General features: G+C 61.5%; 110 protein-coding genes and 7 pseudogenes (2 of these 117 only partly in view). 51 read left to right on the top strand and 66 right to left on the bottom strand.

Annotation, left to right across the window (positions count from 1 at the left end):
- Both NXC14_RS06205 and speB read right to left on the bottom strand, forming a co-directional pair.
- Positions 1 to 28, bottom strand: the start of a protein-coding gene (locus NXC14_RS06205; RefSeq protein ID WP_085777417.1) for an extracellular solute-binding protein. The gene continues 1,055 nt to the left of window position 1, outside the view; 28 of the gene's 1,083 nt are visible here — the first part of the coding sequence; the start codon lies at positions 26 to 28; its stop codon lies off the left edge, out of view.
- A 104-nt stretch (positions 29 to 132) separates the two neighbouring features.
- Positions 133 to 1,191, bottom strand: coding sequence for an agmatinase (gene speB, locus NXC14_RS06200; RefSeq protein WP_085777416.1), 1,059 nt, complete (start codon positions 1,189 to 1,191; stop codon positions 133 to 135).
- A 174-nt stretch (positions 1,192 to 1,365) separates the two neighbouring features.
- On the opposite strand from speB, the gene NXC14_RS06195 reads away from it, so the two are divergent.
- Positions 1,366 to 2,244: a LysR substrate-binding domain-containing protein gene (locus tag NXC14_RS06195; protein WP_085777415.1), complete on the top strand. Its 879-nt coding sequence runs from the start codon at positions 1,366 to 1,368 to the stop codon at positions 2,242 to 2,244.
- 178 nt (positions 2,245 to 2,422) lie between these two features.
- Positions 2,423 to 3,940, top strand: a complete 1,518-nt coding sequence (gene zwf / locus NXC14_RS06190; protein WP_085777414.1) for a glucose-6-phosphate dehydrogenase — start codon at positions 2,423 to 2,425, stop codon at positions 3,938 to 3,940.
- 11 nt (positions 3,941 to 3,951) lie between these two features.
- Here zwf and NXC14_RS06185 read toward each other — a convergent pair whose 3' ends face one another.
- Both NXC14_RS06185 and NXC14_RS06180 read right to left on the bottom strand, forming a co-directional pair.
- The gene (locus NXC14_RS06185) at positions 3,952 to 4,269 is read right to left on the bottom strand and encodes a hypothetical protein (protein ID WP_085777413.1); all 318 of its coding nucleotides are present in this window, start codon (positions 4,267 to 4,269) and stop codon (positions 3,952 to 3,954) included.
- Positions 4,270 to 4,388: 119 nt separating this feature from the next.
- Positions 4,389 to 4,844 carry an NUDIX domain-containing protein gene (locus NXC14_RS06180; protein ID WP_085777412.1) on the bottom strand — a complete coding sequence of 152 codons (456 nt, stop codon included), beginning with the start codon at positions 4,842 to 4,844 and terminating at the stop codon, positions 4,389 to 4,391.
- Between the two features lie 154 nt (positions 4,845 to 4,998).
- On the opposite strand from NXC14_RS06180, the gene NXC14_RS06175 reads away from it, so the two are divergent.
- Positions 4,999 to 5,265, top strand: a complete 267-nt coding sequence (locus tag NXC14_RS06175) for a type II toxin-antitoxin system ParD family antitoxin (protein WP_085777411.1) — start codon at positions 4,999 to 5,001, stop codon at positions 5,263 to 5,265.
- A 2-nt stretch (positions 5,266 to 5,267) separates the two neighbouring features.
- A pseudogene (locus NXC14_RS06170) lies at positions 5,268 to 5,573 on the top strand (type II toxin-antitoxin system RelE/ParE family toxin); the annotation flags it as partial.
- A gap of 51 nt (positions 5,574 to 5,624) precedes the next feature.
- On the opposite strand, the gene NXC14_RS06165 reads toward NXC14_RS06170, so the two are convergent.
- The gene (locus NXC14_RS06165) at positions 5,625 to 6,017 is read right to left on the bottom strand and encodes a hypothetical protein (protein ID WP_085780007.1); all 393 of its coding nucleotides are present in this window, start codon (positions 6,015 to 6,017) and stop codon (positions 5,625 to 5,627) included.
- Positions 6,018 to 6,216: 199 nt separating this feature from the next.
- On the opposite strand from NXC14_RS06165, the gene NXC14_RS06160 reads away from it, so the two are divergent.
- From NXC14_RS06160 to NXC14_RS06140, 4 genes are all read left to right on the top strand, one after another.
- Positions 6,217 to 7,773 carry a helicase HerA-like C-terminal domain-containing protein gene (locus NXC14_RS06160; RefSeq protein ID WP_085777410.1) on the top strand — a complete coding sequence of 519 codons (1,557 nt, stop codon included), beginning with the start codon at positions 6,217 to 6,219 and terminating at the stop codon, positions 7,771 to 7,773.
- 239 nt (positions 7,774 to 8,012) lie between these two features.
- Positions 8,013 to 8,963, top strand: a complete 951-nt coding sequence (locus NXC14_RS06155) for an IS110 family transposase (RefSeq protein WP_085777409.1) — start codon at positions 8,013 to 8,015, stop codon at positions 8,961 to 8,963.
- Positions 8,964 to 9,241: 278 nt separating this feature from the next.
- Positions 9,242 to 10,828: an ABC-F family ATP-binding cassette domain-containing protein gene (locus tag NXC14_RS06145; RefSeq protein WP_085777407.1), complete on the top strand. Its 1,587-nt coding sequence runs from the start codon at positions 9,242 to 9,244 to the stop codon at positions 10,826 to 10,828.
- Between the two features lie 412 nt (positions 10,829 to 11,240).
- Positions 11,241 to 12,761 carry an ABC-F family ATP-binding cassette domain-containing protein gene (locus NXC14_RS06140; protein ID WP_085777406.1) on the top strand — a complete coding sequence of 507 codons (1,521 nt, stop codon included), beginning with the start codon at positions 11,241 to 11,243 and terminating at the stop codon, positions 12,759 to 12,761.
- 241 nt (positions 12,762 to 13,002) lie between these two features.
- Here the strand turns inward: NXC14_RS06140 and NXC14_RS06135 are convergent, their stop codons facing one another.
- From NXC14_RS06135 to NXC14_RS06125, 3 genes are read right to left on the bottom strand one after another with little or no spacing between them, the layout of a single operon-like run.
- The gene (locus NXC14_RS06135; RefSeq protein WP_085777405.1) at positions 13,003 to 13,782 is read right to left on the bottom strand and encodes a VOC family protein; all 780 of its coding nucleotides are present in this window, start codon (positions 13,780 to 13,782) and stop codon (positions 13,003 to 13,005) included.
- 49 nt (positions 13,783 to 13,831) lie between these two features.
- Positions 13,832 to 14,299, bottom strand: coding sequence for a DUF1579 domain-containing protein (locus NXC14_RS06130; protein ID WP_085777404.1), 468 nt, complete (start codon positions 14,297 to 14,299; stop codon positions 13,832 to 13,834).
- Between the two features lie 43 nt (positions 14,300 to 14,342).
- The gene (locus NXC14_RS06125; RefSeq protein ID WP_085777403.1) at positions 14,343 to 15,071 is read right to left on the bottom strand and encodes a thioredoxin family protein; all 729 of its coding nucleotides are present in this window, start codon (positions 15,069 to 15,071) and stop codon (positions 14,343 to 14,345) included.
- A gap of 86 nt (positions 15,072 to 15,157) precedes the next feature.
- On the opposite strand from NXC14_RS06125, the gene NXC14_RS06120 reads away from it, so the two are divergent.
- The gene (locus NXC14_RS06120) at positions 15,158 to 15,676 is read left to right on the top strand and encodes a MarR family transcriptional regulator (protein WP_085780006.1); all 519 of its coding nucleotides are present in this window, start codon (positions 15,158 to 15,160) and stop codon (positions 15,674 to 15,676) included.
- Between the two features lie 175 nt (positions 15,677 to 15,851).
- Here NXC14_RS06120 and NXC14_RS06115 read toward each other — a convergent pair whose 3' ends face one another.
- Positions 15,852 to 16,274: an organic hydroperoxide resistance protein gene (locus NXC14_RS06115; protein WP_064837534.1), complete on the bottom strand. Its 423-nt coding sequence runs from the start codon at positions 16,272 to 16,274 to the stop codon at positions 15,852 to 15,854.
- A gap of 125 nt (positions 16,275 to 16,399) precedes the next feature.
- On the opposite strand from NXC14_RS06115, the gene NXC14_RS06110 reads away from it, so the two are divergent.
- Entirely contained in the window at positions 16,400 to 16,882 is a 483-nt protein-coding gene (locus tag NXC14_RS06110; protein ID WP_085777402.1) for a MarR family transcriptional regulator, read from the top strand.
- A 39-nt stretch (positions 16,883 to 16,921) separates the two neighbouring features.
- On the opposite strand, the gene NXC14_RS06105 is transcribed toward NXC14_RS06110, so the two are convergent.
- The 7 genes from NXC14_RS06105 to NXC14_RS06070 all read right to left on the bottom strand — a co-directional run bounded on the left by NXC14_RS06105 (position 16,922) and on the right by NXC14_RS06070 (position 21,496).
- Positions 16,922 to 17,158: a hypothetical protein gene (locus NXC14_RS06105; protein WP_085777401.1), complete on the bottom strand. Its 237-nt coding sequence runs from the start codon at positions 17,156 to 17,158 to the stop codon at positions 16,922 to 16,924.
- A 139-nt stretch (positions 17,159 to 17,297) separates the two neighbouring features.
- Positions 17,298 to 17,534 (bottom strand): 30S ribosomal protein S21, encoded by a 237-nt coding sequence (gene rpsU / locus NXC14_RS06100; protein ID WP_011424510.1) that lies wholly within the window; start codon positions 17,532 to 17,534, stop codon positions 17,298 to 17,300.
- Between the two features lie 56 nt (positions 17,535 to 17,590).
- Positions 17,591 to 17,875 (bottom strand): cold-shock protein, encoded by a 285-nt coding sequence (locus NXC14_RS06095; RefSeq protein WP_085777400.1) that lies wholly within the window; start codon positions 17,873 to 17,875, stop codon positions 17,591 to 17,593.
- Between the two features lie 167 nt (positions 17,876 to 18,042).
- Complete coding sequence (locus NXC14_RS06090) at positions 18,043 to 18,252, bottom strand: cold-shock protein (RefSeq protein WP_085777399.1); 210 nt, start codon at positions 18,250 to 18,252, stop codon at positions 18,043 to 18,045.
- A 227-nt stretch (positions 18,253 to 18,479) separates the two neighbouring features.
- Positions 18,480 to 19,214, bottom strand: a complete 735-nt coding sequence (locus NXC14_RS06085) for a L,D-transpeptidase (RefSeq protein WP_085777398.1) — start codon at positions 19,212 to 19,214, stop codon at positions 18,480 to 18,482.
- 141 nt (positions 19,215 to 19,355) lie between these two features.
- The gene (locus NXC14_RS06080; RefSeq protein ID WP_085777397.1) at positions 19,356 to 20,162 is read right to left on the bottom strand and encodes a L,D-transpeptidase; all 807 of its coding nucleotides are present in this window, start codon (positions 20,160 to 20,162) and stop codon (positions 19,356 to 19,358) included.
- Positions 20,163 to 20,572: 410 nt separating this feature from the next.
- Positions 20,573 to 21,496 (bottom strand): alpha/beta fold hydrolase, encoded by a 924-nt coding sequence (locus NXC14_RS06070; RefSeq protein WP_085777395.1) that lies wholly within the window; start codon positions 21,494 to 21,496, stop codon positions 20,573 to 20,575.
- A gap of 174 nt (positions 21,497 to 21,670) precedes the next feature.
- On the opposite strand from NXC14_RS06070, the gene NXC14_RS06065 reads away from it, so the two are divergent.
- Positions 21,671 to 22,246, top strand: coding sequence for a nucleotidyltransferase family protein (locus NXC14_RS06065; RefSeq protein ID WP_085777394.1), 576 nt, complete (start codon positions 21,671 to 21,673; stop codon positions 22,244 to 22,246).
- 56 nt (positions 22,247 to 22,302) lie between these two features.
- On the opposite strand, the gene NXC14_RS06060 is transcribed toward NXC14_RS06065, so the two are convergent.
- The 3 genes from NXC14_RS06060 to NXC14_RS06050 form a co-directional block, all read right to left on the bottom strand.
- A complete protein-coding gene (locus tag NXC14_RS06060; RefSeq protein ID WP_085777393.1) occupies positions 22,303 to 23,928 on the bottom strand; it encodes a cisplatin damage response ATP-dependent DNA ligase in 1,626 nt (541 codons plus the stop codon).
- Positions 23,929 to 24,159: 231 nt separating this feature from the next.
- Entirely contained in the window at positions 24,160 to 25,170 is a 1,011-nt protein-coding gene (locus NXC14_RS06055; RefSeq protein WP_085777392.1) for a ligase-associated DNA damage response exonuclease, read from the bottom strand.
- Positions 25,171 to 25,221: 51 nt separating this feature from the next.
- Positions 25,222 to 26,025, bottom strand: a complete 804-nt coding sequence (locus tag NXC14_RS06050; RefSeq protein ID WP_085777391.1) for an alpha/beta hydrolase — start codon at positions 26,023 to 26,025, stop codon at positions 25,222 to 25,224.
- A gap of 122 nt (positions 26,026 to 26,147) precedes the next feature.
- On the opposite strand from NXC14_RS06050, the pseudogene NXC14_RS06045 reads away from it, so the two are divergent.
- Positions 26,148 to 27,113: pseudogene (locus NXC14_RS06045) on the top strand (glycerophosphodiester phosphodiesterase family protein).
- Between the two features lie 19 nt (positions 27,114 to 27,132).
- Here the strand turns inward: NXC14_RS06045 and NXC14_RS06040 are convergent.
- On the bottom strand, positions 27,133 to 28,923 hold the full coding sequence (locus tag NXC14_RS06040) for a PAS domain-containing methyl-accepting chemotaxis protein (protein WP_085777390.1): 1,791 nt from the start codon (positions 28,921 to 28,923) through the stop codon (positions 27,133 to 27,135).
- A gap of 460 nt (positions 28,924 to 29,383) precedes the next feature.
- Between NXC14_RS06040 and NXC14_RS06035 the strand changes: the two genes are divergently transcribed.
- Both NXC14_RS06035 and NXC14_RS06030 read left to right on the top strand, forming a co-directional pair.
- Positions 29,384 to 30,106 carry a LuxR family transcriptional regulator gene (locus NXC14_RS06035; protein WP_085777389.1) on the top strand — a complete coding sequence of 241 codons (723 nt, stop codon included), beginning with the start codon at positions 29,384 to 29,386 and terminating at the stop codon, positions 30,104 to 30,106.
- A gap of 309 nt (positions 30,107 to 30,415) precedes the next feature.
- Positions 30,416 to 33,724: an adenylate/guanylate cyclase domain-containing protein gene (locus NXC14_RS06030; protein WP_085777388.1), complete on the top strand. Its 3,309-nt coding sequence runs from the start codon at positions 30,416 to 30,418 to the stop codon at positions 33,722 to 33,724.
- 154 nt (positions 33,725 to 33,878) lie between these two features.
- On the opposite strand, the gene NXC14_RS06025 is transcribed toward NXC14_RS06030, so the two are convergent.
- Positions 33,879 to 36,188, bottom strand: a complete 2,310-nt coding sequence (locus NXC14_RS06025; protein ID WP_085780005.1) for an EAL domain-containing protein — start codon at positions 36,186 to 36,188, stop codon at positions 33,879 to 33,881.
- Positions 36,189 to 36,435: 247 nt separating this feature from the next.
- Here NXC14_RS06025 and NXC14_RS06020 point away from each other — a divergent pair, with 247 nt between their 5' ends.
- Positions 36,436 to 37,803: a TIGR03808 family TAT-translocated repetitive protein gene (locus NXC14_RS06020; RefSeq protein WP_085777387.1), complete on the top strand. Its 1,368-nt coding sequence runs from the start codon at positions 36,436 to 36,438 to the stop codon at positions 37,801 to 37,803.
- Between the two features lie 19 nt (positions 37,804 to 37,822).
- Here NXC14_RS06020 and NXC14_RS06015 read toward each other — a convergent pair whose 3' ends face one another.
- On the bottom strand, positions 37,823 to 38,287 hold the full coding sequence (locus tag NXC14_RS06015) for a YbhB/YbcL family Raf kinase inhibitor-like protein (RefSeq protein WP_085777386.1): 465 nt from the start codon (positions 38,285 to 38,287) through the stop codon (positions 37,823 to 37,825).
- Positions 38,288 to 38,355: 68 nt separating this feature from the next.
- Positions 38,356 to 38,577, bottom strand: a pseudogene (locus NXC14_RS06010) (hypothetical protein); the annotation flags it as partial.
- A gap of 246 nt (positions 38,578 to 38,823) precedes the next feature.
- Between NXC14_RS06010 and NXC14_RS06005 the strand changes: the two are divergent.
- Complete coding sequence (locus tag NXC14_RS06005; protein WP_085777384.1) at positions 38,824 to 39,489, top strand: glutathione S-transferase family protein; 666 nt, start codon at positions 38,824 to 38,826, stop codon at positions 39,487 to 39,489.
- Positions 39,490 to 39,492: 3 nt separating this feature from the next.
- Here the strand turns inward: NXC14_RS06005 and NXC14_RS06000 are convergent, their stop codons facing one another.
- Positions 39,493 to 40,389: a LysR substrate-binding domain-containing protein gene (locus tag NXC14_RS06000; protein WP_085777383.1), complete on the bottom strand. Its 897-nt coding sequence runs from the start codon at positions 40,387 to 40,389 to the stop codon at positions 39,493 to 39,495.
- Between the two features lie 179 nt (positions 40,390 to 40,568).
- Here NXC14_RS06000 and NXC14_RS05995 point away from each other — a divergent pair, with 179 nt between their 5' ends.
- A complete protein-coding gene (locus NXC14_RS05995) occupies positions 40,569 to 40,754 on the top strand; it encodes a hypothetical protein (protein ID WP_085777382.1) in 186 nt (61 codons plus the stop codon).
- A 258-nt stretch (positions 40,755 to 41,012) separates the two neighbouring features.
- On the opposite strand, the gene NXC14_RS05990 is transcribed toward NXC14_RS05995, so the two are convergent.
- Positions 41,013 to 41,474: a DUF2231 domain-containing protein gene (locus NXC14_RS05990; RefSeq protein WP_085777381.1), complete on the bottom strand. Its 462-nt coding sequence runs from the start codon at positions 41,472 to 41,474 to the stop codon at positions 41,013 to 41,015.
- Between the two features lie 314 nt (positions 41,475 to 41,788).
- On the opposite strand from NXC14_RS05990, the gene NXC14_RS05985 reads away from it, so the two are divergent.
- The 7 genes from NXC14_RS05985 to NXC14_RS05950 all read left to right on the top strand — a co-directional run bounded on the left by NXC14_RS05985 (position 41,789) and on the right by NXC14_RS05950 (position 47,176).
- Positions 41,789 to 42,667 carry an SDR family NAD(P)-dependent oxidoreductase gene (locus NXC14_RS05985; RefSeq protein WP_085777380.1) on the top strand — a complete coding sequence of 293 codons (879 nt, stop codon included), beginning with the start codon at positions 41,789 to 41,791 and terminating at the stop codon, positions 42,665 to 42,667.
- 175 nt (positions 42,668 to 42,842) lie between these two features.
- A complete protein-coding gene (locus NXC14_RS05980; RefSeq protein WP_085777379.1) occupies positions 42,843 to 43,400 on the top strand; it encodes a DUF2087 domain-containing protein in 558 nt (185 codons plus the stop codon).
- 379 nt (positions 43,401 to 43,779) lie between these two features.
- Positions 43,780 to 44,781, top strand: coding sequence for an ATP-binding cassette domain-containing protein (locus NXC14_RS05970; RefSeq protein ID WP_085777377.1), 1,002 nt, complete (start codon positions 43,780 to 43,782; stop codon positions 44,779 to 44,781).
- Between the two features lie 43 nt (positions 44,782 to 44,824).
- A complete protein-coding gene (locus NXC14_RS05965) occupies positions 44,825 to 45,625 on the top strand; it encodes an ABC-2 family transporter protein (protein ID WP_085777376.1) in 801 nt (266 codons plus the stop codon).
- Between the two features lie 2 nt (positions 45,626 to 45,627).
- Positions 45,628 to 46,431, top strand: coding sequence for an ABC-2 family transporter protein (locus tag NXC14_RS05960; RefSeq protein ID WP_157131378.1), 804 nt, complete (start codon positions 45,628 to 45,630; stop codon positions 46,429 to 46,431).
- Between the two features lie 83 nt (positions 46,432 to 46,514).
- Complete coding sequence (locus tag NXC14_RS05955) at positions 46,515 to 46,769, top strand: type II toxin-antitoxin system Phd/YefM family antitoxin (RefSeq protein WP_085777374.1); 255 nt, start codon at positions 46,515 to 46,517, stop codon at positions 46,767 to 46,769.
- Positions 46,769 to 47,176: a type II toxin-antitoxin system VapC family toxin gene (locus tag NXC14_RS05950; RefSeq protein ID WP_085777373.1), complete on the top strand. Its 408-nt coding sequence runs from the start codon at positions 46,769 to 46,771 to the stop codon at positions 47,174 to 47,176. Before NXC14_RS05955 ends, NXC14_RS05950 begins: the two co-directional genes overlap by 1 nt.
- A 60-nt stretch (positions 47,177 to 47,236) precedes the next feature.
- Here NXC14_RS05950 and NXC14_RS05945 read toward each other — a convergent pair whose 3' ends face one another.
- The gene (locus NXC14_RS05945) at positions 47,237 to 47,857 is read right to left on the bottom strand and encodes a glutathione S-transferase family protein (RefSeq protein ID WP_085777372.1); all 621 of its coding nucleotides are present in this window, start codon (positions 47,855 to 47,857) and stop codon (positions 47,237 to 47,239) included.
- A 229-nt stretch (positions 47,858 to 48,086) separates the two neighbouring features.
- A complete protein-coding gene (locus tag NXC14_RS05940) occupies positions 48,087 to 48,443 on the bottom strand; it encodes a DUF4406 domain-containing protein (RefSeq protein WP_085780004.1) in 357 nt (118 codons plus the stop codon).
- Positions 48,444 to 48,583: 140 nt separating this feature from the next.
- Here NXC14_RS05940 and NXC14_RS05935 point away from each other — a divergent pair, with 140 nt between their 5' ends.
- Positions 48,584 to 49,339, top strand: a complete 756-nt coding sequence (locus NXC14_RS05935) for a DeoR/GlpR family DNA-binding transcription regulator (protein ID WP_085777371.1) — start codon at positions 48,584 to 48,586, stop codon at positions 49,337 to 49,339.
- 58 nt (positions 49,340 to 49,397) lie between these two features.
- Here the strand turns inward: NXC14_RS05935 and NXC14_RS05930 are convergent, their stop codons facing one another.
- Positions 49,398 to 50,405 (bottom strand): asparaginase, encoded by a 1,008-nt coding sequence (locus NXC14_RS05930; protein ID WP_085777370.1) that lies wholly within the window; start codon positions 50,403 to 50,405, stop codon positions 49,398 to 49,400.
- Between the two features lie 752 nt (positions 50,406 to 51,157).
- Here NXC14_RS05930 and NXC14_RS05925 point away from each other — a divergent pair.
- Positions 51,158 to 52,369, top strand: coding sequence for an MFS transporter (locus NXC14_RS05925; RefSeq protein ID WP_085777369.1), 1,212 nt, complete (start codon positions 51,158 to 51,160; stop codon positions 52,367 to 52,369).
- A gap of 39 nt (positions 52,370 to 52,408) precedes the next feature.
- Here the strand turns inward: NXC14_RS05925 and NXC14_RS33300 are convergent.
- The 6 genes and pseudogenes from NXC14_RS33300 to NXC14_RS05895 all read right to left on the bottom strand — a co-directional run.
- Positions 52,409 to 52,763 (bottom strand): annotated as a pseudogene (locus NXC14_RS33300) (MarR family transcriptional regulator); the annotation flags it as partial.
- A 67-nt stretch (positions 52,764 to 52,830) separates the two neighbouring features.
- Entirely contained in the window at positions 52,831 to 53,610 is a 780-nt protein-coding gene (locus tag NXC14_RS05915) for a class I SAM-dependent methyltransferase (RefSeq protein ID WP_085777368.1), read from the bottom strand.
- Positions 53,611 to 53,771: 161 nt separating this feature from the next.
- Positions 53,772 to 54,767 carry an NAD(P)H-quinone oxidoreductase gene (locus NXC14_RS05910; RefSeq protein ID WP_085777367.1) on the bottom strand — a complete coding sequence of 332 codons (996 nt, stop codon included), beginning with the start codon at positions 54,765 to 54,767 and terminating at the stop codon, positions 53,772 to 53,774.
- A gap of 77 nt (positions 54,768 to 54,844) precedes the next feature.
- Positions 54,845 to 56,702 (bottom strand): annotated as a pseudogene (locus NXC14_RS05905) (EAL domain-containing protein).
- Between the two features lie 118 nt (positions 56,703 to 56,820).
- Positions 56,821 to 57,063, bottom strand: coding sequence for a type II toxin-antitoxin system ParD family antitoxin (locus NXC14_RS05900; RefSeq protein ID WP_064801122.1), 243 nt, complete (start codon positions 57,061 to 57,063; stop codon positions 56,821 to 56,823).
- Positions 57,064 to 57,257: 194 nt separating this feature from the next.
- Complete coding sequence (locus NXC14_RS05895; protein ID WP_085777365.1) at positions 57,258 to 57,806, bottom strand: HdeD family acid-resistance protein; 549 nt, start codon at positions 57,804 to 57,806, stop codon at positions 57,258 to 57,260.
- A 138-nt stretch (positions 57,807 to 57,944) separates the two neighbouring features.
- On the opposite strand from NXC14_RS05895, the gene betI reads away from it, so the two are divergent.
- The 3 genes from betI (at position 57,945) to betA (ending at position 61,874) form a co-directional block, all read left to right on the top strand.
- Entirely contained in the window at positions 57,945 to 58,541 is a 597-nt protein-coding gene (gene betI, locus NXC14_RS05890; protein WP_085777364.1) for a transcriptional regulator BetI, read from the top strand.
- A gap of 1 nt (position 58,542) precedes the next feature.
- Positions 58,543 to 60,006 carry a betaine-aldehyde dehydrogenase gene (gene betB / locus NXC14_RS05885; protein ID WP_085777363.1) on the top strand — a complete coding sequence of 488 codons (1,464 nt, stop codon included), beginning with the start codon at positions 58,543 to 58,545 and terminating at the stop codon, positions 60,004 to 60,006.
- Between the two features lie 218 nt (positions 60,007 to 60,224).
- Positions 60,225 to 61,874, top strand: a complete 1,650-nt coding sequence (betA, locus tag NXC14_RS05880; RefSeq protein ID WP_085777362.1) for a choline dehydrogenase — start codon at positions 60,225 to 60,227, stop codon at positions 61,872 to 61,874.
- Positions 61,875 to 61,905: 31 nt separating this feature from the next.
- Here the strand turns inward: betA and NXC14_RS05875 are convergent, their stop codons facing one another.
- From NXC14_RS05875 to NXC14_RS05865, 3 genes are all read right to left on the bottom strand, one after another.
- Complete coding sequence (locus NXC14_RS05875) at positions 61,906 to 62,376, bottom strand: DUF6644 family protein (protein ID WP_085777361.1); 471 nt, start codon at positions 62,374 to 62,376, stop codon at positions 61,906 to 61,908.
- Between the two features lie 9 nt (positions 62,377 to 62,385).
- Positions 62,386 to 62,772 carry a DUF6152 family protein gene (locus tag NXC14_RS05870; RefSeq protein ID WP_085777360.1) on the bottom strand — a complete coding sequence of 129 codons (387 nt, stop codon included), beginning with the start codon at positions 62,770 to 62,772 and terminating at the stop codon, positions 62,386 to 62,388.
- Between the two features lie 115 nt (positions 62,773 to 62,887).
- On the bottom strand, positions 62,888 to 63,334 hold the full coding sequence (locus tag NXC14_RS05865; protein WP_085777359.1) for an Rrf2 family transcriptional regulator: 447 nt from the start codon (positions 63,332 to 63,334) through the stop codon (positions 62,888 to 62,890).
- Between the two features lie 421 nt (positions 63,335 to 63,755).
- Here NXC14_RS05865 and NXC14_RS05860 point away from each other — a divergent pair, with 421 nt between their 5' ends.
- The 3 genes from NXC14_RS05860 (at position 63,756) to cysN (ending at position 67,058) form a co-directional block, all read left to right on the top strand.
- Entirely contained in the window at positions 63,756 to 64,496 is a 741-nt protein-coding gene (locus tag NXC14_RS05860; protein ID WP_085777358.1) for a phosphoadenylyl-sulfate reductase, read from the top strand.
- A 110-nt stretch (positions 64,497 to 64,606) separates the two neighbouring features.
- Entirely contained in the window at positions 64,607 to 65,560 is a 954-nt protein-coding gene (cysD, locus tag NXC14_RS05855; RefSeq protein ID WP_085777357.1) for a sulfate adenylyltransferase subunit CysD, read from the top strand.
- 1 nt (position 65,561) lies between these two features.
- Positions 65,562 to 67,058, top strand: a complete 1,497-nt coding sequence (gene cysN, locus NXC14_RS05850; RefSeq protein ID WP_085777356.1) for a sulfate adenylyltransferase subunit CysN — start codon at positions 65,562 to 65,564, stop codon at positions 67,056 to 67,058.
- Positions 67,059 to 67,161: 103 nt separating this feature from the next.
- On the opposite strand, the gene NXC14_RS05845 is transcribed toward cysN, so the two are convergent.
- A complete protein-coding gene (locus NXC14_RS05845) occupies positions 67,162 to 67,542 on the bottom strand; it encodes a response regulator (RefSeq protein ID WP_085777355.1) in 381 nt (126 codons plus the stop codon).
- 6 nt (positions 67,543 to 67,548) lie between these two features.
- Positions 67,549 to 68,535: a PAS domain-containing protein gene (locus NXC14_RS05840; protein WP_348630256.1), complete on the bottom strand. Its 987-nt coding sequence runs from the start codon at positions 68,533 to 68,535 to the stop codon at positions 67,549 to 67,551.
- A 307-nt stretch (positions 68,536 to 68,842) separates the two neighbouring features.
- Here NXC14_RS05840 and NXC14_RS05835 point away from each other — a divergent pair, with 307 nt between their 5' ends.
- The 3 genes from NXC14_RS05835 (at position 68,843) to NXC14_RS05825 (ending at position 72,634) form a co-directional block, all read left to right on the top strand.
- The gene (locus NXC14_RS05835; protein WP_085777354.1) at positions 68,843 to 69,283 is read left to right on the top strand and encodes a hypothetical protein; all 441 of its coding nucleotides are present in this window, start codon (positions 68,843 to 68,845) and stop codon (positions 69,281 to 69,283) included.
- A gap of 289 nt (positions 69,284 to 69,572) precedes the next feature.
- Positions 69,573 to 70,214: a peroxiredoxin-like family protein gene (locus NXC14_RS05830; RefSeq protein WP_085777353.1), complete on the top strand. Its 642-nt coding sequence runs from the start codon at positions 69,573 to 69,575 to the stop codon at positions 70,212 to 70,214.
- 539 nt (positions 70,215 to 70,753) lie between these two features.
- Positions 70,754 to 72,634, top strand: a complete 1,881-nt coding sequence (locus NXC14_RS05825) for a PBP1A family penicillin-binding protein (RefSeq protein WP_245362147.1) — start codon at positions 70,754 to 70,756, stop codon at positions 72,632 to 72,634.
- A gap of 30 nt (positions 72,635 to 72,664) precedes the next feature.
- On the opposite strand, the gene NXC14_RS05820 is transcribed toward NXC14_RS05825, so the two are convergent.
- Entirely contained in the window at positions 72,665 to 73,531 is an 867-nt protein-coding gene (locus tag NXC14_RS05820; protein WP_198175526.1) for a LysR family transcriptional regulator, read from the bottom strand.
- Between the two features lie 71 nt (positions 73,532 to 73,602).
- On the opposite strand from NXC14_RS05820, the gene NXC14_RS05815 reads away from it, so the two are divergent.
- Positions 73,603 to 74,574, top strand: coding sequence for a quinone oxidoreductase (locus NXC14_RS05815; protein ID WP_085777350.1), 972 nt, complete (start codon positions 73,603 to 73,605; stop codon positions 74,572 to 74,574).
- A gap of 290 nt (positions 74,575 to 74,864) precedes the next feature.
- The gene (locus NXC14_RS05810) at positions 74,865 to 75,818 is read left to right on the top strand and encodes an NmrA/HSCARG family protein (protein WP_085780002.1); all 954 of its coding nucleotides are present in this window, start codon (positions 74,865 to 74,867) and stop codon (positions 75,816 to 75,818) included.
- 9 nt (positions 75,819 to 75,827) lie between these two features.
- Here the strand turns inward: NXC14_RS05810 and NXC14_RS05805 are convergent, their stop codons facing one another.
- Both NXC14_RS05805 and NXC14_RS05800 read right to left on the bottom strand, forming a co-directional pair.
- Entirely contained in the window at positions 75,828 to 76,748 is a 921-nt protein-coding gene (locus NXC14_RS05805; RefSeq protein ID WP_085777349.1) for a LysR family transcriptional regulator, read from the bottom strand.
- A gap of 101 nt (positions 76,749 to 76,849) precedes the next feature.
- Positions 76,850 to 77,887: a LacI family DNA-binding transcriptional regulator gene (locus NXC14_RS05800; protein WP_085777348.1), complete on the bottom strand. Its 1,038-nt coding sequence runs from the start codon at positions 77,885 to 77,887 to the stop codon at positions 76,850 to 76,852.
- Between the two features lie 454 nt (positions 77,888 to 78,341).
- On the opposite strand from NXC14_RS05800, the gene NXC14_RS05795 reads away from it, so the two are divergent.
- Together NXC14_RS05795 and NXC14_RS05790 are read left to right on the top strand one after the other, a co-directional pair.
- Positions 78,342 to 79,844 carry a DegQ family serine endoprotease gene (locus NXC14_RS05795; RefSeq protein WP_085777347.1) on the top strand — a complete coding sequence of 501 codons (1,503 nt, stop codon included), beginning with the start codon at positions 78,342 to 78,344 and terminating at the stop codon, positions 79,842 to 79,844.
- 548 nt (positions 79,845 to 80,392) lie between these two features.
- Complete coding sequence (locus NXC14_RS05790; protein WP_085777346.1) at positions 80,393 to 80,593, top strand: hypothetical protein; 201 nt, start codon at positions 80,393 to 80,395, stop codon at positions 80,591 to 80,593.
- 160 nt (positions 80,594 to 80,753) lie between these two features.
- Here the strand turns inward: NXC14_RS05790 and NXC14_RS05785 are convergent, their stop codons facing one another.
- From NXC14_RS05785 to NXC14_RS05755, 7 genes and pseudogenes are all read right to left on the bottom strand, one after another.
- Positions 80,754 to 80,939 (bottom strand): hypothetical protein, encoded by a 186-nt coding sequence (locus NXC14_RS05785; protein WP_082240273.1) that lies wholly within the window; start codon positions 80,937 to 80,939, stop codon positions 80,754 to 80,756.
- Between the two features lie 173 nt (positions 80,940 to 81,112).
- Positions 81,113 to 81,541: a DUF1515 domain-containing protein gene (locus NXC14_RS05780; protein WP_085777345.1), complete on the bottom strand. Its 429-nt coding sequence runs from the start codon at positions 81,539 to 81,541 to the stop codon at positions 81,113 to 81,115.
- 12 nt (positions 81,542 to 81,553) lie between these two features.
- The gene (locus tag NXC14_RS05775) at positions 81,554 to 83,410 is read right to left on the bottom strand and encodes a hypothetical protein (protein WP_085777344.1); all 1,857 of its coding nucleotides are present in this window, start codon (positions 83,408 to 83,410) and stop codon (positions 81,554 to 81,556) included.
- On the bottom strand, positions 83,407 to 83,634 hold the full coding sequence (locus tag NXC14_RS05770) for a hypothetical protein (protein ID WP_085780001.1): 228 nt from the start codon (positions 83,632 to 83,634) through the stop codon (positions 83,407 to 83,409). The genes NXC14_RS05775 and NXC14_RS05770 overlap by 4 nt, the downstream gene beginning before the upstream one ends.
- Positions 83,635 to 83,638: 4 nt before the next feature.
- Positions 83,639 to 83,835: pseudogene (locus NXC14_RS33295) on the bottom strand (hypothetical protein); the annotation flags it as partial.
- Positions 83,832 to 84,098 (bottom strand): annotated as a pseudogene (locus NXC14_RS05760) (terminase small subunit protein); the annotation flags it as partial. The pseudogenes NXC14_RS33295 and NXC14_RS05760, both read right to left, overlap by 4 nt.
- 17 nt (positions 84,099 to 84,115) lie before the next feature.
- On the bottom strand, positions 84,116 to 84,352 hold the full coding sequence (locus NXC14_RS05755; protein ID WP_064692138.1) for a hypothetical protein: 237 nt from the start codon (positions 84,350 to 84,352) through the stop codon (positions 84,116 to 84,118).
- Between the two features lie 1,021 nt (positions 84,353 to 85,373).
- On the opposite strand from NXC14_RS05755, the gene NXC14_RS05750 reads away from it, so the two are divergent.
- The gene (locus NXC14_RS05750; protein ID WP_245362135.1) at positions 85,374 to 86,552 is read left to right on the top strand and encodes an integrase core domain-containing protein; all 1,179 of its coding nucleotides are present in this window, start codon (positions 85,374 to 85,376) and stop codon (positions 86,550 to 86,552) included.
- A 212-nt stretch (positions 86,553 to 86,764) separates the two neighbouring features.
- Here NXC14_RS05750 and NXC14_RS05745 read toward each other — a convergent pair whose 3' ends face one another.
- Positions 86,765 to 87,736: an IS110 family transposase gene (locus NXC14_RS05745; RefSeq protein ID WP_085777273.1), complete on the bottom strand. Its 972-nt coding sequence runs from the start codon at positions 87,734 to 87,736 to the stop codon at positions 86,765 to 86,767.
- A 517-nt stretch (positions 87,737 to 88,253) separates the two neighbouring features.
- Between NXC14_RS05745 and NXC14_RS05740 the strand changes: the two genes are divergently transcribed.
- Positions 88,254 to 89,117 (top strand): dienelactone hydrolase family protein, encoded by an 864-nt coding sequence (locus NXC14_RS05740; protein ID WP_085777342.1) that lies wholly within the window; start codon positions 88,254 to 88,256, stop codon positions 89,115 to 89,117.
- 258 nt (positions 89,118 to 89,375) lie between these two features.
- On the opposite strand, the gene NXC14_RS05735 is transcribed toward NXC14_RS05740, so the two are convergent.
- The 8 genes from NXC14_RS05735 to NXC14_RS05700 all read right to left on the bottom strand — a co-directional run bounded on the left by NXC14_RS05735 (position 89,376) and on the right by NXC14_RS05700 (position 95,068).
- Positions 89,376 to 89,909: a YidB family protein gene (locus NXC14_RS05735; protein ID WP_085777341.1), complete on the bottom strand. Its 534-nt coding sequence runs from the start codon at positions 89,907 to 89,909 to the stop codon at positions 89,376 to 89,378.
- 142 nt (positions 89,910 to 90,051) lie between these two features.
- A complete protein-coding gene (locus NXC14_RS05730) occupies positions 90,052 to 90,390 on the bottom strand; it encodes a hypothetical protein (protein ID WP_085777340.1) in 339 nt (112 codons plus the stop codon).
- Positions 90,391 to 90,512: 122 nt separating this feature from the next.
- A complete protein-coding gene (aac(3), locus tag NXC14_RS05725) occupies positions 90,513 to 91,325 on the bottom strand; it encodes an aminoglycoside 3-N-acetyltransferase (RefSeq protein WP_085777339.1) in 813 nt (270 codons plus the stop codon).
- A 202-nt stretch (positions 91,326 to 91,527) separates the two neighbouring features.
- Positions 91,528 to 92,538, bottom strand: coding sequence for a YtxH domain-containing protein (locus tag NXC14_RS05720; RefSeq protein ID WP_085777338.1), 1,011 nt, complete (start codon positions 92,536 to 92,538; stop codon positions 91,528 to 91,530).
- Positions 92,538 to 92,954 carry a phage holin family protein gene (locus NXC14_RS05715; RefSeq protein ID WP_085777337.1) on the bottom strand — a complete coding sequence of 139 codons (417 nt, stop codon included), beginning with the start codon at positions 92,952 to 92,954 and terminating at the stop codon, positions 92,538 to 92,540. Before NXC14_RS05715 ends, NXC14_RS05720 begins: the two co-directional genes overlap by 1 nt.
- The gene (locus NXC14_RS05710; protein ID WP_085777336.1) at positions 92,947 to 93,513 is read right to left on the bottom strand and encodes a nutrient deprivation-induced protein; all 567 of its coding nucleotides are present in this window, start codon (positions 93,511 to 93,513) and stop codon (positions 92,947 to 92,949) included. Before NXC14_RS05710 ends, NXC14_RS05715 begins: the two co-directional genes overlap by 8 nt.
- A 2-nt stretch (positions 93,514 to 93,515) precedes the next feature.
- On the bottom strand, positions 93,516 to 94,751 hold the full coding sequence (locus tag NXC14_RS05705) for a sialidase family protein (protein ID WP_245362134.1): 1,236 nt from the start codon (positions 94,749 to 94,751) through the stop codon (positions 93,516 to 93,518).
- 14 nt (positions 94,752 to 94,765) lie between these two features.
- Positions 94,766 to 95,068, bottom strand: coding sequence for a hypothetical protein (locus tag NXC14_RS05700; protein WP_085777335.1), 303 nt, complete (start codon positions 95,066 to 95,068; stop codon positions 94,766 to 94,768).
- A 294-nt stretch (positions 95,069 to 95,362) separates the two neighbouring features.
- Between NXC14_RS05700 and NXC14_RS05695 the strand changes: the two genes are divergently transcribed.
- The 8 genes from NXC14_RS05695 (at position 95,363) to NXC14_RS05660 (ending at position 99,878) form a co-directional block, all read left to right on the top strand.
- The gene (locus tag NXC14_RS05695; RefSeq protein WP_085777334.1) at positions 95,363 to 95,692 is read left to right on the top strand and encodes a metalloregulator ArsR/SmtB family transcription factor; all 330 of its coding nucleotides are present in this window, start codon (positions 95,363 to 95,365) and stop codon (positions 95,690 to 95,692) included.
- Positions 95,689 to 96,153: an SRPBCC domain-containing protein gene (locus NXC14_RS05690; RefSeq protein WP_085777333.1), complete on the top strand. Its 465-nt coding sequence runs from the start codon at positions 95,689 to 95,691 to the stop codon at positions 96,151 to 96,153. Before NXC14_RS05695 ends, NXC14_RS05690 begins: the two co-directional genes overlap by 4 nt.
- Positions 96,154 to 96,193: 40 nt before the next feature.
- Positions 96,194 to 96,610: a GFA family protein gene (locus NXC14_RS05685; RefSeq protein ID WP_085777332.1), complete on the top strand. Its 417-nt coding sequence runs from the start codon at positions 96,194 to 96,196 to the stop codon at positions 96,608 to 96,610.
- Positions 96,611 to 96,796: 186 nt separating this feature from the next.
- The gene (locus NXC14_RS05680) at positions 96,797 to 97,153 is read left to right on the top strand and encodes a metalloregulator ArsR/SmtB family transcription factor (protein WP_085777331.1); all 357 of its coding nucleotides are present in this window, start codon (positions 96,797 to 96,799) and stop codon (positions 97,151 to 97,153) included.
- Positions 97,122 to 97,604: an SRPBCC domain-containing protein gene (locus NXC14_RS05675; RefSeq protein ID WP_085777330.1), complete on the top strand. Its 483-nt coding sequence runs from the start codon at positions 97,122 to 97,124 to the stop codon at positions 97,602 to 97,604. The genes NXC14_RS05680 and NXC14_RS05675 overlap by 32 nt, the downstream gene beginning before the upstream one ends.
- Positions 97,597 to 98,217, top strand: coding sequence for a glutathione S-transferase family protein (locus NXC14_RS05670; protein ID WP_198175506.1), 621 nt, complete (start codon positions 97,597 to 97,599; stop codon positions 98,215 to 98,217). The genes NXC14_RS05675 and NXC14_RS05670 overlap by 8 nt, the downstream gene beginning before the upstream one ends.
- 198 nt (positions 98,218 to 98,415) lie before the next feature.
- Positions 98,416 to 99,273 (top strand): alpha/beta hydrolase, encoded by an 858-nt coding sequence (locus NXC14_RS05665; protein WP_085777329.1) that lies wholly within the window; start codon positions 98,416 to 98,418, stop codon positions 99,271 to 99,273.
- 95 nt (positions 99,274 to 99,368) lie between these two features.
- A complete protein-coding gene (locus NXC14_RS05660; protein WP_085777328.1) occupies positions 99,369 to 99,878 on the top strand; it encodes a hypothetical protein in 510 nt (169 codons plus the stop codon).
- Positions 99,879 to 100,107: 229 nt separating this feature from the next.
- On the opposite strand, the gene NXC14_RS05655 is transcribed toward NXC14_RS05660, so the two are convergent.
- Positions 100,108 to 100,458 (bottom strand): AraC family ligand binding domain-containing protein, encoded by a 351-nt coding sequence (locus NXC14_RS05655; protein WP_085777327.1) that lies wholly within the window; start codon positions 100,456 to 100,458, stop codon positions 100,108 to 100,110.
- A gap of 344 nt (positions 100,459 to 100,802) precedes the next feature.
- Here NXC14_RS05655 and NXC14_RS05650 point away from each other — a divergent pair, with 344 nt between their 5' ends.
- Positions 100,803 to 105,083: a DUF4082 domain-containing protein gene (locus NXC14_RS05650; protein ID WP_085777326.1), complete on the top strand. Its 4,281-nt coding sequence runs from the start codon at positions 100,803 to 100,805 to the stop codon at positions 105,081 to 105,083.
- A gap of 181 nt (positions 105,084 to 105,264) precedes the next feature.
- Positions 105,265 to 106,119, top strand: coding sequence for a heparin lyase I family protein (locus NXC14_RS05645; RefSeq protein WP_085777325.1), 855 nt, complete (start codon positions 105,265 to 105,267; stop codon positions 106,117 to 106,119).
- A 1,235-nt stretch (positions 106,120 to 107,354) separates the two neighbouring features.
- Here the strand turns inward: NXC14_RS05645 and NXC14_RS05640 are convergent.
- The 7 genes from NXC14_RS05640 to NXC14_RS05610 all read right to left on the bottom strand — a co-directional run.
- A complete protein-coding gene (locus tag NXC14_RS05640; protein ID WP_085777324.1) occupies positions 107,355 to 108,038 on the bottom strand; it encodes a phosphatase PAP2 family protein in 684 nt (227 codons plus the stop codon).
- 166 nt (positions 108,039 to 108,204) lie between these two features.
- Complete coding sequence (locus NXC14_RS05635) at positions 108,205 to 108,975, bottom strand: SOS response-associated peptidase (RefSeq protein WP_085779999.1); 771 nt, start codon at positions 108,973 to 108,975, stop codon at positions 108,205 to 108,207.
- Positions 108,976 to 109,297: 322 nt separating this feature from the next.
- Positions 109,298 to 109,618: a hypothetical protein gene (locus NXC14_RS05630; protein WP_085777323.1), complete on the bottom strand. Its 321-nt coding sequence runs from the start codon at positions 109,616 to 109,618 to the stop codon at positions 109,298 to 109,300.
- A 2-nt stretch (positions 109,619 to 109,620) separates the two neighbouring features.
- Positions 109,621 to 109,821, bottom strand: a complete 201-nt coding sequence (locus NXC14_RS05625) for a hypothetical protein (protein ID WP_085779998.1) — start codon at positions 109,819 to 109,821, stop codon at positions 109,621 to 109,623.
- A gap of 145 nt (positions 109,822 to 109,966) precedes the next feature.
- Entirely contained in the window at positions 109,967 to 110,701 is a 735-nt protein-coding gene (locus NXC14_RS05620; RefSeq protein ID WP_085777322.1) for an SOS response-associated peptidase, read from the bottom strand.
- Between the two features lie 219 nt (positions 110,702 to 110,920).
- Positions 110,921 to 111,262 carry an NIPSNAP family protein gene (locus NXC14_RS05615; protein ID WP_085777321.1) on the bottom strand — a complete coding sequence of 114 codons (342 nt, stop codon included), beginning with the start codon at positions 111,260 to 111,262 and terminating at the stop codon, positions 110,921 to 110,923.
- Positions 111,263 to 111,478: 216 nt separating this feature from the next.
- Positions 111,479 to 111,787 carry the end of an elongation factor G gene (locus NXC14_RS05610; RefSeq protein WP_085779997.1) on the bottom strand. The gene runs 1,653 nt beyond the window's last position, so the window shows 309 of its 1,962 coding nt (coding positions 1,654-1,962); its start codon lies off the right edge, out of view; its stop codon occupies positions 111,479 to 111,481.

The following is a 111,787-nucleotide window of genomic DNA, read 5'->3' as shown; positions in this document are numbered from 1 at the left end:
TGCGGCGGTTCATTGTCAATTTCGTCATCGTCTTTCTCCTAACCGATGCGGCACGCCGCTTCCCTCTTTCAATGTATTCGAGGCCTTTGCGGCCTTCTTGTCGTTCCTGGCCTTGAGCTGCGGCCAGGCCCGTCAGGCGGTACGGCGGATTGCCGGGCTGAACGCCATCAGGCTCAATATTTCGAACAGCATCTGCGCGCCGGCATGGGCTGTGTTGGTGGTAGCGTCATACTGGGGCGCGACCTCGACGACATCGCCGCCGACCAGGTTCACGCCCTTGAAGCCGCGGATGAGCTCCAGCGCCTCGCGGGTGGTGAAGCCGCCAATCTCCGGCGTGCCGGTGCCCGGCGCGAAGGAAGGATCGAGGCTGTCGATGTCGAAGGAAAGATAGGTCGGTCCATCGCCGATGACGGCCTTCGCCTTTTCGATGATTGCAGGGATGCCCATTGCCGAGATCTCCTCGGCATGGATCACCGTCATGCCCGAGGCGTAAGAAAACTCCCAGAGATATTCAGCCGAGCCGCGAATGCCGATCTGAATCACGCGCGTCGGGTCGAGCACGCCGTCGAGCACGGCGTTGCGGAACGGTCCGCCGTGGTGGAACTTGGTCAGGTCGTAAGCACCGCCGGTGTCGCAATGGGCGTCGATATGGATCATGCCGACCGGCCGCTCCTTGCCGACGGCCCGCAGAATCGGATGGGTGATCGAGTGGTCTCCGCCTACCGAGAGCGGCAGCACACCTGCGGCAACGATCTGCGCGACGCGTTTTTCGATATCCTCATGTGACAATTCCAGCCGGTAGCGGCTCTGAAACGCTACGTCGCCAATGTCTGCCACGCGCAGTTCCTGAACCGGCGCGCAGCCGAGCACATGGTTGTAAGGACCGATGCGCTCAATGGCGCGCAACGCGCGCGGTCCAAAGCGCGAGCCCGGGCGGTTCGTCACGCCAAGATCCATGGGCACGCCGAGGATCGCCACCTGCAGATCACCGAAATCCGGATTCTCGTTGTCGACCTGCATCAGCGGGGCGGAGAGGAATGTCGGGATTCCCGAATAGGGCGCGAGCCGGGTGCCGCTCTTGTTAAAAATCTTCTCCGCTACCTTGCGGAACTCCGGATGGTGCAATTCACCGCCGTGGTTGTCGCCATATCTGGTTCGGAGTTCGGAAAGCTTGGTTTCATTCCAGGACATGACGGCCTTCTTGAGGATGACGATGCTGCGATCAGGATGGCAAATCGGTCCTCGGCTGCAGCTCTGCCGCAGAGGCCGATGGCTTCTTCAGTGATTGAACGGCAAGCTCGCTGGAAAATCAATTGATATTAATCTACAGTTTCATGCAAGTTTTTCTCACAGGTCGTTTGCCTCATGTCCAGCCGTCTGCCACCCCTCAACCCGCTGCGTGCGTTTGAGGCAACTGCCCGCCATGGATCGGTTTCCGCCGCGGGACGCGAGTTGAATGTCACCCACGGCGCGATCAGCCATCAGATACGCACCTTGGAAGAATCGCTCGGCGTGCGCCTGTTTGAGCGCGGCGGCAAATGGTTGAAGCTGACCAGCCAGGGCGCGTTGCTGATGCCGGTCGTCTCCAACGCATTTTCGGAGATCGCAGCAGCGAAAGCCGCGATGACCCGGCCGGCGACTGGCGGCACGCTGCGGGTAACCTGTGTTGCGGCGGTGCTGTCGCTCTGGCTGATGCCACGGCTGCAGGAGTTCACCGATCAATACCCCGATATTCAACTCGACCTGCGCGCCTCGAATGACCCGAAAAATCTGAGTTCCCCGAATGTCGACCTGTGCATTCTCTACGGCGGCGGCAACTGGCCCAATTATTGGTCGCGCCTCTGGAGCCGGATGGAGCTCTTCCCCGTCGCCAGCCCGGCCCTCATGAACAGGCGGCCGTTGCGCTCCCTGCGCGATCTGCGCGACCACATGCTCCTGCATGCCGATCGCGGCAATGAGTGGAACACCTGGCTCACCGCAGCCGGCGTTGCGATGCCGGCGCGCCAGCACATGATGAGCGACGCGCGCCTGTCGATCGAGGCCGCCATGTACGGCCATGGCATTGCGCTCGGCGACAACATCACCACCGCGCACATGATTGCACGGGGCGAGCTGGTCGCGCCATTCGATCTTACGGTTCCGGCCAATGACGCGGTCTATGTGGCCTGCCGATCCGAGGCTCAAGCGACGCCAATCGTCCGCGTCTTCATCGAGTGGTTCTATGCTTCTCTCGTCCGAAACTGAGTATGGGTTGAGGCTGCTTGGCTGAGCGCCAACCTTGACATCGCCACGCCCGCTGCAACTCACCGGCTCTCGGCACTCCCGCCGCCCCAGTGTGTCAAATGGGCGTTACATCTCGCCAGTTATGTTGCCGCGAAACCGGCAGGCATTATAGTCGGCGGCAAAATCGGAGACGACACACATGCACGCTGCCCCTACCCCGCCGGTCACCCTTGTCATCTTCGGCGCCACGGGCGACCTGACGCGCCGCCTCCTGGTGCCGGCGATCATCAACCTGACGCGCCAGGGCCTCGTTGGTGAGGACCTCAGCATTCTCGGCATCGGCATCGAAGCGGGCGACGACGAATTCCTGCGCGGGCGGCTCGATGCCTTCCTCAATCGTCTGAACGGCGACGAGCAGACGGTCAAGGACCAAGCCTGGGAGAGCCTGCGCCGGCGCATTTCCTATATGTCGGGCGATTTTACCAAGGATGACATCTTTGTCGAAATCGGCAAGCGGCTGGGGCCGAACGCCAATGCCGCCTTCTATCTCGCGGTGCCGCCATCCTTCTTCGGCACCATCGTCGAGAAGCTTGCCGCCCATGGGCTCACCGATGAAAGCGAGGGCGTCTTCCGCCGCGTCGCGATCGAGAAGCCGTTCGGCACCGATCTCGCCTCTGCGCGGGCGCTCAATGCGCAAATCCTCACCCGGATCGGCGAAAGCCAAGTCTACCGGCTCGATCATTTCCTAGGCAAGGAGACGGTGCAGAACCTGATGACGGCGCGTTTCGCCAACATGATCATCGAGTCGCTGTGGAACAGCCGCTATATCGACCACGTGCAGATCACTGCCGCCGAGGTCGTTGATGTCGGCGGCCGCGGCAAATTCTACGATGCCACGGGGGCGCTGCGCGACATGGTGCCGAACCATCTCTTCCAGCTCTTGGCGATGATTGCCATGGAACCGCCGAACAGCTTCGATGCCGAAGCGATCCGCAACGAGAAGAGCAAGGTGCTGAAGGCACTGCGCATCTATACGCCCGAGGAGGCAAAGACGCATGGCGTGCGCGGCGCCTATGCGGCCGGCTCGTTGAACGGCGTCGATCTTCCCGCCTATCGCGACAGCAAGGATGTTTCGCCCGACAGCCGGACCGAGACCTATGTGGCGCTGAAGCTCTATGCCGATACCTGGCGCTGGGCCGGCGTGCCCTTCTATTTGAGAACCGGCAAGGCACTGACGGCACGCGACACCGAGATCGTCATCACCTTCCAGCCGGTGCCCTTCGCGCAGTTTCGCGAGACCGAGGTCAATCGCCGCCTGCCGCCGAACCGGCTGGTAATCCAGGTACAGCCGGACGAGGGTTTGAGCATGGAAATCTCAATCAAGTCGCCGGGGCTCTCGGTCGATACGACGCCCGTGTCCCTCGATTTCCGCTATGCCGACAAGTTCGATATCGGCAAGACGACCGGATACGAATCGCTGCTCTACGACCTCTTCATCGGCGACCAGACGCTGTTTCAGCGCGCCGACGGCATCGAGGCCGGCTGGGCGGCGGTGCAGCCCTTCCTTGACATCTGGAGCAAGGATCCGAGCACGCCCGAAGCTTACTCGCCAGGCAGCATGGGTCCCACCTGCGCCGACGAGCTCATCGAGCGCGACGGACGCAAATGGCACGAACTCGGGGTCATCCTGCACCGCGACAGCCAGAACGGCAAATAGGGCGTGCCTGATCATTGACCTTCGCGGCACGCCGGGCTGACGGAGGCGCCGCTGTTGCCGCCCTGCGTGGCAAGCGCGCCACGGGCCTTGCGCGGCGGGCAGCGCGCCCAGTCGACGCGGCCGCTCGGAACACCGTTGTCGACGCTGCCTGTTTCGATCGAGTCGAGCGGGATGACCAGCCCGGCTTGCGGCTCCGCGCCCGGCGCTGTGCCGAGCGGCGGCGTGCCATCAAAGCGGCCGCTGGCATCCATGCCCATGTTCGATTGGGCAAGAACCGGACCGGAAAGGCTGAGGAGAGCGATCGACGTTGCTGCAATGAACCTGCGCATGATGCTGTTCCTTCTGATGTCAACGATGCGGCAGAAACAGCAATTCTACTCCCTTGTTCCCTCTGGAGCGAGTACGGGCGATCAAAGTTTGGCGAGCAGATTCGCAACGTCACTAAGGCTCAATCACGCCATCGCGAGAGAACCGTCTCGAGGCCCGTCGGATAGAGATCGAGCCCGGCGTCACGCACCATGTCGCGGCCGAACCAGCGCGCCGTCGCCGCCGTTTCGTCCAGTTCGCAATAGCGGATCTCATCGCGCTCGTAGAGGCCTTGATCGGCCAGTTCGACATCGGCGGCGAAGATGAATTCGTGGCCGATCGAACCATGGTGTTCGAAGATATTTTCGAGAATATGCCAGGGGCCGACGATGCGGATTTCAGTCCCGAGCTCCTCCCGAATTTCGCGGTGCAGGGCCTGTTCGCGCGTCTCGCCGAATTCGATCGAGCCGCCGAGCGGCCGGACACCCTTGATGCGGCCACTGTCATCTTCCACTTCCGCGGCGAGCAAGCGGTTCTCTCGCCAGGCAAGGCCGATCACCTTCACCCTGATCTGCTGCGGCGGGCGCCAGACGGTCATGCAGTTTTCTTTCATCCGATGGGCGAAGGGCATATAGCGGGCAGAGGCTGCGAGGCAAGTCGATCCGGAGCAATCGCTTCATATCGGTCACTTTTTGACATCTATTGCCATAAACGAGGGATTGTCGCATATTGATGCAGCGAAAGGAAAAGCTATGCCCAACGTTGCGCTTGGAAAGCACTACGAGGAATTTGTTCGGAAGCAGTTGGAGTCCGGCCGATACAACAATGCCAGCGAGATCGTCCGTGCCGGCCTACGGCTTTTGGAGGATCATGAGGCGGCCCGCGATCGCTGGCTTAACGAAGAAATTCCGGCGCGCTATGACGAGCTGGTGAAGACGCCGAGCCTTGGAATTTCCGCCGAAAAGGTGCGGGCGCGCTTCGAAACAAAGCGCCGGCACGATGCGGCGAAAGCCAAGTAGGCATGGCCTACCGCATTATCTATCACCCCAAGGCAGAAGCCGAACTCGACAAGCTCTATACCGATATCGCCGTTGAGGCTGGACCGGGGATCGCCGGCGGCTTCGTCGACGGAATCATCACCTTCATCGAGGCCCTTGAGACTTTTCCGGAACGCGGCACGGTGCGCGATAGCCGGATTCCCGGCTTGCGGATTGTCGGCTACCGGCGCAGCGTCAGCGTGGCTTTTTCGGTCAGCGGCAATGACGTTATCATACTGGGGGTGTTTGCGCGCGGACGCGACATTAGTGACGAGCTTCTAGAGGAGCGAAAAAGTAAGCCCCGCAGCGGCGGCGCGGGGCTCTTGCCGTTCTGTCGTCGTTCAGACGAACTGGCTGAGGCCGGGGACGGAGGCGACGACTTCGTCGACGACCTCTTCGCCGGCATATTGCTTGGCGATCGCAATGGTCTCCTTGGCGAGCGAGGTGATCTCGCCCATGCCGAGGCCCTCGCCCATAAGCTGCTGGCCGAGCCCCATGATGCCGCCGCCGCCGAGCGAGCTCATCAGCCCGCCGAGCAGACCGCCGCCGCCGGCACCCGCGCCATTGAACTGGGCGACGAGATCCGCGCCGCCGGGGATGGCCTCGATCATCCGGGCAACGGGGCCGTCGGCGGCCTCGCGCTGCAGGAAGCCGAGCATCATGCCGAGCGCCTTCTCCGCCTGCTCCGGGGAAATGCCCACCCGATCGGCGATTTCAGTCACAATTCCATTCATCGTCAGCCTCCTCATATTTTTGACGTTAACGTCAACGTTAATCGAGATTCGAATGCAACTCAAGCCAGCGGTTTCGCTTTCGATGCAAACAGTTGTCCGCATTCGCCTGCCTGCTTATAACAGGGAAACAATGGTTCGATGAAGGCGGCGGAAGCCAGACCTTCTCAACAAACGGCGGCAGGGCCGAAGGGAGATTGCGATGATCGAGGACGGCAAGATTTTCATCGGCGCGAGCCGCAATCCCGACGACAGCATCAACAAGCCGGAATATCTCGACCTGAAGTTCGGAAACCGCCACGGTCTCGTCACCGGCGCCACCGGCACCGGCAAGACAGTGACGCTGCAGGTGCTGGCCGAAGGTTTTTCGCGGGCCGGCGTTCCGGTCTTTGCGGCCGATATCAAGGGCGATCTTTCCGGCATCGCCGCCAAAGGCGAGCCCAAGGATTTTCTCACCAAGCGCGCCGAGCAGATCGGTTTCACCGATTACGAATTCGACCAGTTTCCGGTGATCTTCTGGGATCTGTTCGGGCAGAAGGGCCATCGGGTGCGCACCACCGTCGCCGAGATGGGGCCGCTGCTGCTCGCCCGGCTGATGGACGCTTCCGAGCCGCAGGAAGGCGTTATCAACATCGCCTTCAAGATCGCCGATGAGGCCGGCCTGCCGCTGCTCGATCTCAAGGATTTCACCTCGCTTTTGAACTATATGGGCGAGAATGCCACCGAGCTTTCCAGCCAGTTCGGCCTGATCTCCAAGGCCTCGGTCGGCTCCATCCAGCGGGCGCTGCTGGTGCTCGAACAGCAAGGCGCCGAGCATTTCTTCGGCGAGCCGGCGCTGAAGATCTCCGACATCATGCGCACCCACACCAATGGTTACGGTCAGATCTCGGTGCTTGCCGCCGACAAGCTGATGATGAACCCGCGGCTCTATGCCACCTTCCTGCTGTGGCTGCTGTCCGAGCTGTTCGAGGAACTGCCGGAAGTCGGCGACCCCGACAAGCCGAAGCTGGTCTTCTTCTTCGACGAGGCTCATCTGCTCTTCAACGACGCGCCGAAGGTTCTGATCGAACGCGTCGAGCAGGTGGTGCGGCTGATCCGCTCCAAGGGCGTCGGCGTCTATTTCGTCACGCAGAACCCGCTCGACGTGCCGGAAACGGTGCTCGCCCAGCTCGGCAACCGCGCCCAGCATGCGCTGCGCGCCTATTCGCCGCGCGAACAGAAGGCGGTGAAGACGGCGGCCGATACCTTCCGCCCGAACCCGGCCTTCGACTGCGCCACCGTCATCACCAATCTCGGTACCGGCGAGGCCCTGGTCTCGACGCTGGAGGCCAAGGGCGCGCCGTCGATCGTCGAGCGCACGCTGATCCGCCCGCCGTCGGGCCGCGTCGGCCCTCTGAGCGATGGCGAGCGCCAGCAGGTGATGGACAGGAGCCCCGTCCTCGGCGTCTATGACGAAGACGTCGATCGCGAATCCGCCTTCGAGATGCTGGCGGCGCGGGCAAAAAAGGCGGCGGAAGCAGAGGCCGCCAAGCGGGCGCAGGAAGAAGCGGCCGAACAGCCGGGCACGACCTCCGGCTGGAACCTGCCGGGCTTCGGCGGCGATGACGACAACCGCCAGGGCCGCGGCCAATCGCGCGGTCGATCCGGCTACCAGCGAGAAACGGTGGTGGAAGCGGCGATGAAGAGCGTCGCCAGAACGGTCGCCACCCAGGTGGGCCGGGCGCTGGTGCGCGGGATCCTGGGGAGCTTGAAGCGGTAGGCATTTGCCGCGGCAGCGCGCTTGAGCCCCTCATCCGCCTGCCGGCACCTTCTTGGATGAAAAAAATGTAGGATATTGATGCTTGCCGGGCGGGTGGCCGCCCGCCCGGCAGCTGGTTGTCGGATCGTCACCTTCTTAGCCGTTTTGGGCTGTGGGGAGCAGGATCGCAACCGGCTCTTCATCTGGCCCGTGTGGTTGCAGGAACCTTGGGGTTCGTATCCAAGACAGGGACGACGAAGATGACCGATAATAGCATGATTTGTGCCGGAATCGATGTCGGCAAAAGCCATCTCGACATTGCCCTCCATCCCGGTAAGGCAAGGCTGAGGGTCACGTACGACACCGCTGGCCTGAAGGCGCTTGACGCCTTTCTTCGAGAGCATGACGTCAGCCGCATCGGCCTCGAAGCCTCCGGCGGCTATGAATGGCGGCTGCTGGCGCATCTGCGGGCCGGCAAGCGGCCGGCGGCGCGTCTGCAGCCGGCGCAGTTGCGCTTCTTTGCCAAGAGCCGGCTCAAGCGGGCCAAGAACGATCGGCTCGATGCCGTGCTGATTGCGTTGTTCACGGCAAGTCTCGAGCAGTTGCCGGCGCTGCCGGACGCACGCTTCGACAAGTTGGCCGCCGAACTGACCTATCTGGAACAGATCGAGCAGCAGATCGCGCTGGTCAAGACCTTTGCCGAGACCGCCTTGTCGGAGGCGATCAAACGCCGCCACCTGCGCGAGGTCGCCCGCCTCGAAACCTGCCGCAAGGCCCATCTGCTGCGGCTCGAAAAGACGGTTCGCGACGATTGCGACCTGGCGCAACGGCTCGATCTGCTGATCTCCATCAAGGGGATCGGGCTGCGCAGCGCCCTGTGCCTGATCATTCGGCTGCCCGAACTCGGCCATGCCAGCCGCGCCGAGATCGCCGCCCTTGCCGGCGTCGCACCCTATGACGACGATAGCGGAAAGTATCATGGCAGACGCCGCATCCAGGGTGGTCGCGAACGCCTGCGAAAGAGCCTATTCATGTGCGCATTCACGGCAACCCGGCACAATCCGGATCTCGCCGCTTTCTACACGCGCTTGCGTCAGAACGGAAAGGAACACCTGTGCGCCGTCATAGCCGTCGCCCGAAAACTCATCGTTCTCGCCAACACAATCCTCTTTCGAAAGACCGAATGGACGCCCCAATACCGGAAAAATTGAACATGGTTGCTCCCCGCTCGCGGGGCGAAGGGACCAGGCCGCGACCTCTCCGACCCTCACGAAGCTCTCGCGTGGCACGTCCCCCTCGCCCCGTTTACAGGGAGAGGGGCAGCCATCAGGTCTGCTTGAAAGAATGCAGAATCGCCACTTTGCCTTGAACCCAACGCCTTCCTCCCCTAAATTCCCCGCCATCGACCATTTCAACAGGATGTGTGCAGCAATGGATTTCAACCCGATCGCAATGCCAGTTCGCTTTGCCAACGGGGAAATCCCTATCGATGTCTGCATCCATCACTCTCTCGCAAATTTCCTGGGCCACGCCTGACGGGCGGCCGCTTTTTTCCGATCTCGATCTCAGTTTCGGCAGGGACCGCAGCGGTCTTGTCGGACGCAACGGCGTCGGCAAGACGACGCTGCTGAAGCTTATCTCCGGCGATATTCGGCCGCAGTCGGGATCGATATCGATCAGCGGCAGCCTCGGCATGCTGCGCCAGAGCGTTCAGGTTGCGGCCGACGAAACCATCGCCGATCTCTTCGGCGTGGCCGCGGCGCTCGCACTTGTGCGTCGTGCCGAAGCCGGCGCGGCAACGGCCGACGAGGTTGCCTCGGCGGACTGGTCGCTGGAGGCACGCATCGCAACTGCGCTCAACCGAACGGGACTCGACGCGGAGCCGGAGACGCCGCTTGCCGCACTCTCCGGCGGGCAGCGTACACGTGCGGCGCTTGCTGCGCTCATCTTCAGCGAGCCGGATTTCCTCCTGCTCGACGAACCCACCAACAATCTCGATCGCTACGGCCGCGCGGCGGTGATCGCATTGATTTCAGGCTGGCGGGCCGGCGCCGTCGTCGTCAGCCATGACCGGGAACTGCTCGAAAGCGTCGACCAGATCGTCGAACTGACGTCGCTTGGCGCGACGCGCTACGGCGGCAACTGGAGCCATTACCGCGAGCGCAAGGCCCTCGAGCTTGCCGCCGCAGCGCATGATCTTGCCGATGCCGAAAGGCGCATGGCGGAGGTCGCCAGGAAGGCGCAGGCGAACGTGGAGCGTCAGGCACACAGGGACAGCGCCGGGCGGAAGATGGCCGCCAAGGGTGGCATTCCGCGCATCATGCTCGGCGGCATGAAGGAGCGAAGCGAAACCACCGGCGGCGACAATGCGCGTCTTGCCGAAAGACGGCGCACCCAGGCGCTCGAAGAGGCAAAGGCGGCGCGCGAGAAGATCGAGATCCTGCAGCCATTGTCGGTGAGCCTGCCGGCGACGGGGCTGCCGGCCAGCAAGATCGTGCTGAAGATCGACGGCGTGACGGCAGGCTATCTGCCAGATGAACCCGTCATCCACAATCTCTCATTCGACGTGACGGGACCGGAACGTATTGCCATCACCGGACCGAACGGTTCGGGCAAGACGACGCTGCTCGCGCTCATCACCGGCGAGCTCAAGCCCCGGGCCGGCACCGTCTCGGTAATGACCGGTTTCGCCATGCTCGATCAGAAGGTGAGCCTTCTCGAGCCGTCAGCCTCGATCCGCGACAATTTCCGCCGGATCAACCCGCAAGCCGATGAAAACACCTGTCGGGCCGCGCTTGCCCGCTTCATGTTCAGGGCTGATGCGGCGCTGCAGACGGTCTCGACGCTCAGCGGTGGCCAATTGCTGCGCGCAGGCCTTGCCTGCACGCTCGGCGCCGCACCGCCGCCGCTGCTAATCCTCGATGAGCCAACCAATCATCTCGACATCGACTCGATATCGGCGGTCGAGGCAGGTCTCAGCGCCTATGACGGGGCGCTGATCGTCGTCAGCCACGACGAGGCGTTTCTCGAAAACATCGGCATAACACGGCGGCTGGCATTGTCCCCCCGCTTATGAGCGCGCGGCATCCTCCAATCTCTCTCATGCTGAGGTGCGAAGCCCGAGGGGGCTCTCTTGAGTACCGGACACCGAGCCACCCCTCCACTCAGCGGCGGCTGATTATGCCGCCCTTGCCTCTTTTTTCGGGCAATGGTATTTCCATCCTGCAACCCTTTCGAGAAAGGAGGATCACGCTATGCAGTATTATTTCCGGCATCATCGCCAGCGTGGTCCCGTCAACGCCCTGCAAATGCGTTTGCAGGGCTGACCAGAGACGCACGCACTCTCTTCCTGGTCTGCCCTTCGTGGCCGATGCGCCGCCGTCAGATGACTGCGCGCATTCCTCTTATTCCCGGGCCCGAAAGACGCAATCCGTGATGGCCTGATGCCACCGATTGCATCTGCTCCCGGTCAGGACCAGAGAACGAACATGACCCTCATCAATATCCGCAATCTCGGCGTGGCGCTGAGCAAGCCGCTGTTTTCCAACCTCAATCTCGTCGTCAATTCAGGCGACCGCATTGGCCTCGTAGCCGCCAACGGGCGCGGGAAATCCACCCTGCTTGCCTGCATCACCGGCGCGCTGGAGCCGAGCGAGGGCGAGATCACCAAGGCGCGGGGGCTGACGATCGGCCATGTCGCGCAGAATGTGCCGGCCGCCCTTTTCGACACGCCGTTCTATGATGCAGTGCTGCAGGCGCTGCCGGCCGATCAGGCCGAAAGCGAGAGTTGGCGCGTTGACCTCGTGCTGGAATCGCTCGAGGTGCCGGAGGCCATGCGCAGCCGGCCGCTGAAGCATTTGAGCGGCGGCTGGCAGCGGCTCGCGATGATTGCCCGCAACTGGGTCACCGAGCCCGACGTGCTTCTGCTCGACGAGCCGACCAACCATCTCGATCTCGAGAGGATCGCGCAGCTGGAAAGCTGGTTGAATGCGCTGCCGCGCGAGGTGCCGGTCATCCTCTCCAGCCATGACCGCGCCTTTCTCGATGCGACGACCAACCGGACATTGTTCCTGCGGCCGGAGCAATCGCCGGTCTTTGCGCTCCCCTATAGCAGGGCACGCGCGGCCCTCGACGAGATCGATGCCTCGGAGGCACGGCGGTACGAGCGCGACATGAAGGCGGCGGAGCAACTGCGCAAGCAGGCCGCCAAGCTCACCAATATCGGCATCAATTCCGGCAGCGACCTGCTCGTCGTCAAGTCGAAGCAGCTGAAGCAGCGGGCGGAGAAGCTGGAGGATGCGGCAAGACCGGCGCATCTCGAACGTTCGGCCGGCGCCATTCGGCTTGCCAACCGCGGCACTCATGCCAAGGTGCTGGTGACACTGGAAGACGCGGCGGTGACGACGCCGGACGGGACGCTGCTGTTCAAGACCGGTCGTCAGTTCATCTGCCAGGGCGACCGCATCGTGTTGCTCGGGCTCAACGGCGCCGGCAAGTCACGGCTGGTGTCGATGCTGAAACAGGCGGTCGAGAGACCGGAGGCCGGGCAGGATGGGATCAAGGCGACGCCGTCGCTGGTTCTCGGCTATGGCGACCAGGCGCTTGCCGATCTTGCCGACAAGGATACGCCGATCGGCATGATCATCCGCCGCTTCGATGTCGGCGACCAGCGGGCGCGGGCGTTGCTCGCCGGGGCCGGCATGACGATCGATATGCAGGCAAAACCGATCGGCCAGCTTTCCGGCGGCCAGAAGGCACGGCTCGGCATGCTGGTGCTAAGGCTGACGGAGCCGAACTTCTATCTGCTCGACGAGCCTACCAACCATCTGGACATTGAAGGCCAGGAGGCGCTGGAAAGCGAGTTGATGGCGCATGAAGCAAGCTGCCTGCTGGTATCGCACGACCGCAGCTTCGTGCGGGCGGTGGGAAACCGCTTCTGGCTGATCGAGAAGAAGCGGCTGGTGGAGGTGGAGAGCCCGGAGGGTTTTTTTGATTCGGTTGCCGGATGATTAGCGTTGGCGGCGTGCCGTGTGGCCCCCTCATCTGCCTGCCGGCATGCACCGGGGCGAGCCGCGGGTCTCGCCCGTCCTTCGGACCCCCGAGGGGAGAAGGGATATGCCGTACTGTTTCCTCCATCGCAAACGGCAGCGGCAAGAAGAGGCCGCTGCCGCAACTCCCCTTCTACCCATCGGGGAGAAGGTAGCCCGAAGGGTCGGATGAGGGGGCCTCACGGTACTACCGCCAATATCGCTACCGCTTCGGCGCCACCAGGCAGAAGAAGGCGCCCTGGGGATCGGTGGCCTGGATGATCCAGCTACCGCCCGGGACTTCCATCGGGCCGTTGACGACCTTGCCGCCGCCCGATGTGACGCGTTCGATCGCCGCATCGATGGCGGGGACGATGAAATAGTAGCTCCAGCAGGGCATGGGCACGCTGTCGGGCTTGGTCATCATGCCGCCGATCTGCCGGCCGTCATGGGAGAAGAGGTAATAGACGCCCATCGGCCCCATATCCATCTCGCTATCCTTCGTCCAGCCGAACAGCTTGGAATAGAAGGAAACAGCTTCCCTGCCGTTGCCGGCATAGAGTTCGTGCCAGCCGATGTTGCCGGGCGCGTCGGGGGCGAGTTCCGGCCAGGTCTGTTCCATCGGCGCTGGCGTCATGATGCAGATGACGGCGCCATGCGGATCGGCGACGACAGCGAAGCGGCCGACGGTCGGGATGTCCTGGGGCGGCCGGCGGACTGCGCCGCCATTGGCGGCGAAATCTCTCGCCGTCTGATCGACATCGTCGACACCGACATAGCCCGTCCAGTTCGGCGGAATGCCTTGGCCTTCAAGCTCGGCCGGAAACTCCATCAGGCCGGCGACCCCGATGCCGTTCGCCTCGAAGATCGTATAGGTCGGCACGCCCTCCACCTGCATGTCCGAGGTGGTCCAGCCGACGACGGAGCTGTAGAATTTTGCGGCGGCTGAGGTGTCTGATGTCATCAGCTCACACCAAATGAACTTTCCATGCGTCTTGGACATCATGCTCTCCCTCTTCTGACGCCGCCTTTTCGCTTGGGCGTCGTGATTGTCAGATTTTGCGGATGTAACGCGCTTCCATGAACTGCTTCCACGAGCCGTCCTCCTGCTTGGCGCTGGAGGTGAAAGTGCGGCGATTGTCGTCGATGAAGGTGATCTGCTCGCGGTAATCGGCAAGGCCATCGCCGCTGAAGTCGGGTCCAGTGGTATAGAGGTCGAGAACATTGCCGGAGGCGTCGACCTCGCCCTCATAGACCCACATATAGTCCATCATGCTGCCGATCCAGCTGCCGACATATTTGCCCTTCTCGGCGTTGTAGCCGAGCGTCAGGATCGTGGTGGCCGGCTTGCCGTCGGGCATATGGCCGGTCCCTTCGGCGACGAACCAGATGCCGTGAAGGGAGCGGACGGTCTCCGTCCAGTCGTGGCCGTCGGACATCTCGGGTGCGGTGACGCTCCAGTCGCCGACAAGTCTTTCCAAAAAGGAATGCTCTTTCAGTACTTCGGCGGCCTTCATCATGCTCTCCTCCCTTCGAATGACGATATCCCAGATGTTTGATGGCTCAGTGACAGCAGGACGATGTCGTCGCAGCATCCTCATATTCATCATGGCGGCGTACGAAATTCATCGTGCTCTCCTCGTTGCGGCCCTTCGGCGCGCGGTCGAGGATCATCAGGGTGCCGATCAGTTCCTCCGGGCCACGGGCGTAGCTCGAATAGGTATGAAAGACCTCGCCCCTGTCGTTGCGGTAGAAGGCGCTAAGGCCCGGCAGTTCGTCATGCGCCTCAGCCGGCTCGATAGAGGTGAAATTGTAGAAGACCTTGTCTTTGGCAAGATCCTCCGGACTGAAAGAGACGTGATAATCGAAATTGAAATCGCTGCCGAAGGACGAGACCCAGGGAAATTTCCAGCCCATGCGCCTTTTGTAGGCGGCGATCTTGTCGAGCGGAGCACGCGAAACGGCCACCCAGGTGACGTCGTGATGGTTGAGATGCGGCAGCGCGCCATCAACGTGATCCGACAGGAAGGAGCAGCCGGGGCAGCCTGCCTGCCAATCCGGGCCGAGCATGAAATGATAGATCAGAAGCTGGCTGCGGCCATCGAAGAGATCGGCGAGCGATTTCTTTCCCTCGGGCGTTTCGAAGACATAGTCCTTGTCGACCTTCACCCAAGGCAGCGCCATGCGCTCGGCGTTAATGCTGTCGCGCAGCTTCGTCGCCTCTTTTTCCTTCAAGAGCAGGGCACGCCGGGCATCCAGCCATTCCTCACGGGAAACAACTTCGTTCTGCATGAAATGCGCCCTCCTCCGGCGCTGCCGGCGAGCCGGCTCATCCCCTTCTCCTTGACTAATTACATTGATATCAATATAAAATGAGCATGTCAAATTCGATCGAGCTTCCCTTTTCGACGACGCTGATGGTGCGCGACACCTGCCTCTGCCTCCATGTGCAGCGCGCGGCACGCGCGCTTGCCCGGCTGTTCGACGATGCGCTGCGGCCGACCGGCCTCACCAACGGGCAGTTTTCCCTGATGATGTCGCTGAACCGGCCGGAACCGCCGCCGATGGGGCCGGTCGCCGCCCTGCTCGCCATGGACCAGACGACGCTGACGGCGGCGCTGAAGCCCTTACAGCGCAGGGGCTGGGTGGCAGTGGTGGAGAACCCCAGGGATAGGCGCGGCCGGCTGCTCAGCCTTACCGCAGAAGGCAAGGCGGTATTGGCAAGAGCACTGCCGATCTGGGAAAGCACGCATGCGGCCCTCGACGATGAATTGCCGGGCGGCGTTCTACGGCTGCGGCAGGATCTGCAGGCGCTGTCGGGGGTGACGGTGGAAGCGCCGAAGCCGGCTGAGGCGTCGGGCCGGCCGCGTCAAAGTGGACGGGCGACGGGCGATTAGGGCGACCTGCCCCTCATCCGCCTGCCGGCACCTTCTCCCCATTTTGACGCGGAGAAGGGATATGCCGTAACCTCTCCGTCCCAAGCCGACCTTTCGCAGGGCACGTCCCCTCCCCCCGTCAGAACGGGGAGAGGGTTAGGGTGAGGGGCAATTCCAAGGCGCTGAATCGCCGTGATCAGGCGACGGTGACCGGAACTTCGGTCGAGGTGCGCATTGCGTGGCTGTAGGGGCAGACGATGTGGGCCGCGGCAGCAAGCTTTTCGGCGGTTTCGCGGTCGAGGCCGGGGATATCGACCGTCAGCGCTACTTCGATGCCGAAGCCGGTGCCGTCTTCGCGCGGGCCGATGCCGACCTTGGCGGAGACGGTCGTCTCTTCCGGAATCTTGACCTTCTGCTGGCCTGCAACAAATTTCAAGGCACCGAGGAAGCAGGCGGAGTAGCCGGCAGCGAAGAGCTGTTCGGGATTGGTGCCGGTCGCGCCGTCACCGCCGAGTTCCTTGGGAACGGTCAGTGTCACGTCCAGAACGCCGTTTTCGGAAACGGCGCGGCCGGCGCGGCCGCCGGTGGCAGAGGCTTTGGTCGTATAGAGAATAGGCATGACGATCTCCTTTGGTCGGCCCTTCGATCGGGTTGGAATTTTACTATCGCACAATCAAATTGTACGCAAGTTAATTTTGCAAATTGCATTTCACGAATGGAAAGAGGACAATCGCGGCCTCGGGGATGACGGATATGAAAGCGCAAACGGTAAAGACGATGGAAATACCTGAGGAAGAGAAGCGGCTGGAAAAGCAGCTGTGCTTCGCCGTCTACGCGACGGCGCATGCTTTTACCCGCGCCTATAAACCGATCCTCGACAGGGTCGGCCTCACTTATCCGCAATATCTGGTAATGCTGGTGCTGTGGGAACGCAGCGCACTACCGGTGAAGACGATCGGCGAGCAGTTGGACCTCGATTCCGGCACGCTGTCGCCGCTGTTGAAACGGCTGGAGCAGAGCGGGCTGATCAAGCGCATCCGCGATCTGCGCGACGAGCGACAGGTGATCGTGTCGCTGACGCCGAAAGGCGAAGCGATGAAGTCAGAGGTCGATACGATCATGACGGCGATCGGAAAAGCCGCCGGCTGCACGATCGAGGAAATGGCCGAGATGCGCGACATGCTGCATCGGCTGCGGGCCAATCTCGGCCGGGCCGGCGACGGCTGAAAGCCCCTGCCCCAAGCCGGTATGACGTCTGCGGCGGGATCAGGACCGCCGAGTGGCGGCCTTCGCCGTCGTGCGGCGCTTTTTTGCAGGCGCAGGTGCGGCATCCGCGTCTTCGGCGGCCTGCTGCAGACGAAGCGCCCTCAGCTTCTCCGTCTTCTTGTCACGCGCCGATGCCTCGGCGGCAATGATGGCGCGGGCCGTGTGATCGGTCGCTTCGGCCTTGTCGCGAGACGAAAGCTTGGCGGGGTTGAAGAATTCTCCCTTGGTGGCGGTCATGTGCCCCCTTTCTCGGGTAGTGTCGGCGTTTGATCCTTGCATTTCGGATGCCAACATCATTTTACGGCCGGGACGTACTTCCACAAGGCCGAGATGTGGCGACCGGCCCGTGACATAGGGCCGGCATGCCACGGCCGGATCAGCGAGCGCGGACAGCCTTCTTCGGCGCCGGCAGCAGGCCCTCGCGCTGCAGCTTCTTGCGGGCAAGTTTGCGCTGGCGGCGGACGGCCTCCCCCTTTTCGCGGGCACGCTTCTCCGACGGCTTCTCATAAGCGCTGCGCGCTTTCATTTCCCGAAAAAGCCCTTCACGCTGCATCTTTTTCTTAAGCACGCGCAACGCCTGATCGACATTGTTATCCCTAACGAGTACCTGCAAGCGAATATCCTTCCTGTCGGCGGCGAGGCCGCTGTCATATGATAAAAAACGGCGGGCTACTTGCCCATGCGGATTCCCGAAAATTTCAGCCACGGCTCGGCATCATCGGCTTTGGCGGCCGCCTCAAGTGACGCCGCCCGTGGCGATTCCCCGATGTCGATATCGTCATCGGTGATGCGGCGCTCGAAATTCTCGCCGGTGAACTGAACGCGATATTGCACGTGCCCGTGATCGTTGGGCAGGATGCTGGCGATCCGGCATCGCTTGTCTGCCTTTGCCGTGCGGGTCAGGCCGGACTTCAGCACGATCATGTCGCCGACCTTGTAGCTTGGTCTGCTCATTCTGCGTCCCTCAACTCTTCGGCTGCTCAACTTCAAAACAAAAGGCCGGGCTTGAACCCGACCTCTTCCAGTCATTCAGCCACCAAGCTGCCTTTGACGGTCAGCGCGCTGCCAGTACATCCGTGGTCAGCGCGCCGCAATCTGTGGTCAACCAAGGCGAATGACAATCATGCGGCCTGAAGGTTGTCGGCCGCGCTCTTGCCGGAACGCTTGTCGCGGACCAGGTCGTAGCGGACCTTCTGGCCTTCGGTGAGTTCGCGCATGCCAGCGCGCTCGACTGCCGAAATATGGACGAAAACGTCCGTGGAGCCGTCATCAGGCTGAATGAAACCGAAACCTTTGGTGCCATTGAACCATTTGACTACGCCTGAATTCATAACGATTTCCTTTTCAACCGTTTGAGTGCACCCGTGGCAGAATATCCGCGGGAAATATCGATGCTGAGAGGAGATCTGACGAAGCGCGTTGGCGCATGGACAAAGGTCACGAGCATATTCGATAGGCACCATGTAGGCCTTTTACCGAATTAAGCAATGCTAAATCGAAAATAAAACTTTTCCGAGCGGTGAGCAGAGGCGGCCGACTGACGACCGCCCCGGCGGCGTCACTGCCAGACGACGATCGGCGCCTTTGTCGGAACGCGGTCGTAGAGATCGATGATATCCTGGTTCAAGAGCCTGACACAGCCCGAGGAGACGGCCTTGCCGATCGAGCGCCAGTCGGGATTGCCGTGCAGGCGATAGAGCGTGTCCTCGCCGTTCGAGAAGATATAGAGGGCGCGGGCGCCGAGCGGGTTCTTCAGGCCCGGCTCCATGCCGCCGTTCTCGATCGAGTATTTGACCAGTTCCGGCTGGCGGGCAACCATCTCGTTCGGCGGCTTCCAACGCGGCCATTTCTGACGCCACTGGATGACGCCCGATCCCTGCCAGGCGAAACCCTCGCGGCCGATGCCGACGCCGTAGCGCATCGCCATTCCATCGGCCTGGACGAGATAGAGGAAACGCGACGGCGTATCGACGACGATGGTGCCGGGCGGCTGGCCGGTGGGGTCGAGGACACGCTGTCGATAATAGCGCGGATCGATCTCTTCATAGGGAACGGCGGGAATGAGGAAGCCGCCGTCCTCGATCGGGCCGTACATGACGGCAAGCTCAGGCCCGCTCGGCACGCTGGAGGCACCAGGCGACTGGAACAGGCGCATGGGCGAGCGGTAAATGATCGAAGTATCGCCCGATGTCACTGTGTTGACGGAGGAGGCGCAGCCGGTGAGCGCAGAGGCTGCCGTCAGAGCCGAAAGGGAAAGAAAGCTGCGGCGGGAAAGATGTCTATCGGAACTCATGACGCGGGACTGATTTCCTTTTGATGCGGGAATCCTGGAATAACGACACCAGGAAATCTATCGGCTTGCGCCAAATAAACCATAGCTTCACGCAGACGTGTTCCGGCCGGAGCCGACGATATGAAGAGCGCTGTTGCAGCGCTACATCACAACGATCTCGGCCTTGGCAGGAAGCCGGTCGTAGAGATCGACGACATCCTGGTTCAGCATGCGCACGCAGCCCGACGATGTCGCCTTGCCGATCGACTGCCAGTCGGGCGTGCCGTGAATGCGATAGAGCGTATCCTGGCCGTCCTTGAAGATATACATGGCGCGCGCGCCGAGCGGGTTCTGAAGCCCGGGATTCATGCCGCCGTTTTCCGCCGAAAAGGCGCGGACTTCCGGCTGGCGCGAGACCATTTCGACCGGCGGCGTCCAGCGCGGCCATTTCTGCTTCCACTGAATGACGCCGCGGCCCGACCAGGCGTAACCGTCGCGGCCGAGGCCGACGCCGTAGCGCATCGCCTTGCCGTTAGCCTCGACCAAATAGAGGAAACGCGCCTTGGTATCGACGACGACGGTGCCAGGGCGCTCGGTCGTCTGGTAATCGACCTCCTGGCGCAGGAACTGCGGCTGGATGCGGCTGACCGGGATCGCCGGCAGAGTGAAATCCTCGACGCGCTGCTCGCCATACATCGCCATATGCACGGGATTGGTGAGCGGCAGGCCGTAGGTCTGGTGGAACTGGGTCTTGTAAAGCTCGCGCGTCTGCGGCACCGGCTGATCGGGGATCGGCCGCACCCGGCGCGGATCGACGCCCGGCGGCTGATAGAAGACCGGCGAGGTTTCCTGGACGAAGCGGGCGGGCGAATCGGCAGCGACATCGGGGATCAGGATGTTGCAGCCGCTGAGCGGCGCGACAGCAATCATAAGCCCGGCAATCGGCAGAACGCGACGCAGAAATTTCATGGAACCACCCTTATCAACGATCGGCGAGACAGCGATATCTGCCGGGAGGATGGCATTCGCGGCTGGCGCGAGGCTGGCGTTGGGAAAAGCCGGAAGTTAAGCAAGTCCCCGAAACGCCGCCAAAGCAACCACACCTCAGGGCCACCCCCACTGCCGAGCCAAGCTCCCTACGGTCGAAAACGCGGCAAATAGGAGCATCAGCGGAAAAATCCGCTTTGCATACCAGCCATGCTCGGCCGGGCTCATTTTCAGCAAGTCACGACGGCTCGTGATGAGCGGAAGCATCAGCCAGAGCACAACGAGCAAGGTCACGGCTGCTGCGCCGAAGAATATGTTGCCAGCCATGATCAGAGACTACAACTTCCGCCAAATTCAGCAATGCGCCAATGACTTCAAGGGGGGCGCGAAGCTTACGCCGCCACACCGTGGAAGAAGCGGATGCTCTGTTCGATCTCGGCCGGCAACGCCGAGGTGTGGTTGCCGGCGACGGTGTCGGTCTCGATATGGACGCCGGCGGCGCGGGCGCGGCGGGCGAGCAGATCGGCGCGGTCGTTGAAATGTGACTCTTCCGTACCGTGGACGACCCGGATAGGGCATTTGAAGCTGTGGGCGTAACAGAGCGCCGAGCGCACCTCGAATTCATGCGCATCGCTGTCGTCGAAGCGGATGTCCTGCGGATAGCGGCTGAAGAAACGGAAGGCGTTCGGATTGCCCGAAATCGGCGCGGCGGCGCGGAATTTTTGGCTGCTCATCGCCGTCAGCATGGTCAGCGTGCCGCCGATGCTATGGCCGGCGATAAACAGGCGGCCGGAATCGACGCCCGGCAGATGCGCCAGGCGCTCGGTTGCGGCAAGCACATCGTCGACCTCATCGTAGAAGCCGGAGAAATTGCCCCTCTGGCCGTTTTCGCCGCGCAGCGACGGCATCATCACGACATAGCCGGCATCCATGTAGGGCTTCATCAGCTGCCAATGGCCGATGCCCATGGCATTGCCGCCATGCAGGAAGAGCACGGCCGGCTTGGCAGTGCGCTCGCGTTTGTACCGGGAAACCCATGCCACCAGTTCTAGCTCGCCGCCATAGCCGGAGCGGTAGAATATCTTCTCGGCGTCGGCAGGCGCGGTCAGCGGTTCGTATTTATCCGGCGCCGGCCCCTTTTGCAGGAGTTTCGTGCGGAAGCGGCGGCGGACCGCGGCATAGTCGTGCTTGGCAAGGCGCGGCTCGTCGGGGACATCGAAGGCGGTCGCCATGCGCGGCAGGACGAGCGCGCCGGCAAGTCCCGCCAGCACGGCGCGGCGTTGGCGGAAAAAGGAATTTTGTTCATGCGAGCTCATGACGCGGCACCCAAATCATTTCCCCGGCACGCCAGATTTGCATCGGAAAAACGATGCCGCCAATACACATGATGTTGAAAATATTGCCCTGCGTCATTGTTGCACAGGTTGCAACGCAAAGCCTATCGCAACAATCTGCACCGGAAGTCAGATCGTAAGCGAAATAGGGAATCAATGCCGAAGCCGCAGATGGAACTCCAGGCCATCATTTCGAAGAGTCCGCTGCTCTCGACAGTGCTCGAACGCTGGGACGAAATCGACTTGCCCGATGGGCGCCTTGTCGCCGGCGCGATTGCCCAGACGGTCTGGAACCACGCCTTCGACTTCGTCCACGATCACGGCATCGATGACATCGATCTTATTTATTTCGATGACAATGACCTGTCCGAAAGCGCGGAAGCAGACCACTCGGTCCGTATCCGGAGCTTGTTCTCCGATCTGCCTGTCTGGATCGATGTGAAGAACCAGGCGAGAGTTCATCTTTGGTATGGGCAAAAATTCGGGCATGTGATTATGCCCTACACCTCCACGGATAATGCGATCACCACCTTTCCGACAACGGCTGCCGCCGTCGGCATTCGGCCGGTGGACAACAGGGTGGATCTATACGCGCCCTACGGCTTGTCCGATCTATTAGCGCCGCTCGTCCGCGCCAACAAGAAACAGATTGGCCGGGAGATTTATGAAAGGAAGATCGCGCGCTGGCGTAAACTGTGGCCGGATCTTCAAATCATCCCCTGGGACGAGTAGGTGGGCCGGCCGATGACTTTCCCAAGCCGCCGCAAGCGTTGGGGACATGCCTCGGGTCACTCCGGCTTCGCATCGATCATGGCGACCAGTGTGCGGAGGCGGTCGGCCTCGTAAGGTGGCTTGTCCGGGCGAAGGCGGGCGATGCGGGGGAAGCGCATGGCGACCCCCGATTTGTGCCGTGTCGAGCGGTTGATGCCCTCGAAGGCCACCTCGACGACGAAGCCGAAATCCCGGTCGGCGCGGACGGCCCGTACCGGGCCGAAACGTTCGGTCGTGTTGTTGCGCACGAACTTGTCGAGCAATTCGAGTTCGGCATCGGTGAAACCGAAATAGGCCTTTCCGACCGGCACCAGCTGTTCGCCGTCCTCGTCATCGGCCCAGACGCCGAAGGTGAAATCGGAATAATAGCTGGAGCGCTTGCCGTGGCCGCGCTGGGCATACATTAGCACCGCATCGACATTGTAGGGGTTGCGCTTCCACTTGAACCAGGGGCCTTTCATCCGGCCGGCCTGGTAGATGCTGTCACGCCGCTTGATCATCACGCCCTCGATCACCGGATCGGGCGGGGCGGCGCGCAGAGCATCGAGCTCCTCCCATGAGGAGAAAGGCACGAGCGGCGAGAGGTCGAACCGATCATGGGGCGCGCGCTCGATGATATCGGAGAGACGCTCGCGGCGCTCGACATAGGTGCGCCCGCGAATATCCTCGTCATCGTCGAAGAGCAGGTCATAGGCGCGGATGAAGGCGGGATAATCGTCGAGCATCTTCGCCGTCACGGTCTTGCGGTTCAGGCGCTGCTGCAGGTCGGAGAAGGTGCGCGTCGGGCTGTTGGAGCGGGCGGTGCCGCCGACAAGCAGCTCACCGTCGACGACGCCGGAAAAATTGATCGCGTCGAGAATATCGGGAAAGGCGCCCGAAATGTCGTCGCCGGAGCGGGAATAGATCTTGCGCCTGTCGCCGGAGCGCGACAGCTGGACGCGGATGCCGTCCCATTTCCACTCGGCGGCATAGTCGGTCGGCTCGAGACCTGCCAGGTCTCCCTCCTCCACGGCATTGGCGAGCATGACGGAATGGAAGATCGCCGGTGTCGCCAGAGCCGGTTTGTCGCCGCCGCCCGCCAGCCATTGGAACAGCGTCTCGTAAGGCGGCTGCAGGCCGTGCCAGAGAGTCTCGATCTCGGTGACGTCCTTGCCGCCGAGATCGGCCAGCGCCTGTTTGGCAAGACGGGCGGAAACGCCGATGCGCAACGCGCCGGTCGTCAGCTTGATGAAGGCGAAACGGCCGGAGGAATCCAGCCGGTCGAGCAGATCGCGGACATAGGCGCGCACTTCGGTGCGGCCGAGACCGTTCATGCGGGTGACTACCTCGCCCAGGCGCGGCTGAGCCAGGGCCGAGCGGTCTATGTCCCGCTCATTGTCCCAGACGAGCGAAATGGTTTCGGCGAGATCGCCGACATAGTCGTAGGAATAATGAAACAGCACCTCGTCCATGCGCTCCAGCACGAGGTCGCGCAGCATGGCAGGCTTGACGTCTCGCACTTCGAGCGTGCCGGCGATGGCGGCAAGGCCGTAACCGCGGTCCGGGTCGGGCGTATCGCGGAAATAATCGGTGAGCAGCTTGAGCTTGCCGTTGCGGCTGGGGGTCAGGACCAGGCGGTCGAGGAGGTCGGCGAAGGCTTTCATGCGGGCCTCCCTGCTCTGGATAAAGACCCCTCCCCGACTTCGCGGGGAGAAGACCCCTCCCCAGCCCCTCCCCACAAGGGGGAGGGACTAACCCGTAGCGGTGGCTTGCCCCAAAGAGCTGTCTCTTCATGCGGGGACGTCAGACGTAAAATGCGACGGGCGCGGCGCGGTAGCCCCTCCCCCTTGTGGGGAGGGGTTGGGGAGGGGTTTTCACGCAGTGCGCAACTCATCTCAATCCGCCTCATCCTCATAGCCCACCAGATGCAACGGTTTCGCCCTTATGCCTTGCAGGTGGCACCAGCGCACCAGCGCCTCCTCGCGGCCATGGGTTACCCAGACTTCAGCCGGATTCAGTTCGCGGATCGTTTCGGTCAGTTCCGGCCAGTCGCAATGATCGGAGATGACGAGCGGCAGTTCGACGCCGAGCTGTTTGGCGCGCTGGCGCACCATCATCCAGCCGGAGGCGAAGGCCGGCAGCGGTTCGTTGAAGCGCCGGGCCCAGCGGTCGGCAAAAGCCGATGACGGGCCGATGACGACGGCGCCCCGGAAGGTGGATTTGTCGCGGCTTTCTATCGTGGCGGGCTGCAGCTCGCCGAGATCTATTCCTTGGCCGACATAGTAGTCGCAGAGCTTTTCCATGGCGCCGTGGATATAGATCGGCTCGGCATAACCGGCATCGCGCAGCAGCCGGATGACGCGCTGGGCCTTACCCAGCGCATAAGCGCCGACGAGATGGGTGCGCTCGGGAAATTGCCGGAGCGAGGCCAGCAGCTTGCCGGTCTCGTCGATCGGATCTGGATGATGGAAGACCGGCAGGCCGAAGGTCGCCTCGGTGATGAAGACATCGCAGGCGACCGGCACATAAGGCGCGCAGGTCGGGTCTGGGCGGCGCTTGTAATCGCCGGAGACGACGATGCGGGTGCCGTTCTTCTCGATGGCGATCTGAGCCGAGCCGAGCACATGGCCGGCGGGGTGAAAACTCACCTTGACGCCGTTGATGAGCAGCTCCTCGCCGAAACCGGCTATCTGCTCGCTGGCGCAGAAGCCCTCGCCATAACGCAGGCGCATGATGTCGAGCGTCTGACGGGTGGCGAGCACGTTCACATGCCCCGGCCGGGCGTGGTCGGAATGGCCATGGGTGACGAGCGCCCGTTCGACAGGCCGCACCGGATCGACGTAAAAGCCGCCCTCCGGGCAATAGAGCCCTTCCGGGGCGGGATAAAGCAGCGCATCAGCTCTCATGATGCAAGAGATAGCGGGAAACGGGCGCGGGGCCAGAGGAAGCGATCGTCATCACCTGATCCCGTCGAGAAAGGATATGATTGCTGCGTTGAACTCCGCCGGCCGCTGCAAAGGGGCGAAGTGGCTGACGCCAGGCAGGTAGATCATCTGAGCGTCCGGGATGCTGCCGGCAAGATATTCGGCATGCTCGGCTTTGATGAATTCGTCGTGTTCGCCGAGCACGATCGCGACCGGAACGCCGATGCGGCCGAGGTCCTCCGCCCCATAATTCGGCTCGGTCCGCATCATCAGGCTGACCGCCTCGACGAAGGAATTGAAATCGTCCGGCGTGGCGGACAATGCCGCATAATCCTTGGCGTGTCGGGCGAAACATCGGTCGATGACCGGGGTCGGAACAAATTCCAACGTACCGCTCGGATCCATGTTGCAGGCGAAGAAGAAGACGCCCTCGACACGCGACGGCGCCGTCATGGCGAGGATAAGCGCGATGCAGGCGCCGTCGCTCCAGCCGACGAACGCCGCCCTTTCCAGCCGCAGTTCGTCCATCACCGCCAGCACGTCGGCAGCCATCAGCTCATAGCTGTAGGGACTGACATCGCGGGTGCTTCGTCCATGGCCGCGGCTATCGATCAGCACGACACGGCGGCCACTGGCAAGGAGCGCCGGGACCTGGTAGCCCCAGTTGCCGCTATGGCCGAGGCCGCCATGCAGCAGAATGACGGCAGGGCCTGTGCCGTAGCTCGCGTACCAGATGCGAGCCCGGGCGCGCCCGACATGGCCTTCGACAGCAGCCAATGGCAGCGGGGCCGCCCCCTGCGCTTCGAAATGAATGAGCTCGTCGTCCTGTCGTTCCATAGCGGTCCCAATCCTTTCCGGCGAATAATCCCGCGCATAGAAAAGCCGGAAAACAGCCCAAGAACAACCAGAATCGCTTTCTAGCTGTTGCCTTCATCGATGCAATCAGGAGGAGCAGAGAGATGGGCAGGAAGCTTTTCTATTGCGCGGCGGCGATCGCGCTCGCAGCCGCCGGCATCTATCTCAACAATACCAGCCGCATTGCCGAGCATCGGCCGGAAAGCCGGTGCTGCTCGCCCATCGCGGCATTGCCCAGCGGTTCGACGAGACCGATCTGAAAAACGACACCTGCACGGCGAGCCGCATGCTGCCGCCCAGGCACGGCTATCTGGAAAACACTGTACCGTCGATGCAGGCAGGCTTCGCCGCCGAGGCCGACATCGTCGAAATCGACGTGCATCCGACGACCGACGGCGAATTCGCCGTCTTTCACGACTGGACGCTCGACTGCCGCACCGACGGACACGGCGTGACCCGCAAGCATTCGATGGCTGAAATGAGAAGGCTCGACATCGGATACGGCTATACCGCCGACGGCGGCAAGACCTTTCTCTTTCGCGGCCAGGGCATCGGCATGATGCCGACGCTGGCGCAAGTACTTTCGACCTCTCCAGATCGGCGCTTTCTCATCAACATCAAGAGCCGCGATCCGTCCGAGGGGGAAAAGCTCGCCGCCGTGCTGAACGCGCTTCCGGCGGCACAGCGGGCCGGCATCATCGTCTATGGCGGCGACGAGCCGATCGACGTTCTCGGCCGGCTCGCACCGGATATCAAAACCGCCTCGCGCAAAAGCCTGAAGGGCTGCCTGTTCGGCTATGTCGGCTATGGCTGGACCGGCCTCCTGCCCGAGGCCTGCAGGCATCGGATGATGCTGGTGCCGGTTAGAGCCTTGGCTGTGGGGCTGGCCGGACCGCTTTCTCAACCGGATGCAGGATGCCGGAACGGAGGTTTTGGTGCTCGGCCCCTATCGCGGCGGCGATTTTTCCACCGGCATCGACGATGCCGCGCAGCTGGCGCGGCTGCCGCGGGATTATGCGGCAGGCCTATGGACGAATGAGATCGAGACGATCGGCAAGCTCATGAAATGAGGCGGAGTCTCCGCGCGCCTCAGAACTCCTGCGAATCGCCGCCGGCGACTGCCGTATTGCCGTGGAAGGCCGCGCTCACCTTCGCGGCCATTGCACGCGGTGCCGATGGAATAGGTCTGGAAGCCGCGGTTGCCACGGCGGGGCGTGATTGGCGCAAGCCCCCGCTTCCGATGTTAAACTGCCCCAGCAGCTGGAAGAGCGCGTCGGCCTCCTTGGCGAGGCTGTGGGCGGCGGCCGTCGATTCCTCGACCATGGCCGCATTTTGCTGCGTACCCTGGTCCATGGTGTTAACCGCGGTGTTGATTTCCTTCAATCCTGTCGCCTGCTCCTTGGAGCTTTCGACGATTGCCAGAACATTGCCGTTGACCTGCTGAACCTGAGCGACGATTTCTTCCAGAGCCTTGCCGGTCTCCCCGACCAGGCTCACTCCGCTCTTCACGTGCTCGTTGGAGGCGCTGATCAGCTCCTTAATCTCCTTCGCCGCTTTGGCCGATCTCTGAGCCAGCTCGCGAACTTCCTGTGCGACCACGGCAAAACCCTTGCCGGCATCGCCCGCGCGTGCCGCCTCGACGCCGGCGTTCAGCGCCAACAGATTGGTCTGAAACGCGATTTCGTCGATCACGCCGATGATATTGCCGATCTCGGCCGACGATGTTTCGATCTTGCCCATGGCTTCGACGGCGTTGCGGACAACGGCGCCGGAGCGCTCGGCATTCTCGCGGGTCCTCCGCACCAGCTGGCCGGCCTCCTGGGCGCGGTTGCTGGAATCGGAGACGGTTGTGGTGATCTCTTCGAGCGCGGCGGCGGTTTCCTCGACGGAGGCCGCTTGCTGTTCCGTGCGCTTCGACAGATCGTCCGAGGCGGAACGAACCTGCTGGGCTCCGGCAGCGATGCCTGTTGCGTTTTCGGCCACGGCCTGCATCGCTGCGCGCAGCTTGCCGACGGCGGCGTTGAAGTCGGTCCGGATTTTTTCCAGCGTCGGAATGAATGGAGTTGCGACTTCCTGGGTCAGGTCACCGCCGGACAGCGCCATCAGGGATGCCGCCAGCTGATCGACGTTGTTGACGCGGGCGGTCACGTCCGTCGCGAACTTGACGACTTTGAAGACCTTGCCGTTCATGTCGAAGATCGGATTGTACGATGCCTGGATATAGACCTTTTTGCCGCCCTTGCCGATGCGCAGGAACTCGTCGGCTACGAATTCGCCGGCTGACAGACGCACCCAGAAACGCCGATAATCGTCACTGTTGGCGTAAGCGCTGTCGCAAAACATCGAATGATGGCGGCCCTGGATCTCGGCCAGCTGATAGCCGAGCGCCGACAGGAAATTCTCGTTGGCCGTCAGTATCTCGCCCTTCGGCGTGAATTCGATAACCGCCTGGGCGCGCGACAGCGCGCTTATCTTGCCGGCATCCTCGGCGCTCTGCAGCTTCTGCTTGGTGATATCGGTCGCGAACTTCACGACCTTGTAGGGTTTCCCGCCGCTGAAGACCGGATTATAGGAGGCTTCAATCCAGATTTCCTTGCCGCCCTTGCCGATGCGCTTGTACTGGCGCTGATCGAACTCGCCGCGGCCGAGCTTTGCCCAGAACTCGCGATATTCGGGCGACGCGGCTTCCGCCTCTTCGACGAACATCCGGTGATGCTGGCCGACGATCTCGGACAAGTCATAACCGAGCGCGGCGCAAAAATTGGCGTTGGCGGTGAGAATCCTGCCGGCGAGGTTGAATTCGATGATGGCCTGCGATCTGCTCATCGCGGCTAGCACGGCCTTGGCATCCGAACCGAAGCCAAATCCTAATTTCTTCATGCTCTTCCCCCTAGCTCAAATCGAGCGAACGACTGCCGCCACCCATCACGGATTTGCGCTGGACGGGCACCCCGAAAATAGAATGCGATTAAATCTTTAAGCTTCCTTTAACCGAGCCGTCGCGAAACCGGATGCGTGACATCCGACCGATGCTGAAAGAAAACCCAATTCGATCAGTTATTTGCATTAAGATTTCGCGTCGGAAGCTGACCTTCCGGGGCGTTGTCGAACGCGCCGCCACTGATTTTTTGGCCTTGGCCGGCGTCGAATGGTTCGAAGATCCGTAAACTCTTTGTTAAGCAATGGCCGCCCGCCTGTTTCCGACAGCCAAGGGTGTTTCCGTTTGTTCTCTGTAGATGTATATTCCTCCGTGCTTGGAGCACGCAGAATCAACTTCCGATAAGAGCGGATAAGTGGACACCTCAGCCGCCCGGCGCCGCGAATGCCATCGGAGAAAGCCATGCCGCTCGAGGCCGAGTTCAATCGAATTGAGGAAGTCGCCGCAGGCTTCAAGACGCATTACGAAGTCTTCAAATATATGAAGCGTCTTACCCAGGATCTGGGAATGACGGCTTTCCTGATCATGACGCTTCCTACCGTCGACGTCGTCGAAATAGGCGCGACAAAGATCATCACCAACTGGCCGGCGGAGATGGTCGACTATTACGACGCCCATAACCTGTTGGTCGACAGTCCTGTCATCCGGCGGATGCTGAGGTCGACCAGCCCTTTCAACTATGATGTCGAGGCGATCAATACCGATCGTGGAGAAGGCAAGAAGTCCACCGTGATCGAGTTGTTCAGGCGGTACGGCATGGAAAAAGGCGCCTATTTTCCCGTTCACGATGCCGCGGGCGGACGCGGTGCGATGTCGATTTCGGGGTCTCGGAATTTCAGCATGGTCGAAATGGCGAAACTCCTGTTTGTCGCGACGCTCATTTATGATCGGCTGTCACAGCTGACACTGAACGAGAAACACAAGCCGGTTGCCTTTACGCAGAGCGAGCTGGACTGCCTGAGGCTGACGGCCGGAGGCAGAAAGAGCAGCGAGATTGCCAAGCTTCTCGATCTGTCGGAAAACGTGGTCAACAATCAGATCGGCAGCGTGATCAGGAAGCTGGGATGCACGACAAGAACGCAGGCAGTTGTCAGCGCTCTGCGCCTCAACATCATTCGGGTCTAGACGCGGAGCCTCAATAGGTTATCTGGGTGGGAGTGAGCCAATTGATGCCTGCATCACAACAATGGACGCCGTGCATATCCTTGAGCTCTAACTGCGTTTTCCGCAAGAATTTCCTCGCATGAAAGAGGCCGATATCCAGGTCGCTACCGGCGGCGACCGTTATTGTGACCACAGACCGCCGTTCATCGCTGCTGTCGCAAGGGGCGATTTATCGCTTCATTGACATGATCGCGGTCACGGAATGATGATGCGCGACGGCAGGTCTTGGTCTAGTATGGCGGGGCGAATTCTAGCGAGGGGGAAGCCGTCGTGGACATTGCCTCCTGGTTGCGAGGCCTTGGCCTTGAGCAATACGAACAGGCATTCCGCGAGAATGCGATCGATGCAGACGTTCTGTCCGACCTGACCGACGCAGACCTCCGCCAGCTCGGGATTCTGCTCGGGCATCGCAAGCGGCTCCTCAAGGCAATCGCGGAATTGGAGCGGACTGCAAACCGCTTCGATTCGACCGCTGCCGAGCCCGTCGCCGAGCGCCGGCAGCTCACCGTCATGTTCGTCGATCTCGTCGGTTCCACAGCGCTTTCGTCGCGTCTCGATGTCGAGGATCTGCGTGAGATCATCGGGGCTTTCCATCGCTGTGTCGCCGATACGATCGCCGGCTTCTCCGGCTTTGTGGCCAAGTACATGGGCGACGGCGTGTTGATCTATTTCGGTTACCCGCAGGCGCGCGAGAACGACGCGGAGCAGGCGGTGCGAGCCGGCCTTGCTCTCGTGGACACTATCGGGCGGCTGCAGCAGTCCGAGCCCTTGCGGGTTCGCGTCGGCATTGCCACCGGCCAAGTGGTCGTCGGCGATCTGATCACCTCGGACGAAGGGCAGGAGCGCGGCGTCGTTGGCGAGACGCCGAACCTTGCGGCACGTTTGCAAGCTCTTGCCGAGCCAGATGCCGTTCTGATCGCACCGCAAACGAGGCAGTTGCTCGGTGAACTTTTCCAATACCGCGATCTTGGGGCAGTCGCTGTGAAAGGGTTTCCGGAGCCCATCCGCCCATATCAGGTCGTGAGCGAAAGCGCCGTCGATAGCCGGTTCGAGGCGCTGCACGGGACGACACCTCCGTCCCTGATAGGTCGTGAGGAGGAGCTCGAGGTGCTGCTGCGACAGTGGCATTGCGCGAAAAATGGTGAAGGCCGCGTCGTGCTGCTCTCGGGCGAACCTGGGATAGGCAAGTCGCGGCTCGCCGTTGCCTTGCAAGGGCGTATCCAGAATGAACCGCATACCCGCCTTCGCTATTTCTGCTCGCCACATCGCCAGGACAGCGCGCTCCATCCGACCATTGCGCAGCTCGAACGGGCCGCCGGCTTCCAGCGGGAAGACACGCTGGAGAGGAAACTCGACAAACTGGTGGCGCTGCTTGCTCCAATCTCGCAAGAGGATGGAACGTTGCTCGCCGAGCTGTTGTCGCTGCCGACCGAAGGCCGCTTCCCACCTCTTCAGCTCACGCCCCAAAGAAAGAAAGAAAAAACGTTCGAAGTGTTGATTGCTAAGCTCGAGGCGCTGTCGAGACATGGCCCGGTTCTGATGCTCTTCGAGGATGTGCACTGGCTCGACCCCAGTTCGCGCGAGCTGCTCGACCTCGTCATCGAGACGGTGCCTCGCCTGCGGGTCCTGCTTCTCGTCACGTTCCGTCCCGAGTTTGAACCGACCTGGACCGATCAGGCCCACGTAACGATGCTCCTGCTTAACCGGCTCGGCCCACGTGACGGCGCAGCACTCGTTAAGCAAGTGGTCGGCAGCCGAGAACTGCTTAGCGAAATCGCTGCGGAGATCGTCGAGCGTACCGATGGAGTGCCGCTCTTCATCGAAGAGCTGACGAAGGCAGTGCTGGAGAGCGGCGATGCCCATACTGTACTTTCGCATGCGGCCACGACTGCGTTGAACGTTCCGGCCACATTACAGGCTTCATTGATGGCGCGGCTCGACCTTCTTGGCTCTATCGCCAGGGAGGTCGCCCAGGTCGGCGCCGTTATCGGACGCGAATTCTCCTACGAATTGTTGGCAGCCGTCGCACGGCGAAACGCGATTGAATTAGATGGAGCGCTGGATCAGCTCGTCGCCGCCGGTCTCGCATTCCGCCGCGGGACGCGGCCACTGGCCACGTACCTCTTCAAACATGCGCTCGTTCAGGACGTAGCCTATGGCACGCTTCTACGAGGCAAACGCCAGGAATTACACAGGCGTGTCGCAATCGCGTTAGAGGAACAATGGACCGAAATCGCCGACGTGCAACCCGAACTTCTCGCGCATCACCTGCAAGAAGCCGGAGATTGGGCGGCTGCTCTCGAGCGCTGGCAACAGGCCGGAGAGGCCGCGGTGGCCCGAGCTGCCACTCGCGAAGCCGTGTCGCATTTTGCCAGTGCTATCGAGTGCAGCAAGAGACTGGGCGATGTATCCGGCGGCGCCGAACGAGTGACACGACTCCACCTTTCCATGGCCAATGCTCTGATGCAGGCCCAGGGGTATCGCTCCGAGCGCCTTGGGAAAACACTTGAAGACGCATATCTTGCCGCCGCAACTACAGATCTGGTCAAGTTGCAATGTGACGTTGTGCTTTCACTCGGTCCTTTTCATTTTGCCACCGGGCGCAATCGCGACTACCTGACGATCGCCGATGAGCGACAAACAAGAAGCGCCGATCTTCTGCCTCCGGCGTATCTGGGTGGCCTTTGGACATGGAAGGGGGTTGCTCATTTCAACCGGGGAGAACAACCCCTGGCAGCCGAGGCCCTGCGTAGGTCGTTGGATGTGACTGATCGCATTGATCCCGGTCAGCACATTTTGCTAGGCGGTGGAGATCAACGTGTTGTTGCCCAGTTCTATTTTAACAATTCGCTGATATTCATGGGTTTCGTCGATGCTGCGGTCGAATTGAAAAAGCAGATTGCAGGAGCTGTTGATCAACTCGATAAGCCATTCGACCGCGCCTGGCACTTTCTCACCCAGTGCGATTTGTGCGCCTTATTTGGCCAGTATGAGGAGCTCCTCGAGAACGCTTCTAAGATCGTCGAGATTTGCGAACGGCATGGCTACGCGGCCCGTCGAAGCGGCGGCCTCAGGTGGCGTGGTTATGCCCGCTGGCATCTAGGTGAACCGGATGCCGGTATCGAAGACGTTCTGGAGAGCTTGCTTCTTTGGCGAGGTCAGGGGGTCGTATTTCACACCCCCTATCGGGCATGCATCCTTTGTGATCTTCTCCTGCCCGCCGGTCGCATCGAGGACGCATCGCGATTGCTGGATGGCGTCGACGGACTGGTTTCCGATACGGACGAAGCGTGCTGTCTGGCAGAATGCGTTCGCCTTCGCGGCCAGATTGCTGCGGCAAGAGGTGATCTGACGGGCGCCGCGCGCCTGTTCGAAACAGCCATCGCCACTGCCCACCGGCAGCATGCAAAACTCTTTGAGCTTCGCGCCATCACACAGCTAGCACCGGCTCTGGCACGACAAGGTCGCGTCGAAGATGCCGCAGCGCGTCTGCGAGCGGCGGTCGATATGTTTGACGCCAGGCATCAGATCGTGGACCTGATTGCGGCACAATCGGCGCTGGATATGCTGTGCAGTTAAGGCGGGTCTCTTTGCATCGAGGAGAGCTGCCTTGCGGCCGCTGATGCTCAGTGATTTTCAACGGATATCGATCGACAACAACCAGCCGGTTTCCACCGGGGCAAAGCGATATTGTGGAACTCGCACATCAGCGTAGGCGGCAAGCGGAGGCCGGTCAGGGAGCGTGATTCCACGGCAACTGCGCCTGCAGCAACAACGGAACCTGCTCCGGTAAGACGGGCTTCGAGAAACGGTAGCCCTGCGCCTCCTCGCAGCGCGCCCGCCGCAGGAAAGCCATCTGGGCATCGGTCTCGACGCCTTCGGCGAGAACCGACAGCTTCAGCTTCTGCGCCAGCGAAATGACGGCCGAGGCGATGGCGACGGCCGTTTCGTCGCCCGGCAGGGCCTCGACCAGCGAACGGTCCATTTTCAGCCTGTCGAAGGGGAAGGTCTTCAGTGCCGCAAGGCTGGAATAGCCGGAGCCGAAATCGTCGATCGACAGGCGCACCCCGAGCGCCCTCAGCTGCTCCATCATGGCGAGCGCGCGCTCGGCATCCTGCATCACCACGCTTTCGGTGACCTCGAGCTCCAGCCAGCGGGACTGCAGGCGGTTGCGCTCCAGCGCCTCGGCGACATGGCTGGCGAAATCCGGATCGGCGAACTGCTTCGCCGAAACATTGACGGCGATCGTCACCGGCGTCAGGCCCATATGCTGCCAGTTGCGCGCCTGGCGGCAGGCCTCGTTCAGCACCCAGAGGCCAAGGGGAACGATGAGGCCGGTCTCTTCGGCAATCGGGATGAAACTCGCCGGCGGCACCCTGCCCTTTGCCGGATGGTTCCAACGGACCAGCGCCTCGATGCCGGTGATGCGGCCGGTGGCGACATCGACCTGCGGCTGATATTCCAGGAACAGCTGATCGGCTGTTATCGCCTGATGGAGCTCCTCCTGCTCGCCGCGCGGCATGCCGACCCCGCTGCTGTCGCCATCATGATGCTGCAGCGTGTTGCGGCCGAATTGCTTGGCGCGGTACATGGCGCGATCGGCGTTGGCGAGAAGCTCTTCCGAGGTGGCGCCGTCGACGGGAAAGGCGGCGACGCCGATGCTCGAGGTGATGACGATCTCACCGCTCTCGCCTTGCATCGGCCGAGTAATTGCCTTCTGCAGGTCGCGAAGACGGCGGCTGATGCCGGCATCATGGCTCGACTGGTGGACGAGCACAACGAGGAATTCATCGCCGCCGAGGCGCACCACCATATCGGAGGGACGGATGCTGTTGGCCATGCGGGTGGCGATCTCCCTCAGCACCTCGTCGCCGGCGGCGTGGCCGCGGCCGTCATTGACGTCCTTCAAGTTATCGAGATCGATATAGGCGACCGTGACCTTGCGATTGTTACGCCGGGCCTGGTCGAGGATGCCGGCCAGCCTTTCCTTCAGAAAGGCTCGGTTCGGCAGGCCGGTGAGATCGTCATGATGCGCCATGAAATGGATGCGATCGTCGACGCGCTTGCGTTCGATGGCGATGCCGGCGATGTGGGTGGCGAGCGCCACCAGCCTCATTTCATGCTCGGTCGGACGGCGTACCTCCCTGGAATAGAGGGCGAAGGTGCCGAGCACATTGTTCTCAGAGGTAGCGATCGGCGTCGACCAGCAGGAGCGAAAGCCGAAAGGCGCAACCAGCCCGCGGAAATCCTCCCACAGCGGATCGCTCATCACGTCCTCGACGATGACGGGCTGGCCGCGCCAGGCGGCGGTACCGCAGGAGCCGACCTTGGGGCCGATGGTGACACCATCGATGAGCCGGCTGTAGCCGCCGGGAAGATTGGGAGCCGCACCGTGATAGAGCCGGGTGCCCTGGCCGTCGAGCAGAAGAACCGAGCCGTCGATATCCGTCAGCTGGGCTTCGATCATCAGCACCAGCGCCTCGAGGATCATCGGCAGCGGTTCATTGCGGGCGATCATCTCGAGCAGTTTCGCCTGGCCGCGATGGAGATCCTCCTGCAGCTTGCGTTCGGTGATATCGCGGGAAACGCCGATCAGGCCGACGACGTCGCCGCGATCGTTGCGCAGCGGTATTTTCGAGGTCAACCGGCATACCGGCTTGACGGCGCCGGGAAGGACGACCGTCTCCTCCATGTCGATGCGTGCTGCGCCGCTCGCCATGATCTGCTGCTCGATATCGAAATGGCGGCGCGCCGCCTCGAAGTCGAACAGGTCGAAATCGCGCTTGCCGGCGATCTCTTCGGCGCTGAGGCCGAGGCTGGCCGCCGTGACGGCGTTGGCGAAGACAAAGCGGCTGTCACGGTCCTTGACGTAGAGGAAATCCGGAAGTTCGTGGATAATCGCCTTCAGGCGCAGGTTTTCAACGCCTTCCGAGAGGAGATGGGCGGTAGACGCCATCATCGCCTCGGTGGCGGCAACGAAGCGCCGTGTTTCGGCCGTCAGGGAATCGAGCGATTCCCATCGCCCGGCACTCGCTTCATGCATAACGCCATTCTCCTGCAGCGGCTGAAGGGCCTGCAATATCCATTTATTTTCCCCTCAAAGTAGTCTCCATTCCCTTCGGGTTGCTTAAATGAAAGAGTGAATAACACACCAATATAAGCGGCGAGATCCTGCCATCGGTCCCTGTCGCAGCAAGAATTTCGGATTGATGTGACGGGCCTGTGCCAAAAGAAGACAGGCGGGCTGGCACATTTTCTGCTACGGGCGCTTCATGACAGGAGAGCCCGGAATGCCTTTTCGCCGCGACATGCTTCTCTTTCTCGGCGCCTCCGCGCTTGCGGGCGGGACATCGCGCACGCTTGCCTCGCCGCTGACGGCTGCCAGCCAGCCGGATCTCCGCGGTACGATCGACGCGGTGGAATATCGCGCCGTTCCCGAAATTGGGGACCGCAAGATCCGCAACCTGGAGCAGATGATCAGACAGGCGGCGGCCGAGAACGTGCCGGTCTTCCTGCCGCCCGGCACCTATAAGATCTCCAACCTCAGCCTGCCCGACAATACCCGCATCTCAGGCGTGCCCGGCGCCTCCCGGATCGTCTATACCGGCGACGGCCATCTGTTTGCGGCCGAAAACATCAGGCGCATCGAGCTTTCCAATCTCGTCATCGACGGCGGCAACCGCTGGCTCGGCGACTACGCCGGCGGGCTTCTGCAATTTACCGGCGTCGACGAGGTGCTGATCGACAATTGCGAGATCGGCGGCAGCCGCAAACACGGCCTGCAGCTGGAGCGCTGTGGCGGGCGGATCGAACGCAGCCGCATTTCGGGCGCCGCCCAGTCCGGCCTCTACGCTGTCGATTCCGCCAATCTTTCGATCGTGGCAAATACGGTCTCGGATTGCGGCAATGGTGGCATTCTCGTGCATCGTTGGAAGAAGGCGGAGGACGGCACGGTCGTCTCCGGCAACCGGATTTCCAACATCCGAGCCAATGACGGCGGCACCGGCCAGAACGGCAACGGCATCAATGTCTTTCGCGCCGATGGGGTGATGGTGGTGAACAACCAGATTTCCGACTGCGCCTTTACCGCTATCCGCGCCAATTCGGCCTCAGACATCCAGATCACCAGCAACCAGTGCCGGCGCTCCGGCGAGACGGCGATCTATGTCGAGTTCGCCTTCGAAGGCGCGGTCGTTTCCGCCAACGTGATCGACGGGGCAGCGAACGGCATCTCGATCGCCAATTTCGACGAAGGCGGCAGGCTCGCAAGCGTCACCGGCAATGTCGTGCGCAACCTGACACTGAAAGGTCCCTACACCCACGAGGTCGGCTTCGGCATCGGCATCGCGGCGGAGGCCGATACGCTGGTGTCTGGCAATGTGATCGAGGGCGCGCCGCGCTGGGGCCTGCAGATCGGCTGGGGGCCCTATCTCAGAAATGTCGTCGTCAGCGGCAACGTGGTACGCAAGGCGCCTGTAGGATGCGCCGTCTCGGTCGCCGAAGGCGCCGGCACCGCCGTCATCACCGACAACGTCTTCCAGGAGACGGCCGAAGGGGCCGTCCTCGGCTTCGAATGGGACAAACAGGTCTCCGGCGAGATGGCGGGCGGCGGCTCACCCTATAGGCAACTCACCGTGGAACGGAACCGTATTTCATGACAGGCGGCTCCGCCTCTGGTCATTGCGTCTGATAGGTGCCGGTGACGGTCGCTTCCGCCAATGCATGTTTCCTTGCCTCCGCCCACATCGCGCTGATGCCGGCGGCATCCGGAGTAGAAAGCTTCGGCACGTCGAGGGCCGCCAGGCGGAAGATGTAGTGATGCGGGCGATCGCCCGCCGGCGGCTGCGGACCGTCGTATCGGGCATTCCCGAAATCGTTCTTGTAGAAGCGGGGGGCTTGCTCCGGCGCCGTATCGACGCTTTCGGCAAGGGCGCTCCACTGCGCCGGGATATTGGCAATGCCGCAGTGACGGAACGTGCCGTGGGGAGCATCCGGATCCTCGACCACCAGAGCGAAGCTCCGGGTCCCGGCGGGAGCACCGCTCCAGGCAAGCGGCGGAAAGAGGTTCTCGCCGGCTCGCGCATATTTCTTCGGGATCGGCTGATCCTGGGCAAAAGCCTTGCTGATCAATGTCAAGGTCATGAAACTCTCCTTTCCTGATCGGGGCTCCTTCCTAATCGGGGCTCCTTCACCGTCAGGGACGACCGCTCCCCCTTTTTATGCTCGCTCTCCTGATTGCGGCCACGCATGATGACCCGATCGTCATTGTGAGGGTCCGGATCGGCCTTCAGATCGCCTTTCCGATAGGCCTCCTTTGCCTGCGCATTGCGTTGCAGATCCGCCTTGGCGTCGAAATCCTCGCCGGCATTTGCGGCTTTCTCGCGTTTCTCGATGACACGAAGCTGTTGTTCATGTGTCTTCTTGCCCGTCATGTGTTCCTCCTTTGCCTAGTGCGCGCTGCGCACGCGGGTCATCGCATTCGACGCCTCGACGGCGCCAATCACTGGGTCCAACCCGCCGGCCCTTTCATTGTTCCCCCTGTCAGGCAATTGTGCTCGATCTGCCGCCGGGAAGGCGCTCGCCAGATCAAAAGCTTTCATCATCCCATCAGCGGCGAGGACTTTTCCAGGGGTGATCCGGTGTTTACCTTTTCTGCGACAGATCGAGGGGGTATCGTCATGCTGACAATCTATGGAGTCTATCGATCGCGCGCTTCGCGCGTCTACTGGATGGCGGAGGAGCTCGGGCTCGAATTCCGCTCCGTGCCGGTGCTGCAGGCCAGGCGGCTCGCCGACCCGCTCGCCGAAGAGGCGCCGCTCAACACGCATTCGCCTGAATTCGCAGCCCTCAACCCGATGGCCCAGATCCCCAGCATTCGCGACGGCGATCTCGTCATGCACGAGTCGCTGGCAATCAACCTCTACCTCGCGCGCAAGCATGGCGGGCCGCTTTCCGGCCAAACCGTCGAGGAAGACGGATTGCTGACGATGTGGACGATCTGGGCGGCTTCGCAAGTCGAGCCGCATTCGGTGCGCATCGTGCTGACCTATGACAACGGGCTTGAAAACAGCGAGGACGGCAAGCAGACGATCGCCGCCGCCTGCTACGGGCTGCGCCGGCCATTTGTGGCGCTCGAAAGCCATCTCGCCGGCCGTCAGTGGATCGTCGGCGAGCGCTTCACCGTCGCCGATCTCAACATCGCCGAGGTGCTGCGCTATGCCCAGAGCGAGACGGACCTTTTCGACATGCATCCGAACATCAAGGCCTGGATCGAACGCTGCCAGTCCCGCCCGGCCTACAAGGCGATGCAGGCGGCGCGCGGCAAGGAGCCGATCGAAGTCTAAGGCCTACTGGAAAAGCGCCAGCGTGCCGGCCATTTCCTCGCGGATCCAGGCCTTGAAATCCTTGACCTTCTTCGGTTCGCGCGCGCCTTCGGCCGTCACAAAATAATGGCCGAAGCCGGTTTTCGCGCGAATGCCGAAGGGTGCCGCCAGCCGGCCTTCGGCCAGCGCGAAGGCGGCAAGCGTCTGCCAAGCGAGCATGACGCCCTGGCCGGCGATCGCCGCATCTAGGCAGAGCGAAGCGTCGTTGAAGACGTGGCGCGTCGACAGTGTCGCGCCCGACAGCCCGGCCTCGCGCATCCAGACTTCCCAGCTGAACATGGCAAGGCCATCGATGATGGCAGGCAAAGCGAGGATGTCGGCGGGCTGTTTCAGGTTCGCCGCCATCTCGGGCGAACAAACGGGAAAGACCTCCTGCTCCAGCAGCAGCTCGGCCTTCACATCGGGCCATTTGCCGGCGCCGACGCGGATGCCAATGTCGACGTCTGAGATCGCGGGATTGACGAGATTGGTCGTTGCATCCAGCCGCAGCTTGATGTCGGGGTAACGTTCGGCGAACCGATGAAGCCGATGGACGAGCCAGCGGGCGGCGAAGACCGGCGCCACCGAAATGGTCAGGATCGTATCGTCCTTGCGGCTTGCGATCGAGACTGCCTGCGAAAGACGGGCAAAGCCTTCGTCGAGCGCTGCAAGCACCGGCCGGCCGGCTTCGGTAGCGATCATGCCCCGGGCGGTGCGCTCGAAGATCACTTGCCCCAACTGCGCTTCGGCCTTGATCACCTGCTGGCTGACGGCGCCGACCGAGACGCCGAGCTCGTCTGCCGCCGCCTGCAACGAGCCGAGACGACCAACAGCCTCCAGCGCCCGCAGACCGTTGAGATGGACGCTATTCAGGTTCTTCATATAGTTTTTCTATAACGGTACCGCAGTAATCTCAATTGAAAAAGCACCGGCGCAGGCAGACATTGCAGGCATACAGAATCCCCGCTCGGCCAGTGATGGCACGATGCGCGGGAGAGCTTGTTCGGCACCAGCCGCCGGGTGATCATCTTTCCGCGCCGCTGGAAAATGCGAGGTTTGCCATGTCGTGGCTGAAGTTTTTCTTTAAGTCTGCCGCGCGGTCGCAGATCGACCCGGCCTGGAAGGATGACCCGTTGCGGCATCCCGAGGTCCAACGCATGTCGCTGCGCGAAATCGCCGATCTGCCGCTGGGAGCGGAGACCGGTTTTCATGCCGAGGCCAGGCCGCAGCTGGCGAAATGCGCGTGAGCACCGCTGCCGCACATTTGCTGAATTGGACGAGGCGAGCGCTCCGGTGGTGAATGCAGGAAGCAGCGCTGAAGGGCGTCCTTCGAGGCTTCGCCCTTTGGGCTGCGTGCCTCAGCATGAGGAGCGTTGGAGGGGGCCGCAGCCAATTGGAGGCGTTGGTGGTTCCGAACCGAAGCGCTCCGAGAGCCTTATCCTGAGGTGCCCCGCAGGGGCCTCGAAGGACGAGGCGGGCATGCTGCCGTTGAAGCATGCCGTTCATTATCTCGTCGGATTGCCCGGATCCTCGCTGACGCCGACGCGGTGGCGATAGACCATTTCCCAGCCCTTCCAGCCGTTGAACAGAAGAAGGGCGGTTGCGACCAGAGACAGCACCAATCCGGTCGGCACGATGAAGTCGCCGCCTTCGGCCATCCGCCGCCAGAGGTTGAAGGCCTCGATCAGGACGAGGACGACGTTGCCGATCATATGGAACCAGGCGTCGCGCAGGTCGCGAATGCGGCTGTCGCCGAGAAAGTCGGTCAATCCGGCAACAGCCGCCAGCGCCGCCATGACAAGGCCGGCGCCGAGCATCCAGTTGGTCGCATCTGCCCAGGCAGGATCGCCTGATCTGGCGTAGACGATGTCGACGACCAGCGTGCCGACGAAGGCAGCGATCGGGAACGGGATCAACATCGGGTGGATCGGATGACCGGCAATACTCAGGGTGCTTTTCGGATTCATCTTATTGTCCTACGACCTATTTCAAAGCGTCTTCCCTATGGCCGGAGACCTGCCCGGCCTCCGAATTCCAGGTATCGTGATCTCCCCGAGCAAATTTGGCCATGTCGAACAACTCGCCGGATTCCAGTTGCATCTAACATCTGAACCGCCTTGTTTGTTCCCGTCATAATCGACATGCTGAAACCTGCGGCTGTGGAGAAGAGACGCCGGCACAGAAGGTCCGCGACTCGCAAAAAGCAATCGCCCGGCAGAAGCCTCTCTGCCAATATGCGCTTATGCCGCGTTGATCGCCAGTTCATCAGGGAGAGCCCACTATGAAAGACGTCGTCGCTTTGGTCACCGGCGGGAGCCGCGGCATAGGGCGCGGCATTGCCCTTGCTCTGCTTGCCGAAGGCGTCACCGTTCATGTGACCGGCAGGACGCGTTTCGAGGCGGAGGCAATGCAAGCGGGATCGGCGGGATCGCTCGAGGGGCTCGAGTTTGAAGCGGCCAAACTGCCGGGGCGCCTTTCCGTCCATCGATGCGATCACGCTAGCGACGCCGACAGCGAGCGGGTGGCCGAAGCGATCCGGGCCGGCGGCAGGCTGGATATTCTGGTGAACAATGCATGGCCGGGCTACGAACGTATGGTGGAAGACGGTGAATTCACTTGGCCCAGGCCATTTTGGGAGCAGCCGGTATGGCGGTGGGAGGCGATGATTGGCACCGCGCTCAGGGGCGCTTTCATGATGTCGCGCGCCGTCGCTCCGTTGATGATCTCGGCGCGACGCGGCCTCATCGTCAACATCTCCTTCTGGGCCGCCCAGCTCTACGATGGCAATGCGGTCTATGGCATCGCCAAGGCCGCCGCCGACAAGATGGCCGCAGACTTCGCCCATGAGCTGCGCCCTCACAGTGTCGCCGCCGTTGCGCTTTATCCGGGGCTCGTCCGCACCGAAGCCGTTCTTGAGAACGCCGAGCATTTCGACATGAGCAATTCAGAATCACCTCAGTTCATCGGCCATGTCATTGGCGGGTTGTGGCGCGACCCGCTGCTCATGTCGAAATCCGGGCGCGTGCTGATCGCCGCGGCATTGGCGCGGGAATTCGGCATCGCCGATGTCGACGGCACCCGGCCGGTTCCGCTTAGCGCTGCCGACTTTGCCGGGAACGCCGGGCCCTCTGCCGCAGCCAGCGAACTGGAAGACTGTTGAAATATCGAGGGCCCGATGATAATTGCTGCGTCGGGTCTGCAGTTCACCCAGGCATCGCCGTTCTTCGGAACACGCTAAACCTGACAATAACCGAGATATGGACATCGATCCCGTGCCATGTCGGAAGGGCGATCACCGGTAATCCATCCGGAACGGCACGACCAAAGGATAGGTCATGTCCAGAAAACTCATTCCTCTCCAGGTGAGCGATGCGTCCTCATTTGCCAAGTCGCTGCGCCTCCAGCTCTCCGCCCACGAAGGGCTTCCATCTCACCTCCAATTCTTGAACATGCTGGCACGGGCTGCCGGCTACGGCAATTTCCAGAGCCTGCGTGCAAAAGCCGGTCCCGCAGAGAGCGAGGGGCAGCTACCGGCATCGGCGCCTGCCGCCAATGTCGAGATCGACCGGAAGCATATCGATCGCGTTCAGCGCAGCTTCGACGAAGAGCTCCGCCTGGTGCGCTGGCCCTCGCGGCGCATGGATCAGATCACGGCGCTTTGGCTTCTGTGGTCGCAGATTCCCTCGACCACGGAGATGTCCGAGAAGGAGGTCAATGCTCTTCTTCGCGACAGGCACCTGTTTGGAGATCACGCATTGCTGCGTCGGGAACTCTGCGAGCTCGGACTGATGAGCCGAACGCGCGACGGCAGCGTCTACCGGCGCGTCGAACGGCCGATGCCGATACACGCATCGGCAATCCTCAGTCAGCGTTCCGAACGCCAAGCGAGCTGATGCCGACCTCTGCGGAAGCGCCTGATCGAAGAGAGCCTTTGATCAGGCGCCTCATTCTTCTTGTGTATCATCATCGCCGCCCTGCCTCTTGCGGCGCGGACGGAGATTGCCGAAGCCCATATGGTGATCGGCATCCGAGGTTTCCATCGGCCTGCGAGGAAGATGATCGCAATGGCCGCGGCAACGATGAGCAAGGCGTGGATCTTGTCCATGCCTTCAATGTAGCGCAGGCGGAGATCGGTCAAGGTCGTGGCGACACCACGCCGAAGTGATCGATCGAAACGCAACTTCAGCTTGAACGAATCCCACTTCGCATTAGCCTGCGTTCTCAAGCCCATCGCCGCCCGAGTCGGCTCGCTTCATATCCAAGGGAATAGACATGCCGGCTTTGATCGAAGCACGGGGCGTCAGCAAGCGCTTCCGGCAGCACAAGAGATTTCCGGGTCTCGTCGGCGCCTTCAAGACGCTGGTGACCAGCGAATATACCGAGGTTCAGGCCGTTTCCGATATCAGCTTCGATATTGCGGCCGGCGAGGCCGTCGGCTATCTCGGCCCGAACGGCGCCGGCAAATCGACGATGATCAAGATGATGACCGGCATCCTTGTGCCGAGTTCAGGCACGCTTTCGGTGCTCGGCCGCACGCCGCATCTCTCCCGTATGGACAATGCCCGCGAGATCGGCGTCGTGTTCGGACAGCGCAGCCAGCTGTGGTGGGACCTTCCGCTGATCGACAGTTTTACCCTGCACCAGCGCATCTATGATATCCCGGCTTCTCGCTATGCGGAAAATCTGCGCCACTTCAGCGAGCTGCTCGACCTCTCGCCCTTCCTCGACCGGGCGGTGCGCCAGCTCAGCCTTGGCCAGCGCATGCGCGCCGAGATCGTCATGTCGCTGCTGCACGATCCGAAGATCCTCTTTCTCGATGAACCGACGATCGGGCTCGACGTGGTCGCCAAGGATGCGGTGCGCCGCTTCCTCGCGGAGATCAACCGCGAACGCGGGGTCACCATCATCCTCACCACCCATGACCTGCAGGACATCGAGACGATCTGTCCGCGGCTGATCATGGTCGATCACTCCAGGCTGATCTTCGACGGCGAATTGCGCAGCCTGCGCGCCGCCCTCGGCTCGGCCCGGCGGCTGACGCTGGAATTTGCCAGCGACCCCGGCCCCTTGCGGCTCAGCACGGCGTCGCTCGTCAGCGATGAGGGCCTGCGCAAGGAATATCTGATCAAGCGCGAGGACGTGTCGCTGGTGAGTATCCTTTCGGAGGTCGGCAGCGACCGCGACCTCAAGGATGTAGCGCTGCACGAGCCCGACATCGAAGAGGTCATCCGCACCTTCTACCAGGGCCGCAACACCAGGGCCCGGGCCTCATGAGCACCTATCTCGCCTTCACCCGCAATGCCCAGGCGCCCACACCATGAGCGCTTATCTGGCCTTCACGCGCAGCGCTTTCCACGCGCAGCTCGCCTATCGCAACGAGGTCTGGGCCAACATTTTCGGCAAGCTGGTGCAAGTCGTCGCCCGGGTCGCCATCTGGCTCGCGGTCTATGGCGGCGTCGGCGCGACCGTCGTCGACGGCGTCTCGCTGCAGCAGATGGTGACCTATGCCCTGCTCGGCGGCGCTGTGATGGGCGCCACCCGCCCGGAAAGGGTCATCGGCGAGATCGGGCGCTCACTCAAATCAGGCGATATCGCCGTCTGGCTGCTGAAGCCGCTCTCCTATCCGCTCTATCTCTTCGCCAACGAATGCGGCAGCTTTTCCTATCGCCTGGCGACGCAGGTCATCCCGACCGTCGCCTTCACCGCCTTGATCTACGGCATGCTGGCGCCGGCAAGCTTGTTTCACGGCCTGATGTTCGCGGTCTTTTGGGCGCTGTCCTTCGTGCTGATCTTCCTGATGTCGGCGCTGTTCGGGCTGATCGCCTTCTGGCTGATGACGAGCTTCTCGCTTGACTGGATTCTCGGCGCCCTGCTGCATCTGTTCTCCGGCCTGCTGGTGCCCTTCTGGTTCTTCCCCGAGCCCTTAGCGACGATCGCCCGCCACTTGCCCTTCGCCTGGGTCGTCTATTATCCCAATGCGGTCTATCTCGGGAGGCTTTCCGTCGCCGATACCTGGCTGCATCTCGGCCTCGGTCTCGGCTGGGCCGGACTGTTCCTTATGGGCGTGCTCTGGCTATGGCGCCTGGCCTCGCGCCGCATAACCGTGCAGGGAGGCTGATCGTGCTCTTCCATCACCTCCGCGTCATTCCGCTTCTGGTGCGCATGCATGTGCGCTCACAAATGGAATATCGCGGCGCCTTCTGGCTCGACCGGCTTGCGCAGATCCTTTCCTATGGCAGCGTCTTTGCCACCATCGGCATCCTGCTTGCCCGCTTCCAGACGCTCGGCGGCTGGACCTGGCCGGAGCTGGCGCTGCTCTTCAGCTTCCAGCTGCTCGCCTATTCGCTCGGTGCGGCGATGAGCTTCGTGCAATTGCGCGATCTCGAAGAACTGGTACGGCTCGGCACCTATGACACGCTGCTCGTCAAGCCGTTCAGCCCCTGGGCCTATCTCGTCTTTTCGGGCCTCAATATCGGCTATGCCGGTCACATCATCCTGGCAGTGCCGCTGCTCTGCTGGGCCGTCCTATCGGTCGACTTCATCTGGACGGCCCCGTCCGTGGCGTTCCTGCTTGCCGCGATCGCGAGCGCGACGCTGCTGACCGCTGCGATGATCACCATGATCGGCGCGACGGCGCTGATGTGGGTACGCTCGAACCACCTGTTCTCGATCTTCTTCGGCTTCTGGGAACTGACGCGTTATCCGCTCAACATCTTTCCCGGCAGCATCCAGCTGACCCTGATCACCGCTGTCCCGCTGGCGCTGACCAGCTCAGTCCCGGTCGGCACGCTGCTCGGCAAACCGATCCCGATCCTCGGCGATTGGGCCGGGCCGGTGGCGCTCGCCGCCGGCCCGGTATGGGTGCTCATCGCCATCGCCCACTGGCGCTACGCCACCGGCAAATACCAGGGCGCCGGCGGCTGATGATCGGCCAGCCGAGAACACCCTCATTGACCTGCCGCGTTTCCACTCTTATATAGCTAGACAGTCTAGCCAGGAGCAGTTTTATGGAATGGCAATTGCAGGACGCGAAGAACCAGTTCTCGAAAGTGGTGCAGAAGGCGCGAGACGAAGGACCGCAAGTGGTCACCTTGCGCGGTGAGCGCGCGGCTGTCGTATTGTCCGCCGGCGATTACGACGCCCTTCGCGCCGGCAGACCGACCCTGGTTGATGACCTATTGGGCGGTCCTGCCTGGGATGACGAGTTCGCCGATGCAGTCGAAGCGAGGGCCAAGAGCCCTAGCCGCGGCGTGACCTTCTGATGTATCTCGTGGATACAAATATCGTCTCTGAGGCGCGACGCGGCACGCCGCAGGCGGTTTCCTGGCTGCGCTCCGTCGATCCGCTGAGCATCCATCTGAGCGCGTTGACGCTCGGCGAGATCATGCGCGGCATTGCCCTCAAACAGAGGTCGGATCCGAAGGCCGCGACCCACTTAGCCGAGTGGCTGCGCAAGCTGCGCCACGACCATGGCAGCCGTATCCTTCCGGTGACCGATCAGATTGCCGTGGAATGGGGCCGCATCGCAGCAATCCGGCCGCGCGGCGACATTGATGGACTGATCGCTGCGACGGCGATGGTCCACGATCTCATCGTCGTCACTCGCAATGTCGGCGATTTCCGCGACACCGGTGTATCCGTAATCGACCCCTGGCAGACGTCAGCGTGAGTGCAGGGGCGGCTACGACCGGCCCCGCATCACAGACGGGTTTTAACATCTCAGGGCGGATCAGCCCCGGTCATAGACCAGCGCCCGCTGGACGGCGGGGCGCTGCAGCATGCGGGCGTGATGGTCGCTGACCTTTGCAAAGCGGGCGGGATCGACGCCGTCGGATGGCAGCCAGTCGGTCATGACAAAGAGATAGGGATCGGCAAGCGAATAGGTCTCTCCCATCACCCACGGGCCTTCGAACATCTTCTCTTCGATCAGTGTGAAGCAATCGGCCATATTCTGCGGTACCTTGGCCTTCATCGCCTCGAGTGCCGCCGGCTCGTCGGCCCAGCGGGAGCCACGCGGGCGATGGGCATGGTTCACATGCACGGTCGAGCAGAGATAGCTGTTGAAGGATTGCAGCCGCGCCATTTCGAAGGCATCGCCGAGCGGCGCGAGCTTCGCGGCCGGGGCGCTTTCGGCGATGAAGCCGAGGATGGCCGGCGTTTCCGTCAGCACGCCGCGCTCGGTGACGAGCGCCGGCACCCTTCCCTTCGGATTGATCTTCAGATAGTCCGGCGAACGCTGCTCGCCATCACGGAAGCTGAGCTTTTGCGTTTCGAAGGCAAGGCCGGATTCTTCCAGGGCGATCAGGCTTGCAAGCGCACAGGTTCCGGACGCGTAGTATAATGTCAGCATGGCTCTCGACTCCGTTTCGGCACGTCTTATAGCGCGCGGATTAGTGCGCAGGAACCAGGGAGATGGCGGTTCGTGGGCAATTGCCGCCCTGCCTTGCCGCCGCCCCTCATCCGGCTGCCGCCACCTTCTCCCCGTTTTGACGGGGAGAAGGGATATGCCGCACCCTCTCCGTCCCCCACCGGCTCTCCCCGTCAGAACGGGAGAGGGACAAGGTGAGGGGCAACCCCACTCACCCGCAGCCCGGCACGTCTTCCAGCCGGTGCCAGACCGGGATGCCGCGTTCTCTGGCGATGCGCACGTCGTTGTCGGCGCCCTTGGAATCGCCGGGCAGACGCAGCACGCCCTCGCAGAGCTGCAGCAGCCGGCCGGCGACTGGATGGAAGATTTCCTCGTAGAGCGCGTCACCGACCGATCTGCCGCCGGCGGCATGCCAGATCGGCAGGGCCACCCACTCGCCGATCATCGGTACATGGCCGGCCTTGAACAAGGCGTGAGAGGGTTCTTCCAGCCGCTTCAGGTTGGCGGCCATTCTTTCGGGGTCGTCGCCCGTTCCGGACCGATAAGGCCCGGCAATCAATATCAACATGGTCCACTCCATCGCTCCGCTTTTGCGTGAGCACTCCCGGCTTCATGCACGGGATTTCCCGAAAATGCACGATATTTCTTGAATGTCGAGTCATTTCGTGGAATACCATGCCATCTCGTGAACTTTCGTGCGGAGACACAATGCTGACGACGCAGCGCAAGACCTTGATTCTCGACATCTTGCGCCGCGACGGCCAAGTGATCGCCAAGCGTGTCGCCGAGGATTTTTCGCTTTCGGAAGACACGATCCGGCGGGACCTCAGGGAAATGGCGGCGGAGGGACTCTTGAAACGCGTGCATGGCGGTGCGATGCCGCTGGCACCGGAGCTGCCGGATTTCACGGCGCGGCGCAGCGTCTCGTCCGAAATCAAGTCGCGGCTCGGAGCCGCGGCGGCCGCGATGGTCAGGCCGGGGCAGATGATCTTCCTCGACGGCGGCACGACGACCGCCGAAATCGCCCGGCATTTGCCGCGCGACATGGCGCTGACGGTCGCCACCCACAGTCCGACGATCGCTGCCGAGCTCGAGCACCATCCCACGGTCGAGGTGATCCTGGCCGGCGGTCGGCTCTACAAACATTCGATGGTGGCGGTGGGGGCCGCGGCGATGGCGGCGATTTCGCAGCTGCGCCCCGACCTGTTCTTCCTCGGCGTCACCGCCGCCCATCCCGTGCACGGGCTCTCCACCGGCGATTTCGAGGAAGCGGCGATCAAGCGGCATATCGCCCGCTGCGCGGCCGAAACGCATGTGCTGCTGACGGAGGAGAAATTCGATCTGGTCTCGCCCTGCCCGGTGCTCGGCATTGCCGAGGTGGCGGGACTGATCGTGCCGGCCGAGATGCCGGCCGAGCGGCTGAAGCCCTATCGCGATCTCAACGGCACGATCGCTGCAGCGTAACCCTGCGCAGAAAAGTCAGGGCTCGATGGCGTGCGAAAACCGTGCGCAGTTTTCGGCATCATGCCGAGAAGACGGAGGTCGCGCTGATATCGCCGACATGGATGCCGTTCCAATTGCGCATCGCGGTTGCGGCAAAGCCCATCAGCGCGGCATGCACCGTCTCTTCCGTCTCGAAGAAGCGGGCGAGTGTGGCCGCCACCATGGCCTCGGCGGCGCGAGTGGCGCCATCCTCGCATTTGAGCGCGATGGCGACGCCCTTTTCCGGGATTGCGGCGCAGAAGACACCCTCGGCGCCTGTCTTGACGAAGATGCGACCGGGAGCGATCTGCATCAGTTTCGTGCAGGCGCGGCCGGAGCCGGCGACATAGAAGGGCTCGGCCATGCAGGCCTCGATCAGGCGGCGGGATGCTTTGGCGCGCAAGGGTTCCAGGCCGATGCCGGTCGCCATTTTGGCAAAGCCGTGGGCCAGGCTGCGCAAAGGCACGGCATAGGTCGGGATGGAGCAGCCGTCGGTGCCGCAGCTCTCGGCGCCGAGCACGGCGCCGGTCAGGCTTTCCATCACTGCTCGGATCTCGACCTGCAGCGGGTGCTCGTAGCCGACATAACCCTTCGGGTCGATATCGTGGTGGCAGCAGGCGCAGATGAAACCGGCGTGCTTCCCCGAGCAATTGTTGTGCAGCGCCGTCGGTGCGGCGAGCGTGCGGGCCTGATGGATCAGGACTTTCTGATTCATCGACCAGTGGGCGCCGCATTCCAGCGCTTCGGCATTGCGGCCGGCACGCGACAGCATCGAGGCGGCAAGCGCCACATGTTCGTCCTCGCCACTATGCGAGGCGCAGGCGAGCGCCAGCTCCTTATCACTGAAGCCATAGGCATCGGCCGCACCGCTCTCGACGAGCGGCAGCGCCTGCATCGCCTTGCAGGCCGAGCGTGGGAAGACGGCGGCGTCGATGTCGCCGAGCGAGAAGACAAGCTTGCCGTCGCCATCGACGACCGCCACCGCGCCACGATGACGGCTTTCGACGAGCAGGCCGCGGGTAACTTCGACGGTGACGGGATTGGTCATGGGCTCTCATCCGAATGCTGGCGGGATGCGGCAGGCATAACGCGTCGGGGCGCGAAAGCCAACGGGGTGGCCTGTTTTGTGGCTGCGCGGGCTCCTGCTGACGGCGGCGCCGACGATGTTTGGCAGAGACTTTCCCTCACATTCCATCATCCCAGGCTTCGACCCTGGGATCCATGGCCGATGAAAATCAACATGGATGCTGGCATCGGGCCGAGCAAGCCGGATGGTAAGAGAGAGTGGGGAGGCTTCCGCGCTTGTTGCCTTTCGACGACAATTTTCCGCAGCACACCGCCACTATCAACCCTGGCGAGCACTAAGAGCAGAAGATGGGTAGAGTCAACCGGCCGGGGCATGGCGCATTTGCACCGAAGCGACCTACAGATTTCCTCATCTCAGGCCTTGAGCCTGGTATCGATGGCCGTCACAGATCGGGCCAGCGTGGATGCTCGGGTCCAGCCCGAGCAGGACGGAGTGCGGGGTGGGCTTCTCCGGCAAATGCTCGACGTACGGCGGAGTAAAAAGTGTAGCACGAATGCTCCGCAGGGCAGTCGCGCTTTCTGTCGGTCGACCCCCTATCCTCCGTCATTCCAGGCCTTGAGCCTGGAACCAGCCGGAGCTCGACCTGGCAGCTCCGTCGGACGGCCATCACGTCATGCCGATACCCATCACAGAAGCTGACGCATGCGATCGAAAACTATCGTTTCTCCGGCGTGTGCGATCCGGCTAAGAGTGGTGCATCAGGAACCGCCCCCATGCCATCCAGCTTCTCCCTCATCCTGCGCGACAACAGGATCCGCATTCCCGCCGTAACGCTCGTCGCGCTTGCCTTTACCTATGCCTCGACCGTGCCTTACCAGTCGATCATCGGGATCAACGAACTGGGCTTAAGCAACGGCGCCTATTCGGCGCTGGTGTTCTTCTCGGCGATCGTCAACGTTGCGACGAGTCTGACGCTCGGCATCTGGTCGGACAGACTGAAGGAGCGCCGGCCGCTGGTGCTGGGGCTTTCGGTCGCCGGCATGCTCGGCTTCGGGTCGATCGCGATCATTCACAGCCCGGCAATCTTTATCTTTTCGACGCTGCTGCTGGTGCCGATGAGCGGCTCCACCTATTCGCTGCTCTTCGCCAGCCTTCGCGCCAGGACCAACCAGATGGAGCGTGGCGAGGGCGCAGCGGTGACGGCGACGGTGCGGGCGTTGTTTTCCGGCTCTTGGGCGCTGGCGCCGGGGCTGATCGGCCTTTATCTGGTCAATTCGCCATCGATGACGCCGGCCTATGGCATCGCGGCACTCGCCAGTTGCACCTGCTTCTGCCTGTATTTCTTCTTCGCCCCCGGCAACGGCAGCGCCGGCCCTGCTACCGATCCGGTGGGTTTCCTCGCTTCGCTGAAACGGATCTTCATGCCGAAGGTGCTGATCCGCGTCATGATCATGTCGTTGCTCTTCGCGCTGCAGCGGCTGAACGGCATGCTTCTGCCGCTGATCATCACACGTGCGGCGGGCGGAAACGTCGCCGATGTCGGATTCATCGCCGGGCTGACGGCCCTTCTCGAAATGCCGTTCATGATGATGTGGGGCATGGCGCAGCGGCGCTTCCGCACCGCGCATGTGCTCGCCTTCGGCGCGCTCATCTACTGCGCCTACCTGCTGCTGCTCGGATTTGCTTCCGCGCCCTGGCACATCTATGCGCTGCTGCTCGTCAATGCCTGCGGGGCGGCGGCAATCCTCAGCGTCCCGATCACCTATCTGCAGGACCTGATCGCCGACCGGCCAGGGCTCGGAACCTCCCTGCTCTCGCTCAATACCTTCATCGGCACCGGCATCGCCGCCGGGCTCTTCGCCTTCGGCACATCGCTGACCGATTATTCCGGCACCGCCTTCGTCGGCGCCGGCGCGGGTCTCGCGGCGATCGGAGCGTTGCTCCATCTGGAAAGCAGCAGGCGGCAGGCGCGGCAGCCGGCCTGAGTGGGGCACAGGGCACACGCCCGCTTCAATCGCCAAGGCTTACCGCGCCGTGATGCGATAGGCGCAGCGGCGGGCGCCGGTGAGGATATGTTCGCTGCGCTCGACGTCGGCGCCGAGCACGGCGCGGAAGGTTTCGAGTTCGGAGCGGCAGAAGCCGGCGCAGGCGGTGGCCGCCGCAGATCGGACAGTGATTTTCAACCAGCATGAAGGAGCCGTCCGCCTTCTACCAGCTGTCGGCCATATAACCTTCGCGGGTGCGGATCGCAGCCAGGCCCCCGACACGCGCGGCCAGGTCGCCGGCGTTTTCGAGCTCGTGGCGATAGCGCTTCAGCGTCTCGGTCTCGCGGGCGGAGATGACGGTGTCGAGCGCTCCTGCCCCAAGCTGATCGACTAGACAGGTGAAATTGAAAAGGCGCCTCGGCCTCGGGGCGCCTTTTCACCACTGAATGATTTCCTGGTTCTCAGGCGACGTTGCGCTCTGGTTCCGGCTCCTGCTGGATGGCCTCCTGCTTGACGCCGAGATAGAGAACGGAGCCGCGGCCGATGCCATAGGTATCGCAGACGTCTAGCGTCAGGAAGTCGGTGACCGGAATCTGCTGGACCGCCAAACCGGCGCGCCGGATCACTTCGATGAAGCCGGACCTTGAGAAGATGCGCACATGGTCGTCCTGGCCGAAATGCGCCCAGCGGCCTTCCGGTGTCGTCACCTCGGGATTTTCATAGGTGTCTTCGATCGACAGGCAGATCGGCGCCATCAGGATAGCCACGCTGTCCTGCTTGAGAACACGCCTGATTTCTGCGGTGGCTCGCACCGGATCGTCGACATGTTCAAGCACATGAGAGCAAAGCACGAAGTCGAAGCTCTCATCGGCATATGGCAGGTTATGGATATCAGCCTTGTCGTCTGCCTCCGGCATATGCATGTCGCAGCTGCGGTAGAAGACATGCGGGTGGCTCTTGAGCCAGAAGCTCAATGCCCGGCCCGGCGCAATGTCCAGGAAGCGCACCGCCTTTGCCTGGTCGAGCCGCTGGAACACCGGCGTCAGAAACAGCGCGTAGAGCCTGTCGCGATCGGTCGAATGACAATTGGGGCAGCTATAGGCCTGATGATTGATCGTCTCGAATTCATCGATGCGATAGGGAAAGCCGTGCTCAACCGCCTTGTCGATGTAATAGCACGGAAGCGGTACGAAATGCGGGATTCTGCTGCGGCAGATGGGGCAGGCGTGGAATAGAGCCATTGTATTCCTCGTAGGGACCGTACAACGCGCAAGCAACGCCACATCATGATGCGCAGTTTCGGGGCCGGGTTTCGATCAGACAACTGTTCAACGACCCCAGAGACTCACAGACAGCCAAGGTCAGCTTCACCTTGCCCACGAATGCTGGCCCGAAGCTGACCTCAAACGGTGAGCATGACCTTGCCGACATGGCTGCCGTCCTCCAGCAGCCGGTGCGCCTCAACGACTTCTTCGAAGGCGAAGACCTTGTGAATGACGGGGGCGACGGTGCCCGCTTCGAGCAGCGGCCAGACCTCCGAGAGCAGATCGTCGCGGATGGCTCGTTTTTCCTCGGCCGTGCGCGGGCGCATGGTGGAGCCGGTGACCGTCAGACGCTTGACCATGATCGGCGAGAGATTGACCTTTTCGGCGACGGCCCCGCCCAGGAAGGCGATGATCGACAGGCAGCCGTCCTTTGCAAGCGAGGCGATGTTGCGCTCGAAATAGGCGGCGCCGATCATATCGAGGATGACATCGACGCCGTGACCAGTCTCGGCCTTGATCACCGCGGCGAAATCCTCGTCCCTATAGTTGATGGCTCGTTTGGCGCCGAGCCTTTCGCAGGCCTCGCATTTTTCCTTCGAGCCTGCCGTGGCGTAGACCTCGGCGCCGAAGGCGCGGGCAAGCTGGATCGCGGTCGTGCCGATACCGCTCGTGCCGCCATGGATCAGCACGCTTTCGCCTTCGGTCAGCCCGGCCATCTGGAAGAGATTGGCCCAGACAGTGAAGAAGATTTCTGGAAGGGCCGCCGCCTTGACCGCATCATAGCCCTTGGGAAAGGGCAGAACCTGCCCTGCCGGCAGCAGGCAATATTCGGCATAGGCGCCGCCATTGGCAAGCCCGCAGACCTTGTCGCCGACCGCGTGACCTACGACACCCGGGCCGACGGCGACGATTTCGCCTGCCAGCTCCAGCCCGAGAATCGGGCTCGCGTCCTTGGGTGGAGGATAGCTGCCCTGACGCTGGGCAATATCGGGACGGTTGACGCCGATCGCCTCGGCGCGCACGAGGACCTCGCCTTCGCCGGCCTTCGGCAGCGGACGCTTGCCGATCACCATCACATCAGGCCCGCCGAAGGAATTGAGATCGACGAAACGCATTTCCTGAGGCAGTGACATGGCGCGGCCCTCCTGATCCCGGAGGTTCGGAATAGATCAGCCCGGCCGGCTTGGGAAGGCTAGAAGCGGCAAGGGCGTCAATTCGCCTCGCCCAGGAAATGGAAGGCGAGGCCCTCCTCACTCTCCTTGGCGGCCGACTTGATGACGGCAATTTCGGCGCTGACGCGGTTGATATCGTGGATGACGAGGCCTTCCGGCAGCTCGAGAACGCCGATCGAGCAGCGCATCAGCGGGAACAGGGCCTCGGCGCCGGTGCGGTCGTGGCCGAGGACGCGCCCGGCGGCGCGGTGCTCGTCGGAATAAAGATCGAGCACGTCGTCGTGGAAATCGCTGATCAGCCGGTCGAGGATCTCGGTCAGCTCCTCCTTGGTCCAGCCGACGACGCCGATGAAGAAATCGTCGCCGCCGACATGGCCGAGGAAATGGCGCTCGGCGAAGAAATAGCGGCGCATCAGCGCGGCAAACAGCGAGATCGCATGGTCACCGAGATGGAAGCCGTAGGCGTCGTTGAAAGGCTTGAAATTGTCGAAGTCGCAATAGCAGAAATGCCGGACCTCATCGCCGTCGCGGCCGGACTGGCGCATGAAATCACGGATGGCGTGGTTGCCCGGCAGGCCAGTCAGAGGGTTCTGGTCCTGGGCAGTCTTCAGCTGTTTCTCATTGATGACCTTGATCAACGATGCGGCGGAAACGACCCCGGCATAACGCATATTGTCGGTCAGGATCAGGCAGTTGCTGCCTTCCATATTGGCGAAGATCGCCATCAGCTGTTCGGCATCACTGTGGAGGCCGACGATCGGCGCCATCTCGACGAAATGCGAAATTGAGCGCTCGTACATCTTGTTCTTCAGGAGGTCGCGGCCGAAGGGCTGATAAATATATTCCTTGAGGTGATGCTCATGAATAATGCCGCGCGGCTCGTCATTAGCGTTGAGGACGGGAAAAAAGGCCTGGCGCGGATTGCGGCGGAAAAGTTCGAAGACGCTGTCGATGCTGTCGCTTTCGTAGACCGTCGGCAAGAGCTCGATCTGCTTGCGGATGAGGATTTCGTCGAGCGACTGGCTGCCGCGCTTGCTCTTCCCGAGCTCCTGCAGATGCGGAAAGGATGGGGCCAGCTCCGACATATGCGTCGTCGGCCGGGAAATGAACCAGCCCTGGACGAGATCGACACCATATTCGCGGCAGGCGATGAATTCGGCTTCGGTCTCGATGCCTTCGGCGATGACGCGCGTTCCGAGCACGTGGGCGATGTTGACGATGCTCTTCAGCAGATGGCGCTTGCGCGGGCTGCGGTCGATCTCCGCTACGAAATGGCGGTCAATCTTCAGATAATCCACGGCATGATCGCAAAGCAGTTTCATCTCGCCGTGACCGACGCCGAAATCGTCGATCGCCAGCTTGAAGCCGGCCTTGCGCAGCGTGGAAACCAGGGCGGCGAATTCCGGCACGCTGGTATTGTCGAAACGTTCGGAGAATTCGAAACAGATGGAGGACGGCGGAATATTCGCGGTTCGCAAATGTTGCAGGAGGCTCTCGACCAGGCGCTCGCCATCACGGATCAGCCGGACGTCGAGATTGAGGAACAGGGTCGAGGTGGAGAAATTGGACAACGTCGCGAACTTGGCGAGCGCACGGCTGGCGACCATCTGTTCGAGCTGCAGCAGCTGGCCGGTCCGATGCGCCTGGTCGAGAATGTCGGCCGGCGTGTCGTAGCCGATGCGTTCCTGGCCGCGCATAAGGGACTCGTAACCGAAAACCGTACCGGTGCCGGCTTCGACGATCGGCTGGAAGGCGTTCTCGACCACGAGCTTGGCAAGGGTTACCATCTGATCGCTCGCATAACGGCGGAGCACGCCCGGCTCGACGGCGCCAGCCAAGGATATTGCAGTCTTCATTGTGGGCCGATCTCCACTGCGACTTGTTCTTCTTGCTCAGAAACCTGCCGCAGAAGGATCAACGAACCCTTTCGCCAATATGAAAGTTTTGTGAAAGACGCGGATCCCCGCCACGCTCCCGCGTGAATTCGAATTCCCGAGCGCAATCAGGCGCTTGTTCAGGCGGAGCGACGGCGCTGCGCCTCGTGATCGGCGAACATGTCGGCGACGCATCTGCCGCCGGAGGCGACGCTCTCGTCGTCGAGGAGATCTGCCTTGATTTCGCCGAGCTTGCGGGCGGTATCCCAGAGGCGAAGCGCTTCGCGGACGACCTCACTGCTCGAGGCGTAACCACCCGTGTCGACGGCGGCACGGATGCCCGCTGCCTGTTGCGGAGAGAGGGAAACGGTGACCATCGGCATGAACTTCCTCCCTTTTTTTCTTCAGGCAGAACCCTGCCGTTGGGGGACGCATGACCATTTTCGGCATTCCCGGCGGTTCAAGCCGGTGCCTTGGTGCGTTCGCGCATAAACCATCCGGCATGCCGGACGGTCCTAATCCCTAAAGTCTAATCCCCCGCCATTCCCTTGTCAAAAAAGAAAAGGTCCATCGCGGTTCAACTGCGCAAGCCAAGGCCAACGGCGATCATCGTCCACCCCTGGACCATCAGGTCGAAGGCTAGAAAAAGGCCAAGGATCCAGAGGCTGTTGACCGGCCAGCCCAGTGCGATGACAAAGCCGGCGAGCGCCGTCATGACGCCGCTTGCAGCGATCCAGCGCCAGCCCTTGAGCGGTCGCATGCGCATCCCGACCCAGAGACGGAATATGCCGGCCACCAACAGCGCAATGGCAAGAAACAGGGTCAAGGCGGCCGAGGTGAAGATGGGATTGACGAAGGCGCAGATACCGGCAAGCACGTAAAGCACGCCGCTCAAAGCCCAGAAGAGCACCTGATCCCAGCGACGCAACTGAAAAGCGTGGACGAGATAGATGACGCCGCCCGCCAGCATGAGCATGCCTACGTAAAAGACCGAAGCGACGGTCGCCATCAACAGATTGCTAAGGGCGATGAGGCCGCAGATAAGAAGCAGAACCCCGAGGCCGAGGAACCATACCCATTTCGACCGCAGCGAGGATTCCGGCATTTCATTGAAGACGCTGGTCATGGCACACCTCCTGATCATTTGAATATGTTGCCTCAGCTCTTCCGGAAAAGATGTGAGCCAAATCAATTCGCCGAAGATTTTTGTTGATTGATCAGTCAATCAAAAATATCATGGCGCGGTTTTCAGAGGGTTGTCGTTTTGCCGAAAGTCGGAATGGAGCCGGTGCGCCGCAAGGCGCTTGTCGATGCGGCGCTGCGGGTGATCGGCGATCACGGCTCGCTTGCCGTCACCATGTCCGACATCGCCCGCGAGGCCGGCGTCTCGCCTGCCCTCGCCCATCATTATTTCGGCAGCAAGGAGCAATTGCTGATCGAGACGATCCGCTCGCTCCTGAGACAGTTGCGCAGCGATACGGTGGCAGCACTCAAGGCAGCGAAGACGCCGCGCGAACGGCTTTCGGCGGTGATCCGTGTCAGCTTCCACGCCGACCAGTTCGCGCCGGAGACGATTGCCGCCTGGCTTGCCTTTTATGCCGAAGCGCAGCGTTCCGAGGAGACGCGGCGCTTTCTGGTGATCTATGCCAGGCGGCTGCGTTCGAACCTGCTTGCCGATCTAAGGGCGCTGCTGCCGACCGACGCCGCAGAACGCATCGCCGAGGGCGCAGCGGCGATGATCGACGGGCTCTATATCAGGCAGAGTCTGAAGTCGGCGCCGATCGGCATCGAAGCCTCGATCGCGTTGACGGAGGATTATCTGAACGCGCTTCTATCCACCACTTCCGCCAAGGACAAATGACATGAAAGCCCAGCCGAAAGCCTCGCACTTCATCGACGGCGAATATGTCGAGGATACCGACGGCACCGTCATCGAGAGCCTCTACCCTGCCACCGGCGAAGTGATCGCCCGGCTGCATGCGGCAACGCCTGCGATCGTCGAGAAGGCGATTGCAGCGGCCAAGCGCGCCCAGCCTGAATGGGCGGCGATGAGCCCGATGGCACGCGGCCGCATCCTCAAGCGCGCCGCCGAGATCATGCGGGAGCGCAACCGCGAGCTTTCCGAACTGGAGACGCTCGATACCGGCAAGCCAATCCAGGAAACGATCGTTGCCGACCCGACCTCGGGCGCTGATGCCTTTGAATTTTTCGGCGGCATCGCACCGGCCGGCCTCAACGGCGCCCATATCCCGCTCGGGCAGGATTTTGCCTATACCAAGCGCGTTCCCCTCGGCGTCTGTGTGGGCATCGGCGCCTGGAACTATCCGCAGCAAATCGCCTGCTGGAAGGCTGCCCCGGCGCTTGTTTGCGGTAATGCCATGGTGTTCAAGCCCTCGGAAAACACGCCGCTCGGCGCCTTGAAGATTGCCGAAATCCTGCATGAGGCGGGGCTGCCGAAGGGCCTCTTCAACGTCATCCAGGGTGACCGCGACACCGGGCCGCTGCTCGTCAATCATCCCGACGTCGCCAAGGTGTCGCTGACCGGCTCGGTGCCGACCGGACGCAGGGTCGCGGCGGCAGCCGCCGGCAACCTCAAGCACGTCACCATGGAGCTCGGCGGCAAGTCGCCGCTCATCGTCTTCGACGACGCCGACCTCGATTCGGCGGTCGGCGGGGCGATGCTCGGCAATTTCTATTCCACAGGCCAGGTCTGCTCGAACGGCACGCGCGTCTTCGTGCAGAAGGGCATCAAGGCTGAATTCCTCAAGCGGCTGAAGGCGCGCACTGAGGCGATGCTGATCGGTGATCCGTTGGACGAGGCGACGCAGATCGGCCCGATGGTCTCCTGGGCGCAGCGCGAGAAGGTGATCGCCTATATCGAGAAGGGCAAGGCCGAGGGCGCGACGCTCGTTGCCGGGGGCGGCATTCCGAACAATGTCTCGGGCGAAGGCTATTACGTGCAGCCGACCGTCTTTGCCGATGTCACCGACGATATGACCATCGCCCGCGAGGAGATCTTCGGGCCGGTCATGTCGGTGCTCGATTTCGACGGTGAGGAAGAGGTAATCGCACGCGCCAATGCCAGCGAATTCGGCCTCTCCGGCGGCGTCTTCACCGCCGACCTCACCCGCGCCCACCGCGTCGTCGACCGGCTGGAGGCCGGCACGCTGTGGATCAACACCTATAATCTCTGCCCGGTGGAAATCCCCTTCGGCGGCTCGAAACAATCGGGCTTCGGCCGTGAGAATTCTCTGGCGGCGCTGGAGCATTATTCCGAGCTGAAGACAGTTTACGTCGGCATGGGGCCGGTGGCGGCGCCTTATTGAGAAATATTTGCCTCCGCCCCTGCCCCTCACCCTAACCCTCTCCCCGTAAGAACGGGGAGAGGGGACGTGCCAAACGCAGCGTCAAGGTTGAGCGAAGCCGGTGCGGCATATCCCCTTCTCCCCGCGGGCGGGGAGAAGGTGCCGGCAGGCGGATGAGGGGCAGGCTCCAGGAAAAACAAGAAGCAGCCGGATGATGGCAGCTCGAGGGAAACAAATAGATGCAAGCAGATTTCATCATCATCGGTTCGGGCTCGGCCGGGTCCGCCCTCGCCTACCGTCTCTCCGAAGACGGCAAGAACAGCGTTCTCGTCATCGAGGCCGGCGGCAGCGATTTCGGGCCGTTCATCCAGATGCCGGCAGCCCTTGCCTGGCCGATGAGCATGAAGCGCTACAACTGGGGTTATCTTTCCGAGCCGGAGCCGAACCTCAACAACCGGCGCATCACCGCGCCGCGCGGCAAGGTGATCGGCGGCTCCTCCTCGATCAACGGTATGGTCTATGTGCGCGGCCATGCCGAAGACTTTAACCGCTGGGAGGAACTTGGCGCCAGCGGCTGGGCCTATGCCGACGTTCTCCCCTATTTCAAGCGCATGGAACATTCGCATGGCGGCGAGGATGGCTGGCGCGGCACGGACGGGCCGCTGCACGTGCAGCGCGGCGGCTTCACCAATCCGCTCTTCCGGGCCTTCGTCGAGGCCGGCAAACAGGCGGGCTTCGAGACGACGGAGGATTACAACGGCAGCAAGCAGGAAGGCTTCGGCCTGATGGAGCAGACCATCTTTGCCGGCCGCCGCTGGTCTGCCGCCAACGCCTATCTGAAGCCGGCGCTGAAGCGCCACAATGTCGGGATCGTCTATGGCCTGGCGAGCAAGATCGTCATCGAGAACGGGCGGGCGACCGGCGTGGAGATCGAACGCGGCGGCAGGACAGAGGTGGTGAAGGCCAACCGCGAGGTGATCGTCTCCGCCTCCTCCTTCAATTCGCCGAAGCTCCTGATGCTGTCCGGCATCGGCCCGGGCGAGCATCTGAAGGAAATGGGCATCGAGGTGAAGGCCGACCGTCCTGGTGTCGGCGCCAACCTGCAGGACCATATGGAATTCTATTTCCAGCAGGTCAGCACCAAGCCCGTGTCGCTCTATTCTTGGCTGCCCTGGTTCTGGCAGGGAGTGGCGGGCGCGCAATGGCTGCTCTCCAAGGGTGGGCTCGGCGCTTCCAACCAGTTCGAGGCCTGCGCCTTCCTGCGCTCGGCACCCGGGCTGAAGCAGCCGGATATCCAATATCACTTCCTGCCGGTGGCGATCAGCTATGACGGCAAGGCGGCGGCCAAGAGCCACGGCTTCCAGGTGCATGTCGGCTACAATCTGTCGAAATCGCGCGGCAGCGTGACGCTGCGCTCACCCGATCCCAAGGCCGATCCGGTGCTGCGCTTCAACTATATGAGCCATCCGGAGGACTGGGAGAAATTCCGCCACTGCGTGCGTCTGACCCGCGAGATCTTCGGGCAGAAGGCCTTCGACACCTATCGCGGCCCGGAGATCCAGCCGGGCGAAGGGGTGCAGAGCGACGATGAGATCGATGCCTTCCTGCGCGAACATCTGGAAAGCGCCTATCACCCCTGCGGCACCTGCAAGATGGGCGCCAAGGACGATCCGATGGCGGTGGTCGATCCGCAGACGCGGGTGATCGGCGTCGACGGCTTGCGGGTCGCCGACAGCTCGATCTTCCCGCACGTCACCTACGGCAACCTGAACGGCCCCTCGATCATGACCGGCGAGAAGGCGGCAGACCACATCCTAGGCAAGCAGCCGCTGGCGCGCTCAAACCAGGAGCCGTGGGTCAACCCACGGGCGGCGATCAGCGATCGATAGTCAGTGGTGGTCTTCTTCAGGAGCGATCGCATCAGAGAAATCCAATCCAGCGCCCTGCCACGAGGGCGGCAATCCATGTTGCCGCTGACAGAGCCGCTGAAACTCTGACGGCAGGGCTCAGAATGCCGGCCGTGATTGCAGTTCGCCAGCCCTGCCCCGCATGCACGGCGAGCACATTGAGCAACGCGAAGGCAATCAGTCCGACTTTGGCGAGGAAAGCGGGATTGGCGGCATATTCGACCGCTCGCACGCTGAAGAGGCAGAAGCCGGTCAGAAGAGCCGCGGCGAGGCCGATGCCGGCAGCGCGCGAGAGGAACGGGGCGAGGATTTCCACCGGCACCTTTTGGAACAAGCCGCCGAGTCTGAGATCAAGCGGCAGAATCGCGCCGACGAGCAGGCCGATCGACAGGATATGGGCGGCGTTGACGAACATATAGAGCAACGCTGAGCGGCGGAGCGCGACCGCAAGCGCCGTGGCCGACAGCCATTCGAGAGCGTCCATATCGGCCGGTCAGTTCGTCCGGATGCGATCGGGATAGATATCGTAGCGCTTCTCGCCGATGGTGATGCGCACCGCCTTCATCCGCTTTTCCTTCGGGTCCTGCGAACGGTTGCCGAGCGCGATCACCTGGTCGCCCGGCTTTGCGACCCCCTCGACGAATCCGGAGCGTTCGGTCTGGCGCGGATTGCCGAGTTCGACCCGCCAGACGCCGTCATCGGCGGTGGCGACATCAAGGGTGGGATGCGGCCCGCCCATCGATATTTTCTCGATCGTGCCGCGAAGCTCGATCTGATCAGCCTCGGCCCACGACCAGCCGTGATGGGCGGCAGCGCTCGTCGCAAGGGCAGCCGACAGACCGACGGCAGCCAGGAGACGCTTTGTCGGAAATGCAAACATTGGATCTTCTCCTACCCGAATGAACAGGCAGGTGGTGCACCGCAGCGGCGAGAAAAGGCATTTCACCAAATCTTGAAGCAGACGCCTCCCGCCGGCTTCCTCAAACCCAGGAGGCTCAGGCGAGCAGGCGGGTGATTTCGGCGCCTTGCCTCGGCTCGACGGCATCGGCGATGGTCGTCGAGAACAGTACCTTGCGCGTGGCGTCGGCCACCTTGGCGAAGACGTGGCGGATTTCGCAGTTCTGCTCGCCGTCGCAATCGTCGCACCGGCGGTAGGCGGTGATCGACAGGCACGGAAGGGGTGCGATCGGACCGTCGATGATGCGCAGGATTTCGCCGAAGGTGATGGTGTGGGCGGGCTTGAGCAGGAGATAGCCACCCTGCTTGCCCCGGCGGCTGACGACGATGCCGTGATGTTTGAGGTCGAGCAGGATCTGTTCGAGGAACTTCTTCGGGATCTTCTGCTGCGCGGCGATATCGGAAATCATAACGGGTTCGTCGGCACCGGCATCCGCCAGAACCGTCAGCGCCCGCAGCGCATATTTCGCCTTTTGCGTAATCATCTCAGACCGTCAACACACACAGGCGGCGCGCATCCCGCGCCGCTTCACACGTATATTCGCCTCTATGGCACAACCAGCATGAACGGAATTTGAACGCGCCGGCAGAACGCCTTGAGGGACAAGCATTTTTGGCCTTGTTTTTCACGCTTGGCCAAGCCCTCGCAAACTACGCCAAATCAGCGCCTTCCGCACCTTTTTCAGCATCACTTCAGATTTCGGATTGACAGGCTGCGTGTAAGTCTACTAATTCGATAGACATTGAGGCTGCCGACGCGGATTTCGCCCGCGGGCGGCTGCTTTTCTGCATTGCGGCAGCTTCGGAGAGATATTTGCTCTTCCGGCCGCAGCTTTCGAAATCCCTTTTTCTGTCCGATCCAGGCTTGAACTGCGATACTCCCGGCAACTAAGGACAGGATTTCCAATGACTGTTATCAATCCGAATACAGAAGCCGAGGCGCTGAACGACAAGCTGGCAGGCCTCGACCTTGCCGGACGTCTGTCGCTGGTGGCAGGCCTTGGCGGCCGCGTGGTGTTCACCACCTCGCTCGGGATCGAGGACCAGGTGATCACCGCCGAAATCGGCACGCACCGCCTGCCGATCGACATTGCGACGCTGGAAACCGGCCGCCTGTTTGCCGAGACGCTGGCGCTGATCGACGAGACGGAAGCCCAGTACGACATCCATATCCAGCGCTTCGCGCCAGAGAAGGCCGATATCGACGCCTATGCCGCGCAATACGGCCTCAACGGTTTCTACGAGAGCGTCGAAGCCAGGCATGCCTGTTGCGGCGTGCGCAAGCTGAAACCGCTTGCGCGTGCGCTCGAAGGGGCGACGATCTGGATCACCGGCCTGCGCCGCGGGCAATCGGCCAACCGCGCCGAGACGCCCTTTGCCGAATATGACGCCGAACGGCATCTCCTGAAGGTCAATCCGCTGGCCGATTGGGACATCGAGGCGATCAAGGCCTTCGTTTCCCAAAACGGCGTGCCGGTCAATCCGCTGCATGCGCGCGGCTATCCCTCGATCGGCTGCGAGCCCTGCACAAGGGCGATCAAGCCCGGCGAGCCGGAGCGCGCCGGCCGCTGGTGGTGGGAGCAGGACGAGAAGCGCGAATGCGGCCTGCATGTCGCCGAAGAGGCCGCGGCGGTCGCCGCACAATAACCATCTTCCCGGCTTTTCGGATCAGGGCGCGGCGATCGCCGCAGCCCCGAAGAGCCACAATCGAGAAAGCCCTGCGGGCAGCCGCAAGGACCGACAGTCTGGAGTAAGACATGCCCGATAGCCGTCCGGATACGGAACTCAGCAATCCCCAGAGCGCCAAGGCGCCGCTCGACCCGCATCTGAAGGCGCTGGAAAACGAATCCATCCACATCTTCCGCGAAGTCGCAGCCGAATTCGAGCGTCCCGTCATGCTCTATTCGATCGGCAAGGATTCCTCGGTGCTGCTGCACCTGGCGCGCAAGGCTTTCTATCCCGGCCGCGTGCCCTTCCCGCTCTTACATGTGAACACCGGCTGGAAGTTCCGCGAGATGATCACCTTCCGCGACGAGACCGCGAAGAAGTACGATCTCGATCTCATCGAGCATATCAATCCGCGCGGCGCGGCCGAAAACATCACGCCCTTCACCCATGGCTCGGCCGCCTTCACCGACATCATGAAGACCGAAAGCCTGCGCCAGGCGCTCGATGCCGGCCAGTTCGACGCCGCTTTCGGCGGCGCCCGGCGCGACGAGGAGGCAAGCCGCGCCAAGGAGCGCATCTATTCCTTCCGCACTCCGGACCATCGCTGGGATCCGCGCAACCAGCGACCGGAACTCTGGAACATCTACAACGGCATGATCCGCAAGGGCGAGAGCGTGCGCGCCTTCCCGCTGTCGAACTGGACCGAGGTCGATATCTGGCGCTACATACAGGCCGAGCACATCCCGCTCGTGCCGCTCTACTACGCCCGCAAGCGCAAGTTCGTCGAGCGCGACGGCATGATCATCCTCGCCGAGGATCCGCGCCTCGAACTGCTGCCCGGCGAAGTGCGCCAGGAGGGCATGATCCGCTTCCGCACGCTCGGCGATTTCCCGCTGACCGGCGCCATCCGCTCCGAGGCGAGCACGCTCGAAGAGGTGATCGCCGAACTCGAAATCGCAACGGTGTCCGAACGCCAGGGCCGCGCCATCGACCGCGACCAGTCCGGCTCCATGGAAAAGAAGAAGCGTGAAGGATATTTCTGAGATGACCGCAGCCAACACCGCCGTCTCGGCCACAACCGTCGCCAGCCTGCCCGCCGCCGAGCCGCAGAAGGCCCAGCGCGACTCGCGCCCGCTGCGCCTGATTACCTGCGGCAGCGTCGATGACGGCAAGTCGACCCTGATCGGCCGCCTGCTCTGGGACACCAAGGCCGTCAAGGAAGACCAGGCCGCCACGCTGCAGCGCGATTCCACCGGTAAGCAGAACGACCTCGGCCTGCCCGACTTCGCGCTCTTGCTCGACGGCTTGCAGGCCGAACGCGAACAGGGCATCACCATCGATGTCGCCTATCGCTATTTCTCGACCGACAAGCGCTCCTTCATCGTCGCCGACACGCCCGGTCACGAGCAATATACCCGCAACATGGCGACCGGCGCCTCGACCGCCGATCTCGCCATCCTGCTCGTCGATGCGCGTCTCGGCATCCTCGAACAGACGCGCCGCCACGCGACGATCGCCTCGCTGCTCGGCATCAGGCAGTTCGTGCTTGCCGTCAATAAGATCGACCTGACGGGCTATGACCGCGCCGGCTTCGAGAAGATCAGCCACGAATTCCGCGAATTCGCTCTGTCGCTCGGCGTCAAGCAGATCACCGCCATTCCGATGTCGGCGCTGAAGGGCGAAAACGTCGTCTATTCCGGCCAGGCCGCCATGCCCTGGTACACTGGCCCGACGCTGGTGGAAACTTTGGAGCTTGCCACCGTGCGCTCGTCGCAGACGGTCGGCTTCCGCCTGTCGGTGCAGCGTGTGTCGCGTCCGGGCGAAAGCTTCCGCGGCTACCAGGGCACGGTTGCCGGCGGCTCGGTCAAGCCGGGCGACAGCGTCATGATCCTGCCGTCGGGCATGGTCGCCAACGTCTCCAAGATCGTCACCTTCGATCTCGTGCGCAACGCCGCCGTTGCCGGCGACGCGATAACGCTGGTGCTCGACCGCCAGGTCGACGTGGCACGCGGCGACATGATCGTCTCGATCGACGCCCAGCCGCAGGTCGGCCTGGCCTTCGACGCGCAGATCGTCGCGCTGCAGCCCGAAGGCATCGAGCCCGGCAAACGCTACTGGCTGAAGAGCGGCAGCCGCCGCCAGCGCGTCCAGGTGCAGCCGCTCAGCCAGCTGGAACTGAAGACCGGCACCTGGAACCCCGCCCAGCGGCTCTACATGAACGCCATCGGCAAGGTCCGGCTTGCCTTTGACGAAGCGGCGATCTTCGATCCTTACGAGCAGAACCGCCAGTCCGGCTCCTTCATCCTGATAGATCCGGAGACCAACAACACGGTCGCCGGCGGCATGGTGACCGGCAAGCGCACCGAACTCGGCGGCCTGCACAATGGCGAAGCCCGCGTCATCCTCTCGCTGCCGGCCGACTTGGCCGAGCAGATCATGGCCAGCGAACTCTTCGCCAGCCGCAGCCATGAGGCCGAGGTCCGGCGGATGACGGCAGCCGAGGCGGCCGAGTTGTGGTCGAGCGCCGCAAGCGATATTTGATCATGGATCAAGGGGCCAGCCAGACTGGCCTCTTTTCCAACACTGCGGACTGGCGGATTTCCCCAAGCAGACCTCCGCCGAGAGGTTGCAGCCCTGAGAACAGTCACTTGACCGCCCTGCGAACGGTTTCGATGAGAAGACCGAAATCAGTGGGCTTTTCCAGGATGACCGCGCCCGCGAGGACTGGGTCAGATGCAAGTTCATGGGCAAGACTTGCTGTCGCCAGAACGATCGGGACATTCAACTGGCGAAGCTTCGCAGCTACCGCGGTCACTCTTGCCTCGCCGAGATGAACGTCAAGGACAGCAACGTCAGGTCGATCCTGCTCCAGCAGATCGAGAGCGCGCTCGTTCGATGACACCGGGCCAAGCACCTGCAATCCGGCAGCGGTCAGTTTACGTCGGAGTTCATCGGCGATGAAGAACTCGTCCTCGACGACGAGGACCTTGGTCGCGCCTGCCCTCGTGTCGACAATATCGCTCACATGACCTCACATCGGGAATTTGATCGTCGCAGTGAAACCACTGGGAGGATAGTTAAGTTCCACGCTTCCACCCATATGGTCGGCGAGGCCTTCGATTAGTTCGGTCCCGTAGCCCTGGCGTACAGACTCATGAATAGGCGGCCCTGCTTCCTCGCGCCACTGACATACGAGCCACGTCCGGTCCCGCGGCCCGGCTTCCATTTCCCACGTCACACGTATCTTTCCGCCGGGCACCGAGGCAGCACCATGCTTCAACGCGTTCGTGCCGAGCTCGTGCAGGATCATGCTGACCGGGAGAACCTTTGAACTTCCAAATTCTACGGACGGTCCAGAGCATTCGAGCCGTTCCCAAACCGTCGCACCGACCGCGCCACGCAGCAATGCTTCGAACTCAGTGAGCCCGCCAATGGCAGCAACTTCCTGAGCTCGAAAGGTGATATCGAGCCTTCCAAGCAACGCTTCCTTGAAGCTTGCCACCGCCGGATCGTCGGTCCTGGTGTTGTTCACGACCGACTGAACGACGGCCGACAGGTTCCTCAGCCGATGCCGCATCTCCGCCACGATGAAGTCCATCTCGGCATCGTGGCGCCGGCGCTCCGTCACGTCGTCGAAGATGACCAGGATGTTGGGACTGTTGTTATCCGGATGAACGAGGCGGCGGGCATCGACAAGGATTGTACGCTGGCCGATCGTCGGGAATTCATGCTTCACTTCGAAGCCAATGACGGCGGCCGCCCGTGGGATCACCGAGGCTATGAGCTGCCGAAGCTCCGGAATATCCCATTGCCCATTTCCAAGCCGGAAGAAGTTCTGCGAGAGGATGTCGTCCCGCTCGACTTCGAAAGTCTCGATGAACGCATTGTTTGCGGTCGTCACACAGAGATTCTGATCCAGCACGACAACGGGCTGGGTCATCGTGTCGACGATGCCCTGGGCCTGTACGTGCCCGGTCTTCATCAGGCGATACAAATCTTCCAGCAACATCGATGGCATTCCCTCCTCACCGCACGCTTAACGAGCCGACAATATGAAGGCCCCCACAGCCCCTGCGTCTAAAGTAATCTTTTCTGCATGGCTGGCAATGTCCGCCAGGTGGCGGCCCGGTCAAGCCCGGTGACAGCGTCATGGGCTGCCCTGCCACCGAGACTATGTTTGCCATCCGTTGGCCGCTTTCTCCCGGTCGGATTCTGGCCGCGTGCTTGGAACTAATGACGGGCGAGACTGTTTCAGCTGTGACTTTGGCATGACGTTGACACGCCCTCCTGGCTGGGTAAGCCTCGATTTTGAGGAGACTTGCATCATGAAGAATTCGTCCACAATTCGTTCAGTCGCGGCTGCGGTTATCGCGGCGGCGGGAGTAAGCTTCGCCGGCTCCGCGCATGCCGACAGCGGTACGATCAGCTTCTCGGTCTACAAGGCTGCCTTCTTTGTGGGTGGTACTGGAGGCGAAGGCACGCTCACCTTCCATGGTCGCCACTATCCCATCACTGTCGGCGGCATCTCAGGAGGCCTCGCCTTCGGGGCTTCTAAGACCAATTTTCATGGTACCGTTCGCCATATCCGCCGCGCTCAAGATGTGACGGGGGTCTACGGTGCGGCGGGTGGTGGCGGCGCGGTCGGCAAAGGTGCCCAGATGATCGTCATGACCAATGAGAAGGGCGCCCAACTCGAACTCTCGGGCAAGCAGGTAGGCCTGCAAGTCAACGCCGATCTCAGCGGTATTGCCATCACGGTAAAGTAAGGGCCGTCCCGAAGTGGTCGCGATGCGCAGAGTTGCTACAGGCTTGCGGCCGGTCAGTGTGCGATAATTCACAGATTGGCCGCTAAAAATTCAGTGTTTGCAGAAAACGGACTTTTTCAATTCACGTTCGCTGTTTACCGCTTGCCCGCGGGCTCATGCGAGCACATTCTTATAATTGGATCCTGGCGGTGCGGTAAGACGAGAGGTCAGGCCTGCAACGCTCAATTTCGACCTCGCAGTACTTCACGTGGCGCCTTTGCTCGACTGATCCCGAGCGAGGAGGTTGTCCATGTCCACGCCCTATGTCGACCACCCGCTACAACCGGGCGACCGGGTCCCGAACGTTGAGTTTGATGCCATCTCGCACGAGGGGAAAATCGCACTTGATGATTTTCGTGGCCGCAGCCCGTTGTTGATCGGTTTGTTTCGAGGCCTGCATTGCCCGTTCTGCCGGCGCCACGTCGCCGCCATGTCATATCTCAACCCGGTACTACGTGAGAAAGGCGTCCAATCCCTGGCTGTTGTAAACACCCCGGTCGAACGCGCGCGACTCTATTTCCGTTACCATCCGATACCCGATCTTCTTGCTGCTTCCGACCCGGTACGGGCTTCGCACCAAGCCTTCGGCTTGCGCGAGGTCGGGATCGATACGCTCATGGCGATACGGATCGATCTTCCGGGCGATTTGCCCGAGCCTATGGGCGTGAGGGCAATGGACGAATTTCTCAACGAGAAGGAAGGATATCAAATGACGGAAGCCGATCAGCAGATGATGACCGCCGATCATGGGCAGCTTGTCGGTCAGTTCCTCATCGACCGGGAGGGCATCGTACGGTGGAGCTTCACTGAAGCTCTGGAGCCCGGGCTACAAACATTCAAGGCACCGAATTCCCAGGAATTGATGTCGGTAGCTTGCCAAGTCGCACCTTGAGAGAAAAACTCGCTCGACGCCCACCGCCCGGGTAGTGAGTTCCGGAACTGCTGCGACCTTTTGCGGTAGAACACTCCGCATCACGCGGATATATAGATCATGCTGCGTTGGCTTTTTAGCGGTACCCGATGCCCAATTCTCCCGATTCCTCAGGTGAAAGCGTTAGCAGCTCGATCTCGGGTCGCAATCAGACAGCAGATCCGACGGCGCAAGCGGCTGCCTCCGATTCACTAGACATTGACGACCCGCAACCGCCCCACGGATCCTTCGGCCAAATCAGACAGGCCGCGAGCAATCTATTCCGGGCGCTGCGTCACGATTTGCGGGCAAGCGCCGCCTTGGCGAAGAGCAGGACGGCCGCTTCGGTTTTGAGGCGGAAGCTCAGGAGGTCGATGCGGCGGGCAGCCACATCGGCTCCAACCCAGTGGATGACCACCGCTCTGGCCAGAACCCTCCGCAGGATTCGCGATCGGCGCACCAATCCGGCTGAAAGCAGCAGCCAGCGCCGGTCGCTTCTGGCGGGCTGGCGGAAATACGCTATTGGGTCGATCCTTCTTGTCTGCCTCCTCGTCGGAAGCGTGCTGGTGTGGGCATTGAAAGACGTGCCCTGGAGCGAGATCCGGGATGGAACGTTGAAGCCGGTCGTGGTGCTGGAAACCGCCGACGGCGCGCCATTGGTGAGACAGGGGCCTTATCAAGGGCCCTATGCGCGATACGACCAGTTTCCACCCCATCTGATCGATGCCGTGCTGTCGATCGAGGACCGCCGGTTCATGGATCATTTCGGCGTCGACCCCAGGGGCATCGGCAGGGCGTTTCTGCGGAACCTGGAGGCCGGCTCGGTGGTGGAGGGCGGCAGCACCATCACCCAGCAACTCATCAAGCTGCAATATCTCGACAGCGACCGAACGATAAAACGAAAGATTCAGGAGCTTGTCATCGCCGTCTGGCTGGAGTGGAAGCTCGGCAAGCATGAAATCCTGACGCGCTATCTCAACAGCGTCTATCTTGGCGCCGGTGCGACCGGCATGCCCGCCGCCGCGCGCATCTATTTCAACAAGGATATCGGCGCCCTCAACCTTCCGGAGTCGGCGATGCTGGCGGGGCTGCTGCGAGCGCCCAGCCAATGGAACCCCATCGATAATTTCGAAGGCGCCCGGCAGCGCACCCTGGTCGTTCTCGACGCGATGACGGCCAATGGCAAGGTCACCGCGCCACAGGCGACGGAGGCCAAGACGAGCTTTGCCAAGCTGCACCCAACAACGCCGACGCCGCGCTCCGGCAGCTGGTTTGCAGACTGGATTTCGCCGCAGGCGAGCGAAATCGCCGGCTCCTCGCCAGGGTCGACGACGGTGCGCACCACGCTGGTGCCGCAGTTACAGCAGATCGCCGAGAGGATCGTGCAACGGTCTTTGGACGGCGAAGGAAAATCCGTAGGAGCATCGCAGGCTGCGCTGGTTGCGATGACACCGGACGGCGCTGTCGTTGCGATGGTTGGCGGGCGCGACTACAAGGCGAGCCAGTTCAACCGCGCCGTCACTGCGATGCGCCAGCCGGGCTCCACCTTCAAGCTGTTCGTCTACTACGCAGCATTGAAGGCTGGGCTCACCTTGTCCGACCAGATTCTGGACGCACCAATTGAAATCGACGGCTGGTCGCCGGAAAATTCCGGCGGCAATTATAGTGGGTGGGTGACGCTCGCCGAGGCGTTCGCGCGATCGCTCAATGCCGCGTCGGTATCGCTTGCCCAAGAGGTCGGCCTGGACAATGTGATTGCCGCGGCGCGCGAACTCGGCATCGATGCGCCACTGGCCGACACGCCGTCGTTGGCGCTCGGGACCTCCGAAGTCAATCTGCTCAATCTCACCAGCGCCTATGCGTCCGTCCAGCTCGGCAAGGCCCCCGTCAAGCCCTGGGGTATCATCGATTTCCAAGCGGCAGGGCAGCCCAAGGCCTTTCGCGTTGGCGCCCAATCAAAGCCGAGTGTCGATCTTTCGCCCTACCAGTCCGATCTCCTCGGGCTCCTGCAGCTGGTGGTGGAGCGCGGCACCGGACGGGGAGCAGACCCCGGCACCTTTGCGGCCGGCAAGACCGGCACCAGCCAGAACAATCGTGATGCCTGGTTCGTCGGCTTCACGGACGCCCTCGTCGTTGGCGTCTGGGTTGGTAATGATGATGACGCGCCGATGAAGGGGGTGACGGGCGGCGCCCTGCCCGCCCATATTTGGCGGGACTTCATCCGCGAGGCGACGATCGAGCCGACGCTCAACGGCGTGCGGTCGAGCGAAGTGGTCGTCGACGGTCAAGCCGCCCCGCAGTCCTGCAACATCACCGCCTGCTCGCGCAGCTACCGCTCCTTTCGCCCATCCGATTGTACCTATCAGCCCTATTCGGGCGGCCGACGGCTTTGCGAAAAGTGATCTGGTTCGGCAGAGATTCAACCGCAGGGACTACCTGCCAAAAGCGTTTTTCAGCGCATCGACGACGACGCGGACGGAGGGAACGTCTTTGATATCGGCATGGACCACCAGCCAGACCTCTCTCGTCAACGGCTGTTCGGTCCCGATGCGCTGGAGACCGCTGGACTCCGCGACGGCGAAATCGGGGAGCATGACGACACCTGCACCAAGGCTTGCAGTTGCAGCCTGAAACTCCAAAACGGACGATCTCACAGCGATCGGCCGGCCGGCGGCCAGTTCGACCAGCCGCAATTGCTGCGGTGAGGCATTCATGGTTTCGTCGTAACCGATGAAGGTCCAGTCCGACGGCGGAACCGCTTCGAGATAGGCCTTCGATGCGTAGAGATGAAAGCTTGTCTCGCCGAGCTTGGCGATCGCGTAATCTCCGTCCTGCGGACGCGACATTCGCACGGCCACATCCGCCTCCCGCCTGTTGAGGGAGGCGAGGCGCTTTTCTCCGACAAGCGTGATCTCAACGCCGGGATGGTCTCGCCTGACGGCTGCGATGGGTTTTGCAAGCAGCATGCTCGATAGCGCGGGAGGGGCACTGATCCTGACATGGCCGCGCAATTCCGTGGCGCTGCTGCGACCGAGTTGCTCGATGGCTGCTGTCTGGACGGCGACGAGAGCGGCGTATCTCGCAACCTGCTCTCCGTCCGACGTCATGATGATGCGGCGTCCGCGGCGATCTACGAGTTTGCGTCCGAGACTGGATTCGAGCGACGAAACGCGGCGACTGACGGTGGCATGTTCGACGCCGAGTTGTCTTGCTGCACCAAGCAAGGTTCCCGATTGCGCGAGCGCCAGGAAATGCCGAAGGTCGTCCCAATCGAGTTCTGTGAAATCTCTCCCAACCATTGTGCAGCAATAGGGAATTTTCACCCATCACGCCACCGCTTATTTTATCCGAAATAAGGAGAGCACGAGCGATGACCGACCAGATCATATGGCTGAACGCGGCCGGCGACATCAATCAGTTCCATGTCGAGCAGCGCCAGTGTGACAGCCCCGGCGATGGCGAGATCAGAATCCGTCACGAGGCGATCGGAACGAACTTTCTAGACATTTATCACCGGAAAGGTATCTACCCGATGCCGTCCTACCCCGCGGTGATCGGCGCCGAAGCGGCTGGAATCGTCGAGGCTGTCGGTTCGGGCGTCTCGATGTTCGAAAGAGGTGATCGCGTCGCCTATGCCGGGCCACCGGTCGGCGCCTATCGCTCCGCGCGCAACATCGCCGCTGAAAGGGCGATCAAGCTGCCGGATACCCTTTCGGCAAAAACAGCGGCGAGTTCGCTCCTCAAAGGCATGACCGCCTACATGCTGTTGAAGAAGACCTATGATGTGCGTGCAGGAAACCAGGTTCTGATCCATGCGGCTGCCGGCGGGCTCGGCAGCATCCTGGTTCGCTGGGCCAAGTCGCTCGGAGCCACGGTGATCGGAACGGTCGGTTCCTCCGAAAAGGCAGCCCTCGCCAGATCTTGTGGAGCCGATCACCTGATCGTCGGGCGCGGCGCCGATTTCGTCGCGGAAGTGAAGCGGCTGACGAACGGGCTCGGCGTCGACGTCGCCTATGACGGAATCGGCGGGGATACGCTTCTCAAAAGCATACACTCTGTCCGCCCATTCGGCATGGCTGTCACCATCGGTCAGGCCGCCGGCGCCATTCCACCGGTCCCTGTCGAGGAACTTCGCCCGGGCAAGGCGCTCTGCCATCCGAGCATCATGGCCTGGTGCGCCGACGTCGGACAGTATCGCGAAGCTGCTCTCGCTGCGATCGGAGCAATGGAATCGGGGATCGTCTCGCAGATCGGTGCCGAATACCGTTTGACCGACGTTGCGAAGGCGCACGAAGAGATGGAATCCGGGCGCGCGGCGGGCAGTATCCTGCTGATCCCTTGATGGCTCGAGAAAGAACACCGGCAGAAATCATGGACCGACAGCGCGTCCGATCCCCGCGGCGGCCTTCGACGGGCTGATCCGGTCGGGCGATCCACAGCGACCAGGTGGAGGCATCTATCCAAAAAATGGCATTATCTTATCCATTCCGGCCATCTACAGCGGGAAAACCTATTTCGATAGAGTGCCGCCATCGAGGTGGGCGATCGGCAATGGACCGGCCCGCGCCCTGCCTCGCAAAGACGCCGGTGCCTGTCTGGGTCGGCGTCGAGTGACGGGAAAGGATGAAAGACATGTCTACAGCCAACAAGCCACTGATCGCAGTCACGGGTGCAACGAGCAAACAGGGGCGGAGCGTCGTTGCGACGCTTCTTGAAAGCCAGCGTTTCCGCGTCCGTGCTCTCACTCGAAGAAAGGATTCGCCCGAAGCCCTGCGTCTCGAAAAACTCGGCGCCGAAATCGCCGCCGTGCCCCTCGAACTCGGCCTTCAGAAGGAATTCGCTGCGGCATTCAAGGGCGCGGATGGCGCGTTTCTGATGACGCCGCCGATCGCTCCGCCGCAGACGACCGAAGCACCTCTCGGCCGACAACTGGCGGACGCTGCCGTGGAGGCCGGCGTAGGGCACATTGTCTTCAGCACGCTGGAGAATGTCGACAAGATCACCGGTTGGACGAAATATGCGCCGCATTTTACCGACAAGGCGCGCGTTGCCGATTACATACGCGCCCTGCCGATTTCCCATTCCTTCGTCATGCTGGCCTTCTTCTACACAAACCTTATCGAGTATTATGCGCCGCGGATGGAAGGCGACACCCTGCTCTTGCCGATTTACCTTCCGGAAGATTTCCGGGCGCCTTTCGTCGATCCGCTGACGGCGACGGGGCCTGTCGTCCTGGAGATTTTCTCAAATCCTGAGCGCTACAACGGCAAAACGCTGCCGATCGTCGGCGATATCATTTCTCCGAGGGAGATGGTCGAAACCTTCCGACGCGTCACCGGCCTCAAGGCCGAGTATCGAAATGCTTTCACCAGGGATGGCCTTCTGCGCTATTTCCCGGAATTTGCCGCCAACGAATTTCTGGTTCGAGAGCTTCTCGGAATGGTCGAATATGCGGTCGAATATGGCTATTTCGGCAAGGAACACGATCTCGAATGGAGCCGCCGGCTCAATCCAGAGACGCTCAACTGGGAGCAGTTTCTGCGGACGACGGGATGGCGCGGCGACAAGCGGTCTTTCGGAAGTTGAATCAGCGGCTTACGACGGCCGGATTCCCGGCAGCTTGGCAATCTGGGCGGCAAGAAAGTCGACCAGCAGCCGAACGCGGGCAATGGCTGCACGCTCCGGAACAATCAGCAAGCTTAGCGGAACCGGCGAAGGCCGATAGTCGCCAAGCACCACTTCAAGCCGGCCGTCGTCCAGCAGATCTTGAACCAGCCAGAGATGTGTAGGACCGATGCCGCGTCCGGCGGCAAGAGCTTCGCGCGCCGCAAGCCCGTGATCGACACGCAGCCGACCGCCGACCGGGATCATGAATCTGGCGCCATCGGGGGCGGAAAGAACGAGCTGGTTGCTGCCTGCCACATTTGACATCACGATGGTTTCGTAGCGTGACAGATCGGCCGGACACTCCGGCCGCCCCCGGGCGGACAAATAGGCCGGAGCGCCAACCAGCAGCCGCTGGCTCTCTCCGACCGCATGAAGTTTCATCGAGCTGTCGGCAAGAGGTCCAAGGCGAAGCGCCACATCAACGCCTTCGCGAACCAGGTCGATGCGTTCGTCCGTCAGGTTGAGGTCGATGCGGATGTCCGGATGCTTGTCTTGGAAGTCGAAGATCATACGCGTGACATGCATCACACCGAGCGCTGCCGTACAGGAAAGCCGAACAGCCCCCGCCGGAGCCTGACGGGCATCTCTGGCTTCCTCAGCGGCCTGTTCGACCAGGCGCAGGATCTGAAGGCAGGTGGTGTAATAGCGACTGCCCTCCTCCGTCAGGGTGACGCGGCGGGTGGTGCGGCTGAGCAGCGGCACGCCGACAGCCTCCTCGAGTTCATTGAGGTGCCGCGTCACGGTGGATTGGCCGAGGCCCAGCTCCTTTGCGACCATTGACAGGTTGCCGCGCTCAGCGACCCGCACGAAGGTGCGCATCCTGTCGAAAGACAATCCGGTCTTATCCATTCTTAAGCACAGTGGTGGCCATCCGCACCATATACGGAATAATCCTGACTGTGCACAGACCTCAAGGCGCCCCCACTTCCATTATGGCGGCAGGTGCCAGATTATCGCGTCGAACCGCGCGGCACGATGGAAAAGCCGCAATTGACCCTGTCTTCCCGGGGCGGCTCATCATGAATGGCATGCAGCAGCATGTCGGCGACGCGGTAGCCGATGTCCTGGCGCGGGATGTGCACCGTCGTCAGCGACGGCTCGATGAAGGGCGAAAATTCCAGGTCGTTGAAGCCACAAATGCCGACATCCTCCGGCACGCGGATGCCGCGCGCCTTGCATTCGATCAGCACGCCGAAGGCTAGTTCGTCGCTCTGGGCAAAGACGGCATCGACATTGGCCACGCGCTCGAGCAGGCGGGAAAACAGCTCTCTGCCGAGGCCGATACGGCTCGGCGCATCGCCGCCAATGATGAGATCCTCGTGGAAAAGGCCGGCTTCCCGCATCACCGCCTCGTAACCCTCAATGCGCCGGCGCGAGCGGACATCGGCGCCGCGACCGATCAAGGCGATCCGACTATAGCCCCTCGACAACAGGAACCGGGTGGGCTCGGCGCCCGCCATATAATGATCGAGGCCGACGACCAGGCTTTGCGGCTCCTGACTAAGATCGGTGACATGGGCGATGGGACAGGGGGCGCTCGCCAGCAGCGGCAGAAGATCGCCGTAGTACTCGGCGCCGGCGATGATGACGCCGGCCGGCTTCTGGGTCAGGATGGATTTCAGCAGGCCGGCTTCACCCTCGCCATGGTGCAGCGTGCTCGAATATTGCACGGTGAACTCCGTGCCGCGGAAACAATCCTCGATACCGATCATCAGGGCGGCGAAGCCGTACTGGTGCAAGGCGGGGGTGATGACGCCGACAATGCCGTTGTGGCGGCCGGCCAGAGCCCGGGCGGCAAGATTGGGGATATAGCCCATCTCCTCGACCGTGCGCAGAATTTCCTCGCGCAGATCCTCCGAGACGATTTCCGGATTGCGCAATGCACGCGAAATGGTGATCGGGCTCACGCCCACCTTCTTCGCCACGTCGCTCAGCTTCACATGCATCCCGCGCTCGGCTTTCCGCCCTCGCTCAACCGAATTCTTCATCGCCCCTCATATACCGTGGGCCAGACGCGCCTGCGGCCGATTCCCCGGTCATGACTTCCTGACGAAGAAATATTTTAGAGTCCACTAACTTTTATAGCCGCAACGGGTTCCGGAGATCCGACTTTGCCGAAGCGAGCGGGACCGCCTTTATCAGGCGAGACGGCCGGCAGTTGGCGGGGAACGCGGCGGCTGGCGCGGGCATCGGCGACGGATGTTAAACTTCAGTAATGTCTTACAAATCGGCAATATCAACATGATCAATATTTAATTTGTAAAGCCATCCGGCGTGATCATATTTAATCCCGAGCGCGAATTCTTCTCCCCTCCCCGATCGTCGCCTCCCGGCGATCCGCGCCGGCGAACGGAGGAATTGGCGCACCTCATCCGACGCCAGGTCCCAGACATGGAACTACGACGCCGTCACAAGCCAACGTTCTCGCAAGGGATAACCACCATGTCACATATTCTCAGCAAACATCGCACAGCAGCACTTGTCGGGGCCGCCATCATCGCCGGCGCGGCATGCCTTCCCTTCGCCGTCAATTCGCCCAGCGCCTTTGCAGCACCATCGGACACGGGCGGTATTCTCGCCCCGAGCGGCTCCTTCGCCTCCGTCGTCGACGCCGACAAGCCTGCCGTCGTCACCATCACCACGACGATGAAGACGACGGATGTCAGCGCCGAGCAGGAATCGCCGATGGACGAGCAGTTCCGCCAGTTCTTCGAGGATCAGGGCATTCCCCTGCCGCGCCCGGTGCCGCAACAGCGCGGCTCCCAGCATGCGATGGCGCTCGGCTCCGGCTTCATCGTCAGCCCGGACGGCCTGATCGTCACCAACAACCATGTCATCGACAATGCGCTCGACATTAAGGTGACGCTCGACGACGGCACCGAGCTGCCCGCCAAGCTGATCGGCGCCGATCCGAAATCCGATGTCGCCGTGCTGAAGGTCGAGGCAGGCAAGCCGCTGCAGACCGTCGCCTGGGGCGATTCCGACAGGCTGAAGCTCGGCGATCAGATCCTGGCGATCGGCAACCCCTTCGGCATCGGCACGACGGTAACGGCAGGCATCGTCTCGGCCCGCGGCCGCGACCTCCATAGCGGGCCCTATGACGATTTCATCCAGATCGATGCGCCGATCAACCACGGCAATTCAGGCGGTCCGCTCGTCGATCGCGAGGGCAAGGTCGTCGGCATCAACACCGCCATCTACTCGCCGAACGGCGGCAGCGTCGGGGTCGGTTTCGCCATTCCCTCCGACGAGGCCAAGGCGATCGTCGCGAAGCTCGAGAAGGATGGTTCGATCAATCACGGCTATCTCGGCGTGCAGATCCAACCGGTCACGAAAGATGTCGCCGACGCCGTCGGCCTCGACAAGACAGGCGGCGCGCTGGTGGCTGCCGTCTCCGCCGATACGCCGGCTGCCCATGCCGGCCTGAAGCCCGGCGACATCGTCACCTCGGTCGGCGGCGAGACCGTCAAGACGCCGAAGGACCTGTCGCGTCTCGTCGCCGATCTTTCGCCGGGCACGCAGAAATCGCTCGGCGTCTGGCGCGACGGCAAGACCATCGATCTCAACGTCACCGTCGGCGCCAATGCGGATGGCCGGAAGCAGGCTGCGGCGACAAGCCCGGAAGCGCAGGGCCGCGCCTCCGGCCAGCCGAGCCTCGGCATCGGCCTTGCCGACCTGACGCCCGATGTGCGTCAGCAGCTCAACCTGCCGCGCTCCGTCAGCGGCGCGGTGGTCGCCAGCGTCAATCCGGATAAATCGGCCGCCGCCGCCGGCATCCAGACGGGCGACGTCATCGTCTCGGTCAACGACCGGCCGGTGCACAATGCCCGCGACGTCAAGGCCGCAATCGCCGAAGCCGGCGAGGCCGGCCGCAAATCCGTGCTGCTGCTCGTCGAACGCGACGGGAATAAAACCTTCGTCGCCGTACCCTTCAACGCGGCCTGAGGCAATCCCAGGGAAGAGCCCCGCGAAAGCTGGTTCAATTCGCTGACAAAGTCTCTTCCGTCATGCTCGGCCTTGTGCCGAGCATCTGACCACCTTAAATGTTCCGGTATAAAATCTTTTATTTTCAATGCCTTACTTTGACGCGCGCAGATCCTCGGCACAAGGCCGAGGATGACGTCAGGATCTATGGCTATCCGGCTGCGGCACAGAGCTGCGGCCGGCCCTTGAAGCATATGGTAAATGGCGGCATTTCCCCTCGAAAAACCGACAGACCGCCGGTTTTTCGTTCCGAAAACAGACACTGAAACAGGCTGTTGCGCCATTGCCTGACAAGGCCGCCGGCTGCCAATCAACTGCCGCTGGACGAATTAACCCTACTGCCTTACCTTAATATCAGCATCAACTTGAATACGTCCCGCCCTATGACATCGTATTTTCATGATCACTAATTTGTTCCGGCACGGCGCGCCGGAACGGTGACTCGCTTTTCCCGAGAGGGACCGGCTTCGTGCATCGAGCAGCGCCGCAACATTGAACGGAGGGTATGCATGAATAACGTGGTGGAATTTCGCGCCAAATGCCCGAACGACGAAAGCCTGGCCGACTGCCGGGAGGCGCTTGAACCGCAGGTGATGAAGATCGTCGCCGAGGCCGTCGGCAGGGGCTATCCAGCGGCCGAAGCGGCCATGGTGGTCGCCGATATCGCCGACGACTATATCCTGATGCTGTCGCGCGAGCTGCGGAAATAATGGCGCGGCGTGCGCAGATTCGCACGCCGATAAGCCGGTAGCGAGGGAAGCAGTGGACCGCGCAGCGCCTGCCGGGGTAGCAGGGGGTACAGGAGACGAGACCGGCCACGCGGCCCGGCGATCCTAACGCCGGATAATGCCGGAAGTTCCGGCTCCGGCGCTATCGCCATTTCGGCTGGGGCGGCGGCGCATTGGCCCGGATCTCATGCAGCGGTGCGTGAGACCCGAGTAGCTTTTTCAGCTTCTTCTCCTCCGCCGGGCCAATCCCAAACTTGCGGCAATGCTCGGCAACGTCATGCTCCCGAGGCCCCGGAACGCGAACTTGGCGGTTGCTCATGCTCTTCATGTTCGTTTCCTCCTTGAAGGGGATAACAAACAACCGGCATTTTTGTTCGTTAGAAAAGTCTAATTTTAGTAAGGGGCGAAATACGGCAATATATCAGCGGAGCTGACGCCGTTATGCTGCGTTTGACTTGCCAGCATTCGCCGTCAGTCGATTGCCAACCGCAAGGATGGCGCTCAACTGATCTTCAGCCAATGCCTGAGTGCCGCCACAGCCCCGTCGCTGGCATAGGCAATGACCCCACCCGTCGTCAGCCCGGCGAAGGCAATCAGCCCTGAGATGCCATAGCCGATCGATTTCATCCGTTTCCACTCTTCGAGCGCCGGGCCGACCGTCTCCTGGTTCTTGTCGACGGTATCCTTGAGCGTCCCGATTTCGGCGCGGATCTGCGCATCGGCTCCGTCTGTCATCGCCGCCCTGGTATCGAGATGGGCGATCTGCCTTGCCTGTTCGTCGAGCCGCTTGTGGATCACGGCACGGCCCTCATGGGCATTGGCTTTTTCGTCGCTCATCTCCTGGCGCAGCAGCGCGACGTTTTCCTCGATGCCGGTCAGCCTTCCCTCGACGCGCCCGAGAGCGCGCAGGATATCGTCATTGGATGTCATGGCGGGGCCACCTCAGGAATTGAATTTCAGCTTTTCGGATTGGGCAATGCCGCTCGAAATCCGGTCGATCATGATCGGCTGCGGGTGGATGAAGGAGACCGGCGAAAGCTCCCCGACAGACGGCGCCGGACGCACCACTGACCCCACAGGCATGACGACGGCGCTCACGCCTTGATAGGTGATGACGTTGCTGGCGATGCTGGCCACGACCTGCGTGCTCAAGCGCGCCAAGCCGTCCGGGCCGGAATAGATGTGCAGCGTCTGCTCGGGCCTGAAGATGCTCGCATCCGCGACGACAATCTGGTTATAGGTGGCAACGCCGTCAGTTCCGGCCTGCGCGGTCAATGTCGTGCTCGCAAGCTCCAGCATGCCGGGCCAGACACCGCCTCTGGAGGGGGAGACCCAGGCTGCGTAAGTATCGATTGCCGCGTCGCAGCAAGCCGATGTCTGCGCAAGAATATCATCGCGAAGCCGCCATTTGCCGGAAGCGTCCGTTCCATCCGACGGCCAGCTGTTGTTGGTTCCATAGACCTGATACTCGGCCCTGAGGCCGAGATCGTTGCAGGTGATCGTCCCGGTCGCCGGCGAAGTGCCGCCGGCGAAACTATAGGTGAAGGTGTTGGCGTCGACGACCGATATTACATAGCTTCCATTGTAAGCGGTCGGCGTTGCTCCCGAGATACTGACGGTCTGGCCTGTCGCAAGTCCGTTGAGGCCGCTTGCGATGGTCGCCGTGGCGACCGTGCCGACCGAGGTCAGCGTGATGTTGCGTGTGACGGTCGTCCGTCCGAGCGGCGGGAAGGCAACGATTCTGGCGCCAGAATATTCGGCGCGCAGGCGGGTGACCAGGGAGCGGTAATTGGTGGTGAAGAACTGCGTATAGGTCGAGGCCGTGTCGTTCTGCCCCATCTGGTTTGTTATGACCGTGAACGGCCATTTATTGCCGTTGAAGGCGATGATTTCGCGGATGATGTCTCGGCGCCTGGTCGCGATCGAGGAGCCGCTGCCGGTATATTCGCGGACGGAGCCGGCGCCGGGCATGCCGATCAGGCAATGGGGAATTCGGCCAGGGCCGCCGTCCCTGTCGAGCCAGCGGCGCAGCCAGCCGAGGTTGCCGCGCGCGTCGGCAGCGGAGGAATATTCCTGGCGCGCCTCGCCGATGCTGTCGACGAAAGCCAGCGCGACCGGCCTTCCATCCCAGTCGCCCTTGGCGACCATGAAATCGGCCCCCCAATATTGCGGCTGCGCCTGCGTGCCATAGCCGGTATCGAGGGTGACGGTGCTGTCGGCGAGCGGGCTATCCTTGAAGGCGAGAAGCGTGGCGAGATCGCCGGCGCCCCAGACGCGTTCGCCGCGATGTTTCTGAATGCGGTAGACCGGCCAGATCTTCTCGCCGACGGCGGTGTGATAAAAGAGCCAGATTTCGATTTCGCTTTCCGGCGCGACGTCGGGGATGGTGAGCTCGTCCGTCCAGGCGCCATTCGTCTGGTCGGCAACGGTCACCGTGTTCGCCCCGGCGAAGGTGCAGGGGTAGAAGACGCCGGCGACGCGGACGAACATGGCGTCGGCGACCACGGAATTGCCCGGCGTGCCGATCGTGCCGGTGACGACGGTTTCCTGCGGCGAATTTCCGCCTTCCGTCGAGGCGAAGCCGGAAAGATGGAAGCGGAAGGTCCGCGTCTTATATTGCGGCGTGTTGACGACGATCTTGGTGCAGACATAATTCGTGCCGGAGGCGGCGGTGACGATCGCGCCCGACGGCATGCGGTTGCGGGTGGCGAAGAACATGTAGCGGTCGGGGTCCCCGGCGCTGCCGCCCGCGCCGTTCAGCATCGGATTGGCAAGGGCGAGCGAAATGGCATTCATCATCGGCGTGTTCCGTATCGGCTGGTGAGGTCATCATAGAATTTGACGCTGCGCTCCTGGCGGGCGTTGGCGCGGTCGAGCGCCTGGCGCTCGCGGGCGAGGATCGCGATCAGCGGCTCGCCCTCGCGGACCGGCGCATGCGCTTCCTGCCTTCTGAGATCGTCTGGCAGCGGCGGCAGCACGATGCCGGCGGCGACCTGCCCTTTGGCGACCGCCGCCGTGTTCAGGCGCTCAGTGGCGGAGCAGCCAGTCACGATCAGCAGCAGTGACAGCGCAAGCACGGTTCTTTTGCGAAAGCTCGAGTTCATAGGATCGGATCTCGTTTCCAATGTGTCTCTGGCGGCCTGTTCGGCGGCCTTGGCCGCCTCCAGGCGCTTGCGGTGCTCCTCACCGGCGCCGGCTGCCGCGTCGCGCTGGCGCTCCAACTCGCGTTCTTTTTTTCGATCCAGTCGTCGCTGCTGTTATCGGCGATCTCGACCATCTCGTCGACGAAGCTGTCGGCCATGATCTCGCGCGCCAGCGCGTATCGCGCCCGGAACGCCGCCTTGTCCTCATCCGCCAGCCAGGAGAGCACCGTCGATTTCGCCGGCATGTCCTCATCCCGGCAGATCGAGCGCAGGCTTTCCCGGTCGGCGATGCGCGCGCAGATTTTTTCCGCCAGCGCCTGGCTGAACTTGCTCGGCCTGCCCATAGGTCGGCGTCTGACGCTCAGAACAAAGCGATAATGTTGGAGGCCGTGGTCCCGGTCAGCGCCACGATTGCAGCATGAACGGGCAGGATCGTCCCGGCCGGCACGCTCTTGAAGATGACGGGATCCACATCCCGCCGCGGCGCAATCGCCACATCACCGGCCGTGCCGATATAAAGCGCACGCGCCCCGACAATGGCGGTATCGTTCGGCGTCACCACCGCGGCCCGCGAGGCCGGAGCAATCGAAGGGTCCATTGCAGTTCTCCTTGGAAAAGGCGGCTCTTGATCCCGACGCAGCTGCATCAGGCGCTGTTTCGGTAGATTGCGACAGAACGCACTCCCCACCGTCCGTCATCCCAGGGCTTGACCCTGGGATCCATGCCCGTTGCCGCTAGTGGAGGCCGACGTGGATCCTCGGGTCAAGCCCGATCCTCGAGTCAAGCCCGAGGAGGACGGAGCAAGAGGTGAGCGCTGTCCCAAACCCGCGTTGTGTTAGATGACGCCGGCCAGAAAGCCCTGCCGAATGACGCACACCATCGAAGCGTCGCCGGCCTTCACCGCCGGCATCACCTCTGAATTCAAATTTCGCAGCTTGGATTTACGGTAGGATTAAATGATCCGGCGGGGGGTGATCAAGGACTTTCCAGCGTAGAAACTCACTCCGATGCCGATTCGAAATCGTCGAAGACGAATTGTTCAAACGTTGGGCCGAACGTCCCTCCACTCTCCGTCATCCCAGGCCTTGAGCAGCCTTGAGCCTGGGATCCATGCTCGCGTCTGGTAGAGACCAGCCGTGGATCCTCGGGTCAAGCCCGAGGTGGACAGAGCAAGGGGTGGGCACGGTGCCACACCCACAGTGGTGTTCGATGACGCCGGCCGGAAAGCCCTGGCGAATGACGCACGCCATCGAAGCGTCGCCGGCCTTCGCCGTCGACATCACCTTTGGATTCAAATCTCGCAGCTTGGATTTACGGTAGGAATTAAATGATCCGCCGGGGGGTGATCAAGGACTTTCGAGCGTAGAAATTCACTTGGATGTCGATTCGAAATCAGTGGAGGCGAACCGGTCAACCGTTGGTCCAAAACGCCCCTCCACCCTCCGTCATTCCAGGCCTTGAGCCTGGAATCCATGCTCGCGTCTGGTAGAGACCAGCCGTGGATTCTCGTCAAGGGTACAGCCCGGGCTGATACCTGACAGAATGAACCGGGTTGATGGTCGACAAGTCATAGTGTGTCGGAGGGAGGGCTTCCGATGCCATTTGTGGAGACTTGTCGCATGGAAGAACGTGTTCGGATGCTGTCGGACTATGCTTTGGGGCACTGGAGTGTGAGAGATCTTTGCCGACGCTACGGTGTGAGCCGGGATACATTTTACGCCTGGGGCAAACGGCAGATGAGCGTAGCGCCGGATTGGTTTGTCGATCGGTCGCATGGCACGGTTTCGTGCCCGCATCGCACGCCGTCAGCCCTTGCCGATGAGGTGATTGCGCTACGCCGGCGGTTTCCGCATATGGGGCCGCGCAAGCTGCTGGCGCTGTTGCAGCGCCAGTCTGCGCAGACCGCTTGGCCGGCGGCCTCGACGATCGGCGACATCCTCAAACGGGCAGGCCTTGTGGACACTGCCAAGCGGCGACGCAGGGCACTGGACCAAAGCCGGCCGTTCACCGAGGCAACAAAAGCCAATGACGAATGGAGCGTGGACTTTAAGGGCTGGTTCCGCACCCGCGACCAACAACGCATCGATCCACTGACGATCAGCGACAGCTATAGCCGTTTTCTGATCGATGTCCAAATTGCTCCACAGACCATCGACGGCGTGCGGCCTGTCTTCGAACGAGCCTTTCGCACCCATGGGCTACCGTTTGCGATCCGCTGCGACAATGGTTCGCCTTTCGGCAGCCATGGGGCCGGCGGCCTGACCCGATTATCGACTTGGTGGATCAAGCTCGGCATCGAGGCGCACTTCATCTCGCCGGCATCGCCCCAGGAGAACGGCAGGCACGAGCGCATGCATCGTACTCTCAAGGCCCAGACATCCAAGCCACCGGCCGATAATGCCGGCCAACAGCAGGCCCGTTTCGATGCCTTTCGCCGGCACTACAATGAGGAGCGCCCGCATGAAGCGCTGGGTCAACGACCACCGGCCGATCTCTATCGACCCTGCCAGCCGCGTGTGATGCCCGAGCGTCTCGACGATCCCTGGTATGATGCCGATCATCAAGTGCGTCGCGTGCGAGACAACGGTGAGATCAAATGGAAGGGAGGCCGACTCTTTGTCAGCGAAGCCCTTGCCGGCGAACTCGTCGGCCTGAGCGAGCTCGAAAACGGTGACCACGTCGTGCGCTTCTGCAACCGCGACATAGGCCTCATCGGCCCGGACGGACGCTTTCGTCGCTTCGCTCCGCCGCGACCGCCCGGGCCGATGAGGCCTAAAGCAGCACATACGACAGAATGAAAACTGTCAGGTATCATCCCGGTCCAAAATGTCGATCATCAACCCGGTCGTTCAAAGCCCGGCCCCTCACCCTAACCCTCTCCCCGCTCGCGGGCGAGGGGACGTGCCCTTTTGAGAGGTCGGAGAGGATGGAGAGCTCGCGGCATATCCCCTTCGCCCCGCGTGCGGGGAGAAGGTGGCCCGAAGGGTCGGATGAGAATCTGTGTTGGCTGTCAAGGCGGATTTGGTGTCCAGAGACGGTTCTGAGATAGAAGGCAGTTTGCCAGCACGAGCAGCTTTCGCATGATGGCGACAAGGATGACCTTGGCTGGTTTTCCTGTGGCTTTGAGCGTGTCTGCGAAACGAGCAAGCGCGGGATTGTAGCGACATGCCGACAAGGCGGCCATGTAGAGCGCGCGCCGGGGTGCGGGCCTGCCGGCGCGGATGGAACGACGTCCGGTTCGTGCACCGCTGTCGTTCGCGATTGGGGCAAGCCCTGCCAGCATGGCGGCCTGTTTGCCCGAACATGTCCCCAACTCGTCCATGCCGGCCATCAAGGCCAGGGCCGTGACGCGGCCGATGCCGGGAATGGAGGTGAGGATCTCGGCCTTGCGGCAGAGCTGCGGATCCTCGCCGACACATCGTTCGATCTCTTTGTCGAGACGTTCGACATGCTGTTCCAGCCGTCGCACAAGGCGGTTGAGTTCGCCGCGCAGAAAGGCAGTGGTGGCAGCCTTGCTGCGATTCTGCAGGGCGGTGATGTCGCATTTGGCTGCCGATCGTGCATTGACCAGCTCCTGCAAGGCCTCGATGTGAGGACTTGGCGGCGTGTCGGCCGGCGGGCGCAGGCTCTCGGCCAAGAGCGCCAGGAAACGGGCATCTAGCCGATCGGTCTTGGCGAGATAGCCGCAGGCGCGGGCAAACATGCGCGCGCGCAACGGATCGACCACGGCGACGGCAAAGCCATCGAGCCAAAGCGAGTGATGGGCGGGGCGATGGAACTTACCGGTTGCCTCCATCACGATGCTTTTGGGCCGATGCCTGGCCAGCAGCCGTTTCAGCTGGTCGATGCCGGTCTTGTCATTGCTAAACCGCCGGCTTTCGCCCAGCGGATGCAGATGAACATCAAGCCACTCTTTACTCACGTCCACACCGGCATAAACTACCGGCATCGCGTCTTCTTGGAACGAAACCTTGCCTTGCATGCGGGACTTGCTCCCCATCATCTGTTCAGGACAAACGCGAGGACGGCCGGACCAATCTCATCCCCGGTTCAAGCCAAGGGGCCTGCGGTCCCGGCCGTCCGCACTCCGGCGGATGGCCATCCGCCGGAGTGCGCACCGATCATCAATCAGCGCGAATTGAACATGCAAGGGGCGGGAGCGTCGACTGCGAACAAATCTAGCAGCTTGGATTTACGGTAGGATTAAATGATCCACCGGGCGGTGATCAAGGATTTTCGAGCGCAGAAATTCACGTCGATGTCAGTTCGAAATCGGCAGAGGCGAATTCGTCAAGCGTTTGGCGAAACCGTCCCTCCACCCTCCGTCATCCCAGGGCTTGTCCCTGGGATTCACGCCGATGCTGGTGGAGGCCAAGGTGGATCCTCAGGTCAAGCCCGAGGAAGACGAAACAAGGGTGAACGCTGCGCCAAACCCCGCGGTGGTGCGATACCATCCAACGTGAGCGAGGAATATACTATCAACAGGCTGCCGATCACAGATGGAGGAGTCTGTGAACACCACCGTCTCAGGACTTCTTCTTTGCCTCGCCACTTTTATCGGCGTGCACCTGTCCGCGAACCCGGCCGAGGCCGAGGAACTGGTGCGGTTCGAAAGCGCGCCTGTCACGCTCAGCCCGTTTCGAATCCGCAAGGCCCTCGAACAGGGAGAAATTCTCTCCCAACCGCCGGGCACGCCGTTGCTCGGCTATCTATCCCGCCCTGCCGGCGACGGCCCGTTCCCGGCGGTGGTCATCCTGCACGGTTGCGATCACCTGCGTTTGAGCGTCAAGGAGCTTTGGCCGAAACGGCTGGTGAGATGGGGCTATGTCGTGCTTGTCGTCGACAGCTTCACCACCCGCAAGCTCGACGACACCTGTCGAAGCCATCTTCCCGAGCGCGTCTTCGATGCCTATGGCGCTTTGGACTTTTTATCGAAATCAGGCTTCGTCGATATCCGGCGCGTCGCCTTGATGGGCTTTGCGGCCGGCGGCACCGCGGCGCTGGACGCCACGAAGACCGACGGCAACGAGCAGCTTATGGAGCGCAAGTTCAGGGCGGCGGTTGCCTATTATCCCGCCTGTGACGCCGATCGCGGCGACCCGACGGTGCCGACCCTGATCCTGACCGGCGAGAGAGACAACTGGAGCCGGGCCGAACGATGCCAGAAGAGGCTTGCCCGCCTCAGCGACAATGCCCCGCCCGTCGAGCTCAATGTCTACAAGGGCATCTATCATAATTTCGATGCGCCGGAGTTCATGGTGGGACGGAGAGTGCTGGGTCATATCGAAAAATACGACGCCGACGCCGCGGCGAAGTCCATGCGCAGCGTTTACGCCTTTCTACGCAAGTACCTGGCAAACTAAGCCTGCCTGATCTCAGGAGGATCGATCGCGGCGCAGCTCCCCCCAACCTCCGCCATTCCAGGGCCTTGGAGCCTGGATGCCTCCCGCCGGTTGCCCGGCATTTACCGGCACCCCAACCTCCGTCATCCGAGGCCTTGAGCCTGGGATCCATGTCCGCTGCCGACGTGGATCCTCGGGTCAAGCCCGAGGAGGACGGAGTGTGAGGCGATCTCTGCGGCAAATCAATCCAGGGCGATATTTACGCTCCGAACTGAACGCCTAAACCTCACTCGGCCGCCCTGACGTTGCCTGGCTCGCCGAGGACGTGAACGCCTCTTCGGCGCTCGGCACTTTCCCCTCCGGCGTCAGATCGTCGACGGCCTTCGGAAGATCGCGGCTCAGCCGCCCGAGGATCTCCTGATGCGAGAGGCCGGTATTCCTGGCGATCTCGTCCAGGACATCCGGGCCGAGGGCTGTGGCAAGTTCGCCGTCATTGATGTCGGCATTCTGGCCGCGGCGCACCCAGGATTCCATCTTGTCGCCCTGGCCGTTCTGCTGAAAGGTCTTCAGGAGGTCGCCGAGGCCGCCGCTGACGATGCTGCCCGAGGTCAGGCCGCCGAGGAGGCCGCCCAAACCACCGCCGGAGCCGGCCAGTCCGCCGAGAAGGCCGCCGAGCCCGCCTGATGGCTGGCCTCCGGCGCCTGCCTGCTGCGGGTTCTGGAGGCCCCGCAGGAGCTCCCGGATCTTGTCCCTGTTCTGGTAACCGGCAACGGCAAGAACGGCGAGAAGCGCCTTCATTTGACCGCTCATCATGATGAAATCCTCCTGTGGTGCTCCGTGGGTTCAAGCCAGTCGGAGCGCTGTATGGGCGCAATGTTCACAAAGTTGGAAAGCTCCCCGCCGGCGAGCGCAAGATCCGGTGCCGGCGGCATTGTTCGACTGTCTCAAGGCCGCATCAGATTTCCGGGCAACCGCGCCGGTTGGCGAAGATCATCCGATCCGGCCCGCGGCGGGTCATGCCCTCGACGACGATGCTGCGCGGCGACATGCGCACGATTCGCGCCCGGCGCAGGCCTTCGCTGCGGGCGATGTCGAGCGCATCGTCGGGATCGCAGCGGCGCGGTCCCCGGCGGTCGTAGCGGTCGTAATCGCGATCACGGTCGCGGTCGTAGACGCCGACGCCGCCGGGGCCGATGCGCAGCTCCATATCCTGGGCGGCGGCAATCGTCGGTGCGATCGTCAGGCCGGTCATGGAGGCCAGGCCGATCAACACGAACTGAAGAGACTTATGCATGGATTCCTCCCATGGCCTTGTTTGCTTATCGCCATACCAACATCGCCACCGGGATTTTGTTCCGTGACGCTGGAGGTGCCTGCGGGGAGAAAGCAAGGGCTCGCACGACAGCGCGGAGCCGCTCAGCGTGCTCGGGCGTGATGCTCCAGCCAGGCGACAGCGAAGCTGCAGATCGAGGCCGCATCGACCAGCACCGATGGCGCGTCTCCGACTGGACCCTGTGTGCCCTGCCCGCTGGCGAGAAAGGCGCTGACGATCCGGGCGAAGTAATCGCTTTCGAGGCCGGGCACGACCGGGTCGCCGGTATCGAATTCCTCGAGCATGCGCCACACCACGCCTGCTGGCGTGGCAAAGGGCACCTCGTAGCGGCGCAGGCGCTTGTTCGGGATTTCAGCCAGGTGCTCGGCATGGTGGAGAAGGGTCATCGTGTCGAGCGGGGCTCCGGCCATGAGGACCTTGCCGCCGGCCGCCACGAGTTTGGCGAGCGGCGAGCCATCGCCATAGCCGTAATCGAGCGGATGATCGGCAGTGAGCCAGTCGGCCCTGACGCCGATCGCCGCGACCGAGGCGCCCGGATTGCCGCTGCGCCGCGCCCCTGGCGTGGTTCGAAGGAATTCCGGGAAGATGCCGTTATCGCGGATCGCCCGGGAACTGATGGGATCGAAAGGCGCAATATGGTCGCGCCATTCGAAAGGAACGCGGCCGTTCTCGTCGAGCAGTTCGTCATAGGCGCCGTTCCAGTCCGCATAGGCGACGATGGTGCCCGACGGGCCGACGACATCGCGCAGCGCATCGATGAACATGTCGGGACCGTTGAGCAACCGCCCCAGTCTGCTCATGGCGGCATGCACCATGACCATGTCGCCGGCGCGAAGTCCGAGCTTTTCCAGATCCTTGCTGAGCGAGAGACGGGTGTGAAAGTGCGGAGCGGTCATCGGCCAACGATCAGCAGGACACGACCCCGAGTCAATGCTCCCGGGCGGACGTCAGGGCACCATCGCTCGCGATACCCTGCTGCCGCTCGCCTCCTGCCTCCGCGCCAGACTTCCGTTTGGTGCACCGCTTTCAAGGACATGAACCTGGTGGTCATCGATGACGGTCCGTGGAACCCTCCCTGCGGCCGCCGGTATGGATCTTCTACCGCCGATCGGTGCCCCCTGGGCCATCCTTGCGATCTATGAAAGCTTCGGCTTCATCCACCACGCGTTTCTTGATGGCATCGTGAGCATCGGACGCAACGTCCACGGCCTTGTGATAGACTTCCGACGCTACCTCTTTGCCTTGCGCGACGACGTCCTCGGCCTGATGGCTGAGGCTATCTCTCGTGCTATCTGCGGCTTCGCCGACTAACTCATCCTCGGTATCGGTATGGGGCAGCGCCGCGCCGATCGCTGCACCGACCGCGAAAGCCAGGGCACCGCCGACGAGCGGCTGGTCGCGGAAATGGGTGAGGATCGACTCGTTGAGTCTCCTCGTTTGCTCCTGAAGACTGGTCGCCGCCGAAGAGGATCGGCTCGACAGCGAGCTCGCCGCGTCAGACGCACGGGCGCTGAGGTCGCTCGCGGCGCTTTTCGCCTGCTCCCATTTCTCCGCCGCCCAGCCGGTTGCCGCGTCGAGCATTGCACCAGTCTCGTCGGCGATCTGATTGATCTGCTTTCCGCTAGCGTCGGCGAAGCCACGATAGGTATTGCCCGCCTCGTCCATGAAATGGCCGGCACGACCTCCTGTTTCGTCTGTCAACGCTTTCAACCTCTTGCCGGATTCATCGGCAAAATGGCTGTAACGGGCTCCGTTTTCCATTGCCGGCGGGCCAATCCGGCGAACCCGTCCAGTCGCCGGGTAAAGCGGGTATTCAGGATCCTTGCTCCAGGTCGCCGTGTCGCCTGATGAAGGACTGCCTTTTGCCATGAGCCAGGCGAGGCTCACGCCCATCAGCGCGACCGGCAGAGGGTTCGCCTTGAGGGCGTGGCCAAGATTGCTGACATACTCTGCGCCGCCGCTTCCCTTGGCATATGCGATGACCTCATCGATGAGCTGGCCCGGCGACATCCGTTCCTGAATCGCGTCAATCCGATCTCCTATGCGGCGGCGGTCTTGGTCGATCTCCCACTGAAGCTCGGCCGATGTTTTTTCCGTTGAATTTTCCATCAGATTTTGTCCTTCACAACATCAACGTCGCGGCGAAGCGAAGTCGCAGTACGATCCAGTTTCATGTTGTTGGCGCGAAGCGCGGCGAGGCCCCGGGAGACCAAGCCCCAAGCGATCCCGGCAATGATGATGCCGACGATCAGAGAGGCGAGCGCACCTGCAGTGGTTTGGGTAAAACCCTGTGTCACGAGGAAGGCCGCGAGACCGCCGACAAGCGCACTCAGCAGGACGCCGACTGCCCCGATCGCCAGGACCAATCCGAATAGGAGAACCTCCACGCCGCTGAGCGCCTGCGAAAGTTTTTCCGAGGCTTCCGTCTTGGCAAGGTCGATTTCCTTGCGGAGCAGGCCCGTGACATCACCCACGAGGCCACTGACGAGCTCGGAGAGGGGTGTGTTCTCTGAAGTTTTAGCCATTGTTCTCGCCTCCGGTCGTTGCGGCGCCGGGGCGCAGGCCAATCGACGGTTCGTGCGGCGCGGCAACTGTTTGCCTTTTCGCGGAGGCCGTCAGGAAGCGGCTTGCCGCCAGGCCCGCAAGTGCGGCGATCCCGAGAAAGGCGAGCGGTTGCTTGCGCCCGAAATCCTCGGCCATGGTGGCGATTTCGCCGATGTCCTTGCCTTCCATCCGCCGAGCGACGGTCTGCACGCTCCGCCCGATTTGCCTGGCGTATCGCCCGACCTCAGCCTGACCGGAGCTTTCCATTTCGGCGCCAGCTTTCTCAAGTGCCGTTGCAACGCCGCCAACCTGGCGAGCAGCGAAGCTGGTGCGTTCGGAAATGACTTCCTTGGCTTTCTCGACGGCCGTGTCGGCGCCTTCCTTGATCGCTTCCTTGGCCGTGGAAATGTCTTCGCTCACCTTCGCTTCCAGATCGGAAACGGACGTGCGCGTTCCCGGCGAAGAACCAAAAGCTGGGGATGCGGATGGTGTCTGCGCCGTTGCGCTTCTTCCTGCCGGATCTGTGAAATCGTTTTGCATGTCTAACCTCCCATCTCGTGGCGGCGACTGCCGCAGCCCCGAACCACGGGTGCCCCGCTTTGTTCCGCGAATGCCAAACGTTCCGCTTCGGCATAGCTCAGATCTGCGACTGCAATGAAGCAGCGCCGTCCTCGGCCTCCTTCTTGATCTTTGGCAGGCGTGACAATGGACGCTGCGACGTAACGCTCCTCCCTGTCGCCATCGTTGAAGTAGTAGACGGCGAGCAGGGATCCCTCCCCGCGTTTTACCATTCTGGGATAACCGAGATCAGCCGTGCCGCCGTCGCTGCGGATGACCTTCTCGGCGCCCCATGTCTCGCCGTCATCGAAACTCATGCGCATCCGGATACCAAATGGCGGATCACGGTAGCCGTAGACGAGCAGCAGCATGCCTTCGATGCGTCCGAGCGCTGGCGGGTTGCCATTGCTGCCGGTGTCGCCGACAATGCAGCCTTTCCGTGTCCAGGTCTTCCCTTCGTCGTCGGAGGTGAAGGCTTCTATCCAACCCTTGCCACCGCCCCTCCCCATGCAGCGCGTCAAGGTCAGCATGGCGCCACCGGAAAGCGCCACCGATGCCGGCATGATCGAATAGCCCTCAGGTTCCGGGCCGACAAAGCCTTGAAGGAGGAAGCTGCGCCCGCCGTCCGCAGTGCGCGCGCAGAACACCCTGCCTTCCGAACCGTCCTCTTTGGAGGTGCTGAGCATGAAGAGCGCATGTTCCCTGCCAAGAGGCACGATATCGGTGCGCGCCGAGATCGGAAGGTGCAAACCGGTGAAACTATACGGACCCTGCCATGTCAGGCATCGATCCCGGCTGACATAGAACCAGCTGACCGCGTCGCCCTCTACATCGGTTCTGGCGCACATGACGATCGTCTCGGGATCGAGAAAGTCTATGGGTTCATCCAGACGGCCGAGGTCATCACGAACCGACAGATGCGGACGGATCTTGAGATCGACGTTCAGGTGCTCATCGGCCGAAAGCGAGAGCCCACCGGGCACCCGGCCGCAGAACGGCTCGTCCATCCATGTCAGTCCGCCATCCAGGCTGCGTGCCTGCCAGGGTACGAATGGATAATCACGATCCAGTTCGTGCAATTCCCCCTTCGCTCCGAGTTTGCCGCGCGCGAAGACGACAACGATTTCCTCACCCCAGGACCAGAGGCCATAATTTGCCGGCCAGGCTGCGAACTCGCCCTGTCTCCTGTAGATTTCAATATGGCGGAATTGCATGTTCATTGGGGCTTCCGCTGTCATAGCGTCTCGACTGGAAGTGCCCGCACGAGCAGTTCATCCTGGCCGAGCAGCCGTTCGAGTTCGCGACGGTATTGGCGCCACCACGCCCGATCGAGACTGCCCACCATGACTTCGATCACTATGACGGTATCTTCTTCAGTTCCCTCGTCATTGGACCAAAGCCCTTTTGCGGGGGAATTGAGATAGGCCGTCACACCGCCATGGCGCTCCGTCATCTCGCGCTGAATTGTCGCGATAATGTCTCCGATGTCGATCGTCGCTTGCGGCGCTGCCGGAATAAACAACTGAATCAAATGCATGTGGAATTCTCCTCGTCTCGCAAACTTCGCAGGTCTGACGAGGTTCCAGCCCGCCTCTAAATCTGGTGCGATGTCATGGTGTCGGCTCCGCGCCGAAATCGCCGATATCCGTCGGACGACAAGGAAAGCGGCAACAGGCGGTGGGCGCCGTCGCGCATGGTGCACCGGGCCGCGGTGGCGAGCCCAGACGCAAGGTGCCGTCATAGGGCTGATCAAGCATCCCTTTTCAGTTCATCCCGAAGACAGATACCAATTAGCCTTGACTCATCAATTAGTCACGACTATTGTGTTTACATGATCGAGACCACCCCAATTACCACCGTCATGCGCGCCCTTGCCGATCCTACCCGACGGGCGGTGTTCGAGCAGATCGTCCTCTCCAAGGAGATCACCGTCGTCGAACTGACACGGGCGAGCACCGTCACGCAGGGCGCCGTCTCGCAGCACCTCAAGGCGCTGAAGCAGGCGGGCCTCGTCGCCGAGCGCCCCGAGGGCCGCAATGTCTATTACCGCGCCGAGCCCGAAGGCCTTGCGCCGCTTGTGGACTGGATGAGCCATTACGGCACCTTCTGGCGCAAACGTTTTGCCGATCTCAGAACCTTGCTGAAGGAAATCGATCCATGACCGACACCGCATTGAAGCCCGACACGCAGGAGATTGTCGTCGACGAAGTGTTCCCGCACGCGCCGGAAACAATCTGGAAAACGCTGACGTCAGCCGAGCTGATGGGCCGCTGGCTGATGATGCCGGCGGGCTTCGAGCCGGTCGAAGGCAAGCGCTTCACCTACCAGACGACGCCGGCCGGCGCCTGGGACGGCACCATTCACTGTGAGGTGCTGGAGGTGAAGCCGAATGAGCGTCTCTCCTATGCCTGGAAAGGCGGACATGCCGAGAATGCCGGCTACGGCTCGCCGCTCGATACCGTCGTCACCTTCCTTCTCTCCAGGACGGAAAACGGCACACGGCTGCGCCTCGTTCATTCCGGCTTCCTGCTTCCGAGGAATGAAACCGCCTTCCAGAAGATGGGCGAAGGCTGGAAGAAGGTCGTGAAGAATATCGGCGCCCTCGCCGGCAGCGAGGACTGATCCGCACGAGCCACATCACAAATTTGTTCAGGAGAAAGCAATGAGCAAGCCTTATACCGGCGGCTGCGCCTGCGGCGCCATCCAATACGAGATCTCGGCCGAGCCGATTGCGATGAACGACTGCCAGTGCCGCGATTGCCAGCGGACGAGCGGCACCGGCCACGGATCCTATCTGACCTTCCCGAGCCGGCAGGCGGTGAAGCTTGAAGGAGTGGCCAGCCACTGGCAGATGGTCGCCGACAACGGCAACGTCAAAACGCGCGGCTTCTGCCCGGCCTGCGGCGCGCCTGTTTACCTGACCTTCTCATACATGCCCGATTTCTTCACGATCCACGCCGCCAGCCTCGACGAGCCCGAGCGATATCAGCCGCAAATGGCAACCTACACCGTCCGCGGCCTTGCCTGGGATTGGGTCGATCCCGACGTGCCGAACTTCGAAAAGATGCCGCCGATGTGAGGCTGGCGCAGCGCCCGCAAAATGGTCTCTCGGGTGCTCGGACGCGAGCGGGGAAGGTCCCGCTCACGACATCGTCGCTTGCCCACCGGGGTCGAGTTTCTTCCTGCCATTGCGGATTCCATAAATTATCTTGACATTTCCCCGCACAGAATATAACCATTTGGCTATATAGCTAACTGGTGATGCATGGACGACAGGCTTGATGCGATTTTTTCCGCCCTCTCCGATCCTACGCGGAGAGCAATTCTCGCGCGGCTTGCCAATGGCAAGGCGACCGTAGCCGAGCTCGCCGATCCCTTCGCGTTGTCTCAACCTGCCATCTCAAAGCATCTCAAGGTCCTGGAACAGGCCGGGTTGATCCGCTCTGGCCGGGAAGCGAATTCGCGTCCCCGCATCCTGGAGCCGGCAGCCTTGAAGACAATTGCGGATTGGATCGCCGATTACAGGCGCTTCTGGGATGAAAGCTTTGATCGTCTCGATGACTATCTGTCCAAGGTACAAGGAAACGAAAATGACCAAACCCGAGACCGAAACAGACAATAGCCGTGACTTGGTTCTCGTGCGAAGGTTCGATGCTCCATGCGATCTCGTTTTTGGGGCATGGACCGACCCGAAAGCCCTGGTGCAATGGTGTGGCCCTCACGGCTTCAAGGCGGTCGGCGACAGGCTGGAAGCCTGGCCAGGCGGCAGACACCGCGCCTGTCTGATTGCCCCGGATGGAGAAGAGCATTGGGTCGGCGGAAGATATCTGGAGGTCGAGCCGCCGCACAGGCTTGTCTTCACCCATGCCTGGGAGACCGCAACCGGCGAAACCAGCCCCGAAACGATCGTCACCATCACCTTCAGGGAAAGCGACGGCGGCACGGAAATGACTTTTCGGCAGAGCGGATTTGCCAGCGCATCCTCGCTTGAGGGTCATGAATCCGGTTGGTCTCAAAGTTTCGAACGATTGAACTCTTTTCTGGGAACCGCCGAAGGGCAAAATCATGGGTAAGGCGGCGATGAAGCTCTACTATTGCGAGACGCTCAATCCGCGAAAGGCATGCGCCGCCGCGCGTTTTCTTCAAGCCGACGTGGAGTTCGTCAGGGTTGACCTGGCGAGCGGAGAACAGCGAACCGCGGAATTCCTGGCGCTGAACCCGAACGGGAAAGTCCCGGTGCTGCAGGAGGAGGCCGGGACCTTATGGGAAGCGAACGCCGTCATGTGCAGGCTGTCCGACACAGTCGCGTCGGATTTCTGGCCGCATGACCATCGGCAGATCGACGTGCTGCGCTGGTTGAGCTGGGATGCCAGCCATTTCACCCGGCATGGAGCAACGCTGTGGTTTGAAAGTTTGATCAAGCCGTTGTTCGGCGGGAAGCCTGACGTCGCCGTGATCGAAGACGCGAAGACGAGTTTTCGGCTCCATGCCCGGGTGCTCGACGATCATTTGGCCGAGAACAGCGTCGCCGTCGGGAAGACACTGACCGTTGCCGATTTCGCACTGGCAGCTGCGCTTCCTTATGCAACCGCTGCCGACATACCACTCGCCGAATTCCGGCATATCCAGAAGTGGTACGAACGGCTTGAAGAACTGGATGAGTGGCGAAACCCCTTCCCAGGCTGAGAGGCATGTGCCAAGGATTATTGCGGGTCTGGAAGGCCTTACGCCGACATTTCGTTGAGAACATCGTCGTCTCTCGACCTCTTTTCCGCAGGAACGATTTGTGCCTATATTGCCGCTATGCCGAGCACACCACGCCGTAATAGGCCGCGTTGCTGCAAAGCGTCCTGGGCATTGCCAAACCGGCGGGTACATTCTGTCGTGAGCACCACAAAGTACTTGCTGATCTTGCCGCTGATGGCGGTCATCGCCTACATGGCGATCGTGGCTCTGGTCTATTTTTCGCAGGCAAGACTGCTTTATCCCGGAGCCGGCGCCACACCTGCTCCGGACCACCCGAGTTGGGGCGAGTCGGTCCACGTCAAGACGCCCGACGGCGAGATGCTTCAGGGATTGTACAGCCAGAGCGACAGCGACAAGCCCTGCGTGCTCCTGTTTTTCGGAAACGGTGACCGCGTCGACAATTACGCGTTTCTCGCTCAGGCGCTGGCCGCGCGCGGGATCGGCTTGCTGGCGATTTCCTATCGCGGCTATCCCGGATCGACCGGCTCACCCAGCGAACAGGGGCTGCTGACAGACGGCATCGCCACATTCGACTGGCTTTCGGCACACGCCGGAAGCGAGATCGTCGTGCTCGGCCGGTCACTTGGCACCGGCGTCGCCGTGAACACCGCCGCGAAGAGGCCGGCCGCCGGGGTCATTCTTGTATCGCCGTACCTGTCGGTTCTGTCGGTTGCGCAGGCGCGCTATCCGTTCCTCCCGGCTGAAATTCTTCTCAAGGATCCGTTTCGCTCGGACCTCAACATAGGCAAGGTCAGACAACCGAAGTTGTTCCTCCACGGGAGGCTTGATGACAGCATCCCACTGTCTTCAGGGCAGGCGCTGTACGAGATCGCACCCGAACCCAAGCGAATGGTGATCTATGACAGTGCGGGTCACAACGACATCTTCAGCGATAGCCTGGTCGGCGACGTGGTCCGTTTCGTGGAAGCGCTGAAAGGAGGCGGTCCCAGATCCCGTCAGGAACAGGAGCCGGTTCCCGGCGTGATCGAGCGATAGATGGCTTGACTGTGTGATCAGCAGACAGTTAGCGCTTTTGGCGTCACGCACCGCCACCACATAATCGTTTCGCTTTTTCAGATTGAGGACCACGCATGGATGCGCAAGCCAAAGTCGACCTTCCAACTCCGAGACAAAAATGGGGTTGGGCGACGTTGCTTTGTGTTCTGGCATCGCCAGTCTTCCTCATTCTGAAAACACTCGCTTTCATGATTGGCCCGAATGCGTTCCTGTTTTTATTCGGGGCGTTCATCCTCGTCGCTGTCGTGGGTTATTTTCTTGGCCCCGTGTCGGTGGTTTGGAGTGGGTATATAGCGTTAACCGAGGTCGTTCTTGGCCTTTCGGAAGACCACCAATACTTCTTGTGCTGTTCGTCGAAAGACCGATTTGAAGCAGAAGTTGCTTCATGGGTGCCAGTTTTGATGTTTCCGGCAGGAATGACGAACTGCCTACTTTTAGCCCGGTCTGTGTTTTGGAAATCCCTCACGCCCCGACAGATGATGTTGGTTGTCGCGGTCTCGACTGTTATCGCGCAAGGTCTGTTGTGGTACTACGAACGGCAAGAGGTGATTGTGAATTGCTCGGCCGTTCAGTGTAACTTCTGAAATGATTTGCGAATTGATTGAGGCATATACCAACTCACGTCGCCTAACCTCAAGCTATAGGCATTAACCAGCCCCTATTCAAATTTGCTACCCGATCCCGGATCTTTGCAACCACCACCAGTGCGGCCGATCCGCAACGGCCATATCGGGACGGGGTACAGCCGCCTTGGCAGACCTGCAGGAAATCAACCAAGGCAGCCGATCAAAGCACCTCACTGCCGTGCGCGGCCTACGCATGCGCCGGCCGCCAATGCGGATAGGTGATATAGGCGGTGAGCGCGCCCTCCTCATGCGAGCGGATCGTCACGGTCTCGCCCTTCGGCATATAGACGATCTCGCCCGGCCCGGCGCTGACCGTTCCCGCCTCTGTCGAAACCGAAAGCCGCCCTTCCAGAACGATCATGACATCGTCGACCGCCATCGTTTCGGTCAGGCTCTGACCTGGCGCGTAGCGTCCGTAACCGATGGTGATCGGCCCGCCATGCCGCTCATCGACGAGATTGCCGACGCGGATATCTGCCTCCTGCCCCGGGGAACGCTCCAGCGAAGCGTCGGCGATCGTGAATTTCTGCATCTTCATCGTCTACCTCCATGCCGCCGGCTTAGGTAACGCGGAAATCTCCTGCGCCAAGTCCGCAGCGTGGCCGAGCCACGAAAGCCCCGGCTTCATCGGCGCATAGAGTGGCAAAGGTCGCGTCGTCCGCACCCATTAGCCAGCCTGCAGCTGAACTCCAGTGCACCAAGGGCGTGTGAGGAATGACAGAGTTCTACCAACAAAGAGCTAATTGGAAAGTCCAAAGGATCGGAGCATAGTCCGCGCAGTGGAGTTCAGCGCGCGTGGGGAAAAGCGGGACACTGGACTCCCGCAGCCACGCCTCGACGACTTAGCAGACAACATTGACAGGTTGATGCGGAGGTAGCGTGATGGCGCAGGGCGTTGTTTCTCTCAGCGGGACTCTGACTCAGAATCAGACCTTGGCGGCAAACGTCACCGATGTTGACGGGTTACCGTCAGGGACGGTCATTACCTATCAGTGGCAGCAGAGCAGCGATAACGGTGCCACATGGAGCAACATAACAGGTGCAGCCACAGCCGCCCTGACCTTGCAGCAGGCTCAAGTCGGAAAGCGGGTGCGGGCAACCGCTGTTTACACCGATGCTTTGGGTAACCAGGAACTGGTTGCCAGCACCACCAATACCGCCATCGCCAACGTAAGCGACATAGGCGTAGTCGCGATCACCGGTACACCCGTACAAGGCCAAGCCCTGACCGCCGCGGTCTTGGATCTGGATGGGCTCGCCAATGTATCGATCACCTATCGCTGGCAGCAACTGATCGGAAACACCTGGAGCAACATCGCGAACGCCACAGGCTCGACGTGGACGCTTCAGGCAGCGCAGGTCGGCAGGCAGGTCCGCGTCCAGGTAACCTATACCGATCAGTCGGGAGGAACCGAAAACAATCGAACCAGCCTGGCCACATCCCCGATCGTCGCGAGCAATCCTGCCGGCAACGACATTGGCGTCGTTTCCATCATCGGGGCCGCAAATCAAAATCGCACGATCGCGGCTGGTGTTACCGATGTCGACGGGCTCCCGGCCGGGACCATCGTCGCTTACCAATGGCAGCAAAGCAGCGATGGCGGCGGCACGTGGGGCAACATTGCCGGCGCCACTGCGAAAACCCTCAGCCTGCAGCAAGCACTGGTTGAGAAGAAGGTTCGAGCGACCGCCACCTACACCGATGCCCTTGGCAACAACGAGACGGTCGCAAGCGGTCCGACGACGGCAGTCGCCAACGTGAACGACGCAGGCGTGGCGACGATCACCGGTACGCCCGTTCAGGGCCAGGCCCTGACCGCGGCCGTTACCGACCTCGATGGGCTCGCCAACGTGTCGATCACCTATCGCTGGCAGCAGCTGATCGGGACGACCTGGACCGACATCGCCGGAGCCACCGGTCCGAGCTGGACACTCCAGGCAGCGCAGGTGGGCAGGCAAGTCCGTGTGAGGACCACTTACACCGATCAGCTGGGTGGTGTCGAAACCAACCGGGCGAGCGCGCCGACCGCAGCGATTGTCAGTGCCAACAACCACCCGGGTGTGCTTGGCATCAGCGGGACGGCGACGCAGGGTCAGGTGTTGACGGCCGCCGTCACCGACGCGGACGGTGTGCCGGGATCGGTGAGCTATCAATGGCAGCAGAGCAGCAACGGCACCACGTGGAGCAATATTGGCGGAGCGACTGCCAAGACGCTGACCCTGCAGCAGGCCCAGGTCGGCAATTTCGTGCGGGCAACAGCCAGTTACATCGACAACCTGGGCAACAGCGAGAATGTCACCAGCCCGGCGACGTCCTCGGCAGTCGCCAATGTCAATGATCCCGGCGTGATCTCGATCACTGGCATAGCGAGCCAGGGCCAGACCTTGACCGCCAGCCTCAGTGACATCGATGGCCTGCCGGCAAGCGTCAGCTATCTGTGGCAGAGCAGCGACAACGGCACTACGTGGAGTGACGTCGCGAGCGGGCAAAGCCTGACACTGAGCAGCAGTCTCGTCGGCAAGCGCGTGCGGGTGAATGCCACCTATACCGACCTGCGTGGCACTGGCGAGACCGTCGTGAGCGCGGCGACTGCCCCGATTACATCGGTAAGTTCCGCCCCCGTCAGCCTCTTCACCACCCAGACACCGGCCCAACCCAACTTCACCGACGGGCCCGGAGTGGATTGGGAAGTCGGGATGCGCTTCGTCAGCAGCAATACCGGTTCGATCCAGGCGGTCCGCTATTACAAGGCCCCCAGCGAGACCGGCACCCATGTCGGCCGCATCTGGTCGGCCACCGGGCAGCCGCTGGCAAGCGTCACCTTCACCAATGAGACAGCCTCAGGCTGGCAGCAGCAGACCTTGGCAAGCCCGCTGGTCATCAATGCGGGCACCACCTATGTCGTCTCGGTCAATGCCAACAGCTACTATTCGCTGACCTCGAACGGCTTCGCCAATCCGATCAGCAATGGCGGATTGACCGCCCCGGCCGGCGCCGGTGTCTACAACGAAACCATCGGCACCTTTCCAGCCCTCGTCTACCAGAACGAAAATTACTTCCGCGACGTCGTCTTCTCTGCTGGATCAAGCGTTGCCTTGCGGGACAACGCCACCATCTACGTCAGTGAAACAGCGGGCGCTGCAACAATCACCGTCGTTCGCACAGGCAGCACGAGCGGGCAGCTGACACTGGAGTACACGACCAACGAGGTCGGCGGCGCCGGAGCGGCACAGGCTGGAGCGGACTATACGCTGCCGACCTTCAATGGCCGAGCCAATACCGGGCAAGTTGTTTTCGAGGATGGCGAGAGCAGCAAGACGTTTTCCATCCCAATCGTCAACGACCCTGATGCCGAAGGGACCGAGACATTTTCCGTCGGCATCCAGAATCCCGGGCCTGGTGGCTCGCTCGCAGCGCCGCGGACTGTTCTGGTCTCGATCGTCGACAACGATTCCGCACCAACCATCTCCTTGAACAATCCGGTCATCACCTTATCGGAGGCGGCCGCCGCCGCCACTATCACGGTTCAGCGCAGTGGAAACATCGACGCCACGGCCACCGTCTCATATGCAACGAGCAATGGCAGCGCGATCGCGGGCTCCGGTTATACGACAACAACGGGCGTGCTCACCTTTGCCGCAGGGCAAGCGATCCAGACCATTTCTGTCCCGCTGCTCAACAACACGACGGCCGAGAGCAACGAAAGCTTCACTTTAACCTTGAGCAACCCGACAGGTGCTGTCCTGGGGAGCCAAACGACTGCGACCGTCAACATCCTGGATGACGACAGCAACCTCGGCAATCTGGTCCGACAGACCGTCGTGTCCGGCTTGACCGAGCCAACGGCCCTCGATTGGACCCCCGATGGCCGCTATATGATTGTCGCGCAGCAGAATGGCATTGTGCGGGTGGTGGACAACGGCACGCTCAGATCGACGCCGCTTGTCGATTTGTCCAGCCAGGTCAACTATACGCCCGGAGACCGGGGGATGCTGGGGCTGGCAATTCATCCGAACTTCGCGGCAAATCCATACGTCTATCTGCTCTACACCTACGATCCGCCAGAAACCGCGACTGGAACGGGCCTGGCGGGACCGGACACCAAAGGGAACCGTCCTTCGCGCCTCGTTCGGCTTACGGTCAACCCCAACACGATGATCGCCGATCCGGCCAGCATGGTCGTGCTGGCCGGTACCAATAGCACCTGGGCATACACCAGCCGTCCGGATCTCGACAGTACCGGCGCTGTGAACATACCGCCGTCCGGCATCGTGAACGGCACCACCATTACCGCCCCTGCAAGCCAGATCGAGGTGGGAACGCAGGACAACGATCCAGATCGCGCCGGAATCCAGAACCAGAATATTCGGGACTATCTGGCGACGGACAGTGACTCCCATTCCAATGGAGCACTCCATTTCGGGCCCGACGGCATGCTGTACTTCAGCAACGGAGACGGCACCTCATACAATTTCATGGACCCTCGCACGGTTCGCGCTCAAGACGTTCACAATCTGTCCGGCAAAGTCCTGAGGATAGATCCGATGACCGGCGCGGGCGTTCCGGGGAACCCCTTCTATGACCCCGCAGATCCGAACAGCAATCAGTCCAAGGTATTCTATTCGGGCGTGCGCAACGCCTATCGCTTCACCTTCGATCCAGTGACCAACCTGCCCGTGCTCGGAGATGTCGGCTGGACCACTTGGGAGGAAATAAATACCGGCCCTGCAGGATCGAATTTCGGCTGGCCCTATCTGGAAGGTCCTGGCCGAACGGGCGGCTACCAGGATCTCCCTCAGGCGATCAGCTTCTACAACAATGGTAACCGAAACAGTCCTTCTGATCAGGCTGCTGTTTTTCCGCTGCTATCGAGAAGCCACGGTTCGCCCGACAACGCCACTGCGATCACCGTCGGGGACTTCTACAACGACAACACCCTGATGTTTGCGGATCTTGTCAATGGAAATGTCTACACCGCAACGATGAACGCAAGCCGGCAGATCTCGAACGTACAGGTCTTCGATACGGGCGTCGCCTATCTGGTAGACATTCAGAAGGGACCGGACGGCTGGCTTTACGGCGCTGATTTGGGCACCGGCACTATCCGTCGCTGGGCAGACCCCAATGCGCCGACCGGCGCGACCCTGTTGACACCGACTTGAGCCGCAGCATTCAGGATGGGATTGGTGGCACGGCTCATTCGGTCGTCGTTAAGCGGTGTGCCGCTGGCCACCGCTGAAGTCGTCTGGTTGAAGCTCCGCAATTCCTTCAAAGCTGAAGGTCGCCCCTTAGGGCATATTGAACGCGTAACAGGCGATGCCGAGACAATGAGGGAGGTTGGTGATGCCGCTGAGAACTAATCGGTCAAGCTCAGGGTTCAAGAATATCGGCATATTCAACTTCCTCCGCAAAATCCTGGTGGCAGTACTTCCGCCAGTTCTTTCAGCAAATCTTTCATTCGGTGCGGAAAGGACATTTAAAGTTCCTGGCTTCACTCACCCGTTTAGAGTTACGACGGAGCGCAATCAGCCGGGCGGCTTTACTATGGTGAAAGACCCGCTGGATCAGTACAACGCGGCCAAGGTGTTCAAGTTCTCGATCAATCCAGGCCCGTGCGTGCAGGACGACTGCGAGCAACAGTCGGCTCGCGCGACGGTTCAGCAGGGACGCAAGGCCAAGCAACCCAAGGAGGCATGGTATGGCTGGGACATGTATTTCGTGCCCGACTTTCCAATTGGTTCGAAGCAGGTAAGAGGTCACGAGATATTCGTCGAATTCAAGGATCAGGACCAATGCCAACTCGTGGCCCTGACCACCAATCCCCATAGCAACGACCAATTCCTTTCATGGAGTATGGAAAAGCCAAGCGGGAAGCAGATGACCCAGTTCGGCGGTGACTGTATTGACCTTTTCGACATGCGCGTCGCCTCTATCAGGGAACTGGCGGGCGCTTGGCACCGTTTCGAACTCTTTGTCCGATGGACCAGGGAAGTCGACGGACGCTTCTTGATGTTTCTGGATGGGAAGCAGGTCGTGGACTATCACGGCGTTACCTGTTTTTCATGCGATAAGCTAAATTACTTTCTTTTCGGCAACTACCTGTGCTGCACGACTGGCACCAAATTGGTGGTGCCCGCGACAGTCTACTATCGCTACGTCAGCATGGCGAAATCTCGTGAGGCTCTCGTTTGGAAGTAGCTCAGCAGGATCGACGGCGATGGGGCTCCGCAAACAACGAAGTTTGCGGAGCCGAAGTGCACGGAGGGAGGTGGGCGGCCCGTCATCAAAATTTCCACGACTCACGAACCAATCCGCCGTCCTTGATCAGCAAATGTGTTCGACACTTATGTTCATTTGGCTGGGCTGAGAAAGAAGTCGTGCGTCGCGTTGGGAGCCCACTGGGAAACTTACTCCGCACGACCCCACTCCGGGGTGGGGTGGATCGCAAGCAGAAAAGGCGTGTGCGATCCGAAGTTACTACCTCTCTGCCGGCGATCCGGTGACTTAACCTCACTGTGCTGCCTGTGGTTCCGGTACACTACCGGACAAAGAGCCCTCGCAAGGGGGCAAGTCTTGGCAGGCGACGCCAGGCATTGTGGACATTGGAACATGAGCCGCCGCCAAACATTATGTGCTTGCAACCTGGCTCATTCCCATTGAAGGAGATTCCACGTGAATAACTTAATCTGGCTCGTCGGCGCCGTCGTCATCGTGCTCGCTATCCTGAGCTTCTTCGGCTTCCGTTGAGAAAGAAGTGCGGCGGCTCAACTGCACCATCCATGAACGCAGGAGCACGCCGCTACGCCGGACGAAGAACCCGACCGGCGCAGCATGTTATATGGGGAGCATTAGCAGCGACTTAAATGTCTGCTGCCGTACCCACTGTGGATCGAGGTTGTCCGGTCGAACTCGCGAACTGGATGCGTCCGCGTTTGATGGCGCCTCACATGGAAACGGCGCCATGAGGCGCGGGCGTTAGAACCCCTCACCTTGATACGATCCGAGGATGAATTCGATTGAACATCACTCGGCGATTTTTTTCGAATTGTCTTGGAAGTGGGCTCGAGCAGTCTCGTCAAGATCGATCAGCTTGTCGATCGCTTCCTCAACAGCGGCGGGGTGATCGGGCATAGTGCGGTTCCGGTACGATGCCGGACAAAAAAGCCCCGCCGAAACGGGGCAAGTCTTGACAACACGGATCGCACAGGAGGAACACCCGTGCTTTCCTATTGCCTCAACGAACGAGGACCGGCTAGGTTCCGTTACAGCGTTGGAGATAGTTAAACTCAGCTTCGGCCCTTCTTAATTAGGCCAATCTTCGCTTGCTACGGTTTCGATTCTCGCCAGCCCGCCGCCCAAGCTTCGTCTATGTGATCCGGAACGGCCTGCAGGTGGAAGGATGTGCCGTTTATCCGAGCTCGTCGATCTCGCAATCACGAGATGAGGTGTTGAAAGGCCCTTCCGACGAGCCGCAGCTCGTCGAACTGCGTCACAAATTCATAGGATATGACAAAGAAACCGGAGAAGAACAAAGCTGGAAAGCGCTCCTCAGCCGTTAGCAGAGACGGCATCAATAGCTTCTGAAGAGGGCGTGCAACCAGAAGGGCTGTGCACACGCCTACAAAAGCGCCACCCAGGATGTCGGTCGCATAATGATAGCCAGCATAGATGCGCGGCAGGCAAATCACGAACGTCGACCAGATGAAGCAGGCCGCACCAAGCGGTCGGGATGCACGCCACATCGTTGTCGATACCGCGAAGGTCAGCGCGGCATGGTCACTGGGGAAGGAACTCCAATGCTCAAGCGCTTTCGGATCAACGCCCAAAGGCAGCACGAAGTCGGGATTGCCTGAATGCAGCGGCCTGAGACGCTCTGGCAGAAACAGTTGTATAAATCGCGATATGCCAATTCCGAAGAACATGTCGATGATGCATTCGACAACAACTGGCTTCCACTTATTTCGAAAAAACCATAGAAACCACAATAATATAAATAAAGTCAGAAATTTTACAGTGTTCAAGTCAAGAAAATGAATAATGAACTTATTCGCTATAATCGACTTGAATGAATATTGACCCATCAGCTTCATCACGAAGGTGTCGAGACCGTTCAGCATTGAGAAGCCAGCCAATTTCTTTGGTTTAGAATGATCTACGATGTATAGTTATGTCATCATCCCATTAAGACCACTCCGCGCAGCCGGCGACACAGCAATAGTGCTCGATAATCAGGTTAGCACCCGGCGCCGATGATGCCTTTATGCCGTTGTCCACTCATAGTGGTTACAGCAAATTCGTTTGCACCGGCTCCCCGGCGTTGCTGATGATGGTGGAGCCATAGGCCTCGCGCGATATCACCCTGATTGCATCGTTTGGCAGCGGGCGGGCGAGCGCCTTCGCCTCTTCCCAAGGGGCGCGCATCCACACGTCGACTTCTTCTTGCGTCAGCAGCAAGACCGGCATCGCCTTTCCGTGGATCGGTTTGACGACGTCGTTGGGGTCGGTGGTCAAGAAGCCGTAGAGGTCGTCGGTCGTAAGACCATCCTTGACTTTCCGAACGCTTTGCCATTGCGGAACGTGGATCCCAGCGAAGAACATCAACGGCCTACTGTCGTCACGGGCGAACCACGCGTTTGGCGTGCTTCCACCGTCCTGTTTACTGGCGGGATCGGGTTCGGCAAAACTGGTCACCGGCACTATGCAACGGCTCTGGACGCCGAACCATTTCTTCCAGTGCGAAACATTGAGGTTGCGGACGTTGGTGACGCCCTTATCCGGCTCCATCCGGATGAGCATGTCCATGTCGACGGGCTTGGCTTTTTGGCGCAATTTCTCTGCCCGGGCCTCAGCTGCCTGTTTGATCACGAAGAATGGCGAAGGAAGACCCCATCTCGCATGGACAAGCTGCTTGCGGCCATCTGGTGTGTTGCGGACGATCGGGCCCAATTGGTCCGGGTTCATCTGGTAGGCCGGCATCAAGTTGACCAGACTCTCGACGTCTTGAGCCCACTTATTGACCCAATCCTTCGCATCCATCCGGTATAGATTGCACACATCTCCCTCCTTCGGCCTCCAGGCCCCATTGCGGGCCACTTCGTCCGTATCGATTAACTGGCCGTCCCAGCGATCCCTGAATTGCTCTGCAGCTTCGCGGCTGCTGAAGCAAAAGACAAGATAGCTATCCCACTCGATCGACGCCCTATAGCTCTTCGATCTGCTGTCCAGTGCGAGCGCCGCGGTGATGACCGTACCCCGATCGTGAACGGAATAGGGGTGTTCGCCGGAGTGATAGTTGCCCCACCAGAGTATGACGTGATGAGGAAGATCAGTTTTTAGGCGCCAGCGGGCGCTAGGGTTATCTCGGCGCGACGCCATCCTACAAAACTCCGTCTTCCCAGATTGGTTTTTTGACCGACGTCACCTTGACCAGTCGGCGCACTGGAAGCTTGCCGATTTCAGCCCCCCAAATCTGGACGACCTTCAGGTTCATGTATTCCCTTCGGTCGCAGAGCTCACACCGGAAGCGGCCGGCCAAGCGATCGAGGCTCACGTCCTTCGTCAGCTTCAACAGATCTCGCGGAAAAAACCGGTAAGTCCTTCGACACAGCTGGCACGTTACCTCGAGCAATTGGTTAGCATCAGCCGCGTCGCGCAGGGTCCACCCGCGCAACTTCTTGGCATAGTTGATCTCCGGCATGGTCAGTCTCGGTCGTATCTCGGCCGCCACCCACGCGTGATCCCTCGGCCCATAGCGCCTTCGGTCAGCACTAGCTGCCAGCGAAGGTGACGGATGTCTGCCAGGAGCGTTCCTATCGCCGCTTGCACATCGCCTTTGTGATAGGCAAGCACCTCGGCAATCTCGTCATCAACCATGGCTTCGCCAATCGGCTGCTCGCGCATCCCGTGCTCCATACTTTAGTTTTCAGATTGGCGGCCGCACGCCGATGTTCTCATTATGTTCACGCGGAGCGATGGAGTCAATAATCCTCTGTTTCTTTTCGAGGGCGGCTGAATGTCGTGGCAGTGTGGAGGGCGGTTCCGCCTCTCAGCGAAGCTGACGAGTCAGAGGACGCTGCGGACCGAGATTAACCGGGCTGATGATCTCGGGGCCGGTATTCTTCAGATTGTCAACGCCCGTGCCGATCGGCCACATGGTCAAAAGGTCGGCCGAGTATGGCTTCATCAGGTCGGATGGATTTGGATCAGGAGATAGCCAGCGCTCATAGTCTTGCCGACGGAGAATGACTGGCATTCGTTCACTGATTGTCGTCATCATCTCATTCGGCGCGCAGGTGACGACGGCGAAGGTGCGGATATCGATGCCGGCTGGGTGGCGCCAGAGCTCCCAAATGCCTGCGAGAGCAAACAGAACGTCCGTCTTCATCGCGATAGCATAGGGTTGCTTGTCTCGGCTGTGAGCGGAGATCAACTTCCACTCAAAGAATCCGTTGACTGGAATCAAGCAGCGCCGAGACCGGTAGGCAGGCCCGGCGAGTCTGTGTGCGGCAATCTTTTCGCAGCGAACATCGACCAATGGGCGACGCCGGTCGCTAGGCGTTCTAGATGCCGGCGCCAGTCCCCACTTTGCTATTGCAAAGACCGGGCCAACGATACCGGTTCCCGGCGCTGCTTCCTGGATGATGATCGGATAGACTTGGCCTGGTGAGCCGTTGTATCGAGGGATGCGGTCAACCAAGCCGTCAAGCTCGCCGTATCCGGCGAAAGAGAAACTACGCGCGAGCTCGTGAAGCGGTTCTTTGATGTAAACGCGACTACACATTCGGTATTCCATGGGGAAACTACTTATTTAGATATAACCCTCCCTCAGCAGGTCAAGGCAGCCGAAATGTTTTCCCCGCCGCGACTTATGAAGTGTCAATACTCAATATGGGTCAATTGCATTTTAAGATATGGCTGTTCAACTTGCGGTATGACAACGGCGTCTTCAAGGAGAATGACGGTGCCGGACATGGTCATGCGATCTCGGCTGCCGTAACCGTTATTCCGACGGGTTGGAGAAGCCGCGGTAGAAGCGTGTCGGCTGCAGCAGCGAACTGGTGATGTTGGCGATGATCGGCCCATCCGCCTCGCTCTTCGCCTTCGCTTCCTTCCACTCCGGATCGGCGATGAACTCGGACCATTTTTGCTCGCGCTCCGCCAGCGACCGCCATTCGAGCAGGTAGGTCAGATCGTTGCTGGAAGAACCGATCATCGTTGTCCAGAAGCCGAGTGAGCGGATGCCGAGCCGTTCCCAGATCGCCAGCGTCGCGGTCTCGAAACGCTGTTGCAGTGCCGGCAGCCTCTCCGGCAGACAAGTATAGATGCGCAATTCGTGGATCATCGGATGCCCCTCATGAATGCCCTTTGGAGCGTCCTCAAGCCGCTCACGGTAATGAGGGGCAGCTTATAAAGTTTCGCAAGGTAATCAATGGTTCCGCGGCGCGCCATCCTCGAAAGCGAGGATCGGAGCTCAGGCGCATTCCGAAAACCAGTGCGAACTGACCGGCCCCGGCCGCATGCTGCCCCCCAAGCCCGTCGAGGTATTGGCGGGAAGATTTCAGTGTGCGCCGCCCGTTTCCTCCTGTGCCCTCACGATGGCGTCCGCTTCCTTGCCGTATAGCTCCTCGAAGTGATCGAAGGTCTTGGAAAAGTAACCAATGCCCTGCGTCGCCGAGCGCAGCGCCCGCGCCAGATCGTCAAGCGCGCCGCCCGGAACAAGTGCCCGGAAGATGTCCCATCCCTTGGCGTTTTCATCCCGGTCGAAGCCAAGAACCTGACCCTTGAGAGCGGAAACGATCTGGACGAGGCTGCCGGAATAGATCGACGGAATGTGAATTTCGCTGCGGAAGACCGGTTGCATCAAAAC

This window comes from Rhizobium sp. NXC14, assembly GCF_002117485.1.
GTDB lineage: Bacteria > Pseudomonadota > Alphaproteobacteria > Rhizobiales > Rhizobiaceae > Rhizobium.
The sequence above is the reverse complement of the archived record's forward strand: the minus strand, read 5'-3'. Positions and strand labels throughout refer to the sequence as shown.

Coding starts and splice junctions, on each gene's coding strand:
- speB (WP_085777416.1), bottom strand. CDS start 1,191: ATGTCCTGGAATGAAACCAAGCTTTCCGAACTCCGAACCAGATATGGC.
- NXC14_RS06195 (WP_085777415.1), top strand. CDS start 1,366: ATGTCCAGCCGTCTGCCACCCCTCAACCCGCTGCGTGCGTTTGAGGCA.
- zwf (WP_085777414.1), top strand. CDS start 2,423: ATGCACGCTGCCCCTACCCCGCCGGTCACCCTTGTCATCTTCGGCGCC.
- NXC14_RS06185 (WP_085777413.1), bottom strand. CDS start 4,269: ATGCGCAGGTTCATTGCAGCAACGTCGATCGCTCTCCTCAGCCTTTCC.
- NXC14_RS06180 (WP_085777412.1), bottom strand. CDS start 4,844: ATGACCGTCTGGCGCCCGCCGCAGCAGATCAGGGTGAAGGTGATCGGC.
- NXC14_RS06175 (WP_085777411.1), top strand. CDS start 4,999: ATGCCCAACGTTGCGCTTGGAAAGCACTACGAGGAATTTGTTCGGAAG.
- NXC14_RS06165 (WP_085780007.1), bottom strand. CDS start 6,017: ATGAATGGAATTGTGACTGAAATCGCCGATCGGGTGGGCATTTCCCCG.
- NXC14_RS06160 (WP_085777410.1), top strand. CDS start 6,217: ATGATCGAGGACGGCAAGATTTTCATCGGCGCGAGCCGCAATCCCGAC.
- NXC14_RS06155 (WP_085777409.1), top strand. CDS start 8,013: ATGACCGATAATAGCATGATTTGTGCCGGAATCGATGTCGGCAAAAGC.
- NXC14_RS06145 (WP_085777407.1), top strand. CDS start 9,242: ATGTCTGCATCCATCACTCTCTCGCAAATTTCCTGGGCCACGCCTGAC.
- NXC14_RS06140 (WP_085777406.1), top strand. CDS start 11,241: ATGACCCTCATCAATATCCGCAATCTCGGCGTGGCGCTGAGCAAGCCG.
- NXC14_RS06135 (WP_085777405.1), bottom strand. CDS start 13,782: ATGTCCAAGACGCATGGAAAGTTCATTTGGTGTGAGCTGATGACATCA.
- NXC14_RS06130 (WP_085777404.1), bottom strand. CDS start 14,299: ATGATGAAGGCCGCCGAAGTACTGAAAGAGCATTCCTTTTTGGAAAGA.
- NXC14_RS06125 (WP_085777403.1), bottom strand. CDS start 15,071: ATGCAGAACGAAGTTGTTTCCCGTGAGGAATGGCTGGATGCCCGGCGT.
- NXC14_RS06120 (WP_085780006.1), top strand. CDS start 15,158: ATGTCAAATTCGATCGAGCTTCCCTTTTCGACGACGCTGATGGTGCGC.
- NXC14_RS06115 (WP_064837534.1), bottom strand. CDS start 16,274: ATGCCTATTCTCTATACGACCAAAGCCTCTGCCACCGGCGGCCGCGCC.
- NXC14_RS06110 (WP_085777402.1), top strand. CDS start 16,400: ATGACGGATATGAAAGCGCAAACGGTAAAGACGATGGAAATACCTGAG.
- NXC14_RS06105 (WP_085777401.1), bottom strand. CDS start 17,158: ATGACCGCCACCAAGGGAGAATTCTTCAACCCCGCCAAGCTTTCGTCT.
- NXC14_RS06095 (WP_085777400.1), bottom strand. CDS start 17,875: ATGAGCAGACCAAGCTACAAGGTCGGCGACATGATCGTGCTGAAGTCC.
- NXC14_RS06090 (WP_085777399.1), bottom strand. CDS start 18,252: ATGAATTCAGGCGTAGTCAAATGGTTCAATGGCACCAAAGGTTTCGGT.
- NXC14_RS06085 (WP_085777398.1), bottom strand. CDS start 19,214: ATGAGTTCCGATAGACATCTTTCCCGCCGCAGCTTTCTTTCCCTTTCG.
- NXC14_RS06080 (WP_085777397.1), bottom strand. CDS start 20,162: ATGAAATTTCTGCGTCGCGTTCTGCCGATTGCCGGGCTTATGATTGCT.
- NXC14_RS06070 (WP_085777395.1), bottom strand. CDS start 21,496: ATGAGCTCGCATGAACAAAATTCCTTTTTCCGCCAACGCCGCGCCGTG.
- NXC14_RS06065 (WP_085777394.1), top strand. CDS start 21,671: ATGCCGAAGCCGCAGATGGAACTCCAGGCCATCATTTCGAAGAGTCCG.
- NXC14_RS06060 (WP_085777393.1), bottom strand. CDS start 23,928: ATGAAAGCCTTCGCCGACCTCCTCGACCGCCTGGTCCTGACCCCCAGC.
- NXC14_RS06055 (WP_085777392.1), bottom strand. CDS start 25,170: ATGAGAGCTGATGCGCTGCTTTATCCCGCCCCGGAAGGGCTCTATTGC.
- NXC14_RS06050 (WP_085777391.1), bottom strand. CDS start 26,025: ATGGAACGACAGGACGACGAGCTCATTCATTTCGAAGCGCAGGGGGCG.
- NXC14_RS06040 (WP_085777390.1), bottom strand. CDS start 28,923: ATGAAGAAATTAGGATTTGGCTTCGGTTCGGATGCCAAGGCCGTGCTA.
- NXC14_RS06035 (WP_085777389.1), top strand. CDS start 29,384: ATGCCGCTCGAGGCCGAGTTCAATCGAATTGAGGAAGTCGCCGCAGGC.
- NXC14_RS06025 (WP_085780005.1), bottom strand. CDS start 36,188: ATGCATGAAGCGAGTGCCGGGCGATGGGAATCGCTCGATTCCCTGACG.
- NXC14_RS06020 (WP_085777387.1), top strand. CDS start 36,436: ATGCCTTTTCGCCGCGACATGCTTCTCTTTCTCGGCGCCTCCGCGCTT.
- NXC14_RS06015 (WP_085777386.1), bottom strand. CDS start 38,287: ATGACCTTGACATTGATCAGCAAGGCTTTTGCCCAGGATCAGCCGATC.
- NXC14_RS06005 (WP_085777384.1), top strand. CDS start 38,824: ATGCTGACAATCTATGGAGTCTATCGATCGCGCGCTTCGCGCGTCTAC.
- NXC14_RS06000 (WP_085777383.1), bottom strand. CDS start 40,389: ATGAAGAACCTGAATAGCGTCCATCTCAACGGTCTGCGGGCGCTGGAG.
- NXC14_RS05995 (WP_085777382.1), top strand. CDS start 40,569: ATGTCGTGGCTGAAGTTTTTCTTTAAGTCTGCCGCGCGGTCGCAGATC.
- NXC14_RS05990 (WP_085777381.1), bottom strand. CDS start 41,474: ATGAATCCGAAAAGCACCCTGAGTATTGCCGGTCATCCGATCCACCCG.
- NXC14_RS05985 (WP_085777380.1), top strand. CDS start 41,789: ATGAAAGACGTCGTCGCTTTGGTCACCGGCGGGAGCCGCGGCATAGGG.
- NXC14_RS05980 (WP_085777379.1), top strand. CDS start 42,843: ATGTCCAGAAAACTCATTCCTCTCCAGGTGAGCGATGCGTCCTCATTT.
- NXC14_RS05970 (WP_085777377.1), top strand. CDS start 43,780: ATGCCGGCTTTGATCGAAGCACGGGGCGTCAGCAAGCGCTTCCGGCAG.
- NXC14_RS05965 (WP_085777376.1), top strand. CDS start 44,825: ATGAGCGCTTATCTGGCCTTCACGCGCAGCGCTTTCCACGCGCAGCTC.
- NXC14_RS05955 (WP_085777374.1), top strand. CDS start 46,515: ATGGAATGGCAATTGCAGGACGCGAAGAACCAGTTCTCGAAAGTGGTG.
- NXC14_RS05950 (WP_085777373.1), top strand. CDS start 46,769: ATGTATCTCGTGGATACAAATATCGTCTCTGAGGCGCGACGCGGCACG.
- NXC14_RS05945 (WP_085777372.1), bottom strand. CDS start 47,857: ATGCTGACATTATACTACGCGTCCGGAACCTGTGCGCTTGCAAGCCTG.
- NXC14_RS05940 (WP_085780004.1), bottom strand. CDS start 48,443: ATGTTGATATTGATTGCCGGGCCTTATCGGTCCGGAACGGGCGACGAC.
- NXC14_RS05935 (WP_085777371.1), top strand. CDS start 48,584: ATGCTGACGACGCAGCGCAAGACCTTGATTCTCGACATCTTGCGCCGC.
- NXC14_RS05930 (WP_085777370.1), bottom strand. CDS start 50,405: ATGACCAATCCCGTCACCGTCGAAGTTACCCGCGGCCTGCTCGTCGAA.
- NXC14_RS05925 (WP_085777369.1), top strand. CDS start 51,158: ATGCCATCCAGCTTCTCCCTCATCCTGCGCGACAACAGGATCCGCATT.
- NXC14_RS05915 (WP_085777368.1), bottom strand. CDS start 53,610: ATGGCTCTATTCCACGCCTGCCCCATCTGCCGCAGCAGAATCCCGCAT.
- NXC14_RS05910 (WP_085777367.1), bottom strand. CDS start 54,767: ATGTCACTGCCTCAGGAAATGCGTTTCGTCGATCTCAATTCCTTCGGC.
- NXC14_RS05900 (WP_064801122.1), bottom strand. CDS start 57,063: ATGCCGATGGTCACCGTTTCCCTCTCTCCGCAACAGGCAGCGGGCATC.
- NXC14_RS05895 (WP_085777365.1), bottom strand. CDS start 57,806: ATGACCAGCGTCTTCAATGAAATGCCGGAATCCTCGCTGCGGTCGAAA.
- betB (WP_085777363.1), top strand. CDS start 58,543: ATGAAAGCCCAGCCGAAAGCCTCGCACTTCATCGACGGCGAATATGTC.
- betA (WP_085777362.1), top strand. CDS start 60,225: ATGCAAGCAGATTTCATCATCATCGGTTCGGGCTCGGCCGGGTCCGCC.
- NXC14_RS05875 (WP_085777361.1), bottom strand. CDS start 62,376: ATGGACGCTCTCGAATGGCTGTCGGCCACGGCGCTTGCGGTCGCGCTC.
- NXC14_RS05870 (WP_085777360.1), bottom strand. CDS start 62,772: ATGTTTGCATTTCCGACAAAGCGTCTCCTGGCTGCCGTCGGTCTGTCG.
- NXC14_RS05865 (WP_085777359.1), bottom strand. CDS start 63,334: ATGATTACGCAAAAGGCGAAATATGCGCTGCGGGCGCTGACGGTTCTG.
- NXC14_RS05860 (WP_085777358.1), top strand. CDS start 63,756: ATGACTGTTATCAATCCGAATACAGAAGCCGAGGCGCTGAACGACAAG.
- cysD (WP_085777357.1), top strand. CDS start 64,607: ATGCCCGATAGCCGTCCGGATACGGAACTCAGCAATCCCCAGAGCGCC.
- cysN (WP_085777356.1), top strand. CDS start 65,562: ATGACCGCAGCCAACACCGCCGTCTCGGCCACAACCGTCGCCAGCCTG.
- NXC14_RS05840 (WP_348630256.1), bottom strand. CDS start 68,535: ATGCCATCGATGTTGCTGGAAGATTTGTATCGCCTGATGAAGACCGGG.
- NXC14_RS05835 (WP_085777354.1), top strand. CDS start 68,843: ATGAAGAATTCGTCCACAATTCGTTCAGTCGCGGCTGCGGTTATCGCG.
- NXC14_RS05830 (WP_085777353.1), top strand. CDS start 69,573: ATGTCCACGCCCTATGTCGACCACCCGCTACAACCGGGCGACCGGGTC.
- NXC14_RS05820 (WP_198175526.1), bottom strand. CDS start 73,531: ATGGTTGGGAGAGATTTCACAGAACTCGATTGGGACGACCTTCGGCAT.
- NXC14_RS05815 (WP_085777350.1), top strand. CDS start 73,603: ATGACCGACCAGATCATATGGCTGAACGCGGCCGGCGACATCAATCAG.
- NXC14_RS05810 (WP_085780002.1), top strand. CDS start 74,865: ATGTCTACAGCCAACAAGCCACTGATCGCAGTCACGGGTGCAACGAGC.
- NXC14_RS05805 (WP_085777349.1), bottom strand. CDS start 76,748: ATGGATAAGACCGGATTGTCTTTCGACAGGATGCGCACCTTCGTGCGG.
- NXC14_RS05800 (WP_085777348.1), bottom strand. CDS start 77,887: ATGAAGAATTCGGTTGAGCGAGGGCGGAAAGCCGAGCGCGGGATGCAT.
- NXC14_RS05795 (WP_085777347.1), top strand. CDS start 78,342: ATGTCACATATTCTCAGCAAACATCGCACAGCAGCACTTGTCGGGGCC.
- NXC14_RS05790 (WP_085777346.1), top strand. CDS start 80,393: ATGAATAACGTGGTGGAATTTCGCGCCAAATGCCCGAACGACGAAAGC.
- NXC14_RS05785 (WP_082240273.1), bottom strand. CDS start 80,939: ATGAAGAGCATGAGCAACCGCCAAGTTCGCGTTCCGGGGCCTCGGGAG.
- NXC14_RS05780 (WP_085777345.1), bottom strand. CDS start 81,541: ATGACATCCAATGACGATATCCTGCGCGCTCTCGGGCGCGTCGAGGGA.
- NXC14_RS05775 (WP_085777344.1), bottom strand. CDS start 83,410: ATGATGAATGCCATTTCGCTCGCCCTTGCCAATCCGATGCTGAACGGC.
- NXC14_RS05755 (WP_064692138.1), bottom strand. CDS start 84,352: ATGGACCCTTCGATTGCTCCGGCCTCGCGGGCCGCGGTGGTGACGCCG.
- NXC14_RS05750 (WP_245362135.1), top strand. CDS start 85,374: ATGGAAGAACGTGTTCGGATGCTGTCGGACTATGCTTTGGGGCACTGG.
- NXC14_RS05745 (WP_085777273.1), bottom strand. CDS start 87,736: ATGCAAGGCAAGGTTTCGTTCCAAGAAGACGCGATGCCGGTAGTTTAT.
- NXC14_RS05740 (WP_085777342.1), top strand. CDS start 88,254: ATGGAGGAGTCTGTGAACACCACCGTCTCAGGACTTCTTCTTTGCCTC.
- NXC14_RS05735 (WP_085777341.1), bottom strand. CDS start 89,909: ATGATGAGCGGTCAAATGAAGGCGCTTCTCGCCGTTCTTGCCGTTGCC.
- NXC14_RS05730 (WP_085777340.1), bottom strand. CDS start 90,390: ATGCATAAGTCTCTTCAGTTCGTGTTGATCGGCCTGGCCTCCATGACC.
- NXC14_RS05720 (WP_085777338.1), bottom strand. CDS start 92,538: ATGGAAAATTCAACGGAAAAAACATCGGCCGAGCTTCAGTGGGAGATC.
- NXC14_RS05715 (WP_085777337.1), bottom strand. CDS start 92,954: ATGGCTAAAACTTCAGAGAACACACCCCTCTCCGAGCTCGTCAGTGGC.
- NXC14_RS05710 (WP_085777336.1), bottom strand. CDS start 93,513: ATGCAAAACGATTTCACAGATCCGGCAGGAAGAAGCGCAACGGCGCAG.
- NXC14_RS05705 (WP_245362134.1), bottom strand. CDS start 94,751: ATGAACATGCAATTCCGCCATATTGAAATCTACAGGAGACAGGGCGAG.
- NXC14_RS05700 (WP_085777335.1), bottom strand. CDS start 95,068: ATGCATTTGATTCAGTTGTTTATTCCGGCAGCGCCGCAAGCGACGATC.
- NXC14_RS05695 (WP_085777334.1), top strand. CDS start 95,363: ATGATCGAGACCACCCCAATTACCACCGTCATGCGCGCCCTTGCCGAT.
- NXC14_RS05690 (WP_085777333.1), top strand. CDS start 95,689: ATGACCGACACCGCATTGAAGCCCGACACGCAGGAGATTGTCGTCGAC.
- NXC14_RS05685 (WP_085777332.1), top strand. CDS start 96,194: ATGAGCAAGCCTTATACCGGCGGCTGCGCCTGCGGCGCCATCCAATAC.
- NXC14_RS05680 (WP_085777331.1), top strand. CDS start 96,797: ATGGACGACAGGCTTGATGCGATTTTTTCCGCCCTCTCCGATCCTACG.
- NXC14_RS05675 (WP_085777330.1), top strand. CDS start 97,122: ATGACCAAACCCGAGACCGAAACAGACAATAGCCGTGACTTGGTTCTC.
- NXC14_RS05670 (WP_198175506.1), top strand. CDS start 97,597: ATGGGTAAGGCGGCGATGAAGCTCTACTATTGCGAGACGCTCAATCCG.
- NXC14_RS05660 (WP_085777328.1), top strand. CDS start 99,369: ATGGATGCGCAAGCCAAAGTCGACCTTCCAACTCCGAGACAAAAATGG.
- NXC14_RS05655 (WP_085777327.1), bottom strand. CDS start 100,458: ATGAAGATGCAGAAATTCACGATCGCCGACGCTTCGCTGGAGCGTTCC.
- NXC14_RS05650 (WP_085777326.1), top strand. CDS start 100,803: ATGGCGCAGGGCGTTGTTTCTCTCAGCGGGACTCTGACTCAGAATCAG.
- NXC14_RS05645 (WP_085777325.1), top strand. CDS start 105,265: ATGCCGCTGAGAACTAATCGGTCAAGCTCAGGGTTCAAGAATATCGGC.
- NXC14_RS05640 (WP_085777324.1), bottom strand. CDS start 108,038: ATGCTGAACGGTCTCGACACCTTCGTGATGAAGCTGATGGGTCAATAT.
- NXC14_RS05630 (WP_085777323.1), bottom strand. CDS start 109,618: ATGCCGGAGATCAACTATGCCAAGAAGTTGCGCGGGTGGACCCTGCGC.
- NXC14_RS05625 (WP_085779998.1), bottom strand. CDS start 109,821: ATGCGCGAGCAGCCGATTGGCGAAGCCATGGTTGATGACGAGATTGCC.
- NXC14_RS05620 (WP_085777322.1), bottom strand. CDS start 110,701: ATGTGTAGTCGCGTTTACATCAAAGAACCGCTTCACGAGCTCGCGCGT.
- NXC14_RS05615 (WP_085777321.1), bottom strand. CDS start 111,262: ATGATCCACGAATTGCGCATCTATACTTGTCTGCCGGAGAGGCTGCCG.